Below are 115,343 nucleotides of genomic sequence, written 5' to 3'. Positions count from 1 at the left end.
GCAGCACAGCTTGGGACTCCGGGATCACCCCGAGCAGCTTGATGGCCAGGATCTCCTGCACATCCTGCACGCTCAGCATGTCGCCACGGCTGACGCGGGTCGGGCAGTAGCGGGTGAGCAGCAGGTGCTCCTTGATCGGGTCTTCGCCGCGCTCGGCACGACGGGACTTGGAGGCCAGGATGCCGAGGATCCGATCCGAGTCACGCACGGAAGAGACTTCCGGGTTGGTGGTGACGATGGCCTCGTCGGCAAAGTAGAGCGCCATCAGGGCACCCGCTTCGATCCCGGCCGGCGAGTCGCAGACGATGTAATCGAACTTCATCTCCGCCAGCTGATCCAGGATCTTCTCGACCCCTTCACGGGTCAGGGCGTCCTTGTCCCGGGTCTGGGAGGCGGGCAGGATGAACAGATTCTCGCTGCGCTTGTCCTTGATGAGGGCCTGATTGAGGTTGGCCTCACCGTTGATCACATTGACGAAGTCATACACCACGCGCCGCTCGCAGCCCATGATGAGATCCAGATTCCTCAGGCCAATGTCAAAATCGATGACCACAGTCTTGTGGCCACGCTGAGCCAAACCTGTGCTCAGGGCCGCGCTGGTTGTGGTCTTGCCAACGCCACCTTTACCCGATGTAACGACTATGATTCGCGCCATTCTCGCTTCCTTGTAACTCTATTTGATATGGTCTATTCGGAGTTGTTCGTTATCCAGCCGGACATGTACCGGCTGTTGTATCAGGCCGGCCGGCAGCGCATCGCTCAGTTGGAACGTGCCTGCGATGGATAGCAGCTCGGCCTGTAATTGCTGGCAATAGATCCGTGCCTGGGTGTTGCCCTTGGCACCGGCTATGGCCCTGCCGCGCAGGGTGCCATAGATATGAATGCTGTCATCGGCGATGACTTCGGCGCCCGGGCTCACCGAGCCCAGTATCACCAGCGAGGTGCCGGCGGCATAGAGCTGCTGACCGGAGCGCACCGGGCCCACGTGTACCTTGCTCGGCACCAGAGGCGCCGGGGCGGCTTTGACCTCGACCACGGGCGCCAGGATTGGCGCTCTTTCCGGCGAAAGCTCGGCCTTGCGGCTCTTGCCGGACGCCATCACCGCCAGACCCGCCGCCTTGGCGGCCGTCTTCATCGCCTCGTTTTGTGTCCCCGTGATCCCGACCAGCACGAAATCCTCCGACTCCACCAGCTCCTTGAGCTGTTCGAAGTCAGGAATATCCGTCAGTCGTTCCACATTGATGACGAGGGGGGCACAATTAAAAAACTGGGGTGCCTGGGCGACCTTTGCCGCCAGCAACTGGCGGATCCGCTCAGGCTTGCCATCGCTGATATGCAACACAGAAATAGTGAAGGTGGTCCCTTTCAATTCGTTATCGCGCTCAACCATGAATCTTCCCCGAGACAGAGACGGTAATCCGTTATTGTTATTCAATTCCTGATGTTATAGTTTGCCACCATCAGAGGCAATAAACCCGTCGGATTATATCAATTTCCATGTTATGTGCAGTCTATAAAAGTCGCAAAAAAGCCGAGACCTATCTTTTTGTTGAAAGAAGAGAGGATTTTTCCCGTGTACCCGAGGCACTGATGAGTACATTTGGTCGCCCCGAGCTGGTATTGATGACCAAGCTGGACCCAGCCAGGCCCTTGGGGATCGCCTCGACCAGCCGGGTGATGGAGGCGCTGAAAAGCCAGGGCTTCTATCTGCAGGTGCCACCACCGCCGGAAAATCTGCTGGAGCAGCACAAGGCACAATTAAAGGCCTCGGGCTGATGAAGGGTCGGCTGGCACTGTTATTATTGAGCGGGCTGTTAAGTGCCCCCTTGCAGGCCAGCCCCGATTTTGACACCTATGTCACTGGACTCAAACAGCAGGCTCTGGCCGCCGGGATCAAGCCCGAAACCGTGGCGGCCGCCTTTGCCGATATTAGGGTCATAGAGCCCACCATCAAGCACGATAAAAACCAGCCGGAATTTAAACTGACGCTGGACAGCTATATTCCCCGCGCGGTTCCGCAATGGAAAGTCAATCAGGCCAAGGCCTTATATCGTCAGCATTTGCCGCTGCTCACAAAAATAGGGGCGGAATATGACGTGCAACCCCGATTTATTGTCGCCTTGTGGGGCATAGAAACCAATTTCGGTAAATTGACCGGTACATATCCGCTGATCTCCTCGCTGGCGACCCTGGCCTGGGATGGCCGGCGGGAGGACTTTTTCAAGGGTCAGCTGCTGGATGCGCTGCGCATCATAGAGCAGGGGCATGTGACCCCCGCCGCCTTCAAGGGCTCCTGGGCCGGCGCCATGGGGCAGGTGCAATTCATGCCCTCTTCCTTCCTCAAATACGCGGTCGATCAGGATGGGGACGGCAAGAAGGACTTGTGGGGCAATCTGGCGGATGTATTTGGTTCGGCAGCCAATTATCTGCAGCAGAATGGCTGGCACGGGGATGAAACCTGGGGGCGCCAGGTCAAGGTGCCCGAGGGGCTGGATCCCGCCCTGCTCGGACTGGAGCAGACCCGACTGCTATCGGCGTGGCAGGCTCTCGGCGTACGTCAGCTCGACGGTTCACCCTTGCCCAGGGTCGAGATGCAGGCCTCCCTGGTGCGCCCCGATGATGCCAAGGGCCGCGCCTATCTGGCTTATCCCAACTATCTGGTATTGCGCCACTGGAATCGCTCCCACTATTTCGTGGTGGCGGTGGGCACCCTGGCCGATCGCATCGTGGAATAACCGGCGCAGCGCCGGGCGGCTCGGGTGACGTGTTGAACGCTGTGTTTATCTGGAGAGGCGCATGGGGCGCGGGAATATGGGATGAGCAGGGCTGATGAGTCAGGCGGGACAATCGAAATAACGGGCAACAAAAAGGCGGGAATTCCCGCCTTTTTGTATTTCTGGCAAATGCTGCTTATTCGCAGGCAACCTGCATCACCTTGATGGCCAGGCCACCACGGGAGGTTTCACGGTACTTGGAGTCCATGTCCTTGCCGGTGATGTACATGGTCTCGATGACCTTGTCCAGGGAGACGCGCGGCTTGGAGGTGCGACGCAGGGCCATGCGGGAGGCGTTGACCGCCTTCATGGCCGCGATGGCATTGCGCTCGATGCAGGGTACCTGCACCTGACCGGCAACCGGATCACAGGTCAGACCCAGGTTGTGCTCCATGCCGATTTCGGCGGCTTCACACACGTGCTCCGGGCTGCCGCCCATCAGTTCGGTCAGACCCGCGGCGGCCATGGAGCAGGAGACACCCACTTCACCCTGGCAACCCACTTCGGCACCCGAGATGGAGGCGTTCATCTTGTAGAGCATGCCCACGGCACCGGCGGCCAGATAGAAACGGGTGTACTCGTCGCGACCCACCGGCTGGATGAACTTGTCGTAGTAGGCCAGCACGGCCGGGATGATGCCGGCGGCGCCGTTGGTCGGGGCGGTGACCACGCGGCCACCGGCGGCGTTCTCTTCACTCACCGCCAGGGCAAACATGTTGACCCAGTCGATGATGTTCATCGGATCGTTGGAGAGATTCTCGTTGGTGGTCAGCTGACGGTAGAGGGGCGCCGCACGACGGGGCACACGCAGCGGGCCGGCCAGCACACCTTCGGTGCGGCAGCCACGCTCGATCCCTTCGCGCATAGTGTTCCAGATCTTGCCGAGCTTCTTGTAGATCTCTTCCGGGGTGTTGAAGCACTTCTCGTTCTCCAGCATCAGGGTGGAGATGGAGAGGCCGGTCTGGCTGCAGTGGGCGATCAGCTCAGCCGCGCTCTTGAACGGGTAGCTGACGGACATGTCGCCGCTGTCGGCCTTGCCGAAGTTCTCTTCATCGACGATGAAACCACCACCGATGGAGTAGTAGGTCTTGCTGTAGACGGCCTGATCTTCGACCAGCGCGGTCAGCTTCATGCCGTTCTCGTGCAGCGGCAGGGCTTCGTCATGGAATACCATGGCATCGCGCGGGAAGCTGACGGTGTGGCAGTGCAGGCCGATCGGCAGGCGGCCGGTCTGCTCTACGCGGGAGATGAATTCAGGGATGGCGTCGATGTCGACGTTTTCCGGCAGGTTACCCGCCAGACCCATGATGATAGCGGTATCGGTGTGGTGACCTTTACCGGTCCAGGAGAGTGAGCCGTAGACATCGACCTGGATCCGGGTGATGTCACGGATCTTGCCGCCTGCACGCAGTTCATCCACGAACTGTTTGGCAGCCTTCATCGGGCCGACAGTGTGGGAAGAGGAGGGGCCAACACCGATTTTGAAGATATCAAAAACGCTGATCATGTAACAATTACCTCAGGATAGAAGGGGGCGCCATGCCCACTCGCAGAAACGGGGTGATCCATGGGACGAGGGCGTCGTCGCCGAGGTCAATGAACCAGATAACCGCAGTGTAACGGTTCAAAGCCTAAAAAAAGTTGAAATAGATCTATTTTTGTTGAATCAGAGGCGCGAGTATAAAATTTATTTTGATGCTTATCCATTTTGTTAAGCGTTTGCCCATAAAAATACCCGGCCAGGCCGGGTATAGGGGGACAAAGTGGAGTCAATTGGCTGTTTTTAACATTCTGTAATGTTAACCGCCAGGCCGCCGCGGGCGGTTTCCTTGTACTTGGTCTTCATGTCGTTGCCGGTTTCCCACATGGTCTTGATCACCTTGTCCAGCGACACCTTGTGCTCGCCCGTGCCGCGCAGGGCCAGGCGGGCGGCATTGATGGCCTTGACCGCGCCCATGGCGTTGCGCTCTATGCAGGGCACCTGCACCAGCCCGCCCACAGGATCGCAGGTGAGGCCCAGGTTGTGCTCCATGCCGATCTCGGCGGCATTCTCGACGATGGCGGGGCTGCCACCCAGGATCTCGGTCAGGGCGCCGGCGGCCATGGAGCAGGCGACACCCACTTCCCCCTGGCAGCCCACTTCGGCCCCCGACAGCGAGGCGTTCTTCTTATATAGGATGCCGATGGCGGCGGCGGTGAGGAAGTAGCTCAGCAGCAGCTCATCATCCACCTTGCGCACGAAGCGATCATAGTAGTGCAGCACGGCGGGAATGATGCCGGCGGCGCCGTTGGTGGGGGCGGTCACCACCCGGCCTCCGGCGGCGTTCTCTTCGTTGACGGCCAGCGCAAACAGGTCCACCCACTCGATCACCATCAGGGGATCCTTGTTGAAGTTGGTCTCGCAACTGAGCTGACGGTGGAGGGCCGGGGCCCGACGTTTCACCTTGAGGCCACCGGGCAGCACACCCTCACTGCGACAGCCGCGCTCGACACAGGCCTGCATCGCCTGCCAGATCTTGCGCAGTCCCGCTTTTATCTCCTGTTCGCTGCGAAACACCTTCTCGTTGGCCAGCATGAGCCCCGAGATGGAGAGACCGCTCTCCTGACAGTGGGCCAGCAGCTGGGCGCCGCTCTCGAACGGGTAGGGGATGGGGTGGGCGGCATCGAAGCGGGCCGCCTCTTCCTTGGCGTTGGCAAAATGGCTCTCTTCTATGATGAAGCCGCCGCCGACCGAGTAGTAGGTCTGCTCGAACAGCAGAGCGCCGCTGGCGAAGGCCCGCAGCGTCATGCCGTTGGAGTGGGCGGGCAGTGTCTTGCGGCGATTGAAGATGATGGCGCCGCTGCGGGCGAACTGGCATGGCTGCTCGCCGGCCAGCAGCAGCGACTGGTTGCGATCCACCTCGCCGAGGAAGGCGGGAATGGCCTCTATGTCCACCGATTCCGGTTCAAAACCGGCCAGCCCCAGAATGATGGCCTTGCCGGTGCCGTGGCCCTTGCCGGTCTGACCGAGGGAGCCGTAGCACTCCACTTCTACCCGTTCGATCCTGGGTAGCAGATCCTGCCGCTTGAGCTCTTTGACAAAGGCGCAGGAGGCCCGCATCGGCCCCACTGTGTGGGAAGAAGAAGGGCCGATCCCGATGGAAAACAGGTCGAAGACACTGATCATGACACCACTCCGATTATGGGTTTTGTCTAAACATTGTAATTTTTTTGTAGTCGATGGAAAGCGGGGAAGCTGAGGCGTGTGATGGCGGCATACAAATGAGTGGCTGGCAGCGGGCAATAAAGGTTGGAATGAGTGCGCGGGCATCAAAGAAAAGGAGCGAGACTTGGGCTCGCTCCCTGGCACTGTTCAGCCACTCATCTGTGTTCGGTCGTTCAGTCGAGGAATTCGCACAGATAGGCGGTGGGGGTCTTCACCTCCAGCTTGAAGGAGGAGTGGCCCGCCACGTCGAAGGATTGGCCCTGGCTGTAGGTGTGCCATTCATCTTCATCGGCCAGCTGTATGGTGAGGGCTCCCTTGACCACAGTCATTCGCTCGGGGGCGGCGGTATTGAACTGGTAGTCGCCCGCATCCATCACACCGACTGTGGCTTTGTCGCCTTTTTGCTCGAAAGCGATGGATTTTACATTTCCGTCAAAATATTCGTTAACTTTCAGCATGTTTTCATCCCTGTATGCATGTTTGCACAGCAAAAGTAGCACAATGTTTTGTCAGTTGTCATGAACAAAGCGGCAAAAATCGCCATGACTCTTTTGAATCAACACTTTATTGCAAACTTATCAATAACTCCCGTTAACGTTCCGGCGATTTAAAACAGCAGATAAATATGAGATAAAGCGCGCGCTCAGGGGAATGAACAGAGGTTCTTCCCCTGTTTGGTTAATTGCACTGGGAAAGTGTGAATATCTGCTAATTAAAGGAGCATTCTGTGTTAACAAAAGGACTCATCAAGAACGTTGGCTTCCAGGTGGTGGTCGCCATGGTGCTGGGGGCACTGGTGGGGGCGTTCATGGGTGAACAAGCCACCGTCTTTGCGCCGCTCGGCACCCTCTTTATCCAGCTGATCAAGATGCTGGTGATCCCGCTGGTGGCGGTCGCCATACTGTCGGGTGCGGCCAACCTGGGCGCCAGCCCGGCGGCGGGCAAGATAGGGGTCACCACCCTGATCTTCTTCCTCGGTACCTCTGCGCTGGCCGTGCTGCTGGCGCTGGTCATGGGGCAAATCTTCAAACCGGGCGTCGGGGTCGAGTTTGGCTCCATGGCCTCCATGTTCTCCGGTGACTACGCCGACAAGGGCGCCTTGCCGGATGCGGTGTCGACCCTGCTCGGCATGATCCCGACCAACGTGTTCCAGGCACTGAACGAGGCCAACATTTTGCAGATCCTGGTGTTCTGCATGTTCCTCGGCATCGCGCTGGCCAAGCAGCCCCGCGAGCGCGCCAAGCCGCTGGTGGACGGGCTCAACACCCTGGTGGATGCCTTCGTCTGGATGATCAACAAGGTGATGCTGATAGCACCGCTCGGGGTGTTCGGTCTGATGGCCGAGGCCATAGGTACCTACGGCTTCGACGTGCTGACCCTGGTGCTCAAGCTGTTCCTGGTCTATCTGGCCGCCATCCTGATCTTCGCCTTCGTGGTCTACCCGCTGCTGATCGCGATCTTCTCCAATACCCCGGTGCGCAAGTACCTGTCGGCGATGAAGAAACCGCAGATCGTCGCCTTCTCCACCGCCTCTTCCATGGCGACCCTGCCGGTCAACATGGAAACCTGCGAGCAGGATCTGAAGGTGACCAACGCCACGGCGTCCTTCGTGCTGCCGCTCGGTGCCACCATCAACATGAGCGGCAACGCCATCTATTACGGTCTGGTCGCCATCTTCTTCGCCCAGGTCTACAACATGGATCTCTCCATGGGTGCCTGGGCCGCCATCATAGTGACCGCGACCCTGGGAGCCATTGGTCAGGCCGGTGTGCCGGGCCCGAGCTTCCTGGTGGTGGCCGTGCTGCTGGCTGCCGGGATCCCCATCGAGGGCTTGCCGCTGCTGTTTGCACTGGATCGCCTGTTCGACATGATCCGTACCGCCCTGAACATCACGGGGGATGCGGCCTGCGCCATTATCGTCGACCGCTACAGCCCGGATTACGATCCGGATCGCTGGAGCAAGGAAGCCTGAGAGCAGGCTCACTGCCATGAATGACAAGAGGGAGGCGCAAGCCTCCCTCTTTTTATTTTCATCGGGCCAGGATTGTCGCCCCTCCCTTGCCGACTCAGGGGGTCAGCTGGCCAAACGCTAGCTGGCAACGCTGCTCGGCGGCGTCGAGTTCCAGCGGGGCCTGCGGGCCCTTTCTTTATAACGGCATGACGGCTGAGAGGGACTCATCGCAGTTGGGTCAGTGCCAGCTGGCAACGCTGCTCGGCGGCATCGAGTTCCAGCAGCACCATCTTGATGTCTTCCAGCTGCTGCTCCAGCATCTCCCGCTTGTCGGCCACCAGGCCCAGCATGGTCTGCAGCTGGGTTCGACTGCTCTTGTCCGCATCGTAGAGATCGAACAGATCGCGGATATCCGCCAGGCTGAAGCCGAGGCGCTTGCCGCGCAGGGTCAGTTTGAGACGCACTCTGTCCTGCCGGCTGTAGATCCGGGTCTGTCCCTGACGGGCCGGATTCAAAAGTCCCTGATCTTCATAAAAACGAATACTTCGGGTCGTAACATCAAATTCACGGGCCAGTTCGCTGATGCTGTAGGTCCGCGTGTCATCCTTGGATTTGGTCATACGGCTGTCTTGGCTGCCATCTTGGTTGTCAATGCAGGCTGGCACCTTACCCAAACGTCAACTGCCCCGCAAGTCTTGTTCCGGCTGCGGTGGCAGCATATGTTATGTCTATGTAACAAGGAGAGTGCAATTGATGGATATAGTGATTGTTGCGGCCAAACGTACCCCCATGGGGGCCTTTCAGGGGGCCCTGGCCAACCAGACTGCCCCCGAGCTGGGTGCTTGTGCCATCGCCGCCGTCATGGCGCAGGCCGGGCTCAGAGGCGATCAAATCGACGAAGCCTATCTGGGCAATGTGCTCAGCGCCGGGGTGGGGCAGGCGCCCGCCCGTCAGGCCGTGCTGAAGGCCGGCTTGCCGGACAGCGTGCCCTGCACCACGGTCAACAAGGTGTGTGGCTCCGGCATGAAGGCGGTGATGCTGGCGGCAGATGGCTTGCGTCTCGGTGACACTAACATAGTGATCGCCGGAGGAATGGAGAGCATGAGTCGCGCGCCCTATCTGCTCGACAAGGCGCGCAGCGGTTTTCGGATGGGGCACCAGAGCGTGCTGGATCACATGTTCCTCGATGGCTTGCAGGATGCCTATGAGGGCCAGCTGATGGGCCACTATGCCCAGCTGAGCGCCGATCGCGCCGGACTGACCCGCGCCGACATGGACGCCTTTGCCATCGCCTCGCTCGAGCGGGCCCTGGCGGCGCAACATAGCGGTGCCTTCGAGGCCGAGCTGGCAGCTGTGATGGCCGGAGATGCCCTGCTGCTCGCCGAGGATGAACAGCCTGCCAAGGCCAGGCCCGAGAAGATCCCCCATCTGAAACCGGCATTCAGCAAGACCGGTACCATCACGGCGGCCAACGCCAGCTCCATCTCGGATGGGGCGGCGGCATTGATCCTGATGCGGGCCGAGACGGCGGCGCAACTGGGCCTGCCGGTGCTGGCCCATCTGGTGGGTTATCAGAGCCATGCCGCCGCGCCTGCCGAGTTCACCAGCGCCCCGGTCGGTGCCATCAAGGGCCTGTTGGCCAAGGTGGGCTGGCGAGTGGAAGAGGTGGACCTGTTCGAGATCAATGAGGCGTTTGCCATGGTCAGCCTGCTGGCGATGGCGGGCTGCAAGCTGCCCCATGACAAGGTTAACGTGAACGGCGGGGCCTGCGCGCTGGGTCATCCCCTGGGGGCGAGCGGCGCCCGGATCCTGGTTACCCTGATTCATGCGTTGCGCGCGCGCGGCCTGAAGCGGGGAGTGGCTAGTCTGTGTATCGGTGGGGGAGAGGCAACGGCGGTTGCCCTCGAGCTGGGTTAATCCGTGTCCGCCATGGCCTGGAGTTGCTGGTTGACCCAGGCCGTGGCGGCCAGATAGAGCTGGCTGACCTTCTCTTCATTGAGCCCGAGCCGGGCCGTTCTGGCGGTGATGCGCTGCCAGTTCGCACTCTCATAATCCTCACAGAACGAGAGATAAAACCCCAGGTTGCCCTTGCGTTCCAGCAGGGCGACCCGGATCTCCTCGATCAGGGGAATGGTGCCGAGCAGCTTGTCCATCGGCTGTTCCATCAGCACATCCAGCAGCGAGAACAAGCCTGTGATGAAGGCTTGCTGTGCCTGCTGGGTAGGGGCATGGGCGTGGGCCAGCAGCTCGCAGAAACGGGCCCGGATCATCGACATCTGATAGAGCTCGGCGCTCTTGCCGTGGCCCGCACTGGTGGCGGCGACCAGGGTCACGAAGCGTTTGAGCTGGGCGTGGCCAAGATAGACGGCGGCCTGGCGAAAGGAGGAGATGGGGTTGGCGTGGCTCTTCAGGTGGTTGACGTAACGCAGCAGCTTGAGCGACAGGGAGATGTCCTGACTCAGCAGTTGCTCGATGCGATTGAGGTCGGGTTCCTCCTGATTGACCACGTTGAGCAGTTGCATCACCACCACCTGGGCGGGCTCCATGGTGGCCTGTTTCACCATCTCGGGCCGGCTGAAGAAGAAGCCCTGGAACAGATCGATACCGAGCCGTTTTGCCCGCTCGAACTCCGCCTTGTCTTCCACCTTCTCCGCCAGATAGGTGAGCTTCAGATGTTTATGCTGCTGGATGAACATCTTGATCCGCAACAGTGAGGTGGCGCGCAGATCGAACTTGATGATGTGGATATAGGGCAGGAAGCGCTCCCACTCGTCCGACATGGTGAAGTCGTCCAGCGCCAGCTGATAACCCAGCTCATGCAACTGCTGCACCTTGGCCAGCAGGGCATCATCGGGATCGGCATCCTCTAGGATCTCGATCACCACCTTTTCTTGTGGCAGGCACTCGGCCAGCCCCTCCAGCAACAGGGAGTGGGGGAAGTTGATGAAGCAGGGACGGCCACCGAGCAGCTGATCTATGTTCTGTTGCAGGAACTGCTCGACCACCAGTCTGGCTGTGGCTTGTTGAGAGGAGATCACCGGAAAGACATTATTCAGACTGTCGCGAAACAGCAGCTCATAGGCGTGGGTATTCAACTCCCGATCCAGGATGGGCTGCCTTGCTACGTATGAATACATGCATCTCTCCAGTGTGGGTACTGGATTGATTTTATTGTGAAGATGCGCACTATGCCAGTGCTGCCGGGCCGGAAACGGTCAATAACTGGCATAGTGCTTGTATGGGAGGAGGATCTGCCCCGGCTTGGACTAGAAGAGGTAATTCAACTGCAGGCCAGCCAGCCAGGCATCCCCTTCCGAGGTACCCTGGAAGGTGGAAGTAGTCTGCGGGATCCCGGGTTTCAGCTGCATGGTTTCGGTCACATCCACCTTCTTGCCATCGATCAGGGTCAGGCCCAGATCCAGCGAGAGGTTGCGGTCGATCTGGTAACCCACCCCGGCGCTGTACCAGACCCGATCAGAGTCAGGGATGGAGATGGTGCGGCGATCCGCCGGCACCGGACTGCGGTCATAGGCCAGGCCGGAGCGCAGTTGCCATTGCGGCGCCAGCTGATAGGTCAGGCCCAGGGCGTAGCGCCAGCTGTCTTCCCAGTGCTCGTCCTTGATATGCATGACACCGTGGTGGTCGAGCTCGGATTCGAGCTGCACGAACTTGCTCCAGTTGGTCCAGTTGATGCTTGAATGCAGCGCCAGGCTGGGTGTCAGCTGGTGAAACAGCGCCAGTTCGGCGGTGGCGGGCAGGGGCAGTTCCAGGCTGCCGGTATCGGTAAAGGGCTGACCATTTTGATCGATGCCGATGGCATCGCCAGAAAGCTTCAGGGTCACGTCGTGGCGGTAGGAGAGGCCGATACGCGTCGCATCAGACAGCTCCAGCAGGGTGCCCAGGTTCCAGCCCATGGCCCAGCCATCTCCCTTCAGGTGCTTGGCGATCTTGTTGTTGGAGGGGAAGGTACCGCCCACTTCTCCTTCCCCCTGAATGGCGGAGAGGCCGGCACCGACGGACCAGGCACGGTTGATGCGATAGGCCAGCGAGGCCCCCAGATCCAGGGTCTTGATGTCGGAGACATTGCCGAAGTGACCGGCATTGTAATTGTCCGGCATCTCGACGCCGAGGCCGTAGTAGGAGGTTGCCGCCAGCCCCAGTCGCCACTGGTCGTTGAGCGGCACTATCAGATAGGCATTCGGTACCCAGGCATCATCGGCAATGTCGTGGGCACTCGCATCCAGCGTGACGGGTCCCATGGCGGTGGGCACCCGGGTGATCCCTTCGATGTTGACATCGGGGCGCACATAGATGAAGCCGCCGGAGAAGGCCATGCGATCGAAACGGGTCATGGCGGCGGCGTTGCGGGAGAGCACGCTGGCATTGTCGGCGATGGCGGCCTCGCCTGCGAAGGCGCGGCCCATGCCGGTGGCGGATTGTTCAGCCAGCTGGAAACCTGCCGCCTGGGCCTGGCTTGACAGCACCAGCAGGGCGATGAGAGACGGCTTCATGATGGAGTGCATTGAATGGTCCTTGAAAGTGAACTCGGCGTTCAATCTGTCTTATGGTTGGGTGCAGGATTTTATATGGTATGACCAGTAAGGCAACGGCAGGGGAGCCGTGGGGAGAAAAACAAGATTAAATGCTGAGAGATAGGGCGCTAATAGCTTGATAAAAAAGGAAAAGCGTACAACTGTTTGCTACATCTGTACGCTGAAAATGGAATTTTGCATAAAAAAAGAGCGCCCGCAGGCGCTCTTGTCGATAGGCAGATGATCAGAATTTCATGTTGAACTGAGCGGAGGCGAGGAAGGCGTTGCCGTGGGAGGTACCCTTCCAGCGCAGCGCTTCATTGCTTTCGACCAGCTTCTCGTTGACGTCAACTTTCTTGCCGTCCAGATAGGCCATGCCGAAATCGACGCTCATGTCCTTGTCGATGTGGTAGGTGGCACCGGCGCTGTACCATACGCGGTCGGAATCCGGGATGCTCAGGCTGCGATATTCCGGCTCGATCGGGGTCTTGTCGTAGGCGAAGCCGATACGCGCTTCCCATGATGGGTTGACGTACCAGGTACCGCCCAGAGAGTAACGGGTGGAGTCCTTGAACTTCTCCGGCTTGTACAGGCAGACGCCAGCACCGTCGGTGCTCTTGCACTGGTCACTGGTGGCCTTGAGCTCCTGGAAGGCGCTCCAGTCGGTCCAGTTGACGGAGTAGTGAACGGCAAATTGCTGGTTCAGACGGTGGTAACCGGCGAACTCGGCCTGGGCTGGCAGATCCAGCGGCAGTTCGCCACTGACGGTCTTGAAGCCGGAGGAGGTGCCCTGATAGTCACCCTTGAACTTCAGATCTACCTGGGAGCGATAGGTCAGGGCGAAACGGTTGTTCTCGTTCACCTCATACATGGTGCCCACGTTCCAGCCGTAACCCCAGTCATCTCCTTTCAGGTGGCTGACGATGGTGTCCTTGCCGATACCCGGCACGCCACTCAGCGGCGGTACGGCGGCCAGTACACCGGCGCGGCGGTTCAATTCAGCCTTGGCATACACCAGGTTCAGACCGGCACCGACGCTGAAGTGCTGGTTGACGCGGTAGGCGATGTTCGGGTTGATGTTGAAGGTCAGCAGTTCTGTGTTGCCGGCAACTGAGCCCCCGTTGAAGTTGTCGGAGTACTCGGTGGCCAGACCGTAGTTGGAGAACATGCCGATGCCCCAGGCCCACTGGTCGTTCAGCGGCTGGATGAAGTAGGTAGCAGGCACGAAGGCGCTCGGTGCGATACCGCTTTCGCTGGCGCTTGCCAACTTGGTGGAGCCGGCATAGATATCACCATTTACATCCACGTCCGGCTTGATATAGGTGCCGGAGACGGAGAGTGCCATCTTGTCAAAGCGGGTCATGGCTGCCGGGTTGCGGGACAACACGGAGGCGTTGTCCGCCACGGCGGCTTCCCCTGCATACGCGCGACCCAGACCGGAGGCTGAGTGTTCGTTCAACTGGAACGCGGCGGCGAAGGTTTGGGTACTGGCCAGGGTGACGGCGGCAGCGATCAGGCTCTTTTTGAAAAAGGCAGTTGTCATAGTGTTCTCTCTTGTAGGCAGATTTTCTGTCAGCATCAGGGCTTTTTTGCCACCGTATACGACAAGATCTGTTGTTATTTCAGCTTCTTCCCATTCAATTCTGGCGTGATTCTATGGATCTGGTAGGAGGTAAGAAATCAGACCAGTGACAGCAGAATACATAAAAGTGTCTATTGTGTTAATCATTTGTTTTAACTTGGCGTTTAAATAGTCTCTTTTGCCACTTATTGAGTGAAATCTGAGCGTTAAGGATGATCTGCGTCACAAAAATAATTTTGACCATTTGCGGTGATTGGGCGGCAAATGAGTGAGGATTGTGGTGGGAATGGAGAGGAACGGGCAGACAACCGGATTGTCTGCCCGTGTAGTTGACTCTATGCGGTGCGAGTCAGGATTGGGTTAACCCCTGTTAAATCGACCAGTGCAGACGGGATTCCAGCGCCTGCGCCACCGGATCCAGCGGCTCCTGCATGTCGCCGATCAACACCATGTTGGCCCCCTTGAGTTGCACTATCTCCCCTTTGAGCTGGCCATCTTCGAAAGTGGGCTGCAGGGTGAGCGGCACATGCTTGGGCACCAGGAACAGGGTCACGGGCCCCATCTTGCCCTGGAACACCATGTGCAGCGCCGGTCCCTGGTAGAAGGCACAGTGATTGACGTAGGTGACCTTAAGGCCCTGCATGCCCATCAGGGTGGCGCCGTATTTCTCCATCTTGGCGTTGATGGTGCGCAGGCTCACCTTCTCATCTACATCCTTGATGAAGGGTTCCTCACCGTAGACGTGGGCCATGGCGACCTGGGCGAGGGAGAGTTCAGCGGGCGGTGTCAGCGGCCAGCTGAGCCAGCGGGTGCTCATGCCGAGCAGGAAGGCGACCGAAGCGGCCATGGCCAGCGGACGCCAGTGGCTGCGCGGGCGCACCGGCAGGGGAACCAGGCTTTCCTGCTCGGCCTCCAGCGCCTGTCTGAGCAGGATGCGCTCGGCCAGCCCGGCCGGTACCTCGACCTCCAGCGCCTGATGCAGGCGACGATCCAGTTGCTTCATCTCGTCCAGATGCTTGCGATTGGCGGGGGAGGCCTGCGCCGCGTCGACAAAGGCGGGGTCATGCTCCAGCGGATGGGCGATGGCCCGACGGCGAAATTCCAGCTCATCCATTGGTGTGTCCTCTCTGTTGTGTCGCTGACTCCATGGCCTCTTTGATCTGGTTGCGGGCCCGAAACAGGCGAGTCATGACGGTGTTCTTGTTCAATCCCAGTTGCGCCGCTATCTCGTCGCCGCTGAAGCCCCCCAGCACCTGCAACAGCAGAGGCTCCTGATATTCGGCGGGCAGGCGGGCTATGTGGCGTCTGAGCCACTCGTTCTCCATCTCCTGCTCGTTGTGCAAGGCATCCGGATCGCTTTGGGGATGCTCGTCGAGATCGATGAGATCGAACTGCTTGCGCTCGAACCTGCGCGCATTTTCCCGTCGCAATATGGTGATGAGCCAGGCCTTGGCGGCCTTGTCATCGAGCAGCGAGTCTATGCCCTTCCAGGCGCGCAGAAAGGTCTCCTGCACCAGATCCTCCGCCACCTGCGGATCCCGGCACAGCCAGTAGGCGTAGCGATAAATGTCCCCGTGCAGGGCATGCACCAGGGCTTCGTATTTGGTCTGTTTGTCTGCCATGTATCCATAGACCGGGGAAGCAGTGGGATCCTTTCCGACCGTGGCACCTTTTTTTCTGAAAAAACCTAACGCCATCGCTGGGCTTCCTTTTTATATGAGGGTCCTCAAGGGTCAGTGACCCAGGCGGGCCAGTTGCCTGAGGCCATAGGCTATCGCAAAAGTTTCATACGCGCATAGCGGGCCGGCGAGGCCTTGCCATGGGCGCTGACGGTCGGCGGGGGTGACCTGGGTGGCAAAACAGGCGCGATCCAGCGTGGCGAGTCCGGCGGCAAGCGCGGGGGCATGGCGACAGGGCAAGCCGCTGAGGTGCGTATGGCGCCGTGGCCAGCGCAGGCTGGCCCATGCCAGCAGGGCCGCTCTGGCGTGGTTTGCATCCTCGCGCTGCAATGCCCGCTGCAAGCGATAGAAGGTGTGCCAGCGTGGCCACCCTTGCCAGAGGGCCCGCAGCAGCAGGGCCCAGATCACCCAGTGAAGGCTCTCATGGCTTGGGTCGGTGAAGGCTTCCTGTGCCTGTGCGCCCGCCTCTATGCGCAGCGGGGTGGCGGGCAGGCGGGCATATTCGATGCGCCCGCTCCGGGTGTTGAACCAGGGCAGGGTGATGGCCGGCAGCAGGTAGTCGCCTGGCGCCGTGGCCGTCAGGGCCTGACGCCATTGGCGCTCGAAGCGCAGCGCCCCCTTGGCGAGAAAGCGCTCCTGCTGCTGTTCCCCATCCGGTCTTGCCTGCATGCCGGCGGGCAGGGCCGCGGGCCCGGTGAGCCCGGGCAGGGTGAGCCGGTTGCCATCACCGCCCTCCATCACCAGCGTCAGGGTGCGGATCACAGGCTCGCCCTCCCTGGCGCCCGAGGTCGGGCTCAATTGCTGGCTCAGAGTCAGCTGGCTGGCCACGGGTTGCTGCGGCGCCTGGTCGATTTTCACAAACAGGGTGGCCGCTCTGGCCGAGAGGGGGTCACTGGTGCCGTTATCCTGGGGCAGGCGGCCCTGAAAGCGCGGCGACACCAGCGGATGCAGCCCGGGCTCCCTGGCCTGCAGCAGCCAGTTGCGGGTCAGCCGACCCGGCAATCCCGCCCCCGCCGGAGCCTGCCACTGATCGTTTCCCAGGCGGCGGATGGTGAAAGCGTCGCTGGCCGGCTCTGTGAGATTGGGGGCCTCCATGTTGGCGGGCAGCCAGAGGCTGAGCTGATAGATGAAGGGCTGGCCCGGATAGAGCGGCCCCTGATGCAGCACCCTGGCCTGCAGCTCTATGGGGGAGATGGGCTGGCTGGGTTGGGCTGCCAGCGTGCCCGCCTGGCTGCGCTTTGGCAGGGGCAAGGCCGGGGTCTGCTCCGGCCCAAGTGACAGGGAGGGCACGACCCCGGGGCCCGTATCCAGGGTGTGCAGCGGGATCTGCCAGCGGGTCAGGCTGTGCACGGGAGTGGTGACCCGGCTCATGGTCACCTTGCCCACCGCGAACTGGCGCAGCAGGGGAGCAATGGCGAGTTCGTTGCTCTGGCGCTCCCCGTCCGCCTCTATGATCAGCAGCCAGTCACGGCTGTCGGCCCCCGGCAACAGCTCGGCCCTGGGCGGCGCGGCCAGGGCCGGGGTTGACAGCAGGCAGAGCAGCAGCCAGCAACGCAGCCAAGGCCACAGAGGATTGATCTTCACCAGGTGTCATCCCCTTTCAGCGCTGAAGGCCAGGTGCCTTTTACCTCTTCCTTGAGCTGCTGGCGACGCTGGGCCTCCTTGCGCAGCCGCTGCTCCAGCAGTACCACAGGGGGGGCTGGCGGCAGCGGCGCGTCCGGGGTGGCGGCCTGCTCGGGGGCGTCGATGGGCTTGGGATCCTGCGCTGCCGGGCTGGCCTGGGGCGGCTGGGCCCGCAGCAGGGCGAGGTTGTAGAGCGCATCCTGGTGGCCCGGCTCCAACGCCAGCGCCGCCAGATAGGCTTGCTCGGCGGCGACCAGATCCCCGAGCTGCACCAGCGCGTTGCCCCGGTTGTAGTGGGCGGTGGCACTGTTCGCACTGGCGTAGGCGGTGACGGCCCGGGCGTAGTCACCGGCTCTGTACCAGGCATTCCCCTGCCAGACGGGGTCCTGGAAGCGGCGAGCCGCCGCCAGATAGTGCCCCTGCTGGAACGCTTGCCAGGCCTGGCTCTCCTGTGCGGAGAGCGCAGGGGCTGGGCTGGCCTGCGAGGGAGGTGGGGTGAAAAGACCCGCGCCTGCGACCAGCAGAAGCAGCCAGAGCGTGCCGACGCGAGCCAGCAGGGCGAGCGGCAGCAGGGGCAGCAGCAACCAGGGGCCGAGATCCCGCGACTGATGGGCCGTCAGCGTCTGGCTCATGGGCAGGGGCGCAAAGCGTGGCAGCCCGGCCTGCAGCCATTGCAACTGACCGCCAAGCTCGCTGGCAAGTTGCTGCATGGTCGCCACATCGGGGGCGGGCAGCTCGCGGCCGAAGGGGGCGCCAACGCCTTGTACCTCGCTGGCGGCCGGCGGCAGCCTGCTGATCTTGCCGCCGTTGGCGAGCAGTATGTCGAGACGGGGCGCCGCCCGCTCATGACAAAACAGGCTGCCCTGACAGGGCCAGAGCGCACGGATCCGGTCTGCCTGCCTCGCCGAGAGACCATCGGTGACCAGCAGCAGGCGTGCCTGCTGGCCCGGGGGGATCTGGCCGAGCGCCAGCGCCACGGCGCGCTCGGGCGTACTCCCTTGTTTGGGCATGATGGCCGGGCGCAGGTCGGGCAACAGCAGCGCCATGGCCTGGTGATCCCGGGTGGCGGGCATGGCGAGGTAGGCATCGCCGGCAAACAGTATGAGGGCGATGGGGCGTCCCTCCTGGCTCGAGCGGGCCTCGGCCAGCATATCCTGCAGCAGCACCCGCACCCGGGTGGCCCTGTCCGGCAGCAGATCGGTGGCCAGCATGGAGCGGGAGAGATCCAGCAACCAGATGTCGAGGGCCGGCGTCGGTATGGCCTGGCTCTGCTGGCGCAGGGCGGGGCCGCTGAGGGCCAGTATGACGGGCAGGCCCGCCAGCCAGATCCAGGGCAGGGTACGTCGGCGGCCCGGTAGCAGGTAGGCCTGCATGGCGGGGGCGAGCAGCTGTGGCTGCCGGCGGCGACGCCAGCCCTGCCACAGCCAGGGCAGCAGGGCCAGCAGCCAGAGCGGGCGCAACAGGATCAGCTCCATGACGGCCATGCCTGGCAGGGGGGCTTAATCATGAGCCTGCTCCCGTGGCGGTCGCAAGCGCAGACGCAAGGAGCGGGGCCAGCGCAGCCGGGCGGGCCAGCTCAGCAGCAGCCAGGCCAGTGCCAGCGGCCAGGGGTAGAGCTCCACGTTTGGCCGATAGCGGGTGTGGGGCGTGGCGATGGGCTCCAGGGTATCCAGGGTCTGGTTGATGGCAGCGAGATCGCTTTGGGTGCGGGCGCGGAAATAGCGGCCATGGCCCACCTTGGCCAGCTGTTGCAGCAGGGCCTCGTCCAGCTCGGCGCTGGGATCGCTCTGCGCCGGAGCCAGTGCCGGGGACAGTGCCTCGGCAAAGGTATCGGGATCGGCCCCCACCCCCAGGGTATAGAGGGTCATGCCGCTGGCGGCGGCCCGTTTGGCCTCGCTCAGGGGATCGGCGCTGCCTGCGGTGTTACGACCATCTGTGACCAGCAGCAGGGCGGTAGGACGCTTGGGGTCGGCGTGCTGGCGGGCCAGCAGTATGGCTTCCCCCAGCGCCGTGGTGCGGCCCACCAGATCGAAGTCCAGCTCGCGGGCCAGGGTGAGCAGGGCCTGGGTCTCCTGGGTCAGGGGCGAGAGCAGGTAGGCGTGATCGGCGAAGACGATGAGGGCGATGCGATCGCCGGGGCGCGCCTGGATCAGCTGACTTATCTGCTGGCGCACCGCACTGAGCCTGTCCCGCTGCTCCCCCTCATCCAGCATGTCCTGGGTGCGCATGCTGTCGGAGAGATCCACCGCTAGGATCAGATCCCGGCTGCTCTGGTAGCTGACGATGGGCGGCTCCTGCCATTGGGGACGGCACAGCGCCAGCACCAGGGCGCACCAGCACAGCGCCATGCGCCACAGTGGCTGGCCGGCATGGGCACGCAACAGAGGAAAGCCGTCGTGTGCCAGCGCAGCGCCGCTGTGCGGGCCGGTTGAACGTGGTGGCAGGCCGAAGCGCACCAGGAGTGGCAGCGCCAGGGCCAGCGCAAACCAGGGCCAGGCGAGGATCATGACGAGCTCCTGATGCGCAGGCGCGTCAGGCCCTGTTGCCAGCGGCGTCTGAATGCGATCACCCCAGGTGGCAGGCAGCAGCAGGCTCGCCCCCAGCTGAGGTAGGCGCGGCGCAGCGCCTCGCACTGGCGGGCATCCGGTATCCCCTGGCCGTAGAGCCAGTGTGGCCAGAGGGTCGCAAATTCACGAAACTGGCTGCCGCCCTGTCTGTCCAGAAACGCGAGCCAAGCTTCTCCTTGCAAGGTGCGCGCCTCGGGCCAGCGGCCAAGGGCGGCCTCGCGCAGCACTGCCTGCAATCTGGGCACCAGCTCGGGCGCCTCCCAGTCGATTTGTCGCTGCCAGCGGCGATAGCGCAGCAGGCTGAGCAGGGCTGCACCGATCAGCGCCCCCATCAGCAGCATGATCAGCAGCGCCCACCAGCCCTGAAGGCGGGGATCCGCTGCCTGGGTCAACATGGGGCCAGGATGGATATCGCGCAGCTGCGCCGCCAGCGCAGACATGGGTGGCGCGCTTGAGACGGCGGCGAGCAGGCTCAGAACTGGCGACATGCACCCTCCTGCCACTGACGCTGCAGCGGCTGGCCGTTGTCGAGCCGGTAGAGACGCTGCACCAGCGGCAACAATTGCTGATGGCACTGCCTGGCCAGTCGCTCGGCCGCTCGCTGGTAGCGGTGGGCAAAGCCGGGCTGAGTGGCATCGAGCCAGCCGCGTTGTCTGCCCGCCTGCACCGCCAGCCGTCCCTGCGCGGGCAGGCTTGCCTCCAGCGGATCCCGGATCTGCCAGCAATGGATGTCGTGGCGGCGACCGAGCAGTTGCAACTGTTGGCGGAGTGGCTCATCGCAGGGCTGGTGATCCGTGATGATCGTCAATCTGGCGCCATGGGGCAGGGTGAGCCGTGCCAGGGTCCGGGCCAGCGAGTGCGGCAGGGGCGTGCGATCCAGCCCCTTGTCATAGTGGTGGCAAAGGGCCTCCAGCAAGGGTACCAGGGAGCCGTGCTGGGGCTGGACATGGCACTCAACGCCGTGGCAGATCAGGGTGTTGGCCTGTTTCTCCCCCTGCCACAAGAGGGCTGCTGCCAGCTCGCAGCCCAGCCGGGCCTTGAGTTGCACCTGTGAGCCGAAGTACATGGCAGGGGAGAGATCAATCAGCAGCCAGTGGGCCTGATCCTGCTCCTCGCTATAGAGTCGGGTGTAGGGGCGACCGAGCCGTGCTGTGACCCGCCAGTCGATGTGGCGCACCTCATCCCCCGCCTGATAGGCGCGCAGCTCGCGAAAGGTGAGTCCCGGCATGCGGCCAAGTCTGCCCTGCTGGGCCGGCTGGACACGCGCCCTCGGCCCCTGTCTCGCCCACAGCCGGATGGCCAGCAACTGGGCCAGGGTGAGGGCAATATCGGCATGCGCGCGGGGATCCGGGTAGGGAGTTAGGGGCACGGTATCGCGTCCAGCAGCCGGGCGATCAGGGTGTCGTTGTCCAGGTTGTCTGCCAGCGCCTGATAGCTGGGAATGAGGCGGTGGCGCAGTATGGCCGGCGCCAGCTGTTGTATGTCCTCCGGCAGCACGAAGTCCCGTCCGGCGAGCCAGGCTTGGGCGCGGGCGGCGCGTGCCAGGCCTATGCTGGCCCTGGGGCTGGCACCCACGGCGATGAGGGGCTCAAGCTCGGGGCACAGGCCGCTGCCCGGGCGGGTGGCGCACACCAGCTGCACTAGATAGTGCTCTAGCCGCCCCTGCATCTGGACTGCCTGTACCGCCGAGCGGGCCGCCAGCAGGTCGGCCTGGCTCAGGGTGACTGGCGGTGGCGTCAGTTGTTCGCCCCGGGCGTTGAGTTGCAAGATGGCGAGCTCCATGGCGGGGCTGGGGTAATCCACCAGCAGCTTGAGCAGGAAACGGTCGAGCTGGGCCTCCGGCAGCGGGTAGGTTCCTTCCTGCTCTATCGGATTTTGCGTCGCCGCCACCATGAACAGCGGTGGCAGGCGCCAGCTCTTCTTGCCCACCGTGATCTGGTGCTCGGCCATGGCCTCCAGCAGCGCGGATTGCACCTTGGCAGGGGCCCGGTTGATCTCGTCCGCCAGCACCAGATGGTTGAACAATGGGCCGGGCTGGAACACGAAGCTGGCATCTTGCGGGTGAAACACCTCGCTGCCGGTCAGATCGGCAGGCAGCAGGTCGGGGGTAAACTGGATGCGGGCAAAGCGCCCCTCCACGGCCCCGGCCAGCGCCTTGACGGCGCGGGTCTTGGCAAGACCTGGGGCCCCTTCGATTAACACATGTCCTTCACATAGCAGGGCGATCAGCAGCCCCTCTATCAGTGCTCCCTGTCCCAGAATTTGACTGCCAAGATAGTCCCCAAGCGCTCTGAACTCGGCCGCTGCCATGTGATGAACCCGTTGTTTTTATGGAGGTTGATCTTTTTATACTCCAGTTGGCCCCCAAGGGCGAGGGAGGGTGCAAAGATGGGGGCAATTTAGTTTCAATCAGCCGTATGAAATTTGTGAGTGGATTGTTAAGATGTGGCCCAATGGAGGTCAGACCTCTTCCTTTTAATCTTCTCGTTTAACCAAGGAGCCAGGATGAAACAGCCATTGAAACTGACGACTCGCCAGGGCGAACGGATTGCCGTCGTGGCGGGTCTGCGTACCCCCTTTGCCAAGCAGGCCACCGCCTTTCACGGCGTGCCCGCGGTGGATCTCGGCAAGCTGGTGGTGAGTGAACTGCTCGCCCGTACCGATCTCGATCCCAAACTCATCGACCAGCTGGTGTTCGGCCAGGTGGTACAGATGCCGGAAGCGCCCAATATCGCCCGCGAAATCGTGCTCGGCACCGGCATGAGCGTGACCACGGATGCCTATAGCGTGTCGCGTGCCTGCGCCACCAGTTTCCAGGCGGTGGCCAACGTCACCGAATCCATCATGGCCGGCACGGTCGACATCGCCATCGCCGGTGGTGCCGATTCTTCCTCCGTACTGCCCATCGGCGTCAGCAAGACGCTGGCCCGCGCTCTGGTGGATCTCAACAAGGCTCGCAACCTGCAGCAGCGCTTCAATATTTTGCGGACATTGAGGATCAAGGATCTGATGCCAGTGCCGCCCGCCGTGGCCGAGTATTCTACCGGTCTCTCCATGGGGCAGACCGCCGAGCAGATGGCCAAGAGCCACCAGATCAGCCGCGAGGCGCAAGATGCGCTGGCCCACCGCTCCCACACCCTGGCCGCCCAGGCCTGGGCTGATGGCAAGCTGAGCGGCGAGGTGTTCACCGCCCACGTACCCCCCTACAAGTCGCCGCTGGAGCGGGATAACAACATCCGCGAAGCGTCCGATCTGGCGAGCTACGCCAAGCTCAAACCCGTGTTTGACCGGGTGCATGGCACTGTCACCGCCGCCAATGCCACCCCGCTAACCGACGGCGCCGCCGCCGTGCTGCTGATGCGCGAAGGGCGGGCCAAAGAGCTGGGGCTCGAGCCGCTTGGCTATATCCGCAGCTTCGCCTTCTCTGCCATCGATGTCTGGCAGGACATGCTGATGGGTCCCTCCTATGCCACGCCGCTGGCGCTGGACCGCGCCGGCATCACCCTCGCCGATCTCACCCTGATCGACATGCATGAGGCCTTTGCCGCCCAGACCCTGGCCAACCTCAAGATGTTTTCAAGCCTGGAGTTTGCCCGCAGCAAATTGGGCCGGGATCAAGCCATCGGCGAGGTGGACATGGACAAGTTCAACGTGCTCGGTGGCTCCCTGGCCTATGGCCATCCTTTTGCCGCAACAGGTGCGCGCATGATCACCCAGACGCTGCACGAGCTGCGTCGTCGGGGTGGGGGATTGGGGCTTAATACCGCCTGTGCGGCGGGTGGGCTCGGTGTGGCCATGGTGTTGGAGGTAGAGTGATGAGCGAGAAGACTTTTTCCCTGGCGGTGCGCCAGGATGGCATCGGTATCCTCACCATGGATGTACCGGGCGAGAGCATGAATACCCTGAAGGCCGCCTTCGTGGACGAGATCCGCACCGTGCTGGCCGAGGTGAAGGCCAACAAGGAGCTGATCGGTCTGGTGGTGGCCTCCGGCAAAAAGGACTCCTTCATCGCAGGTGCCGACATCAGCATGCTGGCGGCCTGCACCAGTGCCCAGGATGCCCAGACGCTGTCGCGGGAAGGGCAGGTGATTTTTGCCGAGATCGAGTCGCTGGCCATCCCGGTGATCGCCGCCATTCACGGTCCCTGCCTCGGCGGCGGGCTGGAGCTGGCGCTGGCCTGCCATGGCCGGGTGGTGACAGATCACGCTAAAACCGTGCTGGGGCTGCCGGAAGTACAACTGGGTTTGCTGCCGGGCTCCGGCGGTACCCAGCGGCTGCCGCGTCTCATCGGGGTGGCCAAGGCGCTGGATCTGATGCTGACTGGCAAGCAGGTGCGGGCCAAACAGGCCAAAAAACTGGGACTGGTAGACGATGTGGTGCCGCCCTCCATCCTGCTTGATGCTGCCATCAAGCTGGCCAAGAAGGGCAAACCCCGTCACGAGCTGAAGCGGGATCTGCAGGGCAAGCTGCTGGAGACCAATGCGCTGGGTCGCAAGGTGCTGTTCGATCAGGCCCGCAAGGGGGTCAAAGCCAAGACCCGCGGCAACTACCCGGCGCCGGAGCGGATCCTCGAGGTGGTACGCATCGGGGTGGAAGAGGGGATGCAGGCCGGCCTCGCCGCCGAGTCCCGCCACTTTGGCGAGCTGGTGATGACGGCGGAGTCCGCTGCCCTGCGATCCATTTTCTTCGCCACCACCGAGATGAAGAAGGAAGTCACCTATCAGGGAGCCGAACCGCGCAAGGTCACCCACGCCGCCGTGCTGGGCGGGGGCCTGATGGGGGGCGGTATCGCCTTCGTCACCGCCACCAAGGCGGGGGTACCGGTGCGGATCAAGGACGTGGCGAGCGCGGGGATTGGCAATGCCATGCGCTACAGCTACGAGATCCTGGCCAAGAAACTCAAGCGTCGCCACATTCTGCGCAGCGAGCTGGAGAAACAGATGAGCCTGCTGTCAGGCACGCTGGACTACTCGGGTTTTCACCGGGTGAACATGGTGGTGGAGGCGGTGTTTGAAGATCTCGCCCTCAAGCATCAGATGGTGAAGGAGGTGGAGCGTGAGTGCGGTGAGCACACAGTGTTTGCCTCCAACACCTCCTCCCTGCCCATCCACCAGATAGCGGCCGAGGCGGCGCACCCGGAGCGGATCGTGGGGCTGCACTATTTCAGCCCGGTGGACAAGATGCCGCTGGCTGAAATCATTCCCCACGCCGGCACCAGTGCCGAGACGGTGGCCACCACGCTGGCGTTTGCTCGTGCTCAGGGCAAGACCCCGATCGTGGTGAAAGACGAGGCCGGTTTCTACGTCAACCGCATCCTGGCCCCCTACATGAACGAGGCGGCGCGGCTGGTGCTGGAAGGGGAGCCGGTGGAGGTGCTGGACGGCGCTCTGCTCGATTTCGGCTTCCCGGTCGGTCCCATTACCCTGCTCGACGAGGTGGGGATAGACGTGGGCGCCAAGATCTCGCCCATCCTGGAGAAAGAGCTGGGTGGCGAGCGCTTCCAGGCGCCGGCAGCGTTTGACAAGCTGCTGCAAAACGATCGCAAGGGGCGCAAGAACGGCAAGGGCTTCTACCTCTATGGCAAGGCGGCCAAAGGCAAGAAGAAGGTGGACGAGAGTGTCTACGCCGTGCTGGGCGTCAAGCCTGTGCCCAAGCAATCCCGGATGGAGATTGCCGAACGCTGCGTGCTGATGATGCTCAACGAAGCGGCCATGGCGCTGGACAGCGGCGTGGTGACCTCGGCCCGTGACGGCGACATAGGCGCCATCTTCGGCATCGGCTTCCCGCCCTTCCTCGGCGGCCCCTTCCGTTACATGGACAGCCTCGGCATAGAACATCTGGTGGGGCGCCTCGAGCACTACCAGAAACGCTATGGCGACCGCTTTGCACCCTGTGATCGCCTCAAGGCGATGGCGGCGGAGCAGCTGAGCTTCTACTAAGCCGCGCACCTTGCCGGTGACGGCAGGGCTGATGTCAAGGAGGCGACCCCGGGGTCGCCTCCTTCGTTTTGCGCGATCCATGCCGTGGGCGGCAGGCACAGTCGGCTGACAACTGGCTGAATTGTGTCCATATTTGTCCTGGCCAAGGGCTAAATTGTTGATCCAGCGCAAAGTAGCCCCCTATTTATTACTTTGGTGGCATAGGACTCAGGCGCTGGTTGGGGTCAAATAGCATCATCAGGAACGGGGAGATAACTCCGTCACGAAAGGGACACCCATTTCACTGGATGAAGGACACATAATGAGTCTGCTTGAACAAACCATCTGGACTGTATTGGGATACGGGGCCATGCCCTTTATCTTCCTGAGCGGGTTTGTGGCGGTGGCAGTGACCTGCTGCTTGCTGCTCAATGCCTTCGGGGTCAAGTCCGCCGAGAAGTGATCCGCTTCTTTCGTTCATACCGCCAAATGCCAGTCTTCGGACTGGCATTTGTTTTTTGAGCCTTTTTCGGTACTTATCCGCACCACACAGGGCAAATCTTTGGCCAAGGTGGTCGAACCGATCGCCGATTTTGATTACACTGGCGCGCAGTTTTTCCACCCCGGATTGACCACTCAAGGTATTCAAGGTTTCTATGGCTCTCAAGGCAACCGTATTCAAGGCTCAACTCAGCCTGTCCGACATGGACCGCCACCAATATCAGGACGTCTCACTGACCCTGGCTCGTCACCCTTCCGAGACCGATGAGCGCATGATGATCCGGCTGGCGGCCTTCGCCTGGCACGCCGCCGAGCGGCTGGAGTTCACCAAGGGGCTCTCCGCTGACGACGAGCCCGAGCTGTGGCGCAAGAACTATTCCGATGAAATCGAGCTCTGGATCGAGCTGGGCCAGCCCGACGAGCGTCGTCTGAAGAAGGCGTGCAACCGCTCCCGTCATGTGGTGCTCTACCTCTACGGTGGCCGTGGCACCAACGTCTGGTGGAAGCAGAACCAGGGCAAGCTCAATCAGCATGACAACCTCACTGTGATCGAGCTCTCCGACAGCCAGACTCTGCCGCTGACCGCCATGGTGGCGCGTACCATGCACCTCACCTGCACCATCTCCGACGGTCAGCTCTGGGTCAGCAACGGCACGCTGGAAGTGACGCTGGATCCCGTCTTGCTGATGGGGCCACCCGCCCGCGAACTGTAAAGAGACTCGCCCATGTTCAGCGCACTGCTCAATATCGTCATCCCAGTGTTTGCCGTGGTGGGCCTGGGTGCCCTCTATGGCCGGCTGCGGCCGGGCGGGGCGCTGGGCTATGTCAACCGGGCCAATATCGAGCTGTTTACCCCGGCGCTGGTGTTCTCGGCGCTGGTCAAATACCCGCTGGCACTGATGGCCCATTTGCCGCTCATCGCGGCGGGGGCCCTGGTGATCCTGTTGCCGGGTCTGCTGCTCTCCCTGCTCAGGCTCAAGAGCATCAGCAGACCGGCGCTGATCCTGCCCGCCATGTTTCGCAACACGGGCAACCTCGGCATTCCGCTGATGGTGCTGGCCTTTGGCGAGCAGCAGCTCGGCGCCATCGTCATATTGTTCGTGCTCTCCAACCTGCTCCACTTCTCGGTGGGCATGTTCATCCTCTCGGCCAATACCTCCCGCTGGCTCTGGCTGCGCAGCCCGGTGCTGTGGGCCGCCTTCGCTGGCTTGCTGGTGGCCAACTTGCACATTGCGCTGCCGGAATACCTGGTGACCAGCGCCTCCCTGCTGGGCCAGATCTCGGTACCCTTGATGCTGTTTGCCCTCGGCATCCGCTTGATGGAAGGGGAGCTTGACCACCTGGGGCTCGCCCTCAAGTGCAACCTGCTCTACCTGCTGGCGGGCGGCGTCTCGCTCTGGCTGGCTGTCTGGTTGCTGCCGTTGCAGGCGGAGTGGATCCCGCTGTTGATGTTGTCGGTGGCGCTGCCACCGGCGGTGCTCAACTACATGCTGTGCGAGCAGTACCAGTGCCAGCCCGAGAAGGTGGCCAGTATCGTGCTCGGCGGCAATGCGCTCTCGGTCGTCGTGATCCCGCTGGCGGTCTGGCTGGCCCTGCACATCAACGGCTGAGCCGGTTTTTTCCGCATTGTTCGTGGACGCCTGTTGGCGTCCGCGGCCTACTCCTTGGCTCTCATCTTCCCCAGTCTGCGCTAGCGCCCACTCCCGGCAGCGGGGTGGATGCAAGTTCCCTTTTCGTGATCCTCAGCGAAGTCGCTGCCGTCGAATTGGCATAGTATCTGGCCAGCATGAATCCCACTCAGGGTGGGAGCCAAGGGATTAACAACATGATGTCCGTCAGTAACCAATGTTTGTTGATGCAGATCCAGCCCACCATCTTGCGCTTTGCCAAGATGCTGGCCAGCGTGCTGCAACTGGAAGTGGAAATCGTCGACGCCAACATGGTGCGGGTGGCGGGAACCGGGCCTTATGGCAAGTTTTTCGGCCGCCAGCTGGAGGGAGACTCCCGCCTGTTGCGCTACGTGATCGAACACCAGAGCGAGAAGATAGTCACCCACACCAGCGAGGATCCTGTCTGTGAGGGGTGCAGCTGCAAGGAGAGCTGCCGGGAGCGCGCCTTCCTCGGGGTACCCATCATGGTGGAGGAGACCTGCATCGGGGTCATCAGCCTGGTGGCCTTCAACGCCGAGCAGCAGGCGCGTCTCAACAGCAACCTGCAGGAGGTGTGCGACTATGTGCAACACATCTCCAGCATCTTCGTGGCCAAGCTGCTCGATTCCCGCGGCTTGTCAGACGGGGTCAACAAGGTTTTCCTGAACCTGATGAGTCACATGGATCAGGGTTGCCTGCTGCTCGACGAGAAGAGCCAGGTGCGCTATGCCAACGAGGTGGCGCTCAAGCAGCTCAACTGCCAGCAGGAGCAGTTGCTGGGGCGCGAGATTGGCGTACGCCCGCTCACCTTCGCCCAGCAGGGGCTGACCGGGCACATGCAGCACATCATTACACTGGCGGATCGCCAGGAGCTCATCATAGGCCAGCTGCACCATGTGCAGGGCCAGCAGCTGTTCCTGATGGCGTTTCACCAGTCCCACTCTGCCCTGAGCCAGCCACTGGAGCCGGACGAGGGCATGGCGCTGCTGATCGGCGAAAGCAAGCCGATGCGGGCGCTGAAAAAACTGCTCCATCGCATCGCCATGAGCCCCTCCAGCGTGCTGGTCTGTGGCGAGAGCGGCACCGGCAAGGAGGTGGTGGCCCGCGCCATTCACCGCCTCAGCCCGCGCCATGACAAGCCCTTCATCGCCATCAACTGCGCCGCCATTCCGGAGCAGCTGCTGGAGAGCGAGCTGTTTGGCTACGTGAAGGGGGCCTTCACCGGCGCCTCCAGCGGCGGCAAGCAGGGGCTGATCCAGGCCGCCCATCAGGGTACCCTGTTTCTCGACGAGATAGGGGACATGTCGCTCACCATGCAGGCCAAGCTGCTGCGGGTGCTGGAGCTGCGGGAGGTGACGCCGATAGGTGCCAGCCGCCCCGTGCCGGTGGACATTCGCATCATAGCCGCGACCCACCAGCATCTGGAGCAGTACATTGCCGAGGGCAAGTTTCGCGAGGATCTCTTCTATCGCCTCAACGTCATCCCCATCCACCTGCCGCCGCTGCGCGAGCGGGAAGGAGACGTGGCGCTGCTGACCCACTACTTTCTCAACCTGCACACCAGCCGCATCGGCCTCATCTATCCGGGGCTGAGCCCGGAGGTGATGGGCCTGCTCGAGGGGTATCGCTGGCCCGGCAACGTGCGTGAGCTCAGCAACCTCATCGAATACCTGGTCAACGTGGTGCAGGCGGGGGAGGTGATCGAGAGCATACTCCTGCCCCCCAATATCCTGCGCAACCAGCGCGGCGCGGCGGATGAGCAGCCTCGGAGTGCGGCGCACATCGCGCGGGTGCCGCTCGCGCCCGAGCCCTACGCCCATGCAGCGGCCTCCGATCCCTCCTTTGGCCATAATGCAGTTGCCAGCCCTGCACCTGGTACGCAGGGTGCGGCCGGGGTTCCCTGGCCCCTGTCGGGAGAAGGGAGCCTGCAAGGCCATGCAGCGGTGCGGGGAGCCGGCCAGGCCGAGCGAAGCCTGGAGTTGCCCCTCGGGGAAAACGGGCTGGAGAGCATGGAGAAGCAGGTGATAGAGGAAACCTTGCAGCGCCTTGGCAACAAGAAACTGGCCGCTCAGGCGTTGGGGATTGGGATTGCGACCCTCTATCGCAAGATAAAGAAGTACGAGATCGCCGTGCAGGCCTGATCGCTACTTCGCCGCGCGCCGCAAGCGGCGACCTGCTCACAGATAATGGCTGCGCCTTGAGCAAGGCCATTATCATTATGATAATTCCCCCGCATCGCCTATCAATTAACGGCCCGCATCTGATAGCCAGGGTGATAATTATCAGCGCGCATCTTGGCACTATTTTAAATACGGCTTTGGCGTGCCGGCATTTATCGTGAAAGCGTCACACCATATGCCTGAATGGCGTTGTCATGTGCGCTGGCTCACATCTATTTTCCTGTTTCTCGCTATTCCCCCTTAAATTCCGCATTGGCACGCTTATTGATTGCTCTTGTTTGACGCTGACCGATGAACTCACCCAATGGCCCTATTTTCGGTGACCTTGTGAGTGGAAGGGGAGCAATCCATATCTCATCAACAGATTGGGGCTAACGATGAAAGCAGTGAACCAGTTAATCAAAGAGATCAATGAGCTCAAATCCAACCTGCATGAAAAGGACTTCCTGCTGACCTGGGAGCAGACCCCCCAGGAGCTGGCGCTGGTCCTCAAGCTGGCCGAGGCCCTCAAGGGACTGCGGGCCGAGAACATAGCCACCAGGCTGTTCAATACCGGCCTTGGCATCTCTGTGTTTCGTGACAACTCCACTCGCACCCGCTTCTCCTATGCCTCTGCCCTGAACCTGCTCGGCCTCACCCAGCAGGATCTGGACGAGGGCAAGTCCCAGATTGCCCACGGCGAGACGGTGCGTGAAACCGCCAACATGATCTCCTTCTGCGCCGATGCCATCGGCATTCGCGACGACATGTATCTGGGGGCGGGCAACGCCTACATGCGCGAAGTGGGCGCTGCACTGGACGAAGGGTTCGAGAAGGGGGTGCTGCCCCAGCGCCCGGCCCTGGTCAACCTGCAGTGCGACATTGATCACCCGACCCAGTCCATGGCTGATCTAGCCTGGCTGCAGGAGCACTTCGGCAGCCTGGAGAGCCTCAAGGGCAAGAAGATTGCCATGACCTGGGCTTACTCCCCGAGCTACGGCAAGCCGCTCTCCGTGCCCCAGGGCATCATAGGGCTGATGACCCGCTTCGGCATGGAGGTGACCCTGGCCCACCCAGAGGGGTATGACCTGATCCCGGACGTGATCGCGGTGGCCCATGAGAATGCCAAGGCCTCCGGGGGCAGCTTCCGTCAGGTCACCTCCATGGAGGAGGCGTTCAAGGATGCCGACATCGTCTATCCCAAGTCCTGGGCGCCCTACCAGGTGATGGAGCAGCGTACCGAGCTGCTGCGGGCCAACGATCACGCCGGCCTCAAGGAGCTGGAGAAGCAGTGTCTGGCGCAGAACGCCAAGCATCAGGATTGGCACTGCACCGAAGAGATGATGGCCCTCACCAAGGGGGGCGAGGCGCTCTATATGCACTGCCTGCCCGCCGATATTACCGGCGTCTCCTGTCAGGCGGGCGAGGTGAGCGAAGGGGTATTCGAGAAATACCGCATCGCCACTTATAAAGAGGCGAGCTGGAAGCCCTATATTATCGCCGCCATGATAGTTGCCCGTAAATTCTCGGCGCCGGGTGCCGCGCTCGAGGGGTTAATCAAAGAGGCGCAAAAACGCGTCAAATAATGGTTGGGCCGGTCGGGAATATTTTCCCGACCGGCCATCATGGCGCAATTATTATCACGGGTTCTCTCTCTTGGGCGCTTTTTAATCAATGATCCCCGGCGAGATGACTCTCTGTGAGGTATTCATGTCCCAATTCTCCCTGAAGATGGATATTGCCGATAACCGTTTCTTTACCGGTGAATCCCTGTCTCTGTTTTCCCGGGCAGAGGCGCAAAAGGCCCGCGCCTTTCACAAGAAACTGGCCGGTTATGAACCCACCCCCCTGTGCGATCTGAACGCGCTGGCCGCCTATGTCGGGGTGAAAAAAATATTGGTCAAGGACGAGTCCAAGCGCTTTGGCCTCAACGCCTTCAAGATGCTGGGGGGCGTCTACGCCATCGCCAATTTGCTCTGCGAAAAATACGGGGTGGCGGTGGAGGATTTCACCTTCGATCTCATCAAGCGCACCATCAAGGAGCCGATGACCTTCGCCACCACCACGGATGGCAACCACGGGCGCGGCGTCGCCTGGGCCGCCAAGCAGGTGGGTCAGCATGCGGTGGTCTACATGCCCAAGGGCTCGGCCCAGGAGCGGGTGGATCACATCCTGGCGCTGGGGGCCGAGTGCATAGTCACCGACATGAACTACGACGATACAGTGCGTTTGACCATGAAGATGGCCGAGGAGCGCGGCTGGCACATAGTGCAGGACACAGCCTGGGAGGGCTACACCCAGATCCCGACCTGGATCATGCAGGGCTACGCCACCCTGGCCGATGAAGCGGTCGAGCAGATGCAGGCCATGGGCATCAAACAGCCCACCCACGTGCTGCTGCAGGCCGGGGTCGGGGCGCTGGCGGGCGGTGTGCTCGGCTATCTGGTGGACTGCTTCGGGGCGAAGAACCTGCACAGCATAGTCGTCGAGCCGGATCAGGCCGACTGCATCTACCGCTCCGGTGTGGCGGGGGAGATGGTCAACGTGGGGGGCGACATGCGCACCATCATGGCCGGTCTCGCCTGCGGCGAGCCCAACCCCCTCGGCTGGCCCGTGCTGCGCGGTTGCACCACCCAGTTCATCTCCTGTCACGACAAGGTATCGGCGCTCGGCATGCGGGTGCTCGGCAACCCCCTTGGCGACGATCCCCGCATCATCTCCGGCGAATCCGGTTCGGTCGGCACCGGCGTGCTGGCGGCGGTGCGCCACCACCCGGATCGCGCGGCGCTGATGACCCGCCTGGGGCTGGACAGCGACTCTGTGGTGCTGCTGATCAACACCGAAGGGGACACCGACGTGGCCCACTACCGGGAAGTGGTGTGGGAAGGCAAGCACCCCGCCTGCGAGTAAGAAAACACGAATTGAAGAACTGCGAATTAAAGAACAGATCGCACCCTGCCAACGGGGCGCGGTAACGGGCACAGGGCGCTGCCGACGAACAGGCAGCGCATTCTCGAATGTTTGGAGAAATCACAATGAGCAAGCAGATTCCGTTTGAAATGGTGTTGGAGAAGGCCCACCAGTACAAGGCCGAGATGAGTCAGTTCCTGCGCGACATGATAGCCATCCCGAGCGAAAGCTGTGACGAGAAGCGGGTGGTGCTGCGCATCAAGCAGGAGATGGAGAAGGTCGGCTTCGACAGGGTCGAAATCGATCCCATGGGCAACATTCTCGGCTATATCGGCCAGGGCCCGCACCTGATCGCCATGGATGCCCACATAGACACGGTCGGGGTCGGCAACCGCGCCAACTGGACCTTCGATCCCTATGAGGGAATGGAGGATCACGAGATCATAGGTGGCCGCGGTGCCTCCGATCAGGAAGGGGGCATGGCTTCCATGGTCTATGCCGGCAAGCTCATCAAGGAGATGGGGCTGGAAGATCAATATACCCTGCTGGTGACAGGCACAGTGCAGGAGGAGGACTGCGACGGCCTCTGCTGGCAGTACATCATAGAGCAGAGCAAGATCCGCCCCGAGTTCGTGGTCAGTACCGAGCCAACCGACTGCCAGATCTACCGTGGCCACCGCGGCCGCATGGAGATCCGCGTCGAGGTGCAGGGGGTGAGCTGTCACGGCTCGGCGCCGGAGCGCGGTGACAACGCCATCTTCAAGATGGGCCCCATCCTCGGCGAATTGCAGGAGCTGAGCCACAACCTCGGCCATGACGACTTCCTCGGCAAGGGCACATTGACCGTCTCCGAGATCTTCTTCACTTCGCCAAGCCGCTGCGCCGTGGCGGACAGCTGCGCCGTCTCCATCGACCGCCGTCTGACCTGGGGCGAGAGCTGGCAAGGTGCGCTGGACGAGATCCGCGCCCTGCCTGCGGTGCAAGCCGCCGGTGCCGAGGTCTCCATGTACCAGTACGATCGTCCGGCCTACACGGGGCTGGTCTACCCGACCGAGTGCTACTTCCCGACCTGGAAGGTGGAAGAGGATCACATCACAGTCCGGACCCTCTCCAAGGCTTACACCCAGCTGTTCAACAAGGCGCCTGTGGTGGACAAGTGGACCTTCTCGACCAACGGGGTCTCCATCATGGGTCGCCACGGCATTCCTGTCATCGGTTTTGGCCCGGGCAAGGAGCCGGAAGCCCACGCGCCGAACGAGAAGACCTGGAAGGAGCATCTGGTCAAGTGCGCCGCCATGTATGCCGTGATCCCCATGCTCTATCTGGCCGAGCTGGACGAATGAGGGGTCTGCCGGGCGGCGAGCGCTATCGCCGCCCCTCTGTTGCCAGTGCCCCGTCTCCATTGAGGCGGGGCCTTGCTGTTTGAAGCGATCTGATGTGCGAGGTGGTGGGGATGAAACGGCTGATCAAAAACGGTGTGCTGGTCGATGCACAAGGGGAATATCGTCAGGATCTGCTGATCGAGAACGGGGTGATCCGTGAGCGCGCAGCCGATATCCAGCCCGATGGCGAGACCGACATCATCGATGCCAACGGCTGCTACGTGATGCCGGGCGGCATCGACGTCCACACCCACTTCAATATCGATGTGGGGATTGCCCGCAGTTGCGATGACTTTTTCAGCGGTACCCGTGCCGCTGCCTGTGGTGGCACCACCACAGTTGTCGATCACATGGGTTTTGGCCCGGCGGGGTGCAAGCTGCATCACCAGCTGGCCCGCTATCACGATTACGCCGCCACACAGGCGGTGATCGACTACAGCTTTCACGGCGTGATCCAGCATGTGGATGACGCCATTCTCCACGAGATGGCCGCCATGGTGCAGGAGGAGGGGATCAGCAGCTTCAAGCTCTATCTCACCTACCAGTACAAGCTGGGGGACCATGACGTGCTGCGCGCCCTGGCTCGCCTCAAAGAGGTGGGGGCGCTCGCCACCGTCCATCCCGAGAACGACGCCGCCATAGCGGCGCGGCGCGCGGCCCTGCTGGCTGCGGGCCACCATGAACCCTGGTATCACCCCCAGAGCCGCCCGCTGGAGTGCGAGGCGGAGGCGATCGCCCGGATGATCAATCTGGCGGCGCTGGCGGGCAATGCGCCGCTCTATATCGTCCACCTCTCCAACGGCTTGGGGCTCGAGTATCTGAAACTGGCGCGCCGCCAGGGGCAGCCGGTCTGGGTGGAAACCTGCCCTCAATATCTGCTGCTCGATGACAGCTGCTACTACAAGGAGAACGGAGTCGACTACCTGCTCAGCCCTCCACTGCGCGGGCGCTGCGAGCAGGACAAGCTGTGGGTCGGCGTCGCTGCCGGCGACATAGACACTGTGGCGACCGATCACTGCAACTTCTCCCACGCCCAGCGCATGACCCTGTCAGGGGGGGATTTCAGCCGCTGCCCCAACGGCTTGCCCGGGGTGGAGAACCGGATGCTGCTGCTGTTTGCCCACGGGGTGCTCGGTGGACGCATCTCGCCGTCGCGCTTGGTGGCGCTTACCAGCGCCAATCCGGCCAAGCTGTTCGGCCTCTGGCCGCGCAAGGGCAACCTGCAACTTGGGTCTGACGCCGATCTGGTGATCATGGATCCCAGCGGTGAGACGCTTATCCGCCACGCCGCGCTGCACGACAACGGTGACTACAGCCCCTACGAGGGGATGCGCTGCCCCGGCCGGATCAGGATGACCCTGAGTCGCGGCGAGATCGTGGCCCGCGACGGCGAGTTCACCGGGCAACGGGGCCATGGCCGCTTTCTGGCGCGGGCACCCTTTGATCCGCTGCTTGGCGCGGCTGCCAGTGCGCCACCCCCTTCAACCACTCATTTGGCAACCCGCTAGAGCGAGCGCCAGCGGACGGCGCGGTTTGCGCCCTTCCCGAACAAGGACAAGGGGTCGGTATGACATCGGCCCATCCCCTCACTGGAGAGAACAAGATGAAACAGCGAATCGTACTGGCTCTGGGTGGCAACGCGCTGGGCAACAACCTGCCCGAGCAGATGAAGGCGGTGCAGAGCACGGCGGGCACCATAGCCGACCTGATAGCCCAGGGGCATGAAGTGGTGGTGACCCACGGCAACGGCCCCCAGGTGGGGATGATCCAGCAGGCGTTCGAGGTGGCGGCCCGCCACGACCCCAAAGCCCCCCATCTGCCCATGTCGGTCTGCGTGGCCCTGAGTCAGGGTTATATCGGCTATGACCTGCAAAACGCCTTGCGGGAGGCCTTGCTGGCGCGCGGTATCCATAAACCGGTGGCCACCCTGGTGACCCAGGTGGAAGTCGACAAGAAGGATCCTGCCTTCCTCGACCCAAGTAAGCCTATCGGCGGTTTCTTCAGCAAGGAGGAGGCCGAGGCGCTGATAGCCAAGGGCGAGCGGCTCAAAGAGGATGCCGGTCGCGGCTATCGCCGGGTGGTGGCATCCCCCAAACCCGTCGACATCATAGAGAAGGAGACAGTCTCTGCCATGCTGGCTGCGGGACAGGTGGTGATCACCGTCGGTGGTGGCGGCATTCCTGTGCTGCGCGAGGGCAATCATCTGCGCGGTGCCAGCGCCGTGATCGACAAGGATTGGGCCAGTGCCAAACTGGCGGAGCTGATCGATGCCGACATGCTGATCATCCTCACCGCGGTAGAGAAAGTGGCCATCAACTTCGGCAAGCCTGATGTGCAGTGGCTCGATACCCTGAGCGTGGCCGATGCCAACGGCTTTATCGCCCAGGGGCAGTTTGCCAAGGGATCCATGCTGCCCAAGGTGGAGGCGGCGCTCTCGTTCGCCACATCCTTGCCGGGGCGCAAATCCCTGATCACCTTGCTGGAGAAGGCCGCAGAGGGGATCGCCGGCAAAACCGGCACCCTGATCAGCCTGTAGCCTCGCCTTTGATGGTTGCAAACAGGGGGCCCAAGGCCCCCTTTGTGTTGGCCGACAGTCCCTCCACCCGACGATGGGCAGGGCGAAAGGAGAGGCGTAAGATGGCCCCCCTTGGCATAAGATGGGCCAGCAGCAGAGGCGACAAGGCAGACAATGAGCACAAAGATCAATATGGCGGCGCTGGGGGGCTTGATCCTGCTCACCGCCATCTGGAGTTACAGCTGGATAGTGATGAAGCAGGTGATGCTCTACGCGGGGGCCTTCGAGTTCACCGCCCTGCGCTGCCTGTGCGGATCCCTGGTGCTGCTGCTGGTGCAGTGCCTGCGTGGTCGCCAATACCTCACACCCACCCCGTTTCGCTACACCCTGGCCATAGGTCTGTTTCAGACCTGCGGCATGGTAGGGCTGGCCCAGTGGGCGCTTATCAGCGGCGGGGCGGGCAAGGTGGCCATTCTGAGTTACACCATGCCGTTCTGGGTGGTGATCTTCGCGGCGCTCTTTCTGGGTGAGCGGATGCGCAGGCTGCACTATCTGGCGGTCGGGGTGGCCGCTTGCGGCTTGCTGCTGGTGATAGAGCCCTGGCAGCTGCACCTCGACTCCATGAAGAGCGCGCTGCTGGGCATAGCCTCCGGCATCTGCTGGGGGATCAGCGCCATCATTGCCAAGCGGATGTATGCCCGCCACCCCGGGGTGGATCTCATGTCCCTCACCACCTGGCAGATGATTTACGCCACCATTGTGATGGCACTGGTGGCGGTGTTGGTGCCGGAGCGACCCATCGACTGGCAGCCCTACGTGTTTGGTGCACTCGCCTACAGCGCCATCTTCGCCACCGCGCTGGCCTGGAGCCTCTGGCTGTTCGTGCTGAAAAAGCTACCGGCGGGGATTGCCGGGCTCAGCACACTGGCGGTGCCGGTAACAGGCGTGCTGCTCTCCTGGTGGCTGCTCGGCGAAAACCCGGGGCCGGTGGAGGGGAGCGGCATCCTGCTTATCGTGCTGGCGCTTGTCGTCATCAGCCGCAAGGGCAAGCGTTCCGTGGTGTCGGTGGCGAGGGAGACCCGGGTCAAGCACGGCTGAGTCGATTGGAGGAACGAGAATGGAAAAGGGCCCGCCATCATGGCGGGCCCTTTTTTGCTTCTGTGCTGACTTATCTGCGCTGGGCCAGATGCATCATGGCTTCCAGCACGGCGCCGCCGATCGCCCGGGCCTTGTCAGAGACGGTAGTGGGGTCGGCACGCTCGCCGCGCGGGTCTATGTCACCGATCTTGAAGCCGACCGGTACCTCAATGCCATCGCTGAGCAGTCCCCGCACCATGCCAGAGAGCGGCGCGATAATGGGGGCGTCCCCCACGTGGGCGATAACATCGCCCTCCTGCACCAGATCACCGAGCTTGATCAGGCTCTTCATCATCCCGGCGACGGGGGCGCGGACCACCCGGCGGGCCGAGTGCCCCTCGATCACCCCGGGAATGCCGGTATTGGGCTGGGCGGGGCCCTGATAGATGACCCGCCCCAGATGGTGGCCGCGGTTGGTCTCGATCACCGCATCGCAATCGCGCCCCGCCTCGAAGCCCGGGCCGAGGGCCACAGTAATGGGGGCCATCTCCCTGTGGGTGCCGAGGTTCTGCTTGGCCAAAATGGCATCCACCAGATAGCGGGGCTTGAGATCACTCAGGGTCGTGCAGTCGGGGTCGACCAGCAGCGGGATTATGCCAAGATCCAGCTGCTCAAACGCCTGCTCGACGTTCTCGACCCGCTTGGCACGCACCCCTTCGACGCTGGTTTCGCCGTCAAACATCCCCTGGGCGAAGGCGACGGTGCGGCGGATCACAGTGGGCTTGTCGAGATCCAGCATCACCACCTTGAAGCCGGCATTGTAGAGCCGCAGCGCCACCCCGGTGGCGATATCGCCGGAGCCGCGCATCACCACCAGCCTATCCCGCTTGAGGCGCACGTCATCCTGCATCAGGCCACCCGCTTTGCCGTTTTTTACCTGCAGCAGCTCGGCGAGGATGCTGATGGCGATCTCCTCCGGGGTCTCGGCGCCTATGTTGTAGCCGATGGGGGCGTGCAAGCGCTGCAGCTGTTCCTGACTCACCCCTTGCTGGCGCAGGGCCTGGGTGAAGGTCTGCACCTTGCGCTTGCTGGCGAGCAGCCCCAGATAGGCGAGGGGACGGGAGATGAGCCGCTCCAGCGCCTCCTTGTCCTGGTGGTTGGTGGCTATGATGACGAAGTTGGCGGGCTCTATGGCCAGCGCCTCGATCACGGCGCTCATGGTCTCGGCCTGCTTGAGATGAGTGCCGGCCGGAAAGAGCTCGGGGTTGAGGCTCCCTTCAAAACAGTCGCCGACATGGATATCAAAGCCCAAGGGGGCTGCGGCATGGGCCAGAGCCCGGTTGACATGACCGGCACCGATCAATACCAGACGGGGGCGCAGGCCGTAGACATCGATATAAACCGACATGGCGCCGCCGCAATCCGAGCCCACCGCATGCTCGCCGTTGCGGGCCATGCGGCCATGGAAGATGCGCGGCTTGCGCTCGGCAATGGCCGCCACCGCCTCCTCTATCACCAGCCGCTCTATCATGCCACCGCCTATGGTGCCGAGGATCTGGCCATCGGCCATCACCAGCATCTGGGCCTGATGGCGCGGGGTAGAGCCGCGGCTTTCGATGATCTGGGCCATCGCGAACGGGGTGTTGGCCTGTTCCAGTCGGGCTGCGTGTGAAAAAAGATTCATAAGGTACCTCATTTCATCCTTAACGGGTCATGCGCGCGGTGAAGCCACCAGTTCGCCATCCAGAGGGGCCTGGCTCACCACATGACGAATGGCGATGGGCTCGCGTACCGCTCCCTGCCAGATGGCGTGGAGCTCGGGGTGACGGGCCAGCAGCGTTATCAACTGCGGCTGCCATGACGCCTCATTTTGATAATCGCCATTGATAAACCAGATCCGGCGGGCCCTGGCCGGGGTGCCCTTGAACACCCCCTGGGGGTGGGCGAGCAGCCGGTCAAACAGCGCCCAATCCAGCGGCTCACCGGCCTCTATCCCGCACAGGGACTGGAGTTCGGCCCAGCGGTGGATCTGCTGGGGGTCGGCCTTGGCCCCCACCATGGCGCCGCCCACCAGGGCGATTACCCAATCACTGCTCTGGGGAATGCAAGGTTCGTGCAAAGCGGGCACTTTCAATAACTTGTGATGGGCGCCGTCCGCCTCCACCAGGATGAGATCGAAGCGCTGCTGCCCCTTGATGAGATCGATCTGTTGGGGCGTGGGCCCCACCGCCTTGCCGCTGGTCCGATCGAGATGGCTGAACAGGGCGACCAGGGTGGGGCCATCGGGCAGGTGCTGGCAGCGGGTGAGCTGGCGGACGGGATCGGCTTCCAGGATCAATTCCCGATAGTGTGACTGGGCTGGCAGAAACATCCGGGTGCTGGTGGTAATCAGCACCCTTTTGCCCTGTTTATAAAAATATCCCGCCAGCCAGAACAGGGTGCTGGTTTTGCCGCCTGCGCCGCAGAGGCTAATTAAGGTGGTACGGCTATCTATATTTTCGGTGAGCGGGTTTAATAGTGTCTCAATATCGGGAAAGGCACGCTGGACAGGTGAGGGGATGGGCATGGCAACGACCGATTCAAATAAGGGCGCAGGCAGTGAACAGCACTGTCATTCCAGAACGAGATGCGACTGCATAATAACGGCGGCCGGCCTCTCGTCGCGAATGGGCGCGTGGAAACTGATGCTACCGTATCGCCAGAGCACGATTCTTGATGAGAGTCTCAAAAATGCCCTCGCTTTCTGTGACCGGATTATTCTGGTGGTGGGACATCGCGGTGACGAGCTGATGGCGCGCTATGCAGACAGGCCCGAGATCCTGATGGTGGAAAACCATGATTATGCACAGGGGCTTGGCAGCTCCATCCGGCTGGCATTGGCGGCCAGCAGCAGCGACTACCTCTTCATCTCCCACGGCGATCTGCCCTGCATTCCCCTCGATGTCTACCAGACGCTCTGGCAAGCACGGGGGCCCCACACACTTTTCCCCCGTTATCAAGGAGAGTCAGGGCACCCTGTGTTGCTGCCATCATCCCTTGGCAAGGCGCTGGCCGAGGCGCCGGTACAGGGTTCGGTGCGCCGCTGGCTGATGGCACATCCCCATCGCTTCGTCGAGGTGCAAAGTGACGCCATCCTGCTGGATGTGGACACCCCGGAGCGTTATCAGGCGCTGCTGCGGGCAGACGACGCTGGCTGAGCCTGGCTGTTGGTGAGTGCATAATTATGAAAGTCGGAGCCAGGGCGAACGCGGCATTTTTGCCGGTATGGTGGCCGACATTATCACCCTGCGTGGCCTGATAAAGGCAGGCGAAACGAGATTATCAAACTGATATTCCAACCCCGCCAACGTGAGACTTTCTCAGCATCTATCGCGATTGCTGCGTTATTAATGTGCGTTATTGATAGCCGCTCTCATTCCCGAAATAGGTATTTCCTGTCGACATTTCATTAATTCGAGGTGCCTCACGCTTTTACGCTCACAAATTTAAATATGCCAGCACTGGCCTGATTGTTGCTCTTGTCTGTTTCAAGGGGCTGCCTTGTGAATGAGCCCCATTTATTCACCCAGTCAATGAGCAGAGCCGCTGCAAGGAGATCATCATGGGCGATATTATGCGACCCGTTCCGTTCAAGAACCTGCTGACCCGTATTTTCGCGGAATATAAAGAGAGTCAGAGCATTTTCGGTATTCCCGCCGCGCAATTCTATCGCAAGCAGGACGAGCGCAAGATCAAGGTGTTCGGTGAAACCTGCGAAACCCCCATAGGTCCGGCAGCTGGCCCCCATACCCAGTTGGCCCAGAACATCGTCACCTCCTGGCTGACCGGCGGGCGCTTTATCGAGCTCAAGACGGTGCAGATCCTGGACCGTCTTGAACTGGCAAAGCCCTGCATCGATGCCGAAGATGAGTGCTTCAATACCGAGTGGTCCACCGAGTTCACCCTGCCCAAGGCGTTCGACGAGTACCTCAAAGCCTGGTTTGCCCTCTATCTGCTGGAAGAGGTGTTCGACCCCCGTCTCGACGGGGAGGCCAAGTCATTCATCTTCAACATGAGCGTGGGGTACAACCTCGATGGCATCAAACAGCCGCCGATGCAGCAGTTCATCCACAGCCTGAAGGATGCAAGTCAAAGCCCGAAATTTGCCGAGTACCAGCAAGTGCTGCGCGAGCTGGTGGCCGACCCGCAGTTTATCGCCGAACTGGGACTGGGAGATCGCCGTGACCGCCTGCAACAGCTGGCGGACTGCATCCCGGCCAATCTGGTGCACGGCGTCACCCTCTCCACCATGCACGGTTGCCCGCCCAACGAGATCGAGGCCATCTGCCGTTACATGCTGGAAGAGAAGGGGCTCAACACCTTCGTCAAATTGAACCCGACCCTGCTGGGCTACCCGCGGGTGCGCGAGATCCTCGACACCTGCGGCTTTGATTACATAGGTCTGAGCGAAGCGTCGTTCGATCACGACCTCAAGCTGGAGCAGGCCAAGGCCATGCTGACCCGCTTGATGGCACTGGGTGCCGAGAAGGGGCTCACCTTCGGGGTCAAGCTCACCAACACGCTCGGTACCATCAACCGCAAAGGGGCGCTGCCCGGCGATGAGATGTACATGTCCGGCCGGGCGCTGTTCCCGCTCTCCATCAATGTGGCCGCCGTGCTGTCACGCGCCTTTGATGGCAAGCTGCCTATCTCCTACTCAGGTGGCGCCAGCAAGTTCAACATCGCGGATATCTTCGAGACCGGCATTCGCCCCATCACAATGGCGACCGATCTGCTCAAGCCCGGTGGCTACCTGCGCCAGCTCGAGTGCCTCAACGAGATCGACTCCTCCGATAGCTGGGGCATGAGTCAGGTGGATGTAGAGAAGCTGGAAGCGCTTGCCGCCAAGGCGCTCACCATGGATTACACCCAGAAGGAGTGGAAGTCCGACGACCGTATCGAAGTGGGCGGCGGCCTGCCGCTGACCGACTGCTACGTGGCCCCCTGCGTCACCGCCTGCGCCGTGCATCAGGACATCCCCGAGTACATTCGCCTGATGGGCGAGGGGGAGTATGTGGCCGCCCTTGAGCTGATTTATCAGCGCAACGCCCTGCCCGCCATCACAGGCCATATCTGCGATCACCAGTGTCAGTACAACTGCACTCGTCTGGATTACGACAGCCCGCTCAATATCCGCGAACTCAAGAAGGTCGCGTTGGAGCGGGGCTGGGAAGGGTACAAGGCGCGCTGGCACAAACCGGCAGGCAGTGGTGACAAGCACCCGGTTGCCGTGATTGGCGCAGGCCCGGCCGGCCTCTCCGCCGGTTACTTCCTGGCCCGTGCCGGCCATCCGGTCACCATCTTCGAGCGCGAAGCCGATGCCGGTGGTGTGGTCAAGCACATCATCCCCGAGTTCCGCATTCCGGCCGAGCTTATCGCGCACGACATCGACTTTGTCGCCGCCCACGGGGTCAAGTTCGAGTTTGGCTGCGATACGGCCCTGACTGTCGACAAGCTGCATGCCCAGGGCTTTGCCTATGTCTTCGTCGGCATAGGTGCCGACAAGAATGGCGGCATGCGCCTCGATGGGGGCCATGAACGGGTCTACAAGTCCTTCCACTTCCTGCGCAGCTTCAATCAGGGCAAACCGCTGCCGCTCGGCCGCCATGTGGCTGTGGTCGGCGCCGGCAACACCGCCATGGATTGCGCCCGCGCGGCCCTCAAGGTGCCCGGTGTCAGCGATGTGACCGTGATCTACCGCCGCAGCGAGAAAGAGATGCCAGCTTACCGTGAGGAGGTTCTGGAAGCGGTGGAGGATGGGGTGCGCTTTTGCTTCCTCACCAATCCGGAGCGCTTTGAAAAAGATGGCAAGCTTGTCGTGCGGATGATGGCGCTGGGGGATCCTGACGAGCAGGGTCGCCGCCGTCCTGTGCCCACAGATCAGACAGAAGTGATGCAGATGGATGCGCTGATCACCGCCATCGGCGAGCAGCCCGATTGTGACGTGCTCGAGGCGATGGGGATTCCCCTTGGCAGCGATGGCTGGCCCGAGGTGGATAGCCAGGGCGAGACCAGCCGTCGCAACGTCTTCCTCATTGGCGACGTGCAAAGCGGCCCGTCTTCCATAGTCGCGGCCATCGGTGGCGCTCGCCGCGCTGCGGATCTGGTGCTGGCCCGCGAGCATATCGCCGGAAGCCAGACCGAGGTGTCAATCCAGCCATCGGGCAAGGATGAGATCTACCGTCGCAAAGGGAACATAGCCGTCACCCTGGTCGACAAGGGCGAGCGGGAGGCCTTCGTGGCGCAGGAGGCGCACCGCTGCCTCGAGTGCAACTACCTCTGCAGCAAGTGCGTGGATGTCTGCCCCAACCGGGCCAACGTCGCCATCGCCGTGCCTGGCTTCAAGGATCAGTTCCAGACCCTGCACCTGGATGCCTACTGCAACGAGTGCGGCAACTGCGCCCAGTTCTGCCCCTGGCAGGGCAAGCCCTATCAGGACAAGGTCACCATCTTCAGCCTGCCCGAGGACTTCGACAACAGCCGCAACCCCGGTTTCTATCTGGCGGATGGTGGCGAGCTGCGGGTGCGTCAGGGTGGCGAGACCTATCGCCTGACCATAGACGAGCAGAGCCGGATCAAGGATGCCCCCGAGGCGCTCGCTGACATGTGCCGCATCATCAGCCATGTCCACGCTCATCACCACTACCTGCTGGGGGCCGTCGAGGCCTGAGCGAACAACGAATAAGCGAAGGAGCAAACCATGTTTATTCTGAAAAACGTCACCGCCGTCCAGCTGGAGCCGACCCGGGTGCTGGAAGGGGTGGATATCGCCATCGAAGGGACACTTATCAAGGCGGTGGGGCCCAATCTGCGGGCCCTCTACCCGGAGGCCAACTATCGGGAGATGGGGGGCAAGCTGGTGATGCCGGGCATAGTCTGCGCCCACAACCACTTCTACTCCGGCCTGTCGCGGGGGATCATGGCCAACATAGCCCCCAGCCCGGACTTTATCTCCACCCTGAAAAACCTCTGGTGGCGGCTCGATCGGGCGCTCGATGAGGAGTCCCTCTACTACAGCGGCCTCATCTGCTCGCTGGAGGCTCTCAAGAGCGGTTGCAGCGCTGTGATCGACCATCACGCTTCGCCGAACTTCATCAAGGGTTCCCTGAATGTGCTGCGCAAAGGGTTTGTGGAGGCGGGTCTGCGCGGCATGACCTGCTTCGAGACCACGGATCGCAACGGCGGCCTCGCCGAGCTGCAGGCCGGGGTGGAAGAGAACATCCTCTTTGCCCAACAGATCGATGCGGCCAAGGCCAAGGGGAGCGAGCCCTATCTGGTGGAAGCGCACATCGGCGCTCACGCCCCCTTCACCGTGCCCGACGAGGGGCTCGCCATGCTGCGCGAGGCTGTGCAGGTCACCGGTCGCGGTCTGCATATCCATGTGGCGGAAGACAGATACGACATGGCCCACGGCCACCACCACCATGGCAAGGAGCCCATCGCCCGGCTGGATGAATTTGGCCTCATCGACAGCAAGACCCTGATCGCTCACGGCATCTACTTAAGCCCCTCGGACATCGAGCTGCTCAACAGTCGCGATGCCTTCCTGGTGCACAACGCCCGCTCCAACATGAACAACCACGTGGGCTACAACCTGCACCTGCCACAGTTTCGCAATCTGGCGCTCGGCACCGACGGCATCGGCTCCGACATGCTCGAAGAGCTCAAGTTTGCCTACTTCAAGCACAAGGATGCTGGTGGGGCGCTTTGGCCAGACAGCTTTGCCCGGTTCCTGTGGAACGGCAATACCCTGCTGGAGCGCAACTTCGGCGCCAAATTTGGTCGCCTGGAGCCGGGCTACAAGGCCGACCTCACCATCTGCGACTACGACGCACCGACCCCGCTGGCCCCGCGCAACCTCGGCGGCCATCTCGCCTTCGGCATGGGGTCAAACAGCGTCAACAGCGTGATGGTGGAGGGACGCATGGTCTATCAGGATCGCGAGTTCCCGTTCGATGTCGCGCCCCTTTATGAGCAGGCCAGCAAGGTGGCGAGCCGCCTGTGGCAACGGATGGATCAGCTGGCCTAAGGCCACTTTCCACAGTTTTGGACCGGATTGCCCGCCCAGTGGATAGCCCCGGCGGCGGGCAGCAAGAGTGAGGACGACACATGATTGAGCAATTCTTCCGACCCGAGCAACTGGGTCAGGCGTTGGAACTCAAGGCCCGCTTTGGCAGCGACGCCGTCTACATGGGGGGTGGCAGCAAGCTCAACGCCGCCCCGACCCGCACCGACAAGAAGGTCGCTATTGCCCTGAACAAGCTGGGCCTTGGCCAGATTGAGCAGCAGCACGGTCAGCTCCATATCGGCGCCACCGTCACCCTGCAGACCTTGCAAGATGACCCCCGCACCCCGGCTGCCCTGTGCGAGGCGCTGGGCTTTGTCTACTCCCGCCATCTGCGCAATCAGGCCACCGTCGGTGGCGAGCTTGCCTGCCAGCAGCAGGACTCCCCGCTGCTGCCGGTGCTGCTGGTGCTTGAAGCCGTGGTGGTGCTGGAGAACAACCAGCTGCAACCCATAGACGCCTATCTGGCGGGGCAGCGCAATGCGCTCATTCTGGGGATTGTGCTGCCGGAGCCTGAACTGCGCTGCGCCACCCGCCGCATCAGCCGCAACGCCGATGGCTTGGCGGTGATGACGGCCGCCGTGGCCCTCGACAGCATTGGCGAGATGCGGGTGGCCCTGGCCGGCGTCACGCCGCAGCCGATGCGATTGCGAGACGTGGAGCGCCACGATCTCCATGACGGGGCGCTGGAAGCGGCCGTCAGCAAGATATTGATCCCGCGCGCCGATCTGACGGGCAGCGTGGCCTACAAACGCTATATCAGCGGCGTGGTAGTGGCGGATCTGCTGGTGGACTGCCAGCAGCAGGAGGTGCAAGCATGATGGAACTCAACTTCACACTGAACGGTGCCCAGCGCACCGTCATCGCCCCGGCTGGCGAGAATGCCCAGCGGGTGCTGTTCAACCAGTGCCGGATGCACTCGGTGCGCAACAGTGACGATGGTTTCGGCTTTGCCGGCTCCGACGCCATCCTCTTCAACGGCAAGGTGATCAACGCTTCTCTTCTGATCGCCGCCCAGCTGGAGGGGGCAGAGGTGCGCACCGCCGAGTCGCTGGGCAGCTGGAACCAGCTCAGTCTGGTACAGCAGGCCATGGTGGATGTCGGCGTGGTGCAGTCCGGCTACAACGATCCGGCCGCCGCGCTCATCGTCACCGACCTGCTTGATCGCCACCCCGATCCCACCCGTGATCAAATCGACGACGCGCTCTCGGGCCTGTTTCACCGCGATGGCGGTTACCAGCAGTTCTATCAGGCCATAGATCTTGCCTGCTCGCGCCTCAAGGATCCGGATTATTTGTGCCAGATAGCCCCGGAGTTTCGGGGTGATCTGCGCCATATCGGCAAGAGCTGCCCGAAAGTGGACGCGGCCAAGATGGTGCAGGCCAAGCCCTGCTACGTGGAAGACAGGGTCACCGAGGATGCGCTGATCATCAAGATGCTGCGCAGCCCCCATCCCCATGCAGTGATCACCCGACTCGACGTGAGCCGCGCCGAAGGGCTGCCGGGCGTGGTGCACGTCATCACCCACCTCAACTGCCCGGATGTGTTTTACACCCCGGGTGGCCAGAGCGCCCCCGAGCCGTCACCGCTGGATCGCCGCATGTTCAGCCGCAAGGTGCGTCACGTGGGGGACAGGGTCGCCGCCGTGGTGGCCGAGAGTGAAGAAGCCGCACTGGCTGCGCTGAAGCTCATCGAGGTGGAGTATCAGGTGCTGCCTGCGGTCATGAATATCGATGAGGCGATGGCCCCCAATGCACCCCTGGTGCACGACGAACCCATCATCTACATGGCCGGCGCGCCTGCGGATCTGGAGCAGCAGAACGCCTGCTCGGTGCGTCGCGGCGACGAGCACATGATCATCAACTTCCCCATCGGCTCACGCCCGCACGAGAACCTGGCAGCCAGCGTCCATGGCCAGATCGGTGACGTGGCCAAGGGTTTTGCCGAGGCGGACGAGATCGTCGAGCGTACCTACGAATCGACCCAGGCCCAGCAGTGCCCGACCGAGCCGCACATCTGCTTCACCTACATGGATGGCGATCGTCTGGTGATCCACGCCTCCACCCAGGTGCCCTGGCACGTGCGCCGTCAGGTGGCGCGCATTGTCGGCATGAAGCAGCACCAGGTGCATGTGATCAAGGAGCGGGTAGGGGGCGGCTTTGGCTCCAAGCAGGATATCCTGCTGGAAGAGGTGTGCGCCTGGGCGACCAGGGTCACCGGTCGTCCCGTCACTTTCCGCTACACCCGTGAAGAGGAGTTCATCAGCAACACCTCCCGCCACGTGGCCAAGGTGAAGGTGAAAGTGGGGGCCAAAAAAGATGGCACCATCACCGCCATCGACATGGATTTTCGCGCCAACACCGGCCCTTACGGCAACCACTCGTTGACGGTGCCGAGCAACGGCCCGGCGCTCTCTTTGCCGCTCTATCCGTGCGACAACGTGCGCTTTACCGTCAACACCTACTACAGCAACATCTGCCCGACCGGGGCCTATCAGGGTTACGGCGCGCCCAAGGGCAACTTCGCGTTGACCATGGCCATTGCCGAACTGGCCGAGAAACTGGGCATAGATCAGCTCGACATGGTGGAGCACAACCGGGTCCATGAGGGGGACATCCTCAAGGTGCTGGGGGCCATCGGCGAGGGCAAGATGCCCACCTCTGTGCCCCACGCGGCCAGCTGCGCCCTCGAACCTATCCTCAGGCAGGGTCGTGAACTGATTGCCTGGGACAGCCCCAAACCCGCCGACGGGGATTGGCGCATCGGTCGTGGCGTCGCCATCATCATGCAAAAATCGGGGATCCCGGACATCGATCAGGCCAACTGCATGGTCAAGCTGGAATCGGACGGCACCTTTATCGTCCACTCAGGTGGCGCCGATATCGGCACTGGTCTGGATACGGTGGTAGCCAAGCTGACCGCCGAGGTGCTGGGTTGCCCGCTCAGCGACGTGCATGTGATCTCTGGCGACACGGATCACGCCCTGTTCGACAAGGGGGCCTACGCCTCGTCCGGTACCTGCTTCTCCGGCAACGCGGCCAAGATGGCGGCCGAGAACCTCAAGGCGAAGATCCTGTTCCACGGCGCCGCCATGCTGGGCGAGCCGGTAGAGGAGGTGGCGCTGGAGTTCCCCGGCCTGGTGCGTGGCAAGCTGGGGGAGGTCTCCTTTGCCAAGATCGCCCACAAGTCCGAGACAGGCACAGGCTTCGGCATTCTGGTGGGCACCGCCAGCTACATCACCTCCGAGCTCGCCTTCCCGTACGGGGCCAACTTCGCCGAGGTGGCGGTCAACGTCAGAACGGGCCAGATCCGGCTCGACAAGTTCTACGCCCTGCTCGACTGCGGCACCCCCATCAACCCGGAACTGGCGCTCGGCCAGATCTATGGCGCCACCATGCGGGCCATAGGCCACACCATGACGGAGGAGATCTGCTACGACGGCAGGGGCATTCCGCTCACCCGGGATCTCAAGAGCTATGGCGCCCCCAAGATTGGCGACATTCCGCGCGATTTTCGGGCCTTCCTGGTGCCGAGTGATGACAAGGTCGGCCCCTACGGCGCCAAGTCCATCTCGGAGATAGGGGTGAACGGGGCCGCGCCAGCCATCGCCACCGCCATCCATGACGCCTGTGGTGTCTGGCTGCGCAAGTGGCACTTCACGCCGGAGCAGATCCTGCGCGAACTGGGCAAGCTGGAGCAGAAAGAGTCGGCATAACAAAAGAAAAGGTGAGGGGCGGGCACAGGCTTGCCCCCAGCACCTGACGGCGGAATGAGTACTCCGCCCACATTCTGTGTGATGGGACAAACATGATGTCTAAAACAACACGCAAGCACTCGGATCTGATTTACGCGCTGGACGACAAGCCCCCCTTCTATCAAACCCTGATGGGCGCCGTGACCCACCTGCTGGCCATCTTCGTGCCCATGGTGACCCCGGCGCTGATCGTTGGCGGGGCCCTCGGGCTCTCCACCGAAACCACCGCCTATCTGGTCTCCATGGCGATGATCGCTTCCGGCATCGGCACCTGGCTGCAGGTGAACCGCTACGGCCCCATAGGATCGGGCCTGCTCTCCATCCAGTCGGTCAACTTCTCCTTCGTCACCGTGATGATCGCGCTCGGCAGCGCCATGAAAAAGGATGGCCTGCACGAGGAACTGATCGTCTCGACCCTGCTGGGGGTCTCCTTCGTCGGGGCCTTCCTGGTGGTGGGATCCTCCTTCGTGCTGCCCTATCTCAAGCGGGTGATCACCCCGACAGTGAGCGGGGTCGTGGTGCTGATGATTGGCCTGAGCCTCATCAAGGTCGGCATCATAGATTTTGGCGGCGGCTTCTCCGCCATGAGCAGCGGCACCTTCGGCAAATACGAGAACATAGGGCTGGGGCTGCTGGTGCTCTGCGTCATCGTCGCCTTCAACTGCAGCAGGAGCCCCTTGCTTCGCATGAGCGGCATCGCCATCGGTCTGCTGGTGGGCTATGTGGTGGCCCTGATGCTCGGCATGGTGGACTTCTCCGCGCTGGAGAACCTGCCGCTCATCACGGTTCCCATTCCGTTCAAATACGGCTTTGCCTTCGATTTTCACGCCTTCGTGCTGGCCGGCACCATCTATCTGTTGAGCGTGCTGGAGGCGGTGGGGGACATCACGGCCACCGCCATGGTTTCCCACCGGGATATCCAGGGCCCCGAGTTTCAAAAACGCCTCAGTGGCGGCGTGCTGGCGGACGGCCTGGTGTCGGTGATCGCCTCGGCGCTCGGCTCCCTGCCGCTCACCACCTTCGCCCAGAACAACGGCGTGATCCAGATGACGGGGGTGGCGTCGCGCCACGTGGGCAAGTTCATCGCCGTCATCCTGGTGCTGCTGGGCCTCTTCCCCGTGGTGGGACGCTTCTTCACCACAATCCCGTCCCCCGTGATGGGGGGCGCCATGGTCATCATGTTCTCCATGATTGCCATCGCCGGTGGCCGCATCATCATCAGCCACGGCTTCGATCGGCGAGAGACCCTGATAGTCGCCACCTCGCTGGGATTGGGGCTCGGCGTATCTTACGACCCGAACGTCTTCAAGGTGCTGCCGGCCGGGCTCTACATGCTGGTGGAGAACCCCATCTGCGCCGGTGGCATCACTGCCATCATCATGAACCTGGTGCTGCCCCAGAGCCGCAAACGCAAGGCGGCTGCCAGGGATGCCGAGGCGGTGGAGCTGATCCAGCTCAGCGACAAGCCGGATGTGATCTTCACCGCCCGCAACGCGGGCCAGCCGGGGGGCAGGAAGGATGGGCCACAGGCTGAGTCCGGGCTGGCGGTGGCGCAACAAGTGGAACGGATCTGACGGTTAAACCGACAAAAAACGTCAACAGAACAAGAGAAACAGGGACACGGTTATGAAAAACGACAACTCCGTCAAAGCGGTGCGCGGCAGCTTCTTCGATATCAGCCGGGTGGTGGACCAGCCCGAGGAGATTGAGCCCAATGCCCGCCTCATCGAAGACGGCCTGCTGATCATTCGCAACGGCTGCATCGACTGGTTCGGTCAGTGGGAGGAGGGCAAGGATCGCATTCCGGCCGAGGTGCGGGTGCGCGATTACCGCGGCAAGATGATAGTGCCTGGCTTCGTCGATACCCACATTCACTACCCCCAGAGCGAGATGGTGGGGGCCTATGGCGAGCAGTTGCTGGAGTGGCTCAACCGCCACACCTTTCCGGCCGAGCGGCGCTACAACGATCTCGAGTACGCCCGCGAGATGTCCACCTTCTTCATCAAGCAGCTGCTGCGAAACGGCACCACAACGGCGCTGGTGTTCGGTACCGTCCACCCCGAGTCGGTGGATGCCCTGTTCGAGGCGGCGAGCCGCATCAACATGCGGATGATCGCGGGCAAGGTGATGATGGATCGCAACGCGCCAGATTATCTGCTGGATACCGCGCAGAGCAGCTATGAGCAGAGCAAGGCGCTTATCGAGCGCTGGCACGGCAACGGCCGTTTGCTTTACGCCATCACGCCGCGCTTTGCCCCCACCTCGACCCCCGAGCAGCTGGCCATGGCCAGACGGCTGCGCGAAGAGTACCCGACCACCTATCTGCACACCCATCTGTGCGAGAACAAGGACGAGATAGCCTGGGTCAAATCTCTGTTCCCAGAGCATCAGGGCTATCTCGATGTCTATCACCAGCACGGCCTCACCGGTCACAACTGCGTGTTTGCCCACTGCGTCCATCTGGAAGAGCAGGAGTGGGATTGCCTGAAAGAGACCGGCTCCACCATCGCCTTCTGCCCCACCTCCAACCTCTATCTGGGCAGCGGGCTCTTCAAGCTGCACAAGGCGTGGCGCAAGCAGGTGAAGGTGGGGATGGGCACCGACATCGGCGCCGGCACCACCTTCAACATGCTGCAGACCCTCAACGAGGCTTACAAGGTGATGCAGTTGCAGGGGGAGCGGCTCTCGGCCTATCAGGCCTTCTATCTCGCCACCCTGGGCGGCGCCCATGCGCTGGGGCTGGACGAGAAGATCGGCAGCTTTGCCGTCGGCAAGGAGGCGGATTTCGTGGTGCTGGACCCGGTCGCCACCCCGTTGCAGCAGCTGCGTTATGACAACTCCACCACCTTGCGGGACAAGCTCTTTGTGCTCTTGACCCTGGGGGATGACAGATCCATCTACCGCACCTATGTGGATGGCCAGCTGGTACACGAACGGGGCTAGGGATGGAGGGGGCTGCCTGGGCGCAGCCCCATAGAATACGGTGGCTGGCGGGCCCACAGGGAGGCCGGCACTTAAGCAAGTGAGCAAGCAAGCGCGGGGAAGGTTTCCCCGCAACAGAAGGTGAAATGGCCCGGTTTTTTTGATCAGCAAAGCAAACGTTTGTCGATCTTCCGAACACCATATCGCCTGCGATCGTGGCATGACAGAGCCACGGCACGGGCCGCCATTTCGTCACACATATTCAGGGATGCTGGAAGGAGTGGGTTATGACCCAGGCAAGCAGGACAAACAGTGTGAAAGAGGCGGCCAGTGGCCAGGGTGAGGCATCGGGGCGACAGCCGTCCTCAATCGGTGCGCTGGATCGCTACTTCATGATCAGCGAGCGGGGCAGCAATGTGCGCCAGGAGGTGCTGGCGGGGCTCACCACCTTCCTTGCCATGGTCTACTCGGTGATAGTGGTGCCCGGCATGCTCGGCAAGGCGGGCTTTCCTCCCGGCGCCGTGTTCGTGGCCACCTGTCTGGTGGCGGGCTTTGGTTCGCTCCTGATGGGGCTCTGGGCCAAGCTGCCCATGGCCATCGGCTGCGCCATTTCGCTCACCGCCTTTACCGCTTTCAGCCTGGTGCTGGGGCAGCACATCTCCATTCCGGTGGCGCTCGGCGCCGTCTTCCTGATGGGGGTGCTGTTTACCGCCATCTCGGTGACCGGGGTGCGCAGCTGGATCCTCGACAACCTGCCGATGGGGATAGCTCACGGTACCGGCATCGGCATAGGGCTCTTCCTGCTGCTGATCGCCGCCAACGGGGTGGGGCTGGTGATCAAGAATCCGCTGGAGGGGCTGCCGGTGGCGCTGGGGGCCTTTACCTCCATGCCGGTCATCATGTCCCTCATCGGCCTGGCGGTGATCGTCGGGCTGGAGAAGCTCAAGGTGCCGGGCGGGATCCTGCTGGTGATCATCGCCATCTCCCTCTTCGGCCTTATCTTCGATCCGGCGGTGACCTATCAGGGGCTGTTTGCCATGCCGAGTCTGGCCGATGAGCAGGGCAAGTCCCTCATCTTCAGTCTGGACATCATGGGGGCCCTCTCGCCGCTGGTGCTGCCAAGCGTGCTGGCGCTGGTGATGACGGCCGTGTTCGATGCCACCGGCACCATCAGGGCGGTGGCGGGGCAGGCCAACCTGCTGGACAAGGATGGCCACATCATCAACAGCGGCAAGGCGCTCAGCGCCGACTCCATCAGCAGCATCTTCTCCGGTCTGGTGGGGGCGGCGCCGGCCGCCGTCTATATCGAATCGGCGGCAGGCACGGCCGCGGGCGGCAAGACCGGCCTCACCGCCACCGTGGTGGGAGCCTTGTTCCTCTTGATGCTGTTCCTCTCGCCGCTCTCCTACCTGGTGCCGGCCTATGCCACGGCGCCGGCCCTGATGTACGTGGGACTCCTGATGCTGAGCAACGTCGCCCGGCTCGACTTCGATGACTTCGTCGGGGCCATGTCCGGCCTGCTGTGCGCCGTCTTCATCGTGCTCACCTGCAACATAGTCACCGGCATCATGCTGGGCTTCAGCGCCCTGGTGATAGGCCGCATCTGTTCCAACGAGTGGCGCAAGCTCAACATCGGCACCGTCATCATCGCCCTGGCGCTGGTGCTCTTCTACGCCGGTGGCTGGGCCATCTAGTCCAGGGGCCTGTGCCATTTCGAGCGTCTCATCGGGGGCCACCGGCAGGTGACCCCCGACGCTTTTCAGCCGCGGCAGGTACCATTTTGATAATGGGGATTACCAGATTGATAACGGGGCGCATGCCAGCGGCTTGATGCGCATGAAAAATCGGCAATCCGGCAGCGCCCCGAGCCCGGCTTGGGTGCCGGATGGGATCTTCTTCACACTTATCCCCATCGCTGGCCAGCCTGCGGGAAACAGGCGCATATCTTGCTGTTTTTTATCCTGGTTCTGGATTTTCTTACCTGAAGCAAGGACTTGCATATGTCCATAGGATTACCGCTCAAGCGGGTGGATGCCGAGGCCAAGGTGACCGGCAGCGCCCGCTATACCGATGACAACATCATGCTCGGCATGCGCCACGCCAAGTACGTGCGAAGCTCCATCGCCCACGGCAAGGTCACTGCCATCGACGCCAGCGAGGCGCTGGCCCTGCACGGGGTCGAAGCCGTGTTCACCCATGAGGATGTGCCCACCACCTGTTTTCGTACCGCTGGTCACGCCTGGTCCCTCGATGAGACCAAACGGGATGTGAAAGACAGGCGCCTGCTCACCGATCATGTGCGCCACTTCGGCGATGGTGTGGCCATAGTTGTGGCCCGCGATCCCCTGGTCGCCGAGAAGGCGGCAGCCCTGGTCAAGGTCACCTACGAGCCGCTGCCGGTGATGACGGATGCCCGGAGTGCGCTGGCCGAGGGCGCCTACCCCATACACCCGACCGGCAATCTGCTGCGCCAAAGCCAGCTCAGCGCCAGCGATCCCGAGCAGGCCATCGCCGCCGCCGATCTGCAGTTTCAGGCGCACTATCAGACACCTGTGGTGCAGCACTGCCATCTGGAGACGGTGACCTGTTACGCCTACATGGATCAGCCGGACCACATCATAGTGGTCTCCAGCACCCAGATCCCCCAGATAGTGCGCAGCCGGGTCGCCAAATCCCTCGGCCTGCCCTGGTCCAGCGTGCGGGTGATCAAGCCCTATATGGGCGGTGGTTTTGGCAACAAGCAGGATGTGCTGGAAGAGCCGATGGCGGCGTTTTTGAGCTACAAGCTCGGCGGTGTGCCGGTCAAGGTGACGCTCAGCCGTGAGGAGTGTTTCTTTGCCTCCCGCACCCGCCACGGTTTTGCCATCGACGGCAAGATAGGGCTCAACCGCGACGGCACCCTCAAGGGCTATCAGCTGGACGTGCTCTCCAACACCGGCGGTTATGCCTCCCACGGCCACTCCATCGCCAGCGCCGGTGGCAACAAGATAAGCTACCTCTATCCGCGCAGCGCCTTTGGCTATGACGCCAAAACCTTCTACAGCAACCTGCCCACCGCCGGTGCCATGCGCGGTTACGGCGCGCCGCAGGTGGTGTTTGCCCTCGAGTGCATGCTGGATGACGCCTGCGCCGAGCTGGGTCTGGATCCGCTTGCGGTGCGCATCGCCAACGTGGCACGGGAGGGGGATGTCAATCAGGTCAACCAGAAGACCATCTACAGCGCCGGCTTGCCCGAGTGCCTGCGCCGGGGTGGCGAGCAGTTCGAGTGGGAACGCCTGCGGGCCGAGTGTCTGGCACAGGAGCCGGCGAGCCGGGTGCGGCGCGGCATCGGGGTGGCGTGCTTCAGCTACGGCTCCAACACCTATCCGGTGGGGGTCGAAATTGCCGGCGCCCGCATGCTGCTCAATCAGGATGGCACCGTCAATCTGCAGATAGGCGCCACCGAGATAGGGCAGGGGTCGGACACCGTCTTTGCCCAGATGGCGGCCCAGACCTTAGGCATTCCGTTTGAGCAGATCCGGGTCATTTCGACTCAGGACACCGACATCACAGCCTACGACCCGGGCTCGTTCGCCTCGCGCCAGAGCTACGTGGCGGCCCCCGCCATCCATCAGGCGGCGCTGCAGTTGCGGGCGCGCATCCTGTCGCTGGCAGCCCAGCTCTGTCATCAGGATGTGGGATCCCTGACCCTGATCGACGGTTACGTGGTGCTGGCCGGTGCGCCGGACAAGGTGCTGATCAGCGTCGCCGAGGTGTCAATCAATGCCTACTACCACCTCACCATAGGCGGCCAGATCACATCGGAAGTCTCCCACAAGACCACCACCAACCCGCCGAGTTTCGGCTGTACTTTTGTCGATCTCAGCGTCGATATCGATCTCTGCAAGGTGACCATCAATCGCATCATCAACCTGCACGATGCGGGCAAGATCCTCAATCCGCAGCTGGCGGAGGGGCAGGTGCACGGCGGCATGGGGATGGGGATCGGCTGGTCCCTGTTCGAGGAGATGATCATAGACCCCAAGAGCGGCGTGGTGCGCAACCCCAACCTGCTCGACTACAAGTTCCCCACCATGCTGGATTTGCCCGAGCTCGAATGCGACTTCGTGCAGACCTACGAGCCCCAGTCTGTCTATGGCCACAAATCCCTGGGGGAACCGCCCATCATCTCCCCCGGCCCCGCCATCCGTAACGCCATTCGCATGGCAACCGGGGTGGCCATCAACGAACTGCCCATCACCCCCAAGACCCTGTTTCGGGAGTTTGTGCTGGCGGGTCTCATTACCGAGGGGTCAAGCGAGGAGCAACGCCATGTTTGATATTGCCCGTTATTACAAGGCCCGCAGTGTGGCCGAGGCGGTCGCCCTGCGTCAGGCCGACCCGCAAGCGCGGCTGCTGGCAGGTGGCACGGATGTGATGATCCAGTTGCATCATCTCAACGCCGCCTATCGCCATATCGTCGATATTCACGACTTGCCCGAGCTCAAAGGGGTGAGCGAGTTGCCTGATGGGTCAGTTCGCATCGGCTCCGGTACCACCTTTACCGAGCTCATCGAAAACGAACTGGTGCAGCGCCGCCTGCCCATGCTGGCCGAGGCGGCCGCCACCATAGCCGGCCCGCAGATCCGCAACGTCGCCACCTATGGCGGCAATATCTGCAACGGCGCCACCAGTGCCGACTCGGCGGCGCCCACGGTGGCGCTGGAGGCCGAACTGGAAATCGCGGGCCCCGATGGCACGCGCCGCATCTCCATCGCCGGTTTTCACACAGGCCCCGGCAAGGTGGCACTGCAACCGGCGGAGATCCTGGTGGCGTTTCACTTTGCCCCCGATCCCCATCTCCAGGTGGGCTCCCACTACTTCAAATACGCCATGCGCGGGGCCATGGACATAGCCACCATAGGCTGCGCCGCCTACTGCCAGATTGAAGATGGCCGCTTCAAGCGCCTGCGTCTGGCCTACGGGGTGGCGGCGCCGACGCCGGTGCGCACCCCCCATGCGGAAGCAGCGGCCGAGGGGCAACCCCTGACTTGGGCAACCCTGGCCGCCATTGCCGAGGCTGTGGTGGCCGATGTGGCGCCGCGCTCCTCCTGGCGGGCGGAGAAAGCCTTTCGCCTGCACCTGATCAAGACCCTGGCGCAGCGGGTGATCACCTGCGCCGTCGAACGTGCCGGAGGCAAAATTTTATGATGCAACCGCAAACCTGTCCCGCCGTGGAAATCCAGTGCGAGATCAACGGCAAGCCTTACTGCTATGCGGTGTCCCCCAATATGTCGCTGCTCCACTTCCTGCGTGGCCAGGGGCTGATCAGCGTGAAAGAGGGGTGCAGCGTCGGCGAGTGCGGCGCCTGTACCGTGCGGGTGAATGGCACAGCTATCGACAGTTGCCTCTATCTGGCGGTGTGGGCCGATGGCAAGTCCATTCGCACCGTGGAGGGGGAGCGGCAGGGCAACCAGCTCTCCGATGTGCAGCAGGCCTTTATCGACGAGGGGGCTGTGCAGTGCGGTTTTTGTACCCCCGGCCTGGTGATGGCGAGCGCCGCCCTGCTCGACAAGACAGATCGCCGACCGCTGACAAACGAGGAGATCCGCCGTGGCCTCTCCGGCAATCTGTGCCGCTGCACCGGCTACCAGAACGTAGTGCGGGCGGTGAAAAAATGCTGCAAGGGCTAGGGTGAGGCTGCCGCCCCGAACGCCATGCGCGGGGCGGCTATGTTGGGGGCATACCTGCTCCCGATATATCCGCCGGCAAGGCGGCATCTGACGGCCATGCAAACAACAGGCGGGGCCTGCAAAACCTTATTTTGGTCGTCTCATATTAATGGCGTGATATTTATCCATGGGAGGGGGAGCTGTATTTTCGCCCGGCGACACAGTGACGCCATATGGTCGGGTATCCTCTGCCGTCGTCGCTATTTCCAGCTAATTGTCCCGTGAATGGCCACTCGCGATTCGCCCTGGCTATCGCTGGCGGGATCCTTTCTCAAGCTGCTGTTTTTTCTTCCTATGTCAGTATGTGTCGCCATCTTGTGCGCCGTTGCCGGATATTGGCGGCAGCAAATGCCAACGGTGGTGCGCCGCTCATCTTGTGGCAGAGATGTCAGCGGAAAAACATTATTTTTCGTCACCTGCTCGCAACAATTTTCTGTAATTGTTAGCCAGCTCGCGGCGGCCCCGAGGCCAAACGGGCAGAGTAGGCGCGATATTTGGCCATGGGCCCGTATCGACGGTTTTGATAGCTGTAACAAGGTGCTGCGGCCCGCCTAACGCGGGGCGCCAATAACATATCTGCTAATAAGAAAAGGAACATTGGCTATGTCAGGAAGACACTCTCTGGTGGCGCTCGCGGTCGGGTTGGCGCTGTCAGGACAGGCACAGGCACAACTGCTGATCAGCGAATACCTGGAAGGATCCAGCAACAACAAGGCGGTGGAGCTGAGCAATCTGGGCGCGACGCCCGTCGATCTCTCCCAATACCGGCTGGCGCTCTATGCCAACGGCAAACCTCTCACCGATACCCCCACCAACAGCCTGACGCTGCAAGGCACCCTGGCCCCGGGCGCCAGCCTGGTGTTGGCAAACCCCTCCGCCAACGCCGAGATCCTGGCCAAGGCGACCCAGACCAGCGGCAACCTGGTGTTCAACGGTGACGACGCTCTGGTGCTCTATCGCGGCAGCGAGATAGTGGACAGCTTCGGCCAGGTGGGGGTGGATCCAGGCACAGCCTGGGTGTCCGGCAGCGTCTCGACCCTGGACATGACACTGCGCCGCAAGGCCACAGTCACCACGGGCCGGACTGATGCGACCGGCCCCTTCGATCCGGCGCTTGAATACGTGGCCGCCGCCAAGGATGACGCCAGCGGCCTGGGTTGCAGTGGCGATGGTCCCTGCGATGGCACTCTGCCACCGGCCTTCGTCTGCCCGGTCGATCAGCTGGTGCCCGTGCCCGCCATTCAGGGTCCCGGCAGCAGCAGCCCGCTGGTGCCGGCCGGCAAGTTTGAATCCGAGCAGGCCTATGCCACCCGTGGCATCGTCACCCAGGTGGTGAACGGTCTCTACAAGGGCTTCTTCATCCAGGATCCGCAAGGGGACGGGGATCCGGCCAGCTCGGACGGTCTCTTCATCTACAGCACCCAGGCCAACGGCGCCATAGTGCCGGGAGCCGAGGTGTGCGTCTCGGGCAAGGTGAAGGAGTACTTCAACCAGACCCAGCTCAATGCCGACCAGCTGGTGGTGACCCAGCCCATGGTGGCCTTGCTGCCGGCGGTGGATCTGGTGCCGGTGGCGGGCGAGACCCTGAACCAGTTGCTGGAGCGCCACGAGGGGATGCGGGTGCGGCTGGTGCCCGAGTCCAGCCTGGTGGTGACCCGCAACTTCAGCTTCGATTACGACGGCAAGCGCAACAACCTGGTGCTGGCTTATGGCGCGCCTCTCATCAAGTCGACCCAGAAGTTTGCCGCCATGAGCGAGGAGGCGAGCCAGTGGGCCCTGCGCAACCAGCAAAATCAGCTGGTGGTGGAGACGGACGCCAAGACGCCGGATGGGGTGCTGCCCTGGTATCCCGCCTTCAATGCCGAGGATGGCTACCTGCGCATCGGCGACAAGCTCAATGGCCTGGAGGGGGCGCTCGGCTATTCCTACAACCTGTTCCGGCTGGTGGCGAGCAACCGCATCGACAGCGGCGACATAGATCACAGCGGCTGGGACAGGGCCGAGACCCCAGAACTCGCCGAGGCGGGGGATCTGCGGGTCGCCAGCTTCAACGTGCTCAACTTCTTCACCACTGTGGTGGGCGGGGATGCCAACCCCACCGGCAGCAACCGTGGCGCCCTGACAGTGGCGGAGTTCGAGAAGCAGCGCACCAAGATCGTCAGCGCCATCACCCGCCTCAACGCCGACGTGGTGGGGCTGATGGAGATAGAGAACAACGGCTACGGCGACAACTCCGCCATCGCCAACCTGGTGGCGGCCCTCAACGCCGCCCAGCCGGATGAGGCGGATCACTACCGCTGGATTGCTTCGCCGGATGGCCAGCCCATAGGCACAGATGCCATTACCGTGGGTCTCATCTACCGACCCGCCAGCGTGACGCCGCAAGGGGCCGCCAGCCTCATAGTGCTGCCGGTGCAGCAGGCCGAGGCTCTGGATGCCAGTGGCAAGCCGGTGGCCATCAAGCAGGGCATGCGCGAGTCGCTGGTGCAGCAGTTCAGCTCACCCAAGGGGGATGCGCCTCTGACCCTGGTGGTCAACCACCTCAAGTCCAAGGGCTCCGCCTGCTTCGAGGATTATCCCGACTATGCAACCGCCGATCCGCTGGATGGTCAGGGTCACTGCAACGCGCTGCGGGTCTCCGCCGCCAAGGTGCTGGGGGAGAGCCTCAAGGCGCTGGGCGGGGATCTGCTGCTCATCGGCGACATGAACGCCTATGGCATGGAGGATCCCATCCGGGTGCTGACCAGCTATGATCCGGCGGCCCAGCCGCGCCAGATCATGAGCGCCTCCTTCACCACGCTGGCGGGCCAGCCCTATGAGGAGAGCGGCAGCGCCCTTGGCAAGGGGTATGGTTTTGTGAACCTCAACACCCGCTTCCATGGCACCGACACCTACTCCTACAGCTATGAAGGTGAGCTCGGCAACCTGGATCACGCCCTGGCGAGCCCCAGCCTTGCGGCCAAGGTGATCGGCATAGAGGATTGGCACATCAACTCCGCCGAGAGCAACTTCTTCGAGTACGGCAGCAAGTACACAGGCCAGCTGGCCAAATCGGACGGTCCCTTCAGCGCCTCGGATCACGATCCCGTGCTGGTGGCGATCCAGTATCCGTTGCCGCCTGCCGGGGTGATCAGTCTGGAGAGCGCGGTCGCCAGCGTGGAGGAGGGCAGCACCCTCACGCTGAGCGTTGCGCGTCGCGACGGCACTCATGGGGAGGCCAGCGTCAGCTATCGCATTTCCTACGGCAGCGCGGATGCCAATGACGTGGCGCCACTGACCGGCACCCTGAACTGGGCGGCCGGCCAGAGCGACAGCCAGACCATCCAGATCCCGGTGAAGAGCGACACCCTGCACGAGGGGGATGAGACCTTCACTCTGGAACTGTTCGATGCCAGCGGCGCCACCCTGGGTGAGCAGCGTCAGACTCTGGTGACCATCAAGGACAAGCTGGCGCCGTCCACCATTGCGCTGGCTCGCGCCAGCATGACGGTGAACGAGGGGCAGTGGTTTGCCGAGATCCCCGTGGTGCGCAGCGGCGATCTGAGCAAGCCGGCCCGTGCCCAGTTGGGCCTTGAGGGGATCACGGCGCGCTGGGGGCTGGATTTCCTGCCCTGGTTCAGCCAGTCGGTGAGCTGGGCCGCCGGTGAGGGGGGCAGCAAGTCGGTCAAGGTGCTGATCATCGATGACTGGTTTGTGGAGCCCACCGAGCAGTTCAAGATAAGCCTGCGCCAGTTGCAGGGGGGCCAGCCCGGCAACCTGCAGGAGACCCGGGTCGACATAGTGGACAACGACAAGCCCTGGTGGCCGTTTGGCCGCCACTGAGAGGCATCATGAACATGTGTGATACAAGGGGCCTGCGGGCCCCTTTTTGCTGGGCATGATGGGGTTGGATTGGGCGGGCAGCCATGTCAGACGAGGTGACTGGTGCCCATCGGTGTGATGGGCCTTGGGGTGCTCATAGAACTGGGTCTGTCAGGATTGACTCTGGGCGCTGTCGATCACCAGCTTGCCATCCTTGACCGGTATGGTGGCGCCGGGGGCCTTCTCCATGCGGATGACCCCTTCCTGGCCGGCGAGGCGGTAGGTGACGTCATAGCCCAGGGTGCGGGTGCTGCTCTCTTGCACAGTCTTGCAGCGCTGCTCTGTGGTGGTGTAGGTATCACCGGCCTGCATGTTGCCCTGCACCTGGTTGCCGGCATAGCCACCCGCCACGGCGCCCGCGGCGGTCGCCACCTTCTTGCCGTTGCCGCCACCAAACTGGTTGCCGAGCACGCCGCCCAGCGCGGCGCCAACCACGGTACCCAGGATCTTGTGCTCGTCCTGCACCGGTTTGCGGTGGGTCACGGTGACGTTGCGACACTCCTGACGGGGCGTCTTGATGGTCTCGGTCACCGGCTTGCTGGCCAGCACCTCGGCAAACTGAGGCTGGGCTGAAAACAGGGATCCGCTGGCGGCGGCCGACAATGCCAGCGCAGAGGCCACACCGATCCCGACACCTGCCAACATGGATTTGTTCATTTTGCGTTCTCCTGAAATGCATCACCTGATGCGGCTGTTGCTTGCCGCGATCTTGGCACAACCCGGAGGATGAACAAGGCGGCCAGCGCGCGGGCACGACAAGCCCTGACTTCACCAAAAAGCCCCTCGTCAAAAAGGTGTCGGGCTTTGGCGACAAAGGCCGTGGAGCTGGGACTGGAAAATGGGCACGTCACTCTGGAGCGGGTGGATGCGTCGCAATTTGCGATTCATATGGGGTCTTTTTATTCATTTTGCGTCAAACCACTGCCGCACCATCACCATAGAGCGGCACTCTGCCGCGCTTGCCCCCCGATGCGGGCTTTAAGGGCTTGCCCGCGTGCACCGACTCGTGCGCAAGTGCTTGATAAATCGCTTTACCGGCGCAGGGGGACTGCCGATAACAGATCACGGCAAGCATTATGCTTGGTCATTTGGCAGAGAGAGTGACGGGCCCATGAGCGACTGTGGCTCACCCCGACAGGCGCGATGCAGTGCCGGTGAGCCAGGTAACGCCGTCATCATCTCGGGGCCAGTGAAAGTGACAATGGCAATACCGAGGCAATCCCGACGCGGCACATGTTGGGACTGTGGTGGTCAAGCAAGAATCGGCAAGGGGGACTTATGTCGATGCTGCCAAGATGGATACAGCCGGCCGTACAGGCCGAGATCATTACCCAGCAGCAGGCACAGCGACTGCTGGCATCCCTTTATCAACCCCTCTCCGAGGTGGCGCAGGAGCTGCCCGCCGACATAGTCGACATCAGCCTCAAGCTCTACTGCTTTCGCCAGCAAGGCCGGGTGCGTCATTGATGCACGAGTGAGAGGGCGTTTCCCTGGAGCCGTGGACCGCACAGAGAGCGCCCGGCACAGTGGGCCGGGCGCTCTCTGGTAGTGAGGCTCGCCTCAGATCATCATCACCTGCACCACCAGCATCAGGGCGCCAAAGCCCAGCACGAAGCCCACCATGGGCAGCACGAACCTGACCCACTGGTTGAACTGGATGCCGAGCATCTGCAGGGTGACCAGCACCAGCCCGGTGGGGGCCAGGAACAGCATGGCGTATTGCCCCCAGTTGTAGGCCGACACCACTATGTAGCGCGGGATCATCACGGTATCGGCGAGCGGCGCCATGATGGGCATGGAGAGCACGGCCAGCCCGGAGGAGGAGGGCACCACCAGCCCCAGCAGGGTGAACACCAGCATCTGGGCCACCGCAAACACGGCGCCGTGCATGCCGGCAACCAGACTGGAGGCGTAAGCCAGTATGGTGTCCGAGATCATCCCCTGATCCAGCACCAGATTGACCCCGCGCGCCAGCCCTATGATCAGCGACACCGCCACCAGTTCGGAGGCGCCCTGGGTGAAGGCCTCGACCGCCTCCTTCTCCTTCAGTCCCGAGATGAACATGATGATGATGGCGACGGCGAGGAAGGAGGCCGCCATCTGCGGGAACCACCAGCCGGCCATGGAGACGCCCCACACCATCAGGGGAAAGGCGAGGATGAACAGGGTCAGGATGATCTTGCGGCGCAGGGTGAAGGGGACTCCTTCATCGAGAGATCCCTCTTTGAGGAAACGGGCCCGGAAGCTCTCTCTGTCCTCATAGGTGTAGGAGAAGGCCGGGTTGGCCTTGATCTTCTTGCAGTACCAGTGGAGATAGCCAATGACCACCAGGGTACCCACCAGACAGCCGACGGCGCGAAAGATCAGCCCCTCGGTGAAGGGAATGCCGGCGGCGTTGGAGGCGATCACTACCGAGAAGGGGTTGATGGTGGAGAAAGTCGTGCCCATGGAGGCGGCGAGGAAGATGGCTCCCACGCAGACGATGGCGTCATAGCCGAGCGCCAGAAAGATGGGCACCAGTATGGGGTAGAAGGCGACAGCCTCTTCCTCCAGCCCGCAGGTGGTACCCCCCAGCGCCATGACGAAGCAGACCAGCGCCACGAACATGAATTCGTTGCCCCGGGTCCTGCGCGACAGCGCCACCAGGCCGGCGCTGAAGGCCCCCGTCTTGTTGATGACGCCGATGAGCCCGCCCAGCACCAGGATGAAGACTATGATGTCGGCACCCTCTATGGTGCCCTTGACCATGCTGACCGCCACGTCGGCGAGCCCCTTGGGGGCCTGCGCCAGTCGCTCATAGGTGCCGGGGATGGCGATGGGCTTACGGATGGTGCCGCTGGTGAACTGTTCCACCCCGATATTGATATTGAGTTTTTCAAGCTCGCCCTGGGTGGCGGGCACCCGGCTTATTTCTCCCTGCGGGCTATTGACCATCAGGGTGTGGTTGGCCGAGTTATAGGAGAGCTTGGAATAGGCCCCCGCCGGAATGATCCAGGTCAGGGCAATGGCCAGCAACATAATAAGAAACAAAATGGTAAAGGCAGTGGGAAATTGTCTGCGTGGCTTGGTATTCGGCTTGGCACACATAAAATGCTCCTCGATAAAGCAGGTTCGGGCTAGGCGGAATATCGGGTCGACAGGGTTCCTTCGTCATGGGGCAGAAGTGCGCAGATCTACTGGTAATGGCGTACTCGTTGGCGAGAAGTCTGGCCTGATATTGGGCATGCGGTAGATTGTTTCACTATGTAACCATAACCTGCTGGTGTCGGGATGAATACGAAGCGCGGCCCGCTTTATGGGCTGGCTCACAGAATATATTTGCTGATGGAATTGTCGTTAATTTCAATCCCGTACCCATGCCGGGTCATTATATTCAATAATTATCCCGGTTCATTTGGTGGGTATAATTGGCAACAACGCCTCGGCTGCAAATAAATATGTAAAGGATGCATGGCAACCCATGCTGGTTTGATAATGGATACATATTATTCAAGGCTGGCAATACCCCGCATCATGACCGGGTGAAAACCCAAGCAGCGCCATCGCCTAAGACGTTTTGCTAATACCTGCCGCCATGGCGCTGCTGTTAGGCTGTCAGCCCCATAAGAGATCGGTGCAGGGCATGATGCCGACGAGATCTCCTGCCCAATCCGATCCAGCCGCTTTGTGCCACCTGCGAGGAAGGAACCCGATGACAGAGCAGAACATCTATGAGGCCGGCCTTGATAAAAGCCCCGCCAATTTCGAGGCGCTGACCCCCATCAGCTTCCTGGCGCGGGCGGCGCGGGTTTATCCCGACTACCCGGCGCTGATCCATGGGGCCTTGTGTCAAAACTGGGCCCAGACCGAGCGACGCTGCCGCCAGCTCGCCTCGGCCCTGCGTCGGCATGGCATAGGCGAGGGGGATACAGTCTCCATCGTCGCCCCCAATACCCCGGCCATGTTCGAAGCCCACTTCGGGGTGCCCATGAGCGGCGCCGTGCTCAACACCCTCAACACCCGGCTCGATGCCGAGTCCATGGCCTTCATCTTCCAGCATGCCCAGAGCAAGGTGGTGCTGGTGGACAGGGAGTTCGGCGCCGTGGTGCGCAAGGCGCTGGCATTGATTGAACACTCGCCGTTGGTCATCGCCATCGACGATCCCCTCTATCGGGAGGGGGAGCTGATAAGCGAGCTCGACTATGAGGCGTTTCTTACCCAAGGGGACGAGGATGAGCCCGGTTGGCTGCCGAGCGATGAATGGCAGGCGATCTCCCTGAACTACACCTCGGGCACCACGGGCAACCCCAAGGGGGTGGTCTATCACCACCGCGGCGCCCACCTCAATGCGGTCAACAACGTACTCTCCTGGGAGCTGCCCAAACACCCTGTCTATCTGTGGACCCTGCCGATGTTCCACTGCAACGGCTGGTGCTTCCCCTGGACCCTGGCGGCCACCGCCGGGGTGAGCGTCTGCCTGCGCCATGTGCAGGTGGGGGCCATCTTTGATGCCCTGCGCGAGCACAAGGCGAGCCACTTCTGCGCCGCGCCCATCGTCCTCAATATGCTCAACAACGCCAGTCCTGCGCTTAAATACGGGCTCAATCATCCCATCAAGGTGATGACGGCTGGGGCGGCGCCGCCCGCCACAGTGATCGCCGGCATGGAGGCCATGGGGATCGCCGTGACCCACGTCTACGGACTCACCGAAACCTATGGTCCCTGCGTGCTGTGCGAGCCGCAGCGAAGCTGGCAAGGGCAGGATGCCACCACGCTGTCGCGCCTCAAGGCGCGCCAGGGGGTGGCATCCCCGCTGCAGGGAGAGATGCGGGTCATCAACCCGGTCAGCGGCGAGCCGGTTCCCCAGGATGGCAAGACCCTGGGGGAGATAGTGCTGCGCGGCAATGTGGTGATGAAGGGGTATCTCAAGAACCCGGCGGCCAGCGCCGAGGCGATGGCGGAGGGGTGGTTTCGAAGCGGTGATCTGGCGGTGTGGCACCCGGACGGTTATGTGGAGATCAAGGACAGATCCAAGGACATCATCATCTCGGGCGGGGAGAACATCTCCAGCCTGGAGGTGGAGGATGTGCTCTATCGCCATCCCGATGTAGACGAGGTGGCGGTGATCGCCATGCAGGACGAGAAGTGGGGGGAGGTGCCCTGCGCCTTTGTGAAGCTCAAGGAGGGCAGGGAGCTCACCCAGGCCGAGCTGATTGCGTTTTGCCGCGAGCAGATGGCCCATTTCAAGGCCCCCAAGCGGATCATCTTCACCCCCTTGCCCAAGACCTCCACCGGCAAGGTGCAGAAATTTATGCTGCGCCAGCAGCTGGGCAGTTGAGGTTGCGACAGCCGTAAAACAAAACGGGCCTGCAAGGCCCGTTTTGTCGATATGAGTTCAACAATTGTTTGTTATGGCGCTCATAAAGCCGCTGCACCACATCCTTCAACTCCAGTCCTTCGTTTTGCAGCAGTACGGTGAGGTGATAGAGCCGTCAGGAGGGATTCGTTGTTCACTTGTTATGGCGCTCATTGAGCCGCTGCACCACATCCTTCAACTCCAGCCCCTCGTTTTGCAGCAGTACGGTGAGGTGGTAGAGCAGATCGGCGGATTCGTTGATGAGCTCCTCACGATCCTTGGCCATGGCGGCCAGCGCCACTTCCACACCCTCTTCACCCACCTTCTGGGCGATGCGCTTGGTGCCTTTGGCGTACAGGCTGGCGGTGTAGCTGGTGGCCGGGTCGGCGCCCTTGCGCGATGCCAGGATCTGCTCGAGCTCTGCCAGGAAGCCGAGCGGCGGCACAGGGTGGCCGTCGAAGCAGGAGGGGGTGCCCAGATGGCAGGTAGGGCCGACGGGGTTGGCGGCGATCAGCAGAGAGTCCTGATCGCAGTCGGTGCTGATGGCGACCAGCTTGAGCACATGGCCCGAGCTTTCACCCTTGGTCCAGAGGCGTTGTTTGCTGCGGCTGAAGAAGGTGACCTGGCCGCTGGCCTGGGTCTTTTCCAGCGCCTCGCGGGTCATGAAGCCCTGCATCAGCACCTGGCCGCTCGCGGCGTGCTGGACGATGGCGGGGATCATGCCATCACACTTTGCCCAGTCCAGGCGCTCGGCGAGCGGTAGCTCGTTGTTTACAGCTTGATTATTCACGGATGGCGACTCCTTCGGTTTTCAGCCAGCGTTTCAATTCGGGAATGGGGATAAGGCCCTTGTGGAACACTGAGGCGGCCAGGGCCCCGTCCACGTCGGCGATAGTAAAAGCATCGAGGAAGTGTGCCATGGTGCCGGCACCACCGGAGGCGATGAGCGGCACCTTGCAGACGGCGCGCACCAGCTTGAGCTGCTCGAGATCATAGCCTTGGCGCATGCCGTCCTTGTTCATCACGTTCAGCACGATTTCGCCGGCGCCGCGCTTTTGCGCCTCCTGCACCCAATCCAGGGTATGCCAGGCTGTGGTGCGGGTGCGGCTCTCGTCACCGGTGAACTGCTTGACCTGATAGTGGCCGGTTTGCACATCAAAATAGGAGTCGATCCCCACCACCACGCACTGCACGCCGAAGCGCTCCGCCAGTCGGGTGATGAGAGTTGGATCGGCCAGGGCCGGCGAGTTGATGGAGACCTTGTCGGCGCCGAATTCCAGGATCTGGCGGGCATCCTCCACGCTCTTGATGCCACCGGCGACACAGAAGGGGATGTCGATGACCTCGGCCACCCGGCTCACCCAGCTCTTGTCGACCACACGGGCATCGCTCGAGGCGGTGATGTCATAGAACACCAGTTCGTCGGCCCCTTCCTCTGCGTAGCGGCGGGCAAGCTCGACGATACCGCCCATCACTTCATGATTTCGAAATTGCACTCCCTTGACCACAACGCCATCTTTGACATCCAGACAGGGGATAATACGCTTTGACAACATGCTCGTTGCTCCATGTAACGCACGGTTAAAAACATCGTTATTGCCGGGTGACGCGGGCGTCAGACGGCCAATGAGTGAAGATCGTCGGCATGCTTCAACAGGTGGTGCCCAACCGGGCGACAACGTGGCCGCAAGGGGACGTGTTCGACAGGGGAACCAACACTATATGCATGACTTTATTCAGTGATTCAACCCTTTATCTCTCTTTGTCGCCGCAGGATGCCGGGTCGGCGCATCCGGGCCCGCCGGTTCAAATCCTGTGGTATGTTCCTGCGTCGCCTGCAGGCTGCGCAGGGTAAGCAGGGCGCCGTCGAAATCGAACACTTTCAACTGGCGTGCCAGCGTATCCCCTTTGGGTCCGAGGCCAAGGAGCAGAGGACCGGCGTACTGCTCGAACAGTGGAATGACGGCTGTGTCGCTCTGCAGCAGCAGGCCTTCAATCTGGCGCAGCAACTGCTGCTGCCAGTGGCCGTTGAGGGGGGCCGACACGGCGGCGGGTTCAGGCTCTTCCTGACCCAGCAGCTCAAGCAGGGCGCCGAGTGCATTCGCTATCTCCGTCATCTGATCGGTCAGCTCGCTACCATCGCGGGACAGGTCGTGTTCCAGTCGCTGGCTCTGGTCGGCCAGGGATACCCAGCCCAAAGTCGCGGCGACGCCGCGCAAGGTGTGGGCGAGGCGCGTGGCGGCCGGCTGATCACCCGCCTGCAGATGGCTGCTGAGCAGTTGCATGTCCTGGCTGTGTTCACTGGCGAAATGGCGCAGCAAGGCGGCGTATTTCACCTGGTTGCCCTGCAGCGCCGCCAGCCCCTGTTGCAGATCCAGGCCGGGGAAGGATTGCAGCCGAGCGAGCGGGGCTATCAGGGTATCGCTGGCCCTGCGCTGGTATTGAGGCTGCACCGGCGTGCTGGCGGGCAGCCACAGTTGCAGCGCCTCAAACAGCTTGGCGGGGGTCACGGGCTTGGCGATGAAATCGTTCATGCCCGCCGCCTCACAGGCTTTTCTGTCCTCTTCAAAGGCACTGGCGGTCAGCGCCAGAATGGGGATCTGCTCCCAGCCCGGCAAGACACGGATGGCGCGAGTGGCACTGTAGCCATCCATCAGGGGCATCTGTATGTCCATCAGGATCAGATCGAAGGCGTGCTGGCTGACGCGCTCCAGCGCCTCCTGGCCGTTGACGGCGGTTTCGATGACGAGGCCGCTGTTGTTGAGCAGTTCCAGCACCACCTCGCGGTTGATGGCGTTGTCCTCCACCAGCAGCACGCGGGCGTGGTTGGAGAAAAAGAGCGTCTGTTGCACCGTCTGCTCGAGTCGCGCGGCTTGCTGCGGCTCGCTCTGCCCCAGAGAGAGCTGGGCGGTGAACCAGAAGCAGCTGCCCTTGCCCGGCACGCTGCTCAGACCGACCTCGCCCCCCATCAGGGTGGAGAGCCGGCTGGTGATCGCCAGGCCAAGGCCGGTACCGCCGTACTTGCGGGTGGTGGAGACGTCGGCCTGCTCGAATGCCTGGAACAGCTTCTCGCTCTGTTCCGGACTGATGCCGATGCCGGTGTCTTCCACCTCGAAGCGCAGCAGATATCCCGTGGGCAGCGGACGTTCTATCCGTACCCGCAGGGTGACCGAGCCCTGTTCGGTGAACTTGATGGCATTGGCCGCGTAGTTGAGCAGCGCCTGGCGCAGGCGGGTGATGTCGCCATGGACCCAGGCGGGTGTATCCCCTATGTCGACTATGATGGTGAGCCCCTTGGCCCGGGCTTGCTCGCTCATCAGGGCGCTGACATTGTCCAGCATGGCGGTGAGGGAGAAGTCACTCTGCTCCAGTACCATCTTGCCCGCATCGATTTTGGAGAGATCCAGAATGTCGTTGATGATGGTGAGCAGGTGCTGGGCGGCGTTGTCTATCTTCTCCAGCCGATCGTGCTGGGTGTGATCCGGGGTGTCGCGCTTGAGCAGATAGGTGAGCCCCAAAATGGCGTTCATGGGGGTGCGGATCTCGTGGCTCATGTTGGCCAGGAAGGCGCTCTTGGCACGGTTGGCGCTCTCCGCCCTTTGATGGGCCTGGGCCAGTTGCAGGGTGCGCTCGTTGACCATCTCTTCCAGGTGGTAGCGGTATTGATCCAGCTCTTCGCCGAGCTGTTTCTTCTCCGTGATGTCCGCCTGCACGGTTACATAGTGGGTGATGACGCCGTTCTCCTGCCGGATGGGGGAGACGGTGGCCAGCACCTGGTAGTGGGAGCCATCCTTGCGGCGGTTGATGAACTCGCCATGCCAGCGCTGACCCTGATGGATGGCGTCCCACAGGGCAACATAGGTCGCCTTGGGAGTGAGGCCTGAGCGCAGCAGGGAGGGGGTCTGGCCCAGCACCTCGCTCTGCTGGTATCCACTGGCGGCCAGGAAGGCGACGTTGACGTACTCGATGCGCGCCTGGGTATCCGTGATGAAGACGCCATCCGGGCTCTGCTCCAGGGCCAGCGACAGTTGCCGCAACTGTTGTTCGGCCTGCTTGCGCTCCGTGATGTCCAGATTGATGCCGAGCAGGCGCAGCGGGCGCTGCTGGGCATCCCGATAGACGCTGCCCTTGCTCACCAGCCAGCGGATGTCACCGCTGGGCAGCAGGATGCGAAACTCTATCTCGAGCGGTTTGCCTGCTCCAGGCAAGTCGGACAGCAGCTTGTCGATGCGGACCTTGTCGTCCGGATGCACGCAACTCTGCCAGGTGCTGAAGGTGTTGAGCTGCTCCACACTGCGGCCATAGAGGCGGGCACATTCGGGGGAGAAGAACAGCTGGCCACTCGGGATGTCCCATTCCCAGATGCCGACATGCGCCCCTTCCTGGGCCATCAGCAGGCGCTGTTCGCTATTGCGCAGGGCTGTGCTGGTGGTCTCTGCGCGGATGCGGGCGCTGATGGCATCGTCCATCAGATTCAGTGCCGCCAGGCGGGCGCGGCGCTGGGTATCGAGTGCGACCTGCTGGTTTTGCAACAGCTGTTGCTCGGCCAATTTGCGCTCCGTGATGTCCTGTACCGTGCCGTACAGCTCGACTATGGTGCCACTGCCATCGCGCAAGGCGGCGCCCCGGGCAATGATCCAGATGGGCTCCCCCTGTTCGTGGATCACCTCGGCATCGCACTCGTAGGGATAACCGGTCTGCAGGCAATGTTCGACGGACTGGGCGATGGCGCGCCACCCCTCCTGGGTGAAATATTTCCTCACCTCGGGATAGACGGCGGGAGGCAGGGACTGGTCGCGGCCATAGATGCGGTAGATCTCGGGTGACCAGTAGTGGCTGTTGTCGGCAATGTGCCAGCGCCAGTTGCCTATCTTGGCCAGATGCTGGGATTCGCGCAGGATCACCTCGTTGCGGCGCAGGGCCTCTTCGGTCTCCTTGCGTTGCTGGTTGTCCTCGATGATCGAGATGAAGTAGTCGGGCTCCCCCTTGAGATCCCGGACCAGCGCCACTGTGAGGGTGATCCAGAGAATGTCGCCCCCCTTGCGCAGGTAACGTTTCTCCAGGGTGTAGTGAGGCCGCTCGCCCGCCAGCATTTGGGTCACATAGGTCTGGTCGATGAAGAGATCATCCGGGTGGGTGATCTGCTGGAAGGTCATGCCCATCAACTCATCGGCCTGGTAGCCCACCATGTCGCACAGCCGCTGGTTGACCCGCAGCCACTTGCCATCCGGGGCGACCAGGGCAATGCCCACCGCCGCCTGCTCGAAGGTGGCCTGAAAGCGGGTTTCGCTCTGCTGCAGACGGGACTGGATGTTCATCAGCTCCTGCCAGCGCTGGGTCTCCCTGGCGCGGGATCTGTGCATGGCGGCGCTGAGCAGGCTGATGAGGACGCCGTTGGCGAGCAGTATTCCCCATTGCACCAGATCCTGACCGGCGGCAATGGTCAGCGAATGGAATGGGGGCAGCAGGAAGTAGGTGGTGACCAGGGCGCTCACCAGGGTGCTGAGCAGACCCGGCAGCAGGCCACCGAGCAGGGAGCAGAGGATGATGGGCAGCATGAAGAGCACCAGCAGCGGTCGTTCGCCAAAGGCGATGGGCAGCTGTATCCGGATCTGCAACATGAGAATGGGCAACAGAATGGCCAGCAGGCAGACCCCCCACCGTTGCCGGGGCTGGCGGATATGCCACAGCTGGGACCAGCTCATCATAGGGACTCCTCCGGCGGCGTGGGGGCTTGAGGATAGGGTGGCTGCTGCCCGAGCTGAAGTGACAGTGCATTGATCTGGTGCTTGAGGGTGAGCATGGCCAGCTCCCTGTCCACCATCACCTTGTTGAAACGCTCCAGCTCGCTGTTTTGCTGGCGCAGTTCCGCGGCCTGACGGGTCAGGGCCTGCTCGACCTGCTCCCGTTCGGTGACGTCCAGCAAGAGGCCGAGAACGGCGGGCTGGCCACGATAGTCGACGCGCCGCCCATACAGCTCCACCTCTATGTTCTGATGGTCGTGGTGCAAGGCGGTGAAACGGGTGTGGATCTCGGTATCTTCCTGCTCGCAGCGCAGCAGTTGCTCCGCCACCCTGTCGCTGTCTTTCGGGCTGGCCAGAGCGTGCAGCGTGCCGACTTTGAGCAGGGAGTTGGTCGAGCCGTAGCCGAACAGACGGGCGAAGCCCGGGTTGATGTAACAGAGCTGGCCCTGCTGGAGTATGTAGATGCCGGCCAGGGATTGTTCCACCAGGGCGCGAAACAGCCCTTCCCGTTCCTTGAGGCCCGCCTCGGCCCGCTTGAAATCCGTGATGTCGCGGGAGATGCCGAAGATGCCGATTACCTGGCCCTCGTTGTCTTGCAGTGGCCCCTTGGTGGCGAGGAACACCCGATCGCCGCTGGGCAGGGTGAGGTACTCCTCCTGTGTCTGTACCTTGTTGCGGGCTATGACCTGCTTGCCAAGATCCATCAACATTCGTGCCTGGTCGGGCGGGAAGATGGCCATGTCATCCTGGCCCAGCATCTCGGCGGCCGGCTTGCCGACGAACTGGCTGGCGGCGCGGTTGAACAAGATGTATTTGCCTTCCATGTCCTTGGCGAAGATGGCGTCTTCCGAGCTGTCGGCAATGGCGGAGAGCAGTTGCAGCGCCTGCAGGCGTCCCGCCTGGGATTGACGGATCTGTTCGGCCATGAAGAGCTGGGTGTGCTGGCGCAGCAATATGATGCCGGCGTTGGCGATGAAGAGCACCAGCAGGCCTATGAGCCCAATCCAGATGCTCTCCCTGAAGGCGGCGTGGTTGAGCTCCGCCTTGTCTATCTTGGCGATTAGATACCAGTCGGTGCCGATGACGGAGTGGATGGTGCCAAAGACCTCGACCCCCCGGTAATCCTGGCCAAAGAACGTCTGTCTGAGCCCCTCTTTGGCACCGCCGTTGAGAAACTGGGCTGCCAGCAGCGCCTTGTTGTCGATGGGGATCTGCAGGGTGAGGGCAGAGTGGGGACGATAGCGCACGTCATTGAGAAACTGCACCTGATTGCCGAGTTTTCGAAACAGCAGGGCTTCCCCGCTGCTGGCCGGAATGGGCCACTGCTTGAGAATGTGGTTGAGCCAGTCGCTGGAGCTGATCTGCAGTACGACAAGAGGGGAGCCGCTGCCAGTCATGGACAGCGGGGCTATGAAGTCGAGCCTGGGCTGGCCCTGCTCATCGAGATAGGGCCCCACCCGCATGACATTGCCCGTTTCCACTTGAGCCAAGGCCTCACGCAGCGGCGCGCCAAGACCGCTGGCCCCGGGCGTCTGCCACAGGGCTGTGCCGGTCGGGCTGAATACGGTCGCCGCGCTGAATCCCCTGATGGAGATGAACTCGGCCAGCCGGGTCATCAGGGGGGTATGTCCATCCTCTGGATGTGCAACTTGTCCCTGGCGATAGAGATTGGCATAGAGCGGGCTTTCGATCAGCAGGCGGGCATCGCGCTCACGGGCATTGAGCCACTCGGTGATCTGTTTGCTCTTGAGATCGGCGATGGCCTCGATCCTGGCTATCTCCTTGTCCTGGGTGTGACCCAGGCTCTGGGCGATGGCCATGCCGGTGAGTCCCAGGATCAGGCCGTTGATCAGGATAAGGGGCAAGAGCTGACGGCGAGAGAATTGACGGGTGACCACTGGCATGTCGATGCGACGGCGCAGCATGGCATAGAGCATGAGCGCCGTGATGAGGATGAACAGCCAACCCTTGATGGTGCTGGCCAGGGCAAACTGGGCCTGAGTGCTGAACAGCCACTCCACTGCCTTGTCGGAGAGCAGGATCCACAGGCTGGCCACTGCGGCATAGGTCAGCACTATGTTGAGAATGTAGGCCCGGGTGAGCGGGGGCTGGTCAGCCATGCTGTGCCTCGTTGTCATCCTTGTAGCGCTCGGCGATGGCGACGAACTGTTCGAAATGGCTGTCAAATGCCGCCACCACGTCCGGATCAAAATGCTGGCCGCTGCCGGTGAGGATCAGGGTTCTCGCCTCGTCATAGGGCATGGCGGCCTTGTAGACCCGTACGCTGATGAGGGCGTCAAACACGTCGGCCAGCGCCATCAGCCGGGCCGAGAGGGGAATGTCATCGCCGTGCAGGCCGTCAGGGTAGCCGCTGCCGTCCCACTTCTCGTGGTGCCAGTGGGCAATCTCCTTGGCCAGGGTAAGGAATGCCAAGGGTTGTTCTATGTCTTGTTCCGCTTGTTCGATGGCATCGCTGCCGAGCTTGGCATGGGTGCGCATGGTGCCCCACTCTTCCACCGTCAACTTGGCCGGTTTGAGCAGTATGTGATCGGGAATGCCCACCTTGCCGATGTCGTGCAGGGGGGCCGAGCGGCTCAGCAGGTCTATGTAGCGGGGAGTCAGGGTCTCGGCAAAGCGGGGATGCGTGGCGAGGGCGCTGGCCAGTTGCCGCACGTAACCCTGAGTGCGCAAGATGTGGTTGCCGGTTTCGGGGTCGCGGATCTCCGCCAGGTGGGCGAGGGCACGGATGGAGACCTGCTGGATCAGATCGTTCTCCATCATGCGGCGTGCCACCTCGGCCTCCAGCGCCGTGTTCTGGCTCTGCAAGCCGTCACGGGCCTGTTTGGCCTCCAGCTGGGTACGCACCCGGGCCTGGACGATGGCCGGTTTGATGGGCTTGGTGATGTAATCGGCCGCTCCCAGCGACAATCCGTACTCTTCACTCTGGGGATCGGCGAGGGCGGTGAGCAGCACCACGGGAATACGGCTGGTCTCGGGGGTGATTCGCAACTGTTTGAGCACCTCATAGCCATCCATGCCCGGCATCATCACATCCAGCAGGATGAGATCCGGCGCCGTCTTGCCAGTGGCGATCCGCAGGCACTTTTCTCCGCTCTGGGCGGCCAGCACCCGATAGGTGGGAGAGAGCAGATCGGTCAGCACCATCAGATTCTCGGGCGAGTCATCGACGATCAGTATGGTGGCGGCGTGAGATGTGAACATAAGTCCTCCGTGACGTTGTCTCAATGAGTTCGAGTATAGAGTCAATTGTTACCAAGTAATAAGGACTTACCCCGACTTATCTCTGGATGGAGAGATACCTGCCCGACCCCTGTGGCCAGGCAGGCTCTCATGTCACGGCGGCTGATCAAGCCGTCAATCTGGCGTGCCGTTGGCCCAGCAGGTGATGGCGTCACCCACGGAGAATTTGCCCTCCAGCAGGGCGCGGCCGAGGATGATCCCCTTGACCCCTGAGCCCTTGAGCGCCTCTATGTCCTGGATCCCGCCAATCCCGCCCGAGGCCTGGAAGGCCACGCTCGGGTAACGGGCGCAGAGATCCCGATAGAGCTCGACGTTGGTGCCCGCTAAGGTGCCATCGCGGCTGATGTCGGTGCAGAGCACATGCTTGAGACCGACCGGCAGGAAGCGCTCGATCAGCGCCTCTATGGTCACGCCGCTGTTCTCCTGCCAGCCCGCCACGGCGATATGGCGATTGCCCTGGGCGTCGATATTGACGTCCAGCGCCAGCACGATTTGCTCGGGGCCATATTTTTCCATCCAGCTCGCCACCAGATCCGGGGACTTGACGGCGGTGGAGCCGATCACCACCCGGCTGGCACCGGCGGCCAGCAGATCCGCCACATCCTGCTCGGTGCGCACTCCGCCGCCCACCTGCACAGGCGCCTCGGTGGCCGACAGCAGCTGGGTCAGCAGAGGGAGTTGGCGGGCCTGTGTCTCTTTGGCACCGTCCAGATCCACCAGGTGCAGTTGCACCGCCCCCTGGGAGACATATTCGTCAAAGCGGGCCTGCGGGCTGTCGCTGTATTCGGTTTTTTGGTCGTAGTCACCCTGATAGAGGCGAACCACCTGACCCTTGATAAGGTCAATTGCAGGAATGATCATCCTTGTCATAACTCCAGAAAGTTTTGCAGTAAACGGGCTCCCGCCGCGCCTGAGCGCTCCGGGTGGAATTGGGCACCGAAGAAGTTGTTACGGGCCACGATGGCGGTAAAAGGCGTGCCGTAGTCACAGGTGGCGAGCGTCGCGTCTGTCACCTCCAGGGCGTAGGAGTGGACGAAGTAGAAGTAGCTGCCGCTTGGGATCCCCTTGAGCAGAGGATGGGTCTCGTCGTGTTCAATCTGGTTCCAGCCCATGTGGGGCAGGCGCAGCTGGCCCACCTCCATCAGCCGGATCTTGCCCGGCACTATGCCGAGGCAGTCGATCAGATCGCCGCTGCTGCCATCTGCACTCATGCTCTCTTCGGACGCCTCCGCCAGCATCTGCATGCCGAGGCAAAAGCCCAGCAGCGGCTGTTTGGCGGCGCGAATGAGGGGCACCAGCCCCCGTTCGTTGAGATTCTTCATGGCCGCCACGGCTGTGCCCACCCCGGGCAGGATCAGCTTGTCGGCACTCTCGATATCGGCCGCCTTGCTGGAAACCCGCGGCTGCACGCCGAGGCGCTCGAACGCCATTCTGACCGAGGCCAGATTGGCGCAGCCGGTGTCGATGATGACCAGTTTCTGAGTGCTCATCGTGTGCCCCTACCCATGTCGATTGGCGAGATCCGCACCATCGATGCGGTATCGATAATCACCAGTTTCTGAGAGTTCATTGCCATTACAAGACTCCCTTGCTGGAGGGGAGCTCGCTCCCTTCCACCCGGATGGCCTGGCGCAGGGCGCGGCCAAAGCCCTTGAACAGCGCCTCCACCTGGTGGTGGGTGTTGCCGCTGCCGACCTTCATCTGCAATGTGATGGCCATGGCGTCCGACAAGGAGCGGAAGAAGTGTGGCACCATCTCGGTGGCCATCTCGCCCACGCTGTCGCGGCCAAAGCCGCTCGGGCAGTCAAACACGAAGTAGGGGCGACCGCTCAAGTCCAGGGCGGTACTCACTTCCTGCTCGGTGAGCGGGCGCGCATCGATCACCGCCTGCACCTCGTCCATCGCCAGCACGAAGCCGAAACGGCCTATGCCGCGCTTGTTGCCGAGCGCCTGGCGCATGGCCTGACCCAGCGCCAGCCCCACATCTTCCACCGTGTGGTGATCGTCGATGTGCAGATCGCCGCTCACCTTCAGCTTGAGTCTGAAACCGGCGTGGGTCGCTATCTGATCCAGCATATGATCGAAGAAGCCGATGCCGGTGGCAATCTGGTTGCCGCCGCTCTTGTCGAGATCCACCGCCACCTGGATGCGGGTCTCCTTGGTGTAGCGCTCCACTTCGGCCACGCGTCCCTTGGACAGCAGCTGATCACGTATGGCGAGCCAGTCGTGATCCTGCGGCTGATAGCGAATGCCACGGATGCCCATGTTGTCGGCGAGCTGCAGGTCGGTCTGTCTGTCACCAATCACGAAAGAGTTGGCGAAATCGATGCGACCGGAGGCCAGATATTCCTTCACCAGTCCCAGATTGGGTTTGCGGCAGCTGCAGCCGTCGGTCGGGAAGTGGGGGCAGATCAACACCTGTTCCCAGTGGACCCCTTGCGATTCAAACAGGTGCATCATCAGGTCGTGGGGCGGCTGGAAGTTTTCCAGCGGCAGGCTGGCCGTACCCAGCCCATCCTGGTTGGTCACCATCACCAGCACGTAACCGGCGGCCTGCAGCTCGCGCAGCACAGGGATCACCATGGGTTCGAAGCGCAGCTTGGCGAGGCTGTCCACCTGCTTGTCGGTCACCGGCTCTTCAATCAGGGTGCCGTCGCGGTCGATAAACAAAAACGGGGTCTTCATCAATGACATCCTTATACGCTGGCGGCAGACGGGTTGTTGAGTGGCATCTGGTTGGCCGAGACGTCTCGCAATACTGCGATCACGGCATCCATTTCGCCCTGATAGCCGATGGTGATGCGAATGCTGTTGTCCAGGCCCGGCTTGGTGGAGAAATCCCGCAATATGATGCCGGCGGCCTTCATGGCGGCAAAGACGGTGGCGCCGTCAACGAAGCGCACCAGTATGAAGTTGCCCTTGTCCTCGAAAAGCTCCCGCACGCAGGCCAGGCTGGCCAGCTCGGCCTTGATCATCGCCTTCTGCTTGTTGAGCTCGGTGACCCGCTCCTGCATCAGCTCCAGTCCCATGGGGGAGAGCGCCTGCGTCGCTATCTGGGCGATGGGATCCGGGATGGGGTAGGGAGCTATCACCTTGGCCAGCATGGCGATCACCTCGGGGCTCGCCAGCGTAAAGCCGCAGCGGATCCCGGCCAGGGCAAAGGCCTTGGAGAGGGTGCGGGTCACCACCAGATTGGGGAAGCGGGCCAGCAAGTCCACCACGGACGCCTCTGGACAGAACTCGATATAGGCCTCGTCGACCACGATAATGGCGCGCTTTCTGGCCTTCTCCAGCAGGGCGATCAGGCCGTCGCGCCCCACCAGATCCCCGGTGGGGTTGTTGGGGGAGCAGAGGAACACCAGCTTGACGTCGGAGAGGCGGTCGGCGATGGCGGCCCAGTCCGGCTGACGACTGGCAGTCAAAGGCTGTTCGACGATACCCACACCACAGGTCTCGGCACTGATGGCGTACATGCCGTAGGTGGGCGGGCAGATCAGGATCTGATCCTGCCCCGCCTCGCAGAAGGTGCGAACTAACAGCTCTATGGCCTCGTCGGCACCCCGGCTCACCAGCACCTGACTTGGGCTAACCCCCGCATAGGCGGCGTAGCCGTTGACCACCTCGGTCGGTTGGGGTTCGGGGTAGCGGTTGAGGCGATTTCCCTCGATGGTGAAGGGGTAGGCCTGGGGCGCCTCGTTGGCATTGAGCCAGATGTGGCCCTTGCCGCCGATGCGGCGGGCGGATTGGTAAGGGGTGAGGGCCCGCACCACGCGGCGGGCCAGATTGGCGATGCTCATGACAAATCCTTCTGCGGCTGGTTTGAAAGTGCGCTCAATCTGAGGGTGACGGCGTTTTTGTGGCCATCGAGCCCTTCTGCCTGGGCGATGCGCTGGACTATGGGGCCGAGCCCCTGGATGCCCTCGACGCTGAGCTCCTGCACGGTGTAGCGGCGCTGGTAATCGGCCAGCCCCAGGCTCGAGCAGGTGCGGGCGTAGCCGTAGGTGGGCAAGGTGTGGTTGGTGCCGCTGGCGTAATCGCCGACCGACTCCGGTGTCCATGCCCCAAGGAAGATGGAACCGGCGTTCTCGAGCTTGCCAAGCAGTTCCCGTGGCGCCCGGGTCTGCACTATCAGGTGCTCCGGCGCATAGGCGTTGGAGATGGCGCAGGCCTCGTCCAGGCTGTCGCAGAGGATCACCAGGCTGGCGCCCAGCGCCTTGGCGGCGATCTCGCGGCGACTGAGCCGGGCCAGCTGGCCCTTGATCTCGCCGGCAATGGCATCGGCCAGCAGGGGTGAGGTGGTGACCAGCACCACCTGACTGTCGGGGCCGTGCTCGGCCTGGGAAAGCAGATCTGCAGCCACGAAGGCTGGATTGGCGCTCTCGTCGGCAATCACCAGCACCTCGGAGGGGCCGGCGGGCATGTCGATGGCGGCGCCGCGCCAGTCACGGGAGACCTGGCCCTTGGCCTCGGTCACGTAGGCGTTGCCCGGGCCGAAGATCTTGTCCACCTTGGGGATGCTCTCGCTGCCATAGGCCATGGCGGCGATGGCCTGGGCGCCGCCGATGGCGAATACCTTCTCGACGCCGCAGGCGCGGGCGGCAAACAGTATCTCGTCGCTGGCCGGCGACGGGGTGCAGAGCACCACCTCACGGCAACCAGCTAGGCGTGCCGGAATTGCCAGCATCATGACGGTGGAGGGGAGCGGTGCACTGCCCCCCGGCACATAGAGACCGACCCGGCTGATGGGCTGGGTGCGCAGCTCGCACACCACGCCGGGCTGGGTCTCGACCCGCACCACCGGCTGCACCTGGGCGGCGTGGAAGGTGCGAATATTGGCAATCGCGGCTTCGATGGCACTCTTGATGTCATCGTCCAGTCGGGCGCAGGCGGCCTCGATTTCGGCCTCGCTGACCCGCAGTTGTTCACGGGGCGCGCGTTCGAAACGCAGGCCGAGCTCGCACAGGGCCTCGTCGCCACGGCTGCGCACGGCTGTGATGATCTCCTTGACCACGGCGCCTATGTCCGCCTCGTCATTGAGGGCGGGCCGGGTCAGCACGTCGGTCTGCTGGGCGGGGGAGAGGGTCTTCCAGATCAGGGTCTGCATGGTGTCCCCTCCTTATTCCATCATTTTTTCGATGGGCAGCACCAGGATGGAGCTGGCACCGAGTGCCTTGAGCTGCTCCATGGTTTCCCAGAACAGGGTCTCGCTGGATACCACGTGCAGCGCCACCTGATTGGTGTCACCGGCCAGCTGCATTATGGTGGGGCGCTCGGCGCCGGGCAGCAGATCCGTGATGGCATCGAGTTTGTCTTTCGGGGCGTGCAGCATGATGTACTTGCTCTCGCGCGCCTGCTGCATCCCCTGGATGCGGGGCAGCAGCTTGTCGATCAGCTTCTGCTTGGCCTCATTCAAAGGGTTGGGGGCCTGTACCAGCACAGCCTTGGAGCGGTAGATCACCTCCACCTCTTTGAGGCCGTTGGCCTCCAGGGTCGCGCCTGTGGAGACCAGATCGCAGATGGCATCGGCCAAACCCGCGCGGGGGGCCACTTCCACCGAGCCGCCCAGCATGACGCTCTTGAAATTGAGCCCCTTCTCATCGAAGAAGCGCTTGAGCAGACCCGGGTAGGAGGTGGCGATGCGCTTGCCCGCCAGGCTCTGCGGCCCCGTGTAGGCCACATCGTCCGGCACCGCCAGCGACAGGCGGCAGCCCCCGAAATCGAGCTGCTTGAGGGTTTTCACTTCCGCGGGCAGCCCCTGGGAGGCGCGAATGAGCTGCGCCTCTTCCAGCACGTTCTCACCTATGATGCCAAGGTCGACCACCCCTTCCATCACCAGACCGGGGATGTCGTCATCACGCACCCGCAGTATGTCGATGGGCATGTTTTCCACATGGGCGATAAGGCGCTGCTCGCGCAGGTTGATCTTGAGGCCGCAGCTCTTGAATAGGGCTTGGGAATCCTGGCTCAGACGACCGGACTTTTGCATGGCGATACGCAGGCGTTGTGTTTCCATTTGCTCGATTTCCTTCTAGTCAAAAACGAAAAAACCCTCGGAAGTATGTGCTTCCGAGGGTTTATGAATCTTGCGGTCCTTTTGGAAGTCACCAGTTAAGTGTCTTCCAGCAGCCAACCTCCTGAAAGACTAGTCGGGATGATGATGGTGGTGATGAGTCTTCAGCAGGGTGAACTTCATGTAACTAATCCTTTACAAATAAGATGTCGTAGTTGACGCCCGATTTAAACTACCTTCCTTGACGGAAAAAGCAACTCGAAAATGTGATTCCATCGATTAAAGTTGAGAAAACGGTTTCTTGGTCGATAACTAGACAAGATGCCCCAGAGGAGGCGAGATCATGCCCAGCCAGGACCTGTTGTTCCCCATTTTGCCGCGGGCGCCAGCGACCCCGAGTCCTGACGACATCAAGCGGGAAGTGACCCAGATCAGCCAGAAGCACCAGCTGCGCAAGACCAGCACCGACAACGGTGAGTCCCAGCAACGCCAGCAGGCCTACCCCTCTGCCAAACGTGATCAGCCAAAGCCCGAAGAGGACGATCACAAGCCGGATCCCGAGCACCAGATCGATCTCTTCGTCTGAACGCATTATCAGTCCCGCTTTCACCGCATTTTTGGCATAATGCCCGCTTTTGCTGCGGGACGCCCTTTTGACCATCCAGACCCTGTTCAAGCCAGATGGCCCTCTGGCCAGCCACATCGACGGCTTTGTTGCCCGCGCCCCGCAACTGGCCATGGCCGAGGCCGTCTCCAGCGCCATCAAGAGCGGTGGCCGTCTGCTGGTGGAGGCGGGCACGGGCACCGGCAAGACCTATGCCTATCTAGTGCCGGCGCTGGAGTCCGGCAAGCGGGTGGTGATCAGCACAGGCTCCAAGAACCTGCAGGAGCAGCTCTTCTATCGCGATCTGCCTACCATCACGGGGGCGCTCTCCTACACCCCGCCGGTGGCCCTGCTCAAGGGGCGCAGCAACTACCTGTGCATAGAACGCATGAACCGCCTGCTCAGCGAATCCCATCTGCAAAAGCCGGAAGTCCTCAACGATCTGGTCAAGGTCAAATCCTGGTCCACCGCCACCGACAACGGCGATGTGGGTGATATTCCGGGTCTGCAGGAGAACGCCGAGATCCTGGCCCACGTCACCAGCACCAACGACAACTGCCTCGGCCGCGACTGCCCCTATTACGACGACTGCCATCTGGTGGTGGCCCGCCGCCGCGCCATGGATGCCCAGGTGGTGGTGATCAATCATCACCTCTTCTTCGCCGATATGGCGGTGAAAGACACGGGATTTGGCGAGCTGGTGCCCGAAGCACAGGTTTATGTGTTCGACGAGGCGCACCAGTTGGCGGAGATCGCCACCAACTACTTCGGCAAATCGGTGGGCAGCCGCACCATCCAGGATCTGGCGCAGGATATCCAGCTTGCTTATCGCGCCGAGGCTCACGACATGGGGCAGCTTGGCAAGGCGGCGGACCGGCTCTCCATCGCCAGCCAGGATCTGCGCCTCGCCTTCGGGGTGGACGGTGGCCGTGGCAATACCCGCGACATGTTGCGCCAGCCGCTCTGGGCCCAGGCGCTGGCCCGCCTCAACGATGCTCTCGGGCTCTGTTACGAGGTGCTCAAACTCGCGCTGGGGCGCGGTGAGCAGCTGGATCACGCCTTCGAGCGGATCTGCGAGCTGCGCGCCCGCCTTGGGGAGGTGCTGACCATCAACCAGACCGGTTTCTCCTACTGGTATGACTGCTCGCGGCTGCACTTCTCCCTCAACATCACCCCGCTGTCGGTGGCCGAGCGCTTTGGCGCCGAGGTGCTGCGTCCCGAGGTGGCCTGGATCTTCACCTCCGCCACCCTGACGGTGGACATGCGCTTCGATCACTTTGTGGCCGAACTGGGGCTCGCGGGCAGCGCCGAGCTCATCCTCGACAGCCCGTTTGATTACGCCGAACAGGCGCGGCTGTGCGTGCCCCGTTTTCTGCCCGAGCCCAACGCCTTCGGGCGGGGCGAGCCGCTGGCCCAGCTGATGATCCCCCTCATCAACAAGACGCCGGGGGGCTGTTTCTTCCTCTGCACCAGCCATCAGGTGATGCGCCAGGTGGCCGAGGTGCTGCGCCGCGAGATAGGCCGTACCGTGCTGCTGCAGGGGGAGGACAACAAGCAGCGGCTGCTCAAGGAGTTCGTGGAGAATGGCCGTGCCGTGCTGGTGGCTACCAGCAGCTTCTGGGAGGGGATAGACGTGCGGGGGGCCGCGTTGTCGTGTGTTATCATCGACAAGCTGCCGTTTGCCAGCCCCGACGACCCGCTGCTCAAGGCGCGAGTCGATGATTGCAAGCTCAAGGGGGGCGATCCCTTCGCCGAGCTGCAGTTGCCCAAGGCGGTGATCGCGCTCAAACAGGGGGTGGGACGGCTCATTCGTGATCGCAGTGATCACGGTGTACTGGTCATCTGTGATCCACGCATGGTCAACAAACCCTACGGCGCCACCTTTATCAAGAGCCTGCCCGCCATTCCCCGAACCCGGGAGCTAGGGACGCTGGGGAGTTTCTTCGATCGTGGTGGATAAGACTGCCGGTTATATGCCCTGCACCCGGGAACTAGCAACGTAGGGAAGCTTCTTCGATCGTGGCGAATAGGTGCCCCGCTGATGGGCATCCAGTGGCCTGTTGATGGCAGTTAAGGCTATTTTTTCAAGAGATGCGGCGGCCACGCAGCCCGTATCGAGGTTTTTCATCGAGCCACTTGCAGATAGATGACAGAATTGAACAACGGGCGAGCACAGCTTGCTTGCCTGTTACGTAATTGACTGATTTTATAGAGATTGGAAAGCATGAACGAGTTGAAGATCCTGGCCGTTGATACCGCCACCGAAGCCTGCTCCGCCGCCCTGCTGGTGGGTGACAAGCTGTTCTCCCGTTGGGAAGAGGCGCCGCGGGATCACACCCGCAAAATCTTGCCCATGGTTCAGGCTGTGTTGGACGATGCCGGGATAGCCTTGAGCGAGCTCGATGTCATCGCGTTCGGGCGTGGCCCGGGTTCTTTCACCGGCGTGCGGATCGGGATCAGCGTGGCCCAAGGGCTGGCCTTCGGGGTTGGCGTGCCGCTCATCGGCATCTCCACTCTGGCCGCCATGGCGCAGGGGGCTTATCGGCTGGAAGGCGCCGAGCGGGTGTTGACCGCCATCGATGCGCGCATGGGGGAGGTCTACTTCGGTCAGTACGCGCTGAAGGAGGGCCGCATGCAGCTGGTGGGTGAGGAGGTCGTGAGCGATCCGGCGGCGCTGGTGGCGTCTGGTCCGCTGGCGGGTCGCTGGACCCGTGTCGGCACCGGCTTTGAGACCTATGGCGAGATCCTGGGTGGTCTGGCCGAGGAGGTTGTCATGAGCCAGGTGCGCTTCCCGGCGGCCGTCGACATGCTGCCGCTGGCGCGTGCCGCCTTGCTGGCGGGGGAGGCTGTACCTGTGGAGCAGGCCACCCCGGTATACTTGCGAGACAAGGTAACCTGGAAAAAATTGCCGGGTCGCGAATAAGGGCAGGAAGCGGCGTGGCATGCCTGTCGCCCCTGCCGTAAACCAAGATCCCCATGCCGGACAGGGTCTGGTAACAGGTTCGGTCTTCGGCAAACAGGAGAGTGACATGATGAAACGTGCGATTGTGATAGGGGTAGCGGGCTTGTTGCTCGGCGCGTGCAGCTCCGTGCCCAAGGAGCTGGCCTATGAGCCGGAAAGCCAGCTGGTGGCGTATCAGCCTGCCCTGGCTGGTCAGGAAGGCAAGCCGGCGCGCTGGAGCGGAGTCATCTCGGCGGTGCACAATTTGACGGAAAAGAGTGTCATCGAAATGGTTTATCTGCCGCTCAAACCCAACGGCGTGCCGGAGCAGACCGAGCAGAGCCCGGGTCGGTTCTTCGCTGTCATGAAGGGCTTCGTCGATCCGACCCTGTACGCCAAGGGGCGCAGCCTGACGGTGCTCGGCACTATCGGCAAGCCGGTAGATGGCCAGATTGGCCAGCACAAGTATCGCTTCTCCGTGCTCGATGTCAGCTCCAGCAAGCTGTGGCCGCCGGTGAAGGAGGTGGAGATCCGCTACATGGACCCTTACTTCTACGACCCCTTCTATGATCCCTTCTGGCCGAGACGGCCGCTGCGTCGCTAAGGTTGCTCATGACACTCATCATGCAGGAGAAAATGGTCACCCTGACCGATGGTCGCCGGGTGGCCTTGCTTGACAACGAGCAGCAGGGCAAGCCGCTGCTGATCGCCTTGCACGGCTGGCTCGACAACGGCGCCAGCTTTCTGCCTCTGGCCCCCTATCTGGCTGATTTTCATCTGATCTGCGTCGATCTGCCGGGCCATGGCCACTCGGATCACAAAACCACCCCCTATGTCTTTGTCGACTGGCTGGACGATCTCTACCAGATCGTTCAGGCGGCAGGCTGGCCGCGTTTCAGCCTGCTCGGTCACTCCCTCGGGGCACTGATCGCCTCTGCCTATGCCGGTGTCTTTCCCGAGCAGGTGGAGCGGCTCATCATGCTGGAAGGGCTGGGCCCCTTGAGCCAGCCCGATGAGGAGGTGCCGGCCCAGCTGCGCCGGGCGATGTTAAATCGCAGCCGCACCCGTGAGCGGGTCTCCAATGGTTTTGCCTCCATCGAGGAAGCGGCAATGGCCCGTTGCAAGGTGGCGGACATTGCCCCGAACGCGGCGCGACTTATCTGCGAACGACAACTGGTGGAGCGGGCCGGGCGCTGGCATTGGCGCAGCGACCCCAGATTGCGGGATCTGTCACCACTGCGCATGAGCGAAGGCCAGGCCCAGGCGTTGATCCGGGCCATCCGCTGCCCTGTGCTGTTTATCCGGGGCGAGCAGGGCTTTGCCAGCCTGCTGGCGCAGTGGCAGTTGCGTCATGGCGCATTCGAGCGAATAGAAATGGTCGTTTTGGCGGGAAACCACCATTTTCATATGGAAAATTCGGTCGATACCGCCGTTTGTATCGAAAAATTTTGTCAAATTCGGTAGAATCACCGGCTTTCAATAATTCCAGGTTTGTCTTCCCCCTCACACTTTTTCGTTGTTAATTTGCTGTTAATTGATGTTGCCCTATGTAAATATGTGCGGCATTAGAGCATGAGCTTAAAACAACCGATTTAAATGGATGTGAACAGGGACGGAGGCAACACAGTGAGCGCACAGGTGCTAGTTATGCAGGAGAAGTTCGTGGAAAAAGTCTGGCTGAAGCGTTATCCGGAAGGGGTCCCCGCCGAGATCAACCCAGACCAATACAGCTCCCTGGTCGACATGTTTGAGGCATCGGTGACCGAGTTCGCCGATCAGCCTGCCTTCGTCAACATGGGGCAGACCATCACCTACCGCCGACTGGAAGAGCAGTCCCGCGCCTTTGCCGCCTACCTGCAAAACGAGCTCAAGCTCAGCCAGGGTGATCGGGTGGCGGTGATGATGCCGAACCTGTTGCAATACCCCATCGCCGTGTTCGGCATACTGCGCGCCGGCATGATAGTGGTGAACGTCAACCCGCTCTATACCCCGCGCGAGCTGGAGCATCAGCTCAAGGACTCGGGCGCCAAGGCCATCGTCATCGTCTCCAACTTTGCCCATACCCTGGAAAAAGTGGTCTACGACACCCCGATCAAGCACGTCATCCTGACCCGCATGGGCGACAACCTGGGGCTGGCCAAGGGCACGCTCGTCAACTTCGTGGTGAAATACGTCAAGAAGCTGGTGCCCAAATACAACCTGCCCCACGCCAGCACCATGCGTCAGGCCCTCTCCAAGGGACGCTACCTGCAGTACATCAAGCCTGAGATCACCAACGACGATCTCGCCTTCCTGCAGTACACAGGCGGCACCACAGGCCTCTCCAAGGGGGCCATGCTGACCCATCGCAACATGATCGCCAACGTCGAGCAGTGCCTCGGCGTCTACGGCCCCATGCTGGAGCGGGGCAAGGAGTTCGTGGTCACGGCACTGCCGCTCTACCACGTCTTCGCCCTGACCGTGAACTGCCTGCTGTTCATGCGCATGGGGGGATACAACCTGCTTATCAGCAACCCGCGCGACATCCCGGGCTTCGTCAAAGAGATCAGAAAATACCCCTTCACCTGCATCACAGGGGTCAACACCCTGTTCAATGCCCTGGTCAACAACGGCGAATTCCAGTCGATTGATTTCAGCAAGCTGAAGCTGACCATAGGGGGGGGCATGGCGGTGCAACGGGCGGTGGCCGAACAGTGGAAGGGACTGACTGATACCCCGCTGCTGGAAGGTTATGGCCTGACCGAGTGTTCGCCACTGGTGAGTGTCTGCCCCTACGATCTGCTCGACTACAACGGCTCCATCGGTCTGCCGGTCTGCTCCACCGACATCCGGCTGGTGGATGACGCCGGTCAGGTGATCACCGAGTTTGGCAAGCCCGGCGAGATGCAGGTGCGCGGCCCCCAGGTGATGGTGGGTTACTGGCAGCGTCCAGAGGCGACTGCCGAGGTGATGCAGGATGGTTGGCTCTGTACCGGCGACATCGCCGTGTGCGACGAGCAGGGCTTCTTCAAGATCGTCGATCGCAAGAAGGACATGATCCTGGTCTCGGGTTTCAACGTCTATCCGAACGAGATCGAGGACGTGGTGGCGCTTCACCCCAAGGTGCTGGAAGTGGCGGCGGTCGGTGTGCCGCACAAGGTGTCCGGCGAGCTGGTGAAGATCTTCGTGGTCAAGAAAGATGCAAAACTGCAGGAGGACGAGATTATTGCCCACTGCCGCACACATCTGACTGCCTATAAGGTGCCGAAACTGGTAGAATTTCGCGACGAACTTCCCAAGACCAATGTGGGCAAGATCCTGCGCCGCGTGCTGCGCGACGAGGAAATTGCCAAGCAGCAATAGCGGGCGATGCGCCGCTGTCATGCAAAACCGTGGGTCATGCCACGGTTTTTTCTTTTGGCCCTGATCAACGCGCAGGCAAAGATGCACTATCAACTCATTTCACAGCAAGCCGAACTGGAACAGTATCTCGCTTCCCTGGCCGACGTTCCCCTGGCCATAGATACTGAATTCGTTCGCACCCGCACCTATTACCCCCAACTGGGCCTGTTCCAGATCTATGATGGCGAGCACCTGGCCCTGCTGGATCCCCTGGCCCTGGATCTCACCCCTCTCTGGCAACGGCTTGGCCGGGCAGGGCAGATCGCCATATTGCACGCCTCCGGCGAAGATCTGGAGCTGATCCAGCACGAGGCCGGCCATCTGCCCAATCAGATGCACGACACCCAGCTGGCGACTGCCTTCCTGGGGCACGGCGTCTCGGTGGGCTTCGGCGCCCTGGTCAAGGAGTTCCTCGGGGTGGAGTTGGAGAAGGATCAGGCCCGTACCGACTGGCTGGCCCGTCCGCTCACCGAGCGTCAGCTCGAATACGCGGCGGCCGATGTGTTCTACCTGATGCCGCTCTACGAGAAGGTGATGGCCCGGCTGCACGAGAGCGGCAAGTTTGCCTGGTTCGAGCAGGAGTGTCAGAACCACTCGGCCCGCAAAACCCAGGGTAGCGATCCCCGTCAGGCCTATCTCGAGATAATCAATGCCTGGCAACTGGGGCGCCGTGAACTGGCCATACTGCGCGAGCTGGCCGCCTGGCGTCAGCAAGAAGCGGTACGGCGGGATCTGGCCCTCAACTTCGTGGTCAAGGAGCTGCACCTGTTCAAGGTGGCGGAGCGCAAACCCACGTCGCTGCGCGATCTCAACGAGCTGGGGCTGGCTCCCATCGAGATCAAGATCCACGGCAAGCGGATGCTGGACATAGTCGCGACGGCCCAGCAGAGCGACCCTGCGAGCTGGCCAGAGCCCATTCGCCGGCTGGTGGATTATCCCCAGTACAAGGCCGAGCTCAAGCGCATCAAGGGAATGGTGGAAGAGAAGGCCAAGGCCAGCAACATTCCGCCGGAACTGGTGGCGAGCAAGAAGATCATTCACCAGTACTTCACCTGGAGCTGGCGCATGAGCGATGAAGAGCGCGCTCGCGCCGACAAGCCCATGCTGCTGCAAGGGTGGCGTCATGAGCTGGTGGGTCACCTGCTGGCATAATAAGCGACACAGTCAACAATGGGCCCGATGGGCCCATTTTTTTATCTGTCTCACTATACCTCACTGCAGCGGGTAGCGGTAGCGTGCGAGGATCTGCCCATATTCCGGGCTCTGCAGCAGCGCCCGGATGGCCTCGTCGAGCCGTTGCAACTGCTGGGGCGTGGTGGTGCGGCGGCTCAACATCAGATGGACCGGGGTCTGCTGGATAGTGAGCAGTGTGGCCAGCTCATCGAGTGGCATGCCAACGAGGCTCAGCTCCTGCAGCCCCATGGGATCCATGACCACACCCTGGATGCGGCCTGCCAGCAGCAATTTCACCAGCTGATCCAGCCGCAGCCTGACGAGCAGGCGATCCTTCAGCTGGGGAGATTGCATGAAGGCACGAAAATCCACGCCATAGTCAAAGTCGCGCAGCATGCCTATGGTGAATTCGGGGCGAGGCAGCAGATCGGAGAGCTGGGCTATCCCCTGCCAGCGTGACACATCCTGGCGCCGGATGAGCAGCACAGTCTCTTCATTGCGATAGGGAATGGAAAAGCGGGCGAACTGTTCGCGCTGGGCGGTTTGACTGGCGGACATGGCCAACTGTATGGAGCCGAACTCCAGCTCGCGCAGCACGCGGGCCCAGGGCATCTCGCTGTAACTGGCGTCAAAACCGGCCCGGCTGAAGATGGCCTCCAGCAAGTCGATGTCCAGCCCCTGCAACTGCTGCTGTTCATCGCGAAAGCTGAACGGATGCCAGCTTGACCAGCCCACGACCAGTGACTCCTGTGCCCAGGCGGTGCAGCACAGACACCATAACAACAAGACTCTGTACACGGATCTGTCCCTGTTCAGCGTGGTTGTTGTTGATTATTGGATAGAAACGGCAGGCTGACCAGCCCGGAAGCGAGGATGCACGAATGTGCATCCCTCAGAGTTCGTGGGCGTGGAATCCCTTGCGATAGCGGGCTTCGCAGCGCGGGCAGCGTTGCAGGGTCGGATCCTGTTCGAGCTGCTCTATGGCAAGCGGTTCTTCGCAATCGGAACAGAGGCCATAGAGACCCAGATCCATTTGACAAAGCGCTGCATCGATCCGCTTGAGGTTGGCCACGCTCTGCTCCACCTTGGGCAAGTCGAGGCGACTGGTCAGATCCACCAGCTGATCCCGTTCGCAGTGATCCACTTTTTCCGCCCACTCGTCACGCCGACAGGCTTTGAGCTGACCGATCAGCTCTTCTCTTACTTGCGCCCAGTCAGTCAGCAGGCGATCACGCCACACGGCCAACCGAGCTTGCGTCATTTCACACACACTAGCCCCCAACAGACGAATTACAAATCCAGGGCAGTATAGGGAGACGACAGGATTATCAAGATGATATGCGTCAAGTAAAGGACGGTTAGATCACAGTTTTCGAGGCTTGCAGCAAGGCCTCCCGGATGGGAGCCGTCTCTTTGTGCAGCCGGATGTCGCGAAACAGCAGGTCGGCTTGCGGGTATTCCCGCTTCAGGTAGCTGAACCACTGCTTGATGCGGCTGGGGTAGTAGTCCGCCTTCTCGCTGGCCAGATCCTGCTCCGTGTAGTTCACCATCAGCTGCAACACCTGGGCCCAGCTCATGTGGGCACAGCCTGTCTTCATCACGTTGGCCAGGTTGGGCAGGGAGATGGCGCCGCGCCCCACCATGAGGGCATCACAGCCGGAGACGCGGGCACAGGTCAGCGCATCCTGATGATCCCAGATCTCGCCGTTGGCGGTGACCGGGATGGGCAGGGCGCGGCGGATGGCATCCACATACTCCCAGTGGGCCGGAGCCTTGTAGCCTTCGCGCTTGGTGCGGGCATGCACCGCCAGCTCGTTGGCCCCCGCCTGATAGACGGCCTGGGCGTTCTCCAGGTAGAGATCCTTGTCATCGTATCCGAGGCGGATCTTGGCGCTGACCGGCAGGTGGGCGGGCACCGCCTCCCGTACCGCCTTGACGATGCGGTAGATGGTGTCGGGTTCTTTGAGCAAGACGGCGCCGCCCTTGCTCTTGTTCACCGTGGGGGCAGGGCAGCCGAAGTTGAGATCGACTCCGGGGGAGCCTAGTTCAATGGCGCGCACCGCGTTCTCGGCCAGCCATTCGGGGTGTTGCCCCAGCAGTTGCACCCGTACCGGGGTGCCGGCGCGGGTCTTGCCGCCCTGCTTGAGTTCGGGGCAGAGGCGATAAAACACCTTGGCAGGCAGCAGCTGATCGACCACGCGGATAAATTCGCTGACGCAGAGGTCGTAGTCGTTGACGGAGGTGAGTACCTCCCGCATCAGGTGATCCAGCACCCCCTGCATGGGGGCCAAAATAACGCGCATAGCTGCTTCCGAAGACAAGGGGAGAAAAAAGAGCGCAGATTGTAGTGGCAATGGCCGGTCTTGTCAGCCGTCAGCCCACTCGTTGAGCGTAATCAGCCGCCGCTCGCGGGGCTGAGCTGTCAGCTTTTGGGTCAACTCTGTTAGGCTAAGCAGAGCTGGATGGAAGAGGAGTGGCCATGAAACGTTGGTGTCTGATGGGATTGGGCTGGTTGGCATTCGTCACCGGCATCATAGGAATCGTGTTGCCGCTGTTGCCGACCACCCCCTTCATGTTGTTGGCGGCGGCGCTGTTTGCCCGCTCGTCCCCCCGTTTTCACCGCTGGCTGCTGGCTCACCCCTGGTTTGGTCCCCCCATCGCCGATTGGCAGCAGTATCGCGGCATTCGCCGCCACGCCCGACGCCGGGCCATCATCTTCATCCTGCTCTCTTTCTCGGTGTCGCTGGCGGTGGTGCCCCTGCTGTGGGTCAGGCTGCTGCTCATTGCCATAATGGTGATCCTGCTCACCTGGTTAATGCGTCTGCCGGTACTGGAGCCAGTTGCAATGGCGAAGTGAAGTCCCTAAGCTATTGCGGCAATAATGCTATGGAGTCGGCCTGTCATTTTGCGTGACGGGCCTTTTTATTTCCCGCTGGCGGGAATCGAGAAATACGGCCACGCCTGGGCTCAAAAAATAAGCGGTCAAACAATGAATCCGGATACCCTGAAATTTATCGAAGCGAGCATCAAGACCATCCCCGACTATCCGAAGCCGGGCATTCTGTTTCGTGACATCACCAGCCTGATAGAGAACGCGGAGGCCTTCAAAGCCACCATCGATCTGCTGGCTGAGCATTATCGTGATCAAGGGATCACCAAGATCGTCGGCACCGAGGCCCGCGGCTTCATCTTTGGTGCGCCGGTCGCCTTCGCCATGGGCCTGGGATTTGTGCCTGTGCGCAAGCCGGGCAAGTTGCCCCGCGACGTGATCGAGGAGTCCTATGCCCTCGAATACGGTACCGACACCCTGCAACTGCACACAGATGCCATAGTGCCGGGTGACAAGGTGCTGGTCGTCGATGATCTGCTGGCCACCGGCGGCACCGTCGATGCGACCGTCAAGCTCATCCGCCGTGCCGGTGGTGATGTGGCCGATGCGGCCTTCATCATCTCCCTGCCATCTCTGGGCGGGGATGCTCGCCTGACGGCGGCCGGCATCAAGGTCGTCTCACTGGTCGAACTGGCCGGCGAGTAATCCCCCAGGATGCAACGCAGGCCTCGTCAGCCTGCTGCGTGTCCCGAAACCGGTGCCCATCCGGGCATCGGTTTGAAATTCAAGCGATCCCTCCCGACCTCGCCGATAGCCGATACAGCCCGCCTGGCATTTGTGTTAGCATTCTGCCTCAATGCCTTGTCATCCCTGCATCGAGACTTATGAGCTATCAGGTTCTGGCGCGTAAATGGCGCCCCCATACGTTTGAACAAGTGGTAGGCCAGCACCATGTGCTGACCGCCTTGACCAACGCCCTGGATCAGGGACGGCTGCATCACGCCTATCTGCTGAGCGGTACCCGTGGGGTTGGCAAGACCACCATAGCCCGCATTCTGGCCAAGAGTCTCAATTGCGAGCAGGGGATCAGCAGCCATCCGTGCGGTGTGTGCGACACCTGCCGCGAGATCGATCAGGGCAATTTTGTCGATCTGCTGGAGATCGATGCGGCGTCCCGCACCAAGGTGGAAGACACCCGCGAGCTGCTCGACAACGTGCAGTACCGGCCGGCCCGTGGCCGCTTCAAGGTCTACCTCATCGATGAGGTACACATGTTGTCGCGCCACAGCTTCAACGCCCTGCTCAAAACCCTGGAAGAGCCGCCCCCCTATGTGAAGTTCCTGCTGGCCACCACGGATCCGCAGAAGCTGCCCATTACCATCCTCTCCCGCTGCCTGCAGTTCCATCTCAAGAGTCTGGATCAGACCCAGATCGCCAAGCAGCTGGAGTGGGTGCTGGATCAGGAGGGGCAACCGTTCGAGCCGCGCGCCCTGCAGGCCCTGGCCAAATCGGCCGACGGCAGCATGCGCGATGCCCTGAGCCTGACCGATCAGGCGCTGGCCCACGGCAATGGCAGCGTACGCCTCGAGAGCGTGCTGGCCATGCTGGGGACGCTGGATCATCGCCACCTTCACCAGTTGCTGGAGGCCATCCTGCGCCAGGATGCCCCGGCGACCATGGCCAAGATCACCGAGATTGCGACCCTGGGGCCCGATTTTGATCAGCTGCACGCCGAGCTGGAAGGGCTGCTCCATCGCATCGCCATGGCCCAGCTGCTGCCCGCCACCGTACAGGAGCAGGGGGCTGATGCCGATGCCCTGTTGCAGCTGGCCCAGGCCATGAGCCCGGAAGAGGTGCAGCTTTGCTACCAGATAGTGCTGGGGGGGCGCAAGGATCTGCCCTGGGCGCCCGATGGTCGCACCGCGCTCGAGATGACTTGCCTGCGCATGCTGGCGTTCTCACCGCGCCGTGAGGCCGTGCACCCGGCCAACCTTGCCGCGCTGCCGCCCGGACTTGCCGTGGCAGGAAGGACCGCACCGGCCCCGCTGGGAAAGCCACAGGGGGTTGAGCCAGCCCCCGCTTCGGCCACAGCGACTGTGGCCCAACCGGCTGTATCTGGTGATGCTCCGCCCCCCACGCCGGGGGAGCACACCCTTGTGCAGGCCGAGCCTGTCATCCTCTCTGCTACGGATGAGCAAGAGAGCGCCAGCGATGCGCTGAGTGCGCCGCTGTTTGCCGAGCAGGACGAGTTGCTGCGTGAGGCGCAGCAGATGGGCTATGAGGGATCCTCTGGCGCGAGTGAGCCAATGGCGCCAGTCAGCGAGAATGACCCTGCGATGCAGGATGCCTCATTGGCAGCACCGCCATCCCCCGAGCCTCATATGGAAGAGGCTCCCGTTGCCAAGCCGGAAGCTGCGCCCTCAGCCGCGTCCAGCATGCAGAGTCTGCTGGGCAAGCGCAATTTGCTGCGCAGCCGCCTGCGTGGTGAGCCAGGAGCCACCGCCGTTGCGTCTGCACCTCCTCGCGTTGCGCCCACCCGACCGGTGGCGGCCCCCGAGGCCGGCCCGATCGCGCCGCCCGCATCCCCCGCTTGGCAAGCCGCCGCCGTGGTGCCGGCCCAGAGTTCAGCGGTAGCGGGTTATGAGGATCTGCCGCCGCTCGATGCCTATGACGACAGTGGCAGCGACTATGAAGAGTATCTGAGCCAGGGCTTTAGCGATGCCGCTGCCAGTGCCCCTATGCCGAACCGGGTGCCGACGGCCAGCGCCGGGCCTGCCTATGGTCAGGCTGCCCCGGCTCAGGCTCCCGCCAGAGCGAGTCCCAACCCGGACGATCTGCCACCCTGGGATCTGGACGGTACGCCGGCCGCGAGGGCGCAGGTAGCGCCTGCCGTGCCCAGCCCCAGCACCGCCCCCGCGACGCCCCGGGTTGCTGCTGCCAGCGAACCACAGCCGACGACGGCCTCCGTGATGGAGACCATCGACTGGGATGAGCTGGAGAGCGACAGCCAACCCGAGGAGGGGGAAGAGGTCGCCAGACTGATCCCGTCCTCCTTGCTGGTCAACTGCGGCGATCCCTGGGCCGAGTTGATTGCCCGCACCGGGGTCGGTGGCCGGTTGCGTCAGCTGGCGATCAACTCCGTCATGCGCCAGCAGGGAGACACTGTGCTGCTGACCCTCAAGCCCGAGCAGCGCCACCTCATCAGCGATCGGGCCCGCGCCGATCTGGCCGAGATCATAGGCCCCGAGCTGGGTCAGGCCGTGCAGGTGGAGGTGACCCTGGGCCTGGTGCCCGAGCAGGAGACGCCGCTGGAGATAGAGCATCGCCTCTATCTGGGCGTGCGCGAGCAGGTAAGCCGGGATCTGGAGCAGGATCCCAACGTGCAGTTTTTAGTTCAGCGATTCGGCGCCGTGCTCCACCACGAGAGCATAGAACCGCTCAGCAATTGAATTCGATGCTTAATACCCATGCCGGGCCTTGTGCCCGGTTGAAAAGCGGTTTGCTTGTCCCCATCTAGGACAGACAAGCCCACAGCCCGGCGCTGGATGCCGGATTTCAAGACGAGAGACGACATATGTTTGGTAAAGGTGGAATGGGGAACCTGATGAAGCAGGCCCAACAGATGCAAGAGCGCATGCAGAAGATGCAAGAGCAGCTTGCCCAGATGGAAGTGGTCGGCGAAGCCGGTGCTGGCATGGTCAAGGTCACCATGGCCGGCAGCCACAGCGTGCGTCGCATCGAGATCGACCCGAGCCTGATGGAAGATGACAAAGAGATGATCGAAGATCTGGTCGCTGCCGCCGTCAACGATGCCGTTCGTCGTGTGGAAGAGCAGAACAAGACCAAGATGGGCGAACTGACCGGTGGCATGCAACTGCCCCCGGGCATGAAGCTGCCCTTCTAAGGATGTCAATCCAATGCTTCGACAGGGGCGCGGGCTAAGGGCCAGAGCGGTCTGATGTTCCCGCGATGTGGCGCAGGGTGGGTGTTTCATACCTTCCCCATCTGGCATGGCAAGCCCCATCAAGCATGACCAGAACGCAGTTGATGCAGGCACTCTGTATCAGCTGCGTTTTTTTATGCGTGCGTGCCAATCCAGCCCCTGTTGTGGCGGGTCCATGGCTGCTGTGCAAAAAAGGAAGGCGCCCTCGGGCACCTTCCTGGTTTGTGCACGCGCTTGCGCTTTATCACCAGCGTTGCCACCTCGCTTAACTCAGCCAGCCTGCCGCCATGGCCAGCTTGCCGCAGAGTGCGGCCAGCACTATGCCGAGCAGGGTGCGCAGGAACCAGATCACTACCAGCTGACTCACACTCACCGGGATCCTGGTGGCCAGGATGCAGGGAATGGAGGCGGAGAAGAAGAGGACAGAGCTGACCGACACCACTGCGGTGACATAGCGCACCAGCAGATCCGCGTCCTTGAGCAGGATGGCGGGCAGGAACATCTCCGCCAAGCCGGCCGAGAGCGATCTGGCTGTCTCCAGAGGCTCGCCCAGATCAAGCAACCAGGTCAGGGGCCACAGCAGCCAACCCAGCAGATCGAACAAGGGGGTGTGCTGTGCCAGCAGCAGGCCGAGCAGGCCGACCGACAATATGGTAGGCACCACGGCGGCCGCCATGCTGAGGCCATCTTTGAGGTTGTCCTGCAACTGGCGCAGCACTGGGTCCGCCTGACGGGATTGAGCCAGCCCGGATGCCAGTGCGGCTTGCCAGCGGCGCATGCCGGCTGGCAGTGGCTCATCGGTCTCCCCGTGATGGGCCATGTTGGAGATGGGGGGCACGCGCGCCAGAATGGCGGTGATGACAAAGGTGATCACCAGGGTGGACCAGAAATAGAAGTTCCAGTGTTCCATCAGGTTGAGGGTCTTGGCCACAATGATCATGAAGGCGGCCGACACGGTGGAAAACCCGGTGGCTATGATGACGGCTTCCCGCACAGTGTATTTGCCCGCGAGGAAGACCCGGTTGGTGATGAGCAGACCAACCGAATAGCTGCCGACGAACGAGGCCACCGCATCGATGGCGGAGTGTCCCGGTGTGCGCCATAGCGGGCGCATCACGGGCTGCATCAGTACCCCGATCAGTTCCAGCAGGCCGAAGCCGAGCAGGAAGGTGAGGGCCATGGCACCTATGGGGACTATGAGGCCGACCGACATGGCCAGCTTGTCGAACAGAAAGGGCAGGCGATCCGGGGTCATCAGCCAGGTCGGTCCCAGCTCGGCGACATGCATCACTGCCAGCCCAAGACCGAGCAGCTTGAACAGGCTCAGGAGCCGGTCGATGGGACGCGCGCGCCAGCGGCCATCCAGCAGCGGAGTCACGGCCCCATAAGCGATCAGCAGCAGGATCAATCCCACCGCCAATGGCCGCTGTGCCATCAGCAAGCCAGCCAGATGATCCACCAGTATGGTGCTGCGTCCCGCCAGCTCGAACGGGATGAAAAAGATGGCGATACCAAGCAGGCTGGTCAGCAACAGCTTGATGCTGGCACCTGATTTTGTGGGGGCTATGAGTACATTGTCCTGTTCCATACTTCCATTTCTCCTTGGGGTGTGACACCTGCCCGACATCTGACTGAGCTAATTGTATATACAATATCGTTGCCGGCCCATAAATTAAACACAAAATTAACCAATGTGAAACATTTGCACTTTGAGTCCGGCGTGAGAGGGCGAGCGGATGGCAACGTCGATGGTGAGCTGGGTGCAGGGGAGGCAAAGGGTGGCGAGTGGGGTAGTCAGCCTGGCTGGGTAGATGGGCAGCAAAGGGGAGGCTCGCGCTCAGACAAGATGTGGCGCTGTCGTGCGGGCATCGCCAGACCAAGAATAACTTGGCCAGGGGAGGCGGGGAGCGGGAGCTTTATTGGAACCGGGCCGGTCGTCGGGGCCAAAGGGGGAAAAATGCGAGGTTTGTCGTGGGATACGGATCTCGCCGTGATGGGAACCCTGATGATGATAAAAAAATCTATAGCGACAAAAATCATATAAAACATTAACTTGGATTTCAGATTTTCGCTTTCGCTCATCCTTATGTACTTTCATCATTACTATTTATGGATCAGTTATAAAACCTTTGTTCATTTGACTACTTTTCGGGTTTCTCATTGCAGAGTAAGATGCCACTTCAATAAAAATAAGAATTAGGAGTTCGGGTGTGAAGGCATTAGCAAAAGAAAGGGTATCGCCCTATATAAGCCAGTTATATGAGTGCGGTATTAATGACTCTGACATTAAGTTGGTGGTGGATCAGTTCCGCTCCGATGTGTCGGGGAGTTCCTCGCTGTTTCTGTTACGGGATGATGACAAGAGCGACGGGATAAAACTCTTCTCCAGTGGGCTGACGGAGGCCCAGCAGCAGTTCTATGTGCAGCACCATCGCCAGGATGTGTGGTTCAATCACTATCTGGACAAGGGCTGCCAGGGCATAGTCAATGCCACCACATTGTCCAATTCGACCGGGCTGCTGGCCAGTTTCGGTGCCCAGTTTGCGGCCGGAGGCGTCTGCCGGGTGAAGGGGCGGGGCCTTAGCAGCCTGTGCACCTATCGCGGTGCCAGCCAGGATGACTTCAGCGCTCAGGATATCTCCTCGCTGACGGAGGTTTATTCTGGTCTTGCGGCCTGGAGCCACCATTATTGGAACCTGCTGGCCCTGGAAACCCAGAACTATCAGCTGCAGCAACTGGTTAAAAACCATAATAAGCCCAGCGCCATCGTCGATGATAAAGGTCATATCCATTATTCCAATGTGGCCTTCAATCGTATCTCCGATGAGAATGTGGAACTGCGGGCCATCAATGGTATTTTCTCGCTGCAAAATAAGGATCAACAACGCCAGTTCAAGGAGATCCTGAATGGCTTTGCCTACTTGTTGCCGGGGGCAAGCGCTTATATGTCGATTCCCCGTCAGGCCAATTTAAGGCCGCTGTTGATCCAGTGCACCCTGATGAGCGGCCTCAGCCGGTTCGAGCGCTATGTGGAAGTGGTGCTGCGGGATCCCGAGCACTCCTTCAATCCCGATATAGAAGCGCTGGCCAGCCTCTATCCGCTCACCATAGGCGAGAAGGAGCTGCTGGTGCTGATGAGCAAGGGTTACAGCAGCAACGACATCGCCGAGCTGCGCGGTGTCAAGGTAGAAACCGTCCGCTCGACCCTCAAGGGGGTGTTCAAGAAGACCGACTGCCACAGTCAGAACGAGCTGCTACTGTTGCTGCAATCCATCTCCTGATCCGGTGCGAGCTATGCTTGGAGTGAGCCGGACATAGTGCCCGGCTTGCGCCTCCCGCCCGGGAGGCTGGTTGGGGGAACGCACAATGGAATCACTCAAGGCAAAGGATTACATGCAGACCCGGCCCATCACGTTCAGCGCTGACATGATGGTGCAGTCTGCGGTCGAAAAGTTTCTCAACAGCCACCAACTTGGTGGCCCCGTGGTGGATGCGCAAGGCCATCTGATTGGCTGGGTTTCCGAACAGGACTGCATCGCCGTCATGCTCAAGGAGGCCTATCACTGCGAGCAGGTCGCCCAGGTCAAGGATGTGATGCGCAAGGAGGTGCTGGCGGTCGGACCCGACACCAGCATTCTGGAGCTGGCCGAGATGATGATGGGGCAAAAGCCCAAAATCTATCCTGTGGTGGAGGAGGGGCATCTGCTCGGGGTGATCAGCCGTCACGATGTGATGCTGGCGATCCACGCCCAGCTGGGCACCTGTTTCGTACACAAGGCCCGGGCCTGATCGGATTGGGCGCCATGCGTCATCGGGAGCAGGCCGGGTGCCTGCTCTTTTTATTCAGACGCGCCATTCAGATGCTTCTGCCCAGGCGCCCGTTATTCCGGTTTTCATCGCCACCCCAATCGCTTTAAGGCTTGCACCTCTCTTCCTCGCTCTTTAGGATCTCCCAACGCTTGTCGATATGGCCCCTCTGGGCACTCATTTAAGGAATTCGTACCTTGTCTCTCTCTATCGAGGCGCTGCGCCGCCGTCTTTCTGCCTGCATGAATCTCGATGCCCGTCGCCTTTCCAGCCGTCTGCACGGGGTCAAGAAGCTGCCTGAGGGCAAGCAGGCTGCCGTGCTTGAGACCCTGGCCGCGGATCTGGATGTTGCACAGGCGCGCTACCAGTCCCGTCTGGCGGGCGTGCCCAAGGTGACCTACCCGGCCAACCTGCCGGTCAGCCAGAAGCAGGCGGAGATCGCCAAGGCGATCAGCGAACATCAGGTGGTGATCATCGCCGGCGAAACCGGCTCGGGCAAGACCACCCAGATCCCCAAGATTTGTCTCTCGCTCGGGCGCGGGGTGAAAGGCTATATAGGCCACACCCAGCCACGGCGCCTCGCGGCCCGTACCGTGGCGGCCCGCATCGCCGAGGAGATGCAATCCGAACTGGGTCACTACGTGGGCTACAAGGTGCGCTTCACCGATCAGGTGAGCGAGCAGACCCACATCAAGCTGATGACAGACGGTATCCTGCTGGCAGAAATCCAGCACGACCGCATGCTCACCCAGTACGACACCATCATCATCGATGAGGCCCACGAGCGCAGCCTCAACATCGACTTCATCCTGGGATACCTCAAGCAGCTGCTGCCAAGGCGCCCGGATCTCAAGGTGATCATCACCTCGGCCACCATAGATCCCCAGCGTTTCTCCCGTCATTTCAACAAGGCGCCGGTGATCGAGGTCTCCGGTCGCACCTATCCCGTGGATGTGCGCTATCGCCCCCTCGTCAGTGACAAGAGTGAAGGGCTGGAGGAGCGCGACGAGCTGCAGGGGATCTTCGATGCGGTGGAAGAGCTGGCCCGCGAAGGGCTGGGGGATATCCTCATCTTCATGAACGGCGAGCGGGAAATTCGCGATACCACTGAGGCCCTGCGCAAGCTCAACCTGCGCGATACCGAGGTGCTGCCGCTCTATGCCCGTCTCTCCAACGCCGAGCAGAACAAGGTGTTCCAGCAACACGCCGGCCGGCGCATAGTGCTGGCCACCAACGTGGCGGAAACCTCCCTCACTGTGCCGGGCATCCGTTATGTGATAGACCCGGGTACCGCCCGTATCAGCCGCTACTCCTGGCGAACCAAGGTGCAGCGCCTGCCCATCGAGCCGGTCTCCCAGGCCAGTGCCAACCAGCGCAAGGGGCGTTGCGGCCGGGTGGCGGACGGTATCTGTATCCGTCTCTACTCGGAAGAGGATTTCAACGGCCGCCCGGCCTTTACCGATCCGGAGATCCTGCGCACCAACCTGGCCTCCGTCATCTTGCAGATGCTGGCGCTCGGCCTTGGTAACATGGAGGCCTTCCCCTTCGTCGAGCCGCCGGAATCACGCCACATCAAGGATGGCCTGAGCCTGCTCAAGGAGCTGGAGGCGGTGCGCGAACTGCCTGTTCGTCACGCCGCTGCCCAGCAAGCCGGCCAGCAGCAGGATCTCGAACCCAAGTTGCAGCTGACCGACACAGGTCGCCAGCTGTCGCGCATTCCCCTTGATCCACGTCTGGCGAAGATGGTGATCACGGCGGCGCAAACCGGCTGCCTGAGCGAAGTCATGGTGATCACAGCCGGCCTCAGCATCCAGGATCCCCGCGAGCGGCCCATGGAGAAGAAGCAGGCCGCCGACGAGCAGCACAGACGGTTTGAAGACAAGGATTCCGACTTCCTCGCCTTCGTCAATCTGTGGAACTACCTGAAAGAGCAGCAGGATCTGCTGGGCAGCAACCCGTTCCGCCGCATGTGCCAGAAGGAGTTTCTCTCCTACCTGCGGGTGCGCGAGTGGCAGGATATCCACTTCCAGCTGCGCCAGACGGTGAAGGAGCTGGGCTTCAAGGCCAACCATGAACCGGCGGATTTCAAGACGGTGCACTGCGCCCTGCTGACCGGCCTCCTGAGCCATATTGGCAACAAGGATCTGGAGAAACCCGAGTTTCTCGGCGCCCGCAACGGCCGCTTCCACCTGTTCCCGGCCTCGGGCCTGTTCAAGAAGCCGCCCAAGTGGGTGATGGCCGCCGAACTGGTGGAGACCTCGCGGCTCTACGCCCGGGTCAACGCCAAGATTGAGCCGGAATGGGTGGAGCCGCTGGCGGCGCACCTCATCAAGCTGCACCACAGCGACCCGCACTGGTCGAAGAAAAGTGGCGCCGTCATGGCCAAGGAGAAGGTGACCCTCTATGGCCTGACCCTGGTCAACGAGCGCACCATCAACTTCAGCCGCCTCGATCCGGCCCTGTGTCGCGAGCTGTTTATTCGCCGCGCCCTGGTGGAGGGGGATTTCGAGACCCGTCACCGCTTTTTTGGCGAGAACCGCAAGCTGCTCGCCGAGGTGGAGGCGCTGGAGCACAAGTCCCGTCGCCGCGACATCCTGGTGGATGACGAGGACCTGTTCCGCTTCTACGATGCCCGCTTGCCGGAAGACGTCATCTCCGCCCGTCACTTCGACAAGTGGTGGAAGGAGGCGCAGAAGCAGGATCCCGAGCAGCTCAACTTCGAGAAAGAGATGCTGATGAAGGGGGATGCGGCCCACATCAGCGATCTCGACTACCCCAACTTCTGGCAGCAGGGGCGACTCAAGCTCAAGTTGAGCTACCAGTTCGAACCGGGGGAGGCGGCGGACGGCGTCACTCTGCACATTCCATTGCCGCTGCTCAATCAGGTGGAGGTGAAAGGGTTCGAGTGGCTGATCCCCGGGCTGCGCCATGAGCTGCTGGTGGCCCTCATCAAGTCGATGCCAAAGCCGATGCGCAAGAACTTCGTACCGGCCCCCAACTACGCCGATGCGCTGCTCGCCAGCCTCAACCCAGAGCAGGGGCCGCTGCTGGACGAGATGGAGCGCCAGCTGCGCCGCATGACGGGCGTCTCCGTGCCCCGCGAATCCTGGGATTGGGCATCTGTGCCCGATCACCTGAAACTCACCTTCCGGGTGGTGGACGACAAGCAGAAGAAAGTGGCAGAAGGGAAAGACCTGGAAGCGCTGAAGGAATCCCTGCGCGGCAAGGTGCAGGAGACGCTCTCCCAGGTGGCTGACGATGACATAGAGCAGTCCGGCCTCACCCTGTGGAGTTTCGGCGAGCTGCCCCAGGAGTACAGCCAGAAGCGCGGCGGATTCGAGGTAAAGGCCTATCCGGCGCTGGTGGATGAGAAGGACTCTGTCTCCATCCAGCTGGTGGAGAGCCCTGTGGCCCAGCAGCAGCTGATGTGGGCGGGCCAGCGCCGGCTGGTGCTGCTCAACGTGCCATCCCCCATCAAGTACCTGCAGGAGAAGCTGCCCAACAAGGCCAAGCTGGGTCTTTACTTCAACCCCTTTGGCAAGGTGGCTGAGCTGATCGATGACTGCATCGCCTGCGGCTGCGACAAGCTCATCGAGCGCCACGGCGGCCTGGCCTGGGACGAGGCGGGGTTCGAGGCACTCAAGGAGTTCGTGCGCGCCGAGCTCAACGATGCCGTGGTGGAAGTGGCCAGCCAGGTGGAAGCCGTGCTGACCCTGTCTCACGAGATCAAGAAGCGGCTCAAGGGCAAGATGCAGCTTGATACCGCCTTTGCCATGTCCGATATCCAGTTGCAGCTGGGCAACCTCATTCACAAGGGCTTCGTCACCGAGACCGGCTGGCAGCGGCTGCCGGACTTGCTGCGCTACCTGCGCGCCATCGAGCGCAGGATGGAGAAGCTGGCCATCGATCCCAACCGGGATCGGGTCTATATGCTCAAGGTGCAGAGCGTGGAGGCCGATTACAAGGCGCTGCTCGCCAAGGTCCCCAAATCCCAGCTGATCCCGGCCGAGGTGGCCAATATCCGCTGGATGATCGAAGAGCTGAGGGTCTCCTTCTTCGCCCAGAATCTGGGGACCCCCTATCCGGTGTCAGATAAACGGGTGCTTAACGCCATCGCCCAGTGCTAAGCTGCTATCTGTCTGTTTTAACTGCGTGATATAGCTTTATGAGGATGCGCTGCCAGTCAGGTGGCCCCCTTCAAACCACAAGTCAGGGAGGCAAGGATGCTGGGGATCTGGTTGAGTATGGCGCAGGTGGTGATCAGCGGTTACCAGCCTATTGCAGAGCAAACCTGGGTGCAGCTGAACCCAGAATATTACCCGCTGCACCGCTCCCCGCCGGCCATGTTCGTGGCCTGGCGGGGCAATCAGTTTCCCCCCCTCGAGCTCAAACAGAAGAAGGGGCGCTGGCTGGTGCTGTTTCCGGCCCGGCTGGTGCCGCCCTTCGATCTGTTCGAAGGGGAAGCGCAGCTCTCCAAGGCGTATCTGGCCAGGCTCAGGCGCATCGATGAGGCCGCCTATGGTCTGGCACCCGTCGCGCCCGTCACGTCGCCGCATTACAGCGAGCAGGAGGTGGCCGGTCTGGGAGTACCCTTCATGGCCGAATTCACGCCGCCAGTGATGCCGGGTCAGCGGTACACCACCAGCCTGGGCACCGGACGGCTGGCGGTGAGCCTGGCTCTGAACGCGGCCCGGCGAGCGCCGGATACCCTGCTGGTCCGTGTTGCTAATGGTGAGACACCACCGGCGGTGAACGCATCCCCCGGCGGTGAGACGCTGACGCTCTCGGCGCCGGCGGCCGGCAATGGCAAGCGGGTCTGTCATCAGGTGGCATCCGGGGAGACACTGTGGCGTATCGCCGCCACCCTGGCCCAGAATGGCACCGTCACTGGGGCGGCGGGAGACACTTACAGCTATCTGCTGGCCATCGTCGATGACAATCGCCCGCTGATGGGCAACAGCATCCGGGTCAAGGCGGGGGATACCCTCTACTGCCCGGCGCCCCAGACCCTGGCCCGCTTCGATGCCCTGAGTGCGGCAGAGCGGCAGCAGCGGTTTGCACGGCTGGAGCAGGGGCGTTAAGGTTTCTTGTCACTGTACTGGGCCCGTGCTAGTATGCGCCCTCGTTTTGCGAGGTGCTGACCGGTCGCAGTCAGCACCATAAATTCATCTATATGAGATAACCACTATGTCTTTCGTATTCCAAGCTGAAGTCCGTTCTGACCTGGGGAAAGGTGCGAGCCGCCGCCTGCGTCACGCTGACCAAGTTCCTGCCATCATCTACGGTGCAGGCAAAGAAGCCCAGTCCATCACTGTTGACCACAAGAAATTCATCATTGCCCAAGAGAAGCCGGAATTCTACGAATCCGTGCTGACCCTGGTCATCAACGGTGAAGAAGTCAGCGTTAAAGTGAAGGCTATCCAGCGTCACCCGGTTAAGCCGAAGCTGGTTCACCTGGACTTCGTTCGCGTTTAATCGGCAACGAACGTTCCTGTAAAGAGGCCACCCAATCGGGTGGCCTCTTTGTTTTTACGGCGTTTTTTCCCGATAAAAATAAAATACTCAAATAGTACCGTTAGTCTTTACTTGTAGGCATGATTGACAGCAGGACACCCGTTGTGGTGCTCTGGCATATATAAAGTATTCGAACAAGTCCACATACGGGGTAATGTTGACCGTGATGAAGGGAATCATACGGGGATATTTCCTGCTGTTCTCACCCATTCTTGTGCTGGTTTTGGTGGGTGGGTATCTGCTGGGTGACGCACTGATCGAGCGTGAGCTCTACCGTGTACGTAGCGATGAGAGCACTTTTCTGACGCTCGCCAGCGGTCGTCTCGATGACGAGCTGGCGGTGCCGCTGCGCCATGTGCGTAGCATGTCTGAAGAGCCTATCCTGCTCGAGGCGGCGGGTCGCGACGAACGTGACAACATTGCCGCCCAGTTTACCGTTCTGATGAACCGCAATCCCGACTATGCCCAGGTGCGTTGGCTGGCGCCGGATGGCATGGAGCTGGTGCGCTTCAATCGTCAGGGCCAGCATCTGCAGCGTGTGGCTGACGACCAGCTGCAAAACAAAAAGGATCGTTACTATTTCCGCGATGCCATGGCGCTGCCCTGGGAGCGGATCTACGTCTCGCCGCTCGATCTCAACGTCGAGCAGGGGGTGATCGATCGCCCCTTCAATCCCATGATCCGTATTGCCAAGCGCTTGCGCCTGGGGGATCGCGATCTGGGCTTGCTGCTTATCAACGTGCAGGCCGGCCGTATGCTCAAGGTATTCGCCAACAGCAGTGGCAAGGCCGCCGATCACACCATGCTGCTCAATCAGGATGGCTATTGGCTGCGCAGCCCGGATCCGGCACAAGAGTGGGGCTTCATGCTCGAGCGTCCGGACCTCACCTTGAAGCAGTTTTCTCCCCAGGCCTGGCAGGCATTCTTGGGTGCTTCGAGCGGCCAGATTGAGCTAGCCGACGGCCTGTGGAGCTGGACCACTCTGTACCCGGCCCTGAATCACGATCAGCTGGTCTGGAAGACTGCCTCCATGGTGCCACGCAGCGAGCTGCTGGCCATTCGCACTCACATCTGGGGGATCATCTCGGTCACCTGCGCCATCTTGCTGTTGCTGTTCGGTGCCGGAGTGGCCTCGCTGGTGCTCAGCCGGCATCGGGAGCAGCTGGCGCAGCAGGAGGCGGCCAGGCTCGCGCGGGTCAAAGGGGATTTCATCGCCAACATGAGCCACGAGATCCGTACTCCCATGAACGCCATCATGGGGTTGGCCTACCTGCTCGAACAAGGGGGGCTCGACGATGGCCAGCGCGCCCTGGTGCGCAAGATCCATCAGGCTGGGCAGGCTCTGCTCGGGATCATCAACGACATCCTCGATTTCTCCAAGATTGAATCGGGCCGGCTCGAGCTTGAGCAGGTGCCATTCAGCCTGGAAGAGGTGCTCGATCATGTGGCGGCCATCATGTCCACCTGCGTTGGCAACAAGCACCTCGAGCTGGTAGTGAGCAGTGCCCCCGAGCAGGCCGCCCATCTGGTCGGAGACGCCCTGCGCCTCGAGCAGGTATTGCTCAACTTGACCGGCAACGCCATCAAGTTCACCGAGCGCGGGGAGGTGGAGGTCAAGGTCGAGCTGGAAGCCGAGCAAGATGGCATGGCCACCTTGCTGTTTCGGGTGCGCGACACCGGGATCGGCATTCCGCCCGAGCAGCAGGCAAACATATTCAATGCCTTCTCCCAGGCCGACTCCTCCACCAGCCGCCGTTTTGGGGGAACCGGGCTTGGCCTGACCATCAGTCGCCGTCTGGTGAGCCTGATGGGGGGCGACATCGGCGTCACCAGCGAACTGGGCAAGGGGAGCGAGTTCTGGTTCCGCGTCCGGCTGGAGCAGGTAGAGCAGCCCGAGGCCTTCCACGAGCGGCTGCAGCACGTCTCGCTGCTTATCGCCGACGACAACCAGGTGACCCGCGATACCCTGTCGATGACGGTGGGCTCCCTCGGCTGGCAGTCACGGGTGGTGGAGTCAGGCGAGCAGGCCTTGCACCATCTGCTGCGTCAGGGGGAGCGTTTCGACGTGATCCTGCTCGACTGGATCATGCCGGGCATGGACGGGCTCGAGACCTGCGTGGCCATTCGCCGTGCCTTCGAGCTGCAGGAGCGCTCGCCCATCATCATCATGGCGACTGCCTATTCCCAGGAAGAGTTGATGCGCAGCCCCGGCTCGGAGCAGGTCGATCTGGTGCTGCACAAGCCGGTCACAGGTTCCAGCCTCTACAACGCGGTGGCGCGCCTCATCCACGAGAAGCGCGAGCATGTGGATCTGCTGAAGAGCGGTCAGCGCCGTCTGCGCCTGCCTGACGTTCATATACTGCTGGTCGATGACAGCGACATCAACCTGGAGGTGGCAACCCGCTTGCTGCAGCGGGAGGGGGCCGAGGTGATCACCGCCATCGACGGGGAGCGGGCCCTGGCCTGTCTTGCCGACCCGGCGCAGCGTATCGATCTGGTACTCATGGACGTGCAGATGCCGGTGATGGATGGCTACGAGGCGACCCGTCGCCTGCGCCAGCTGCAGGGACGCAAGGAAACGCCCGTGCTGGCACTCACCGCCGGTGTATTCAAGGATCAACGCGAGGCGGCGCTGGCCTGCGGCATGAACGATTTCATCGCCAAGCCGCTCGACGTGGAGCAGCTCATCGCGACCCTGCTGCGTTACCTGCCCGACAGTGTGGTGCCGCTAACGATCAGCGACGCGCCGCCTGCCCTGGAGCCGGTGGCCGGCATTGATATCGATACCGGACTTCGCAACTGGGGCGAGGCCTCTGTCTATCTCAAATACCTGCGCCGATTCCGCGATGACTACATGACGGTCGGTACCGTGCTGCCGGACTACATAGCCCAGCACGAGACTGATGCCGCCGCGAGCCTGACGCACAAGCTCAAGGGGGTGGCGGGCAGCCTGTCGCTCACCGATGTGGCGCGCATCAGTGCAGAACTGAATGAGGCCATCGAGCAGGGAGGGGACACCAGCCAGCTCATGGCCCCCTTCCTTGAGGCGCTGGAACGAGCGCAACAGGCCATCGACATCTATGCCGGGCGCGAGCCGGGGGCTGTCAACTCCCCGCTGGCTCAGGGTGAGGCGCAGGAGGTGTGTCTGCACGCTCTGCGTGAGGCCCTGATGAGCGAGGATCTGGAACTGATTGAACCGGCGCTGGGCCAAGCCAAGAGTTACTTGCCTTCTGAGCTGGTAAGCGAGATCAGTGCAGCCCTGGAGCTGTTCGACATCCAGCTCGCGACCTGCAAGCTGGAGGGGTATCTGGAAAATTGGGAGGCACCTGGATCATGAATCGACCGCGAGTGTTGATCATCGACGACGAGCCGAGCAACCTCGGGCTGCTGCGGCAAATCCTCAAGGAGGAGTACAGCCTCTTTTTCGCCAAGGGAGGCGAGGAGGGGCTGGCCGCCGTGGAGCGCCATGAGCCCGCCTTGATCCTGCTTGACGTGCGCATGCCTGATATGGACGGCTACGAGGTGTGTCGCCGGCTCAAGGCCGATCCGGCCCACGCCGGGATCCCGGTGCTGTTTATCACGGCGAGCGACAACGCAGACAGCGAGAGCCAAGGGTTCGAGGCGGGCGGGGTGGATTACATTTACAAGCCGGTCTGCCCAAGCACGGTGCGCGCCCGGGTGCGCAACCACCTCTCTCTGGTACGCCTCGATCAGCTCGAGCGCAGCTACCGCACCGCCATTGTGATGCTGAGCGAGGCGGGTCACTACAACGACACCGATACCGGGGTACATATCTGGCGCATGGCCGCCTATGCCCGAGCCCTGGCCGACGCGGCGGGCTGGAGTTCGGAGCAGTCGGAGCTGCTGGAGCTGGCGGCCCCCATGCATGACATGGGCAAGATTGGGATCCCCGACTACATCCTCAAGAAGCCCGGTCCCCTCACCGAAGAGGAGTGGGCCATCATGCGCACCCATCCGAGCATTGGTTACGAAATCTTGAAACGCTCCGACGGGCTCATCTTCCGCATGGCGGCGGAGATTGCCCTGCATCACCACGAGAAGTGGGACGGCTCGGGTTACCCCGCAGGAGAAACCGGCGAAGGGATCCCCGAGGCGTCGCGGATCGTAGCCATCGCCGATGTGTTTGATGCCCTGAGCGTGCGTCGCCCTTACAAGGACCCCTGGCCTCTGGAGCAGGTGCTGGCCACTATGCGTGACGGTGCTGGCCAGCACTTTGATCCCCGGCTGTTCGCATGTTTTCTCGAGATCATGCCGGAGATCTTGCGCCTCAAGGCCCAGTGGGACACCCGTGAGGAGCGGGGGGTTACCAGATAGGTTGCGTCAGGTAGGGATTGCTTGCCTTCTCACGGCCGAAGGTGGAACTGGGGCCGTGGCCCGGGATGAAGACGATCTCGTCACCCAGCGGCAGCAGGGTCTCGGTGATCGACCGAATCAAGGTAGCGTGATCGCCGCGCGGAAAGTCGGTCCGGCCTATGCTGCCGGCAAAGAGTACATCGCCGACCCAGGCGAGCCGCTCGCTCCGGCTGAGCAGGATGACGTGGCCAGGAGTGTGGCCCGGGCAGAAGTACACATCCAGCTCGCATTGACCCACCTGCACCTTGTCACCCTGGGCCAGCCACTGGTCGGGGGCGAAGGCGGGGGTATGGGCAAAGCCGAACATCTGGCTCTGCTGGGGCAGCATGTCGAGCCAGAAGGCATCCTCCTTGTGGGGCCCCGTGATGGTCACGCCGGTTTTTTCACGCAGCTCGGCCGCTGCCCCCACGTGATCCAGATGACCGTGGGTCAGCAGGATATGGGTCAGGGTCAGTCCGCGCTTGGCGATGGCGGCCAGCAGCTTGTCCGCTTCGCCACCCGGGTCGATCAGCGCCGCCTGATGGGTCTCGTCACACCAGATGAGGGAGCAGTTCTGGGCGAACTGGGTGACCGGGATCACCTCGAATTTCAACATGTGGGGTCCTCTTGTTGGAAAGGCGACGGGCTCAGCCCTGTTGCGCTCTGGCGTGCTGCTCGGCGAAGTAGTCGAGACAGGCCTGCTTGTCACCCCGAAACACGATGCGCTCACGCTTGTTGCCAAGTTGATAGAGATACATGGGGTCGTAGTAGCGGGTCAGCAGCAGGGTGATCCAGGCCAGATGCAGCTCGGTCGCGCCACTGCTGGCCTGCTCGGTGAGGGCCGTCTGCATCAGCGCATCCAGCTCGCGGTGGGCCTGATCCCCGAGGCGACGTTTGAGGCGGGCCAGTGCATCTGTGAGATAGGCGGCAAACAGCGGCCAGCCCGCTTCTGCGCCGAACATGGCCTGATAACGCAGCCAGAGATCGTGCACATAGTCCTGGCGGATCTGTTCGGCCCGCTCGCTCTGCGGCACATCCACCACCACCAGCGGGGCCTCGCACATGGCATCGAACAGGGTGTTCGGCAGGCAGCAGCGACCGATGAGCCGGCTCTCGTCCTCTACCACGAAGGCCTGTTCGCCCTTGTGGCGGCGCTTGAGCAGCTCGATGGCCATGTTGTTTTCAAAGTTGATGTTGCCGGGCTGGCCGCCGGGCAGCTGACCAAAGGAGGAGCCCCTGTGGCGGGCATGACCTTCCAGGTCGAGCGCCTGGGTCACCTGGCCCAGCATATGGGTCTTGCCGGAGCCTGTCATGCCGGTCAGCACAGTCCAGTGGCACTCGGCAGAGGCCTTGTCCTGGGTGTCGATGAGGAAGCGACGCAGCTCCTTGTAGCCACCGGCGACGCGGGGACGAGTGACCCCGGCCTCATGCAGCCACAGTTGTACGGTTTGCGAGCGCAGGCCGCCGCGAAAGCAGTAGAGCAGGGCGTCGGGCTGCTGGCGCAACTGCGCCAGCCAGCCCTCGAGGCGTTCGGCCCGCACGGCGCCACCCACCAGCTTGTGACCCAGTTCGATGGCGGCCGCCTGACCCTGCTTCTTGAAGCAGGTCCCGACCTGGGCCCGCTCATCGTCTGTCATCAAGGGCAGATTGGTCGAGCAGGGGAAGGCCCCCTCCTTGAACTCGATGGGCGCACGCAAGTCGATGAGCGGGACATCGTCCAGAAAAATCCGGGCCAGATCTGTGGCCAGTGGCAGTTGGCTCATAGCATGGCCTCCGCAAGCAGCCGCTGACTCATTGGACAACCTCGATAAACTGATCGCCGGTACGCGCCTTCAGCTGGCCGACGGGGGAGAGGGTCAGCCCCGCTTGCGTTGCGATGGCAAGGAGCTCGGCTTCACTTTCTTTACCGACGGCTACCAGCAGGCCGCCGCTGGTCTGCGGGTCGCACATGATGTTGCGGGTACGATCGTCCATGGCATCGAGCTTGTGGCCATAGGAGTCAAAATTGCGCAGGGTACCGCCCGGTACGCAGCCCTCGCTCAGGTAGTAATCCACCTCGTCGAGCAGCGGCAGCGCCTTGAAATCGAGGGTGGCGCACACCCCTGATCCTTCACACATCTCCAGCAGGTGACCCGCCAGACCAAAGCCGGTCACGTCCGTCATGGCGTGCACGCCCGGCAGTTCGGCAAAGCACTGGCCAATCTTGTTGAGGGTGCACATGGCGTTGGGGGCCAGCTGCTCGTGCTCTGGCTTGAGCTTGCCCTTCTTCTGGGCCGTGGTGAGTATACCGATGCCAAGGGGCTTGGTCAGATAGAGGATGTCGCCCACCTGGGCGGTGTCGTTCTGCTTGATGGCATCGAGCGGCACTATGCCGGTCACCGCGAGGCCGAAGATGGGCTCGGGGGCGTCTATGCTGTGGCCGCCGGCGAGCGAGATGCCCGCTTCATGGCACACCTGACGGCCGCCGTCGATCACCTGCTGTGCAATCTCGGGAGCGAGCGTATTGATGGGCCAGCCGAGGATGGCGATGGCGACGATGGGCTTGCCGCCCATGGCGTAGATGTCGCTGATGGCGTTGGTGGCGGCGATGCGGCCAAAGGTGAAGGGATCATCGACGATGGGCATGAAGAAGTCGGTGGTAGAGACGATACCCTGACCGTTGCCGATATCGACCACGGCCGCGTCATCCTTGCTGCTGTTGCCGACCACCAGGGTCGGGTCGTCAAAGCCCGGGATCTGGCTCTTGAGAATGGTGTCGAGCACCTTGGGAGAAATTTTGCAGCCGCAGCCAGCGCCGTGGCTGTATTGGGTCAGACGAATGGAAGACATACTTACCCCTTATGCAGAGGCTCTGTGGAGCCGTCTTGGTCAATGGGCGGTCATCCGTCGCCTTGTAGACAGGCAGACAAGATACCGCAAAAAATGGGTGGCCTCGGTGCCAACAGGGGCAACGATTTCAGGCAGCCATGGGAAGGCCGCCAAGCCGGACGGGGGAGGAGGGGCGACATGGTGCGCCAGAGCAGCCCCGCCAAGGGCCACAGGACGGGCCATTATGCCACAAATGCCCTCTCTGGTTCGAACTGGAATTCACACAAAGCGCGGGGGATTGGCGGGAAAAATGAGAGAGGGAACAGCCTTCGCCATGCGCTGGCGGTGAGGCATATCCCCCTGTGTTGCCCCGATAAGGCCGAGCCTGTCTCACTTCGGGGCCATGTTTGGGTGGAGAACCTTACCCGGCTTGCTCCATCACTGGCTGGTGAGCCTTGCCCCAGCGACGCAGGCGCCGTTGCAGCGGTCGCTCCAGCAGGTTGTAGCTAAGGGCCGAGAGGCCGATCAGCACCGCCAGCATCAGCAGGGTCGCCACTACCCCCAGCAGCGGGTGGGTCTGGGCATACCACCAGTCGGTGAGCCCCGGCGCCAGATAGTGAATCATTTCGCACCCGGTGAGCAGCACCAGCGCATGCAGCAGGTAGATGGAGTAGGAGAGATCCCCCAGCCAGTTGGTGAAGCGGTTGTCCAGCAGGCGCAGCAGCGGGCTCCGGCGATCCCCCTGGGAGGCCGCAATCCAGATCAGCAGCACGTAGGAACTGATCAGCAGCAGGGTCAGCTGCGGCGTCATGGTGAACTGCATCAGCGCGAAGGGCAGCACAAAGGCGATCAGCAGCGGCAGATCCCGTTGCATCATGGGCAAGTGTCGCGCGGCCCTGACCCTGGGCAGCAGCCAGAGGCCGAGCACGAATTCACTCACCCCGCGTCCCACAGCCAGCGCGCCGCTGGTGACATCCAGGGTGCCCCGGCTGTGCACGATAAAGGCCAGCACCGTCAGCGCCAGCAGGGGCGCGAGATGGCTCCAGCGACTGCGGGTCACGGCGAGCGGAATGAGCAGCGGGAACAGCAGGTAGCTTATCCACTCCACGCTCAGGGACCAGGCGGCGAAGTTCCAGGTCAATCCGTGATCAGTCACTACCTGCAGCAGCAGGAAGGCGCTTGGCAGCGCCTCGGCCGGGGTGAAAGGAGAGCCGAAGGGAGGCATTCCCTCCCACTCCCACATCTTGAACAGCGGGCCGGCAT

The 115,343-nt window shown here is 62.0% G+C and carries 89 protein-coding genes and 1 other annotated feature (2 of these 90 cut by a window edge); of the genes, 48 read left to right on the top strand and 41 right to left on the bottom strand.

All coding sequences use genetic code 11. The features are described from left to right. Both minD and minC read right to left on the bottom strand, forming a co-directional pair. Window positions 1–655 carry the 5' portion of a septum site-determining protein MinD gene (gene minD / locus IU367_RS11675; RefSeq protein ID WP_098984135.1) on the bottom strand. Its footprint begins 158 nt before the window's first position, so the window shows 655 of its 813 coding nt (coding positions 1–655); it begins with the start codon at window positions 653–655; its stop codon lies beyond the left edge, outside the window. Window positions 656–673: 18 nt separating this feature from the next. Continuing rightward, window positions 674–1,390 carry a septum site-determining protein MinC gene (gene minC, locus IU367_RS11670; RefSeq protein WP_274451955.1) on the bottom strand — a complete coding sequence of 239 codons (717 nt, stop codon included), beginning with the start codon at window positions 1,388–1,390 and terminating at the stop codon, window positions 674–676. A gap of 107 nt (window positions 1,391–1,497) precedes the next feature. On the opposite strand from minC, the gene IU367_RS11665 reads away from it, so the two are divergent. Further along, complete coding sequence (locus tag IU367_RS11665; protein ID WP_274451954.1) at window positions 1,498–1,776, top strand: YcgL domain-containing protein; 279 nt, start codon at window positions 1,498–1,500, stop codon at window positions 1,774–1,776. Then, window positions 1,776–2,735: a lytic murein transglycosylase gene (locus IU367_RS11660; RefSeq protein WP_274451953.1), complete on the top strand. Its 960-nt coding sequence runs from the start codon at window positions 1,776–1,778 to the stop codon at window positions 2,733–2,735. The genes IU367_RS11665 and IU367_RS11660 overlap by 1 nt, the downstream gene beginning before the upstream one ends. Before the next feature lie 175 nt (window positions 2,736–2,910). Here the strand turns inward: IU367_RS11660 and IU367_RS11655 are convergent, their stop codons facing one another. From IU367_RS11655 to ppnP, 3 genes are all read right to left on the bottom strand, one after another. Continuing rightward, window positions 2,911–4,281 (bottom strand): L-serine ammonia-lyase, encoded by a 1,371-nt coding sequence (locus IU367_RS11655; RefSeq protein WP_043138795.1) that lies wholly within the window; start codon window positions 4,279–4,281, stop codon window positions 2,911–2,913. 276 nt (window positions 4,282–4,557) lie between these two features. Beyond that, window positions 4,558–5,940: an L-serine ammonia-lyase gene (locus IU367_RS11650; RefSeq protein WP_065402345.1), complete on the bottom strand. Its 1,383-nt coding sequence runs from the start codon at window positions 5,938–5,940 to the stop codon at window positions 4,558–4,560. Between the two features lie 212 nt (window positions 5,941–6,152). Beyond that, window positions 6,153–6,437 (bottom strand): pyrimidine/purine nucleoside phosphorylase, encoded by a 285-nt coding sequence (ppnP, locus tag IU367_RS11645; protein ID WP_181003535.1) that lies wholly within the window; start codon window positions 6,435–6,437, stop codon window positions 6,153–6,155. Window positions 6,438–6,706: 269 nt separating this feature from the next. Between ppnP and IU367_RS11640 the strand changes: the two genes are divergently transcribed. After that, entirely contained in the window at window positions 6,707–7,951 is a 1,245-nt protein-coding gene (locus IU367_RS11640) for a dicarboxylate/amino acid:cation symporter (RefSeq protein WP_274451952.1), read from the top strand. Between the two features lie 203 nt (window positions 7,952–8,154). Here IU367_RS11640 and IU367_RS11635 read toward each other — a convergent pair whose 3' ends face one another. Next, window positions 8,155–8,550 (bottom strand): MerR family transcriptional regulator, encoded by a 396-nt coding sequence (locus IU367_RS11635; RefSeq protein WP_042871898.1) that lies wholly within the window; start codon window positions 8,548–8,550, stop codon window positions 8,155–8,157. 133 nt (window positions 8,551–8,683) lie between these two features. Between IU367_RS11635 and IU367_RS11630 the strand changes: the two genes are divergently transcribed. Next, complete coding sequence (locus IU367_RS11630; RefSeq protein ID WP_274451951.1) at window positions 8,684–9,847, top strand: thiolase family protein; 1,164 nt, start codon at window positions 8,684–8,686, stop codon at window positions 9,845–9,847. On the opposite strand, the gene IU367_RS11625 is transcribed toward IU367_RS11630, so the two are convergent. The 11 genes from IU367_RS11625 to IU367_RS11575 all read right to left on the bottom strand — a co-directional run bounded on the left by IU367_RS11625 (window position 9,844) and on the right by IU367_RS11575 (window position 22,223). Next, window positions 9,844–11,067, bottom strand: coding sequence for an EAL and HDOD domain-containing protein (locus IU367_RS11625; RefSeq protein WP_098984130.1), 1,224 nt, complete (start codon window positions 11,065–11,067; stop codon window positions 9,844–9,846). The genes IU367_RS11630 and IU367_RS11625 overlap by 4 nt on opposite strands. Window positions 11,068–11,196: 129 nt before the next feature. Next, a complete protein-coding gene (locus IU367_RS11620) occupies window positions 11,197–12,453 on the bottom strand; it encodes an outer membrane protein transport protein (RefSeq protein ID WP_098984129.1) in 1,257 nt (418 codons plus the stop codon). Between the two features lie 253 nt (window positions 12,454–12,706). Continuing rightward, window positions 12,707–14,005, bottom strand: coding sequence for an outer membrane protein transport protein (locus tag IU367_RS11615; protein WP_098984128.1), 1,299 nt, complete (start codon window positions 14,003–14,005; stop codon window positions 12,707–12,709). Window positions 14,006–14,414: 409 nt separating this feature from the next. Further along, on the bottom strand, window positions 14,415–15,158 hold the full coding sequence (locus IU367_RS11610; protein WP_274451950.1) for a DUF3379 domain-containing protein: 744 nt from the start codon (window positions 15,156–15,158) through the stop codon (window positions 14,415–14,417). Then, a complete protein-coding gene (locus IU367_RS11605) occupies window positions 15,151–15,741 on the bottom strand; it encodes a sigma-70 family RNA polymerase sigma factor (RefSeq protein ID WP_274451949.1) in 591 nt (196 codons plus the stop codon). The genes IU367_RS11610 and IU367_RS11605 overlap by 8 nt, the downstream gene beginning before the upstream one ends. 36 nt (window positions 15,742–15,777) lie before the next feature. Beyond that, window positions 15,778–17,307, bottom strand: coding sequence for a BatD family protein (locus tag IU367_RS11600; RefSeq protein WP_420796482.1), 1,530 nt, complete (start codon window positions 17,305–17,307; stop codon window positions 15,778–15,780). Next, window positions 17,304–18,821: a vWA domain-containing protein gene (locus IU367_RS11595; protein ID WP_274451948.1), complete on the bottom strand. Its 1,518-nt coding sequence runs from the start codon at window positions 18,819–18,821 to the stop codon at window positions 17,304–17,306. Before IU367_RS11595 ends, IU367_RS11600 begins: the two co-directional genes overlap by 4 nt. A gap of 24 nt (window positions 18,822–18,845) precedes the next feature. Then, window positions 18,846–19,853, bottom strand: coding sequence for a VWA domain-containing protein (locus IU367_RS11590; RefSeq protein ID WP_274451947.1), 1,008 nt, complete (start codon window positions 19,851–19,853; stop codon window positions 18,846–18,848). After that, complete coding sequence (locus IU367_RS11585) at window positions 19,850–20,401, bottom strand: DUF4381 domain-containing protein (protein WP_274451946.1); 552 nt, start codon at window positions 20,399–20,401, stop codon at window positions 19,850–19,852. Before IU367_RS11585 ends, IU367_RS11590 begins: the two co-directional genes overlap by 4 nt. Beyond that, window positions 20,386–21,282, bottom strand: coding sequence for a DUF58 domain-containing protein (locus IU367_RS11580; protein ID WP_274451945.1), 897 nt, complete (start codon window positions 21,280–21,282; stop codon window positions 20,386–20,388). The genes IU367_RS11585 and IU367_RS11580 overlap by 16 nt, the downstream gene beginning before the upstream one ends. Beyond that, window positions 21,273–22,223, bottom strand: a complete 951-nt coding sequence (locus IU367_RS11575; RefSeq protein ID WP_103470834.1) for an AAA family ATPase — start codon at window positions 22,221–22,223, stop codon at window positions 21,273–21,275. The genes IU367_RS11580 and IU367_RS11575 overlap by 10 nt, the downstream gene beginning before the upstream one ends. Window positions 22,224–22,418: 195 nt before the next feature. Between IU367_RS11575 and fadI the strand changes: the two genes are divergently transcribed. The 12 genes from fadI to IU367_RS11515 all read left to right on the top strand — a co-directional run bounded on the left by fadI (window position 22,419) and on the right by IU367_RS11515 (window position 38,045). Continuing rightward, window positions 22,419–23,729, top strand: coding sequence for an acetyl-CoA C-acyltransferase FadI (fadI, locus tag IU367_RS11570; protein ID WP_274451944.1), 1,311 nt, complete (start codon window positions 22,419–22,421; stop codon window positions 23,727–23,729). After that, on the top strand, window positions 23,729–25,852 hold the full coding sequence (gene fadJ / locus IU367_RS11565; protein WP_274451943.1) for a fatty acid oxidation complex subunit alpha FadJ: 2,124 nt from the start codon (window positions 23,729–23,731) through the stop codon (window positions 25,850–25,852). The genes fadI and fadJ overlap by 1 nt, the downstream gene beginning before the upstream one ends. 301 nt (window positions 25,853–26,153) lie before the next feature. Further along, entirely contained in the window at window positions 26,154–26,294 is a 141-nt protein-coding gene (locus tag IU367_RS11560; RefSeq protein ID WP_005301193.1) for a TIGR02808 family protein, read from the top strand. A 193-nt stretch (window positions 26,295–26,487) separates the two neighbouring features. Next, entirely contained in the window at window positions 26,488–27,045 is a 558-nt protein-coding gene (locus tag IU367_RS11555) for a YaeQ family protein (protein WP_274451942.1), read from the top strand. 12 nt (window positions 27,046–27,057) lie between these two features. Further along, window positions 27,058–27,942, top strand: a complete 885-nt coding sequence (locus IU367_RS11550) for an AEC family transporter (RefSeq protein ID WP_274451941.1) — start codon at window positions 27,058–27,060, stop codon at window positions 27,940–27,942. Between the two features lie 215 nt (window positions 27,943–28,157). Beyond that, window positions 28,158–30,122, top strand: coding sequence for a sigma 54-interacting transcriptional regulator (locus IU367_RS11545; protein ID WP_274451940.1), 1,965 nt, complete (start codon window positions 28,158–28,160; stop codon window positions 30,120–30,122). A gap of 416 nt (window positions 30,123–30,538) precedes the next feature. Next, entirely contained in the window at window positions 30,539–31,726 is a 1,188-nt protein-coding gene (gene ygeW / locus IU367_RS11540) for a knotted carbamoyltransferase YgeW (RefSeq protein WP_098984120.1), read from the top strand. A gap of 124 nt (window positions 31,727–31,850) precedes the next feature. After that, window positions 31,851–33,050 carry a diaminopropionate ammonia-lyase gene (gene dpaL, locus IU367_RS11535; RefSeq protein WP_274451939.1) on the top strand — a complete coding sequence of 400 codons (1,200 nt, stop codon included), beginning with the start codon at window positions 31,851–31,853 and terminating at the stop codon, window positions 33,048–33,050. A gap of 125 nt (window positions 33,051–33,175) precedes the next feature. After that, window positions 33,176–34,393, top strand: a complete 1,218-nt coding sequence (locus IU367_RS11530) for a YgeY family selenium metabolism-linked hydrolase (protein WP_043555614.1) — start codon at window positions 33,176–33,178, stop codon at window positions 34,391–34,393. A gap of 110 nt (window positions 34,394–34,503) precedes the next feature. Further along, the gene (gene hydA / locus IU367_RS11525; protein ID WP_274451938.1) at window positions 34,504–35,940 is read left to right on the top strand and encodes a dihydropyrimidinase; all 1,437 of its coding nucleotides are present in this window, start codon (window positions 34,504–34,506) and stop codon (window positions 35,938–35,940) included. A gap of 95 nt (window positions 35,941–36,035) precedes the next feature. Beyond that, entirely contained in the window at window positions 36,036–36,968 is a 933-nt protein-coding gene (arcC, locus tag IU367_RS11520; protein ID WP_274451937.1) for a carbamate kinase, read from the top strand. A gap of 153 nt (window positions 36,969–37,121) precedes the next feature. Beyond that, the gene (locus IU367_RS11515) at window positions 37,122–38,045 is read left to right on the top strand and encodes a DMT family transporter (RefSeq protein ID WP_274451936.1); all 924 of its coding nucleotides are present in this window, start codon (window positions 37,122–37,124) and stop codon (window positions 38,043–38,045) included. Window positions 38,046–38,115: 70 nt separating this feature from the next. Here the strand turns inward: IU367_RS11515 and yqeB are convergent, their stop codons facing one another. Continuing rightward, the gene (gene yqeB, locus IU367_RS11510; protein ID WP_274451935.1) at window positions 38,116–39,708 is read right to left on the bottom strand and encodes a selenium-dependent molybdenum cofactor biosynthesis protein YqeB; all 1,593 of its coding nucleotides are present in this window, start codon (window positions 39,706–39,708) and stop codon (window positions 38,116–38,118) included. A 27-nt stretch (window positions 39,709–39,735) separates the two neighbouring features. Then, a complete protein-coding gene (gene yqeC, locus IU367_RS11505; protein ID WP_274451934.1) occupies window positions 39,736–40,590 on the bottom strand; it encodes a selenium cofactor biosynthesis protein YqeC in 855 nt (284 codons plus the stop codon). Between yqeC and mocA the strand changes: the two genes are divergently transcribed. The 8 genes from mocA to IU367_RS11465 all read left to right on the top strand — a co-directional run bounded on the left by mocA (window position 40,583) and on the right by IU367_RS11465 (window position 54,498). Next, window positions 40,583–41,221, top strand: coding sequence for a molybdenum cofactor cytidylyltransferase (gene mocA / locus IU367_RS11500; RefSeq protein WP_337999300.1), 639 nt, complete (start codon window positions 40,583–40,585; stop codon window positions 41,219–41,221). The two genes, yqeC and mocA, sit on opposite strands and share 8 nt — an antisense overlap. 404 nt (window positions 41,222–41,625) lie before the next feature. After that, window positions 41,626–44,733 (top strand): putative selenate reductase subunit YgfK, encoded by a 3,108-nt coding sequence (gene ygfK, locus IU367_RS11495; RefSeq protein ID WP_274451932.1) that lies wholly within the window; start codon window positions 41,626–41,628, stop codon window positions 44,731–44,733. A 30-nt stretch (window positions 44,734–44,763) separates the two neighbouring features. Next, on the top strand, window positions 44,764–46,092 hold the full coding sequence (gene ssnA, locus IU367_RS11490; RefSeq protein WP_274451931.1) for a putative aminohydrolase SsnA: 1,329 nt from the start codon (window positions 44,764–44,766) through the stop codon (window positions 46,090–46,092). 80 nt (window positions 46,093–46,172) lie between these two features. Beyond that, the gene (gene ygfM / locus IU367_RS11485; protein ID WP_274451930.1) at window positions 46,173–46,949 is read left to right on the top strand and encodes a molybdopterin-dependent oxidoreductase FAD-binding subunit; all 777 of its coding nucleotides are present in this window, start codon (window positions 46,173–46,175) and stop codon (window positions 46,947–46,949) included. Beyond that, window positions 46,946–49,843, top strand: coding sequence for a molybdopterin-dependent oxidoreductase Mo/Fe-S-binding subunit (locus IU367_RS11480; RefSeq protein ID WP_274451929.1), 2,898 nt, complete (start codon window positions 46,946–46,948; stop codon window positions 49,841–49,843). The genes ygfM and IU367_RS11480 overlap by 4 nt, the downstream gene beginning before the upstream one ends. A gap of 95 nt (window positions 49,844–49,938) precedes the next feature. After that, window positions 49,939–51,456, top strand: coding sequence for a nucleobase:cation symporter-2 family protein (locus IU367_RS11475; RefSeq protein WP_274451928.1), 1,518 nt, complete (start codon window positions 49,939–49,941; stop codon window positions 51,454–51,456). 52 nt (window positions 51,457–51,508) lie between these two features. Next, a complete protein-coding gene (gene guaD / locus IU367_RS11470; protein WP_274451927.1) occupies window positions 51,509–52,825 on the top strand; it encodes a guanine deaminase in 1,317 nt (438 codons plus the stop codon). A 371-nt stretch (window positions 52,826–53,196) separates the two neighbouring features. Continuing rightward, a complete protein-coding gene (locus IU367_RS11465; RefSeq protein ID WP_274454379.1) occupies window positions 53,197–54,498 on the top strand; it encodes an NCS2 family permease in 1,302 nt (433 codons plus the stop codon). 99 nt (window positions 54,499–54,597) lie between these two features. On the opposite strand, the gene IU367_RS11460 is transcribed toward IU367_RS11465, so the two are convergent. Next, window positions 54,598–54,804, bottom strand: a complete 207-nt coding sequence (locus tag IU367_RS11460; protein ID WP_274451926.1) for a hypothetical protein — start codon at window positions 54,802–54,804, stop codon at window positions 54,598–54,600. Between IU367_RS11460 and xdhA the strand changes: the two genes are divergently transcribed. The 4 genes from xdhA to IU367_RS11440 all read left to right on the top strand — a co-directional run bounded on the left by xdhA (window position 54,805) and on the right by IU367_RS11440 (window position 62,337). Beyond that, entirely contained in the window at window positions 54,805–57,123 is a 2,319-nt protein-coding gene (xdhA, locus tag IU367_RS11455; protein ID WP_274451925.1) for a xanthine dehydrogenase molybdenum-binding subunit XdhA, read from the top strand. After that, window positions 57,116–57,994, top strand: a complete 879-nt coding sequence (gene xdhB, locus IU367_RS11450) for a xanthine dehydrogenase FAD-binding subunit XdhB (RefSeq protein WP_274451924.1) — start codon at window positions 57,116–57,118, stop codon at window positions 57,992–57,994. The genes xdhA and xdhB overlap by 8 nt, the downstream gene beginning before the upstream one ends. Further along, window positions 57,991–58,476: a xanthine dehydrogenase iron sulfur-binding subunit XdhC gene (gene xdhC, locus IU367_RS11445; RefSeq protein ID WP_274451923.1), complete on the top strand. Its 486-nt coding sequence runs from the start codon at window positions 57,991–57,993 to the stop codon at window positions 58,474–58,476. The genes xdhB and xdhC overlap by 4 nt, the downstream gene beginning before the upstream one ends. A 642-nt stretch (window positions 58,477–59,118) precedes the next feature. Further along, window positions 59,119–62,337, top strand: a complete 3,219-nt coding sequence (locus IU367_RS11440; protein WP_274451922.1) for an ExeM/NucH family extracellular endonuclease — start codon at window positions 59,119–59,121, stop codon at window positions 62,335–62,337. Window positions 62,338–62,487: 150 nt separating this feature from the next. Here the strand turns inward: IU367_RS11440 and IU367_RS11435 are convergent, their stop codons facing one another. Beyond that, complete coding sequence (locus tag IU367_RS11435) at window positions 62,488–63,033, bottom strand: glycine zipper 2TM domain-containing protein (protein ID WP_274451921.1); 546 nt, start codon at window positions 63,031–63,033, stop codon at window positions 62,488–62,490. Window positions 63,034–63,654: 621 nt separating this feature from the next. Between IU367_RS11435 and IU367_RS11430 the strand changes: the two genes are divergently transcribed. Then, a complete protein-coding gene (locus tag IU367_RS11430) occupies window positions 63,655–63,843 on the top strand; it encodes a hypothetical protein (RefSeq protein WP_043134896.1) in 189 nt (62 codons plus the stop codon). 93 nt (window positions 63,844–63,936) lie between these two features. Here IU367_RS11430 and IU367_RS11425 read toward each other — a convergent pair whose 3' ends face one another. Beyond that, on the bottom strand, window positions 63,937–65,463 hold the full coding sequence (locus tag IU367_RS11425; protein ID WP_274451920.1) for a YfcC family protein: 1,527 nt from the start codon (window positions 65,461–65,463) through the stop codon (window positions 63,937–63,939). Window positions 65,464–66,067: 604 nt separating this feature from the next. Here IU367_RS11425 and IU367_RS11420 point away from each other — a divergent pair. Then, on the top strand, window positions 66,068–67,693 hold the full coding sequence (locus tag IU367_RS11420; RefSeq protein ID WP_274451919.1) for an acyl-CoA synthetase: 1,626 nt from the start codon (window positions 66,068–66,070) through the stop codon (window positions 67,691–67,693). Window positions 67,694–67,865: 172 nt separating this feature from the next. Here the strand turns inward: IU367_RS11420 and hisIE are convergent, their stop codons facing one another. From hisIE to hisG, 11 genes are all read right to left on the bottom strand, one after another. Continuing rightward, window positions 67,866–68,501 carry a bifunctional phosphoribosyl-AMP cyclohydrolase/phosphoribosyl-ATP diphosphatase HisIE gene (gene hisIE / locus IU367_RS11410; RefSeq protein WP_274451918.1) on the bottom strand — a complete coding sequence of 212 codons (636 nt, stop codon included), beginning with the start codon at window positions 68,499–68,501 and terminating at the stop codon, window positions 67,866–67,868. Beyond that, window positions 68,494–69,267, bottom strand: coding sequence for an imidazole glycerol phosphate synthase subunit HisF (gene hisF, locus IU367_RS11405; RefSeq protein ID WP_274451917.1), 774 nt, complete (start codon window positions 69,265–69,267; stop codon window positions 68,494–68,496). Before hisF ends, hisIE begins: the two co-directional genes overlap by 8 nt. 180 nt (window positions 69,268–69,447) lie before the next feature. Beyond that, window positions 69,448–73,419, bottom strand: coding sequence for a PAS domain S-box protein (locus tag IU367_RS11400; RefSeq protein WP_274451916.1), 3,972 nt, complete (start codon window positions 73,417–73,419; stop codon window positions 69,448–69,450). Continuing rightward, window positions 73,416–75,575, bottom strand: a complete 2,160-nt coding sequence (locus IU367_RS11395; protein WP_274451915.1) for a PAS domain-containing protein — start codon at window positions 75,573–75,575, stop codon at window positions 73,416–73,418. Before IU367_RS11395 ends, IU367_RS11400 begins: the two co-directional genes overlap by 4 nt. After that, the gene (locus IU367_RS11390; RefSeq protein WP_098984098.1) at window positions 75,568–76,677 is read right to left on the bottom strand and encodes a response regulator; all 1,110 of its coding nucleotides are present in this window, start codon (window positions 76,675–76,677) and stop codon (window positions 75,568–75,570) included. Before IU367_RS11390 ends, IU367_RS11395 begins: the two co-directional genes overlap by 8 nt. A 153-nt stretch (window positions 76,678–76,830) precedes the next feature. Then, complete coding sequence (hisA, locus tag IU367_RS11385) at window positions 76,831–77,577, bottom strand: 1-(5-phosphoribosyl)-5-[(5-phosphoribosylamino)methylideneamino]imidazole-4-carboxamide isomerase (RefSeq protein ID WP_098984097.1); 747 nt, start codon at window positions 77,575–77,577, stop codon at window positions 76,831–76,833. A 5-nt stretch (window positions 77,578–77,582) separates the two neighbouring features. Next, window positions 77,583–78,206 (bottom strand): imidazole glycerol phosphate synthase subunit HisH, encoded by a 624-nt coding sequence (hisH, locus tag IU367_RS11380; RefSeq protein ID WP_274451914.1) that lies wholly within the window; start codon window positions 78,204–78,206, stop codon window positions 77,583–77,585. Between the two features lie 85 nt (window positions 78,207–78,291). Beyond that, window positions 78,292–79,401, bottom strand: a complete 1,110-nt coding sequence (gene hisB, locus IU367_RS11375) for a bifunctional histidinol-phosphatase/imidazoleglycerol-phosphate dehydratase HisB (protein ID WP_241324916.1) — start codon at window positions 79,399–79,401, stop codon at window positions 78,292–78,294. 11 nt (window positions 79,402–79,412) lie between these two features. Beyond that, window positions 79,413–80,513 (bottom strand): histidinol-phosphate transaminase, encoded by a 1,101-nt coding sequence (hisC, locus tag IU367_RS11370; protein ID WP_274451913.1) that lies wholly within the window; start codon window positions 80,511–80,513, stop codon window positions 79,413–79,415. Further along, entirely contained in the window at window positions 80,510–81,820 is a 1,311-nt protein-coding gene (gene hisD, locus IU367_RS11365; RefSeq protein WP_274451912.1) for a histidinol dehydrogenase, read from the bottom strand. Before hisD ends, hisC begins: the two co-directional genes overlap by 4 nt. 12 nt (window positions 81,821–81,832) lie before the next feature. Further along, complete coding sequence (gene hisG / locus IU367_RS11360; RefSeq protein WP_043134870.1) at window positions 81,833–82,729, bottom strand: ATP phosphoribosyltransferase; 897 nt, start codon at window positions 82,727–82,729, stop codon at window positions 81,833–81,835. A gap of 25 nt (window positions 82,730–82,754) precedes the next feature. Then, window positions 82,755–82,883, bottom strand: a sequence feature (His leader region). Window positions 82,884–83,069: 186 nt separating this feature from the next. On the opposite strand from hisG, the gene IU367_RS11355 reads away from it, so the two are divergent. The 7 genes from IU367_RS11355 to rnd all read left to right on the top strand — a co-directional run bounded on the left by IU367_RS11355 (window position 83,070) and on the right by rnd (window position 90,804). Beyond that, window positions 83,070–83,312 carry a hypothetical protein gene (locus IU367_RS11355; protein WP_043134867.1) on the top strand — a complete coding sequence of 81 codons (243 nt, stop codon included), beginning with the start codon at window positions 83,070–83,072 and terminating at the stop codon, window positions 83,310–83,312. A 67-nt stretch (window positions 83,313–83,379) separates the two neighbouring features. Continuing rightward, entirely contained in the window at window positions 83,380–85,290 is a 1,911-nt protein-coding gene (locus tag IU367_RS11350) for a DNA repair helicase YoaA (RefSeq protein WP_274451911.1), read from the top strand. A 264-nt stretch (window positions 85,291–85,554) separates the two neighbouring features. Continuing rightward, window positions 85,555–86,253 (top strand): tRNA (adenosine(37)-N6)-threonylcarbamoyltransferase complex dimerization subunit type 1 TsaB, encoded by a 699-nt coding sequence (tsaB, locus tag IU367_RS11345; protein WP_274451910.1) that lies wholly within the window; start codon window positions 85,555–85,557, stop codon window positions 86,251–86,253. A 106-nt stretch (window positions 86,254–86,359) separates the two neighbouring features. After that, complete coding sequence (locus IU367_RS11340) at window positions 86,360–86,875, top strand: Slp family lipoprotein (protein ID WP_098984091.1); 516 nt, start codon at window positions 86,360–86,362, stop codon at window positions 86,873–86,875. Window positions 86,876–86,883: 8 nt separating this feature from the next. After that, complete coding sequence (locus tag IU367_RS11335) at window positions 86,884–87,735, top strand: alpha/beta fold hydrolase (protein WP_274451909.1); 852 nt, start codon at window positions 86,884–86,886, stop codon at window positions 87,733–87,735. A gap of 198 nt (window positions 87,736–87,933) precedes the next feature. After that, window positions 87,934–89,613, top strand: a complete 1,680-nt coding sequence (gene fadD, locus IU367_RS11330) for a long-chain-fatty-acid--CoA ligase FadD (RefSeq protein ID WP_274454377.1) — start codon at window positions 87,934–87,936, stop codon at window positions 89,611–89,613. Window positions 89,614–89,694: 81 nt separating this feature from the next. Beyond that, window positions 89,695–90,804, top strand: a complete 1,110-nt coding sequence (gene rnd / locus IU367_RS11325) for a ribonuclease D (RefSeq protein ID WP_274451908.1) — start codon at window positions 89,695–89,697, stop codon at window positions 90,802–90,804. A 60-nt stretch (window positions 90,805–90,864) separates the two neighbouring features. Here the strand turns inward: rnd and IU367_RS11320 are convergent, their stop codons facing one another. The 3 genes from IU367_RS11320 to dusC all read right to left on the bottom strand — a co-directional run bounded on the left by IU367_RS11320 (window position 90,865) and on the right by dusC (window position 93,128). After that, on the bottom strand, window positions 90,865–91,623 hold the full coding sequence (locus IU367_RS11320; RefSeq protein WP_274451907.1) for a substrate-binding periplasmic protein: 759 nt from the start codon (window positions 91,621–91,623) through the stop codon (window positions 90,865–90,867). A 94-nt stretch (window positions 91,624–91,717) separates the two neighbouring features. Next, window positions 91,718–92,086 (bottom strand): TraR/DksA family transcriptional regulator, encoded by a 369-nt coding sequence (locus tag IU367_RS11315; RefSeq protein ID WP_274451906.1) that lies wholly within the window; start codon window positions 92,084–92,086, stop codon window positions 91,718–91,720. A gap of 97 nt (window positions 92,087–92,183) precedes the next feature. Continuing rightward, window positions 92,184–93,128: a tRNA dihydrouridine(16) synthase DusC gene (gene dusC, locus IU367_RS11310; protein ID WP_274451905.1), complete on the bottom strand. Its 945-nt coding sequence runs from the start codon at window positions 93,126–93,128 to the stop codon at window positions 92,184–92,186. Between the two features lie 176 nt (window positions 93,129–93,304). Here dusC and IU367_RS11305 point away from each other — a divergent pair, with 176 nt between their 5' ends. The 4 genes from IU367_RS11305 to IU367_RS11290 all read left to right on the top strand — a co-directional run bounded on the left by IU367_RS11305 (window position 93,305) and on the right by IU367_RS11290 (window position 97,559). Beyond that, a complete protein-coding gene (locus IU367_RS11305) occupies window positions 93,305–93,682 on the top strand; it encodes a YbaN family protein (protein ID WP_042871295.1) in 378 nt (125 codons plus the stop codon). A gap of 132 nt (window positions 93,683–93,814) precedes the next feature. Then, window positions 93,815–94,360 (top strand): adenine phosphoribosyltransferase, encoded by a 546-nt coding sequence (gene apt, locus IU367_RS11300; RefSeq protein ID WP_043134853.1) that lies wholly within the window; start codon window positions 93,815–93,817, stop codon window positions 94,358–94,360. Window positions 94,361–94,539: 179 nt separating this feature from the next. Further along, on the top strand, window positions 94,540–97,104 hold the full coding sequence (dnaX, locus tag IU367_RS11295; protein ID WP_274451904.1) for a DNA polymerase III subunit gamma/tau: 2,565 nt from the start codon (window positions 94,540–94,542) through the stop codon (window positions 97,102–97,104). 125 nt (window positions 97,105–97,229) lie between these two features. Further along, window positions 97,230–97,559, top strand: a complete 330-nt coding sequence (locus IU367_RS11290; RefSeq protein WP_042037688.1) for a YbaB/EbfC family nucleoid-associated protein — start codon at window positions 97,230–97,232, stop codon at window positions 97,557–97,559. Between the two features lie 304 nt (window positions 97,560–97,863). Here the strand turns inward: IU367_RS11290 and IU367_RS11285 are convergent, their stop codons facing one another. After that, on the bottom strand, window positions 97,864–99,186 hold the full coding sequence (locus IU367_RS11285; RefSeq protein ID WP_274451903.1) for a YjiH family protein: 1,323 nt from the start codon (window positions 99,184–99,186) through the stop codon (window positions 97,864–97,866). Between the two features lie 622 nt (window positions 99,187–99,808). Between IU367_RS11285 and IU367_RS11280 the strand changes: the two genes are divergently transcribed. From IU367_RS11280 to IU367_RS11250, 7 genes are all read left to right on the top strand, one after another. Continuing rightward, the gene (locus IU367_RS11280; protein WP_043134848.1) at window positions 99,809–100,879 is read left to right on the top strand and encodes a helix-turn-helix transcriptional regulator; all 1,071 of its coding nucleotides are present in this window, start codon (window positions 99,809–99,811) and stop codon (window positions 100,877–100,879) included. 85 nt (window positions 100,880–100,964) lie between these two features. Beyond that, on the top strand, window positions 100,965–101,387 hold the full coding sequence (locus IU367_RS11275) for a CBS domain-containing protein (RefSeq protein WP_043134846.1): 423 nt from the start codon (window positions 100,965–100,967) through the stop codon (window positions 101,385–101,387). A 215-nt stretch (window positions 101,388–101,602) separates the two neighbouring features. Further along, a complete protein-coding gene (hrpA, locus tag IU367_RS11270; protein WP_274451902.1) occupies window positions 101,603–105,532 on the top strand; it encodes an ATP-dependent RNA helicase HrpA in 3,930 nt (1,309 codons plus the stop codon). Between the two features lie 96 nt (window positions 105,533–105,628). Further along, window positions 105,629–106,486, top strand: coding sequence for a hypothetical protein (locus IU367_RS11265; protein WP_274451901.1), 858 nt, complete (start codon window positions 105,629–105,631; stop codon window positions 106,484–106,486). Between the two features lie 106 nt (window positions 106,487–106,592). After that, complete coding sequence (gene rplY, locus IU367_RS11260) at window positions 106,593–106,880, top strand: 50S ribosomal protein L25 (RefSeq protein ID WP_042037696.1); 288 nt, start codon at window positions 106,593–106,595, stop codon at window positions 106,878–106,880. A 205-nt stretch (window positions 106,881–107,085) separates the two neighbouring features. Then, window positions 107,086–110,256, top strand: coding sequence for a hybrid sensor histidine kinase/response regulator (locus IU367_RS11255; RefSeq protein WP_274451900.1), 3,171 nt, complete (start codon window positions 107,086–107,088; stop codon window positions 110,254–110,256). Beyond that, the gene (locus IU367_RS11250) at window positions 110,253–111,254 is read left to right on the top strand and encodes a response regulator (protein ID WP_274451899.1); all 1,002 of its coding nucleotides are present in this window, start codon (window positions 110,253–110,255) and stop codon (window positions 111,252–111,254) included. The genes IU367_RS11255 and IU367_RS11250 overlap by 4 nt, the downstream gene beginning before the upstream one ends. Here IU367_RS11250 and IU367_RS11245 read toward each other — a convergent pair. The 4 genes from IU367_RS11245 to IU367_RS11230 form a co-directional block, all read right to left on the bottom strand. Continuing rightward, window positions 111,244–111,888, bottom strand: coding sequence for an MBL fold metallo-hydrolase (locus tag IU367_RS11245; protein ID WP_274451898.1), 645 nt, complete (start codon window positions 111,886–111,888; stop codon window positions 111,244–111,246). The genes IU367_RS11250 and IU367_RS11245 overlap by 11 nt on opposite strands. A 31-nt stretch (window positions 111,889–111,919) precedes the next feature. Then, entirely contained in the window at window positions 111,920–113,035 is a 1,116-nt protein-coding gene (gene mnmH, locus IU367_RS11240) for a tRNA 2-selenouridine(34) synthase MnmH (RefSeq protein WP_241278768.1), read from the bottom strand. A gap of 28 nt (window positions 113,036–113,063) precedes the next feature. Further along, window positions 113,064–114,101: a selenide, water dikinase SelD gene (gene selD / locus IU367_RS11235; RefSeq protein ID WP_241324933.1), complete on the bottom strand. Its 1,038-nt coding sequence runs from the start codon at window positions 114,099–114,101 to the stop codon at window positions 113,064–113,066. Window positions 114,102–114,501: 400 nt separating this feature from the next. After that, on the bottom strand, window positions 114,502–115,343 hold the 3' portion of the coding sequence (locus tag IU367_RS11230) for an acyltransferase family protein (RefSeq protein ID WP_274451897.1). Its footprint extends 343 nt past the window's final position; only the last 842 of its 1,185 coding nucleotides appear in the window; the start codon falls outside the window, past its right edge; it ends in the stop codon at window positions 114,502–114,504.

This window comes from Aeromonas bestiarum (assembly GCF_028751155.1).
GTDB classification, from domain to species: domain Bacteria; phylum Pseudomonadota; class Gammaproteobacteria; order Enterobacterales; family Aeromonadaceae; genus Aeromonas; species Aeromonas bestiarum.
Note: the sequence above shows the minus strand (reverse complement) of the source record. Positions and strands in the feature narration are given on the sequence as shown.

Excerpts from the sequence above, each read along its gene's own strand:
- hisF (WP_274451917.1), bottom strand. The coding sequence starts at position 69,267 with ATGTTGTCAAAGCGTATTATCCCCTGTCTGGATGTCAAAGATGGCGTT.
- IU367_RS11275 (WP_043134846.1), top strand. The coding sequence starts at position 100,965 with ATGGAATCACTCAAGGCAAAGGATTACATGCAGACCCGGCCCATCACG.
- ppnP (WP_181003535.1), bottom strand. The coding sequence starts at position 6,437 with ATGCTGAAAGTTAACGAATATTTTGACGGAAATGTAAAATCCATCGCT.
- IU367_RS11435 (WP_274451921.1), bottom strand. The coding sequence starts at position 63,033 with ATGAACAAATCCATGTTGGCAGGTGTCGGGATCGGTGTGGCCTCTGCG.
- apt (WP_043134853.1), top strand. The coding sequence starts at position 93,815 with ATGAATCCGGATACCCTGAAATTTATCGAAGCGAGCATCAAGACCATC.
- IU367_RS11480 (WP_274451929.1), top strand. The coding sequence starts at position 46,946 with ATGATGGAACTCAACTTCACACTGAACGGTGCCCAGCGCACCGTCATC.
- IU367_RS11550 (WP_274451941.1), top strand. The coding sequence starts at position 27,058 with ATGTTCAGCGCACTGCTCAATATCGTCATCCCAGTGTTTGCCGTGGTG.
- IU367_RS11515 (WP_274451936.1), top strand. The coding sequence starts at position 37,122 with ATGAGCACAAAGATCAATATGGCGGCGCTGGGGGGCTTGATCCTGCTC.
- IU367_RS11395 (WP_274451915.1), bottom strand. The coding sequence starts at position 75,575 with ATGGCTGACCAGCCCCCGCTCACCCGGGCCTACATTCTCAACATAGTG.
- IU367_RS11620 (WP_098984129.1), bottom strand. The coding sequence starts at position 12,453 with ATGCACTCCATCATGAAGCCGTCTCTCATCGCCCTGCTGGTGCTGTCA.
- IU367_RS11425 (WP_274451920.1), bottom strand. The coding sequence starts at position 65,463 with ATGTGTGCCAAGCCGAATACCAAGCCACGCAGACAATTTCCCACTGCC.
- IU367_RS11465 (WP_274454379.1), top strand. The coding sequence starts at position 53,197 with ATGATCAGCGAGCGGGGCAGCAATGTGCGCCAGGAGGTGCTGGCGGGG.
- hisG (WP_043134870.1), bottom strand. The coding sequence starts at position 82,729 with ATGGAAACACAACGCCTGCGTATCGCCATGCAAAAGTCCGGTCGTCTG.
- yqeC (WP_274451934.1), bottom strand. The coding sequence starts at position 40,590 with ATGCCCATCCCCTCACCTGTCCAGCGTGCCTTTCCCGATATTGAGACA.
- IU367_RS11655 (WP_043138795.1), bottom strand. The coding sequence starts at position 4,281 with ATGATCAGCGTTTTTGATATCTTCAAAATCGGTGTTGGCCCCTCCTCT.
- mocA (WP_337999300.1), top strand. The coding sequence starts at position 40,583 with ATGGGCATGGCAACGACCGATTCAAATAAGGGCGCAGGCAGTGAACAG.
- IU367_RS11605 (WP_274451949.1), bottom strand. The coding sequence starts at position 15,741 with ATGGCGTTAGGTTTTTTCAGAAAAAAAGGTGCCACGGTCGGAAAGGAT.
- IU367_RS11625 (WP_098984130.1), bottom strand. The coding sequence starts at position 11,067 with ATGTATTCATACGTAGCAAGGCAGCCCATCCTGGATCGGGAGTTGAAT.
- rplY (WP_042037696.1), top strand. The coding sequence starts at position 106,593 with ATGTCTTTCGTATTCCAAGCTGAAGTCCGTTCTGACCTGGGGAAAGGT.
- IU367_RS11315 (WP_274451906.1), bottom strand. The coding sequence starts at position 92,086 with ATGACGCAAGCTCGGTTGGCCGTGTGGCGTGATCGCCTGCTGACTGAC.
- rnd (WP_274451908.1), top strand. The coding sequence starts at position 89,695 with ATGCACTATCAACTCATTTCACAGCAAGCCGAACTGGAACAGTATCTC.
- IU367_RS11545 (WP_274451940.1), top strand. The coding sequence starts at position 28,158 with ATGATGTCCGTCAGTAACCAATGTTTGTTGATGCAGATCCAGCCCACC.
- IU367_RS11265 (WP_274451901.1), top strand. The coding sequence starts at position 105,629 with ATGCTGGGGATCTGGTTGAGTATGGCGCAGGTGGTGATCAGCGGTTAC.
- dnaX (WP_274451904.1), top strand. The coding sequence starts at position 94,540 with ATGAGCTATCAGGTTCTGGCGCGTAAATGGCGCCCCCATACGTTTGAA.
- ssnA (WP_274451931.1), top strand. The coding sequence starts at position 44,764 with ATGTTTATTCTGAAAAACGTCACCGCCGTCCAGCTGGAGCCGACCCGG.
- xdhA (WP_274451925.1), top strand. The coding sequence starts at position 54,805 with ATGTCCATAGGATTACCGCTCAAGCGGGTGGATGCCGAGGCCAAGGTG.
- hisB (WP_241324916.1), bottom strand. The coding sequence starts at position 79,401 with ATGAAGACCCCGTTTTTGTTTATCGACCGCGACGGCACCCTGATTGAA.
- ygfK (WP_274451932.1), top strand. The coding sequence starts at position 41,626 with ATGGGCGATATTATGCGACCCGTTCCGTTCAAGAACCTGCTGACCCGT.
- hydA (WP_274451938.1), top strand. The coding sequence starts at position 34,504 with ATGAAACGGCTGATCAAAAACGGTGTGCTGGTCGATGCACAAGGGGAA.
- IU367_RS11630 (WP_274451951.1), top strand. The coding sequence starts at position 8,684 with ATGGATATAGTGATTGTTGCGGCCAAACGTACCCCCATGGGGGCCTTT.
- hisA (WP_098984097.1), bottom strand. The coding sequence starts at position 77,577 with ATGATCATTCCTGCAATTGACCTTATCAAGGGTCAGGTGGTTCGCCTC.
- dusC (WP_274451905.1), bottom strand. The coding sequence starts at position 93,128 with ATGCGCGTTATTTTGGCCCCCATGCAGGGGGTGCTGGATCACCTGATG.
- IU367_RS11245 (WP_274451898.1), bottom strand. The coding sequence starts at position 111,888 with ATGTTGAAATTCGAGGTGATCCCGGTCACCCAGTTCGCCCAGAACTGC.
- IU367_RS11250 (WP_274451899.1), top strand. The coding sequence starts at position 110,253 with ATGAATCGACCGCGAGTGTTGATCATCGACGACGAGCCGAGCAACCTC.
- guaD (WP_274451927.1), top strand. The coding sequence starts at position 51,509 with ATGAAAAACGACAACTCCGTCAAAGCGGTGCGCGGCAGCTTCTTCGAT.
- IU367_RS11595 (WP_274451948.1), bottom strand. The coding sequence starts at position 18,821 with ATGGAGCTGATCCTGTTGCGCCCGCTCTGGCTGCTGGCCCTGCTGCCC.
- IU367_RS11475 (WP_274451928.1), top strand. The coding sequence starts at position 49,939 with ATGTCTAAAACAACACGCAAGCACTCGGATCTGATTTACGCGCTGGAC.
- IU367_RS11340 (WP_098984091.1), top strand. The coding sequence starts at position 86,360 with ATGATGAAACGTGCGATTGTGATAGGGGTAGCGGGCTTGTTGCTCGGC.
- fadJ (WP_274451943.1), top strand. The coding sequence starts at position 23,729 with ATGAGCGAGAAGACTTTTTCCCTGGCGGTGCGCCAGGATGGCATCGGT.
- IU367_RS11355 (WP_043134867.1), top strand. The coding sequence starts at position 83,070 with ATGCCCAGCCAGGACCTGTTGTTCCCCATTTTGCCGCGGGCGCCAGCG.
- IU367_RS11610 (WP_274451950.1), bottom strand. The coding sequence starts at position 15,158 with ATGGATGAGCTGGAATTTCGCCGTCGGGCCATCGCCCATCCGCTGGAG.
- IU367_RS11335 (WP_274451909.1), top strand. The coding sequence starts at position 86,884 with ATGACACTCATCATGCAGGAGAAAATGGTCACCCTGACCGATGGTCGC.
- IU367_RS11665 (WP_274451954.1), top strand. The coding sequence starts at position 1,498 with ATGTTATGTGCAGTCTATAAAAGTCGCAAAAAAGCCGAGACCTATCTT.
- mnmH (WP_241278768.1), bottom strand. The coding sequence starts at position 113,035 with ATGAGCCAACTGCCACTGGCCACAGATCTGGCCCGGATTTTTCTGGAC.
- IU367_RS11555 (WP_274451942.1), top strand. The coding sequence starts at position 26,488 with ATGGCTCTCAAGGCAACCGTATTCAAGGCTCAACTCAGCCTGTCCGAC.
- dpaL (WP_274451939.1), top strand. The coding sequence starts at position 31,851 with ATGTCCCAATTCTCCCTGAAGATGGATATTGCCGATAACCGTTTCTTT.
- IU367_RS11305 (WP_042871295.1), top strand. The coding sequence starts at position 93,305 with ATGAAACGTTGGTGTCTGATGGGATTGGGCTGGTTGGCATTCGTCACC.
- IU367_RS11255 (WP_274451900.1), top strand. The coding sequence starts at position 107,086 with ATGAAGGGAATCATACGGGGATATTTCCTGCTGTTCTCACCCATTCTT.
- IU367_RS11390 (WP_098984098.1), bottom strand. The coding sequence starts at position 76,677 with ATGTTCACATCTCACGCCGCCACCATACTGATCGTCGATGACTCGCCC.
- IU367_RS11615 (WP_098984128.1), bottom strand. The coding sequence starts at position 14,005 with ATGACAACTGCCTTTTTCAAAAAGAGCCTGATCGCTGCCGCCGTCACC.
- minC (WP_274451955.1), bottom strand. The coding sequence starts at position 1,390 with ATGGTTGAGCGCGATAACGAATTGAAAGGGACCACCTTCACTATTTCT.
- IU367_RS11290 (WP_042037688.1), top strand. The coding sequence starts at position 97,230 with ATGTTTGGTAAAGGTGGAATGGGGAACCTGATGAAGCAGGCCCAACAG.
- yqeB (WP_274451935.1), bottom strand. The coding sequence starts at position 39,708 with ATGAATCTTTTTTCACACGCAGCCCGACTGGAACAGGCCAACACCCCG.
- hisD (WP_274451912.1), bottom strand. The coding sequence starts at position 81,820 with ATGCAGACCCTGATCTGGAAGACCCTCTCCCCCGCCCAGCAGACCGAC.
- IU367_RS11460 (WP_274451926.1), bottom strand. The coding sequence starts at position 54,804 with ATGCAAGTCCTTGCTTCAGGTAAGAAAATCCAGAACCAGGATAAAAAA.
- IU367_RS11660 (WP_274451953.1), top strand. The coding sequence starts at position 1,776 with ATGAAGGGTCGGCTGGCACTGTTATTATTGAGCGGGCTGTTAAGTGCC.
- IU367_RS11440 (WP_274451922.1), top strand. The coding sequence starts at position 59,119 with ATGTCAGGAAGACACTCTCTGGTGGCGCTCGCGGTCGGGTTGGCGCTG.
- arcC (WP_274451937.1), top strand. The coding sequence starts at position 36,036 with ATGAAACAGCGAATCGTACTGGCTCTGGGTGGCAACGCGCTGGGCAAC.
- IU367_RS11585 (WP_274451946.1), bottom strand. The coding sequence starts at position 20,401 with ATGTCGCCAGTTCTGAGCCTGCTCGCCGCCGTCTCAAGCGCGCCACCC.
- tsaB (WP_274451910.1), top strand. The coding sequence starts at position 85,555 with ATGAACGAGTTGAAGATCCTGGCCGTTGATACCGCCACCGAAGCCTGC.
- IU367_RS11590 (WP_274451947.1), bottom strand. The coding sequence starts at position 19,853 with ATGATCCTCGCCTGGCCCTGGTTTGCGCTGGCCCTGGCGCTGCCACTC.
- selD (WP_241324933.1), bottom strand. The coding sequence starts at position 114,101 with ATGTCTTCCATTCGTCTGACCCAATACAGCCACGGCGCTGGCTGCGGC.
- IU367_RS11650 (WP_065402345.1), bottom strand. The coding sequence starts at position 5,940 with ATGATCAGTGTCTTCGACCTGTTTTCCATCGGGATCGGCCCTTCTTCT.
- IU367_RS11430 (WP_043134896.1), top strand. The coding sequence starts at position 63,655 with ATGTCGATGCTGCCAAGATGGATACAGCCGGCCGTACAGGCCGAGATC.
- xdhB (WP_274451924.1), top strand. The coding sequence starts at position 57,116 with ATGTTTGATATTGCCCGTTATTACAAGGCCCGCAGTGTGGCCGAGGCG.
- IU367_RS11575 (WP_103470834.1), bottom strand. The coding sequence starts at position 22,223 with ATGGCAGCGGCCGAGTTCAGAGCGCTTGGGGACTATCTTGGCAGTCAA.
- ygfM (WP_274451930.1), top strand. The coding sequence starts at position 46,173 with ATGATTGAGCAATTCTTCCGACCCGAGCAACTGGGTCAGGCGTTGGAA.
- IU367_RS11420 (WP_274451919.1), top strand. The coding sequence starts at position 66,068 with ATGACAGAGCAGAACATCTATGAGGCCGGCCTTGATAAAAGCCCCGCC.
- hisC (WP_274451913.1), bottom strand. The coding sequence starts at position 80,513 with ATGAGCATCGCCAATCTGGCCCGCCGCGTGGTGCGGGCCCTCACCCCT.
- IU367_RS11530 (WP_043555614.1), top strand. The coding sequence starts at position 33,176 with ATGAGCAAGCAGATTCCGTTTGAAATGGTGTTGGAGAAGGCCCACCAG.
- xdhC (WP_274451923.1), top strand. The coding sequence starts at position 57,991 with ATGATGCAACCGCAAACCTGTCCCGCCGTGGAAATCCAGTGCGAGATC.
- IU367_RS11400 (WP_274451916.1), bottom strand. The coding sequence starts at position 73,419 with ATGATGAGCTGGTCCCAGCTGTGGCATATCCGCCAGCCCCGGCAACGG.
- IU367_RS11635 (WP_042871898.1), bottom strand. The coding sequence starts at position 8,550 with ATGACCAAATCCAAGGATGACACGCGGACCTACAGCATCAGCGAACTG.
- IU367_RS11560 (WP_005301193.1), top strand. The coding sequence starts at position 26,154 with ATGAGTCTGCTTGAACAAACCATCTGGACTGTATTGGGATACGGGGCC.
- hisH (WP_274451914.1), bottom strand. The coding sequence starts at position 78,206 with ATGAGCACTCAGAAACTGGTCATCATCGACACCGGCTGCGCCAATCTG.
- fadI (WP_274451944.1), top strand. The coding sequence starts at position 22,419 with ATGAAACAGCCATTGAAACTGACGACTCGCCAGGGCGAACGGATTGCC.
- IU367_RS11285 (WP_274451903.1), bottom strand. The coding sequence starts at position 99,186 with ATGGAACAGGACAATGTACTCATAGCCCCCACAAAATCAGGTGCCAGC.
- ygeW (WP_098984120.1), top strand. The coding sequence starts at position 30,539 with ATGAAAGCAGTGAACCAGTTAATCAAAGAGATCAATGAGCTCAAATCC.